The organism is Streptomyces sp. NPDC004126 (assembly GCF_050275515.1).
In the GTDB taxonomy this organism is placed as follows: Bacteria; Actinomycetota; Actinomycetes; order Streptomycetales; family Streptomycetaceae; genus Streptomyces.
Map to the genome: position 1 here is coordinate 1 of NZ_JBNNPF010000001.1, position 111,639 is coordinate 111,639.

Below are 111,639 nucleotides of genomic sequence, written 5' to 3' on the forward strand. Positions count from 1 at the left end.
TCCGTGCGGTGAGTTCCTAGACAGCTCCCACCACACCGGAGGTCTTCGCCATGTTCAAGACCCGCCGACTGTCAACAACGCTCGTGATCAATACACCTAGGCCAGGAACGCGGCGACCGCGGCGGCGAAGGCCTCCGGGTCGTCGAGCCACGGGAAGTGGCCGGCGCCCGGCTGGACGGTGAGGGCCGCGTCCGGGAACAGGGCGGCGTACGCCGCCGTCGCGCGCGGCGGGGCCGCCACGTCGGCCTCCCCGGCCAGCACCAGCACGGGCGCGGCGAGCCCGGCGAGGGCCCCGCGGGTGGCGTCCGGGGCGAAGGCGCCCCCGGCCCCGTACGCGGCGGCGGCCTCCTGGTTCTTCTGCCCCGCCTCGGCGGCCCGGTGGGCGCGGGCGGCGTCGTCCCAGCGGCCGTACCAGAAGGGGGCGATGGCCTCGAAGGTGCCGGCCGCGGCCCGGCCCGCGACGAGTTCCTCCAGGGCCGCGTACGCCGGGGCGAACCAGGGCTCGGCGGCGCGCAGCCGGGCGGCCGCCAGCCGGTCCTCCCCGGAGACGGTGATCCCGACGGCGAAGACGCTGGGCGTGACGAGCAGCAGCCGGCCGACGCGTCCGGGGTGGCGGGCGGCGTACAGGGCGGCCAGGTTCGCCCCGGCGGAGTGCGCGAGCAGGTCGACGGTCTCCAGGCCGAGGTGCTCGCGCAGGGCCTCGACGTCGTCGACGAGCCGGTCGCAGCGGTAGGCGGCGGGGTCCTCGCAGGACGCCGAGCCGCCGGTGCCGCGCAGGTCGAGCCGGACCGTGCGGCGGCGCGGGAAGAGGCCATCGAGGCCGGCGAGGTAGGCGGAGTCCTGCATGGGGCCGCCGGGGAGGCAGATCAGCGGGGGCCCCTCGCCCCGGGCGTGGCAAGCGAGGCGGGTTCCGTCGTGGGCGGAGAAGGTGATCACCGTCGGGACCCTGTCAGCCGCGTCCCGGCAGGTCAAGCGGTATTCCCCGGTCGTCCGAGCGGGCCGGCCGGCGCCGGCGGACCGCCGGCAGGACGGTCCCGGCCGCCACGGCCGCCACGACGCCGCCCACCGTCAGCAGCCAGACCGGGACCCCGCCCGCCGTGAGGAGCTCGTCGTGGTAGACGGCCCGCCGGAAGGGGGTGTCCCGGGCAGTGGCGCGCAGTTCGAGGTCCCCGTCGATGCGGGACGGGTCCGGGAACCCCTGGTCGATGGCGGTCAGGAAGACCGGCTTGCCCCCCGTGAGCTCGCCGAGGGCGCCGTCCGGGGTGATCTTCCCGGCGAAGGTCACCTCGGGCGCCGCACCGCCGATCGCGGACGCGGGCTCCGTCCGGTGGTCGCCGAGGACGTACAGGCCGAGGGACTGCGGGGTCCGGGCCAGCCGGGACAGCCGCATCGGGTAGACGAAGCGGGCGCTGTCGAAGCGGATGCGCAGCGGGTCGAGTTCACCGCGCAGGCTCCGGTCCTGCTCCCGGGGGGCCAGGCGGACGGCGACGTACTCCCACTTCTGCTCCACGTACGGCTTCAGCTCGGGGGCGAGCCGGTCGGGCATCTTGAAGCCGTTGGCCTCCAGCCAGGTGCGCAGCGCCTCGGGGTCGGTGGCCGTCAGCCGGGCCACGTCGAAGTCGCCGAGCCGCTCGCGGCCGACCACGCCGACCGGTGCGCCCGCGCCGGGGGCGGCGCCGACCTCGCGGTCCCCCGACCCGGAGGAGAAGGGCCAGTCCCGGTCCCGCGGCCAGAAGTACGTACGGGTCTTGCGTTCGGGCCGGGTGAGTTCGGTCAGCTGGGGGAAGAGGGCGGGGTTGCCGAGTTCCACGGTGGCCCGGCCGGGGACCGGCATGATCCACGCGGCGCGGCGGGCGTCGCCGCCGACGGTGAAGCGCATGACGATCTCTTCGGACCGGCCGTCCCAGCGCACGACGGAGCTCTCCCGGTCGACCCCGATCCGGTAGGCCTCCTCGGGGATCATCGCCCCGCAGCCGCACGCGTACGCGGGGCTGATCAAGGACCCCAACTGGGTCGCGAGCAGGGCGAACAGCAAGGACAGGACTCTTCTCTTCATCCGCACGGGGTCTCAGACGTGGCCGGATCTCGACCGGTTCCCCCCGCGCTCCCATACTTGGGCCCCATGAGAGGGAAGGAACAGCCGCGCACCAGCCCGCTGGTGCCCGGGGCCGTGCTGGAGACCATCGCGCGGTACGACTGGGAGTCCGTCGTCTGCGGCTGCGGCCGCTCGGCCGGGCACCTGGAGGGCACCCTGTGGGACGCGGCCGAGGGGCACCCGGCGGCGTACCACGCGCTGGAGGGGCACGTCTTCGCCCGGTCGCGGCTGTGGCCCCCGGCCCCGGCGGCCTGCGCGGTGCTGATGGCGGTCTGGTCGGCCGGCCCGCCCCGGCTGGCGACCCGCGAGGCCCTGCTGTGGACGCTGCTGGCGCTGCTGAACTCGGAGGACGACGGGACCCCGTACGAGGCGGGGCTCTACGGCCAGTGCGCCGCCCACGTCCGGGCCGGCCTGCCGCTGCTGCGCGGCGGCCTCGCGGGCCGGCCCGGTTCGGTGTCGGCGGCCTACGCCGAGGGCATCGTGGACCTCATCGCGCTGTGCGCGTGAGGCCGCCCAGCAGGGCCGGGGTGACCTCCTCCAGGGAGGCGGCGAAGGTCCGGGCCGGCGAGGACGGCACGCCGAGCAGCGAGGGCACCACCAGGACCGGGCAGCCGGCGGCCTCGGCCGAGGCGGCGCCGTCCGGGGAGTCCTCCACCGCCACGCACTCCCCCGGCGCGAGTCCCAGGCGCTCCGCGGCCGCCCGGTAGGGGTCGGGGTGCGGCTTGGTCCGGTCGGTGTCGTCGGCGGACAGGGTGAAGGCGAAGGGGACCCCGGCCAGCGCGCCCGTCACGACCTGGTCGACGACCAGCCTGGGTGAGGCGCTGACCAGGGCGAAGGGCACGCCTTCGGCTTGCAGGGCGGCCAGCAGCCGGCGGGCGCCGGGGCGGACGGGGGCTCCGGCGGCGACCCGGCGGAAGAACCCCTCGGTGAGTTCGGCGGCCACGGCCCCGGCCGCCTCGGCGTCGGCTCCTGCGGCTCGTACGAGGTGCGCGGCGGTGTCCGCGACGGCGCGGCCGACGACCTCGGGGGCGTCCGCCGGTCCGAGCGCGTGGCCGAGCCGGGCGGCGGTCTCCTCGGTGGTCCGCCACCACAGCACCTCGGTGTCGACGAGGGTGCCGTCCATGTCGAAGAGGACGGCGGCCGGTGCCGCCCTCACGCGGTGCCCGCCTCGACGAGCACGGGCCGCTCGACCGGGCGTACGCGGGCCCGTGCGCCGGGCGCCAGCTCGGCGGCCTCCCGGGACGGCAGGTCGGCCTTGACCCGGGTGCCGTCGGCGAGGTCGAGGTGGAGGCGGGTGACGGCGCCGAAGAAGGAGGCGGACACCACGGTGGCACCGCCCTCGGGGTCGGCGGCCACGGTGAGGTTCTCGGGGCGGACCAGCACCCGCACCCCGGAGGTCCCCGCGGCGGGGGCGGGGCCGTCGACGGGCAGCCGGACGCCGGCGACCTCGACGTCACCGGAGCCGGTGAGCCGGCCGGGGATCCGGTTCATGGTGCCGACGAACTCGGCGACGAAGGGGGTCGCGGGCCGCTCGTACAGCTCGGCGGGGGCGGCGCACTGTTCCAGCTTCCCGGCGTTGAGCACGGCGACCCGGTCGGCCATGGACAGGGCCTCCTCCTGGTCGTGGGTGACGAACACGGTGGTGATGCCGAGGGACAGCTGGAGCCTGCGGATCTCCTCGCGCAGGCCGGCCCGTACCTTGGCGTCCAGCGCGGAGAGCGGTTCGTCGAGCAGCAGCACGCGGGGGCGCAGTGCCAGGGCGCGGGCGAGCGCGACGCGCTGCTGCTGGCCGCCGGACATCTGGTGCGGGTAGCGGTCGCCGTGCTCGGGGAGGCCGACGAGGTCGAGGAGTTCGGCGGCGCGTTCGCGGCGGCGGGCCGCGGGGACCTTCCGTACCCGCAGGCCGAAGGCGACGTTCTCGCGGGCGTTGAGGTTGGGGAAGAGGCTGTACGACTGGAAGACCATCCCGGCGTCGCGGCGGTTGGCCGGGACCCGGGTGATGTCCGCTCCGTCGACGAGGACTTCGCCGGAGTCGGGCTGTTCGAAGCCGGCGAGCACGCGCAGGGCGGTGGTCTTGCCGCAGCCCGAGGGGCCGAGCAGGGCGAGGAGTTCGCCGGGTTCGACGGTGAGGTCGAGGCCGTCGAGGGCGACGGTGGTGCCGAAGGCCCGGCGCAGTCCGCGGAATTCGACGCGGGCGCCCCCGCCGGCGGCGGTGTCGGCCGTCTTCCTGGGCGCGGGAAGGGTGGTGGACATGTGGGTCAGGGCTCCTTGCGGGAGGTGGCGGGGGCGGAGGCCGTCGTGGACGGGGTGGTACCGGCCCGCGAGAGGGCGAGCAGCAGCAGCCAGGTGATGAGGAGGCTGAGGATGGAGACGGCCACCGACATCCGGGCCTGGGCCCCGGAGATGGAGACGATCCACACCGCGAAGGGCCTGAAGCCGAGCAGCGAGGCGATGGTGAACTCGCCGAGGACCAGCGCCAGGGTGAGGAAGGCCGCGCCGGCGAGCGAGGCCCGCAGGTTGGGCAGCAGCACCCGCCAGACGACGTAGGGCCAGCTCGCGCCGCAGCTGCGGGCGGCCTCGACCAGGGTGGGGACGTCCACGGCGCGCAGGCCCGCGTCGAGGGAGCGGTGGACGAAGGGCAGGGCCAGCACGGTGTAGGCGAGGACCAGGACGACGGGGAACTTCTCGTTCTGGACGGCCAGGAAGGTCTGGTAGAGCGGGGTCCGCGACAGGTGTTCGGGGCCCCAGCGCAGCACGGTGGTGATGCCGGTGACCAGGGCGATGGGCGGCACCACCAGGGGCAGGGTGCACATCACCTCCACGACGGGCCGCAGCCTCGGCGAGCCGATGCGTACGGCGATCAGCGCGGGCACGGCGAGCAGCAGGCACAGGGCGATGGTCGCGGCGGCGAGGCCGAGGGAGAGCAGCAGGCTCTCGGTGAAGCCCTCGGCGCCGAGCAGCTCGGTGTACGCCTCGAAGGTGACGCCCTGGCCGGGGACGTGGACGGTGAAGACGAAGGAGGCGATGAGCGGGAGCAGGAAGTACGCGCCGGCGAGGGCGAGTACGGCTCCGCGCCAGACGCGCGGCCGGGGCCGCCGGCGGGCGTCCGCCCCCGGGGCCGCGTAGGTCTGCGGGGCGGTCTCGGTCATCGCAGCCATCGGGCGCTCCGTCGCTGGAGGGGCAGGTAGACCGCCATGACCAGGCCGGCGATCAGGATCATGTCGAGGCCGAGGGCGAGCGCCACGTTCTCCTGGCCGGTGAGCACGTTGCCGGAGAGGGCGTCGGCGATCTTCAGCGTCACCAGGGGCACGGAGCCGCCGACGAGGGCGGCCGCGGTGGCGTGGGCGGCGAAGGCGGTGCCGAAGAGCAGGACGAACCCGCCGAGCAGGGAGGGCGCGAGGACGGGCAGGCCGACGTGGCGCCAGAACTGCCAGGTGCTCGCCCCGTTGTTCCGGGCGGCCTCGCGCCACTGGGGGCGCAGTCCGTCCAGTGCGGGGACGGTCACGATCACCATCAGGGGGATGAGGAAGTACAGGTAGACCACGGTGAGGCCGGTGAAGGAGTACAGGTTCCAGCCGAGGCCGGTGAGGTCGGCGAGCTGGGTGACGACCCCGGAGATCCCGGCGGTGGCGATGAAGGCGAAGGCGAGCGGCACTCCGCCGAAGTTGGCGAGGACGCCGGAGGCGGTCAGTGCCGCGGAGCGCAGGGCGGTGGAGCGGGAGGTGGCCACCGCGTGCGCGACCAGGACGCCGAGGACCGCGCCGAGGAGGGCGGTGAGGGCGGAGAGCTGGACGCTGCCGGTGAGGGACCCGAGGTAGGGGCCCTGGAGGGAGCGTGCGAGGTGCTCGCCGGTGACCTGGGTGGCGCCGGTGGCCGGGTCGGTGCGGGTGACCGCGCCGAAGGCGATGGCGCCGAGGGGGATGCCGAAGCAGAGGCCGGTGAAGGCGAGGAGGGGGAGGGCGGCGAGCCAGGTGCGCGGGCCGCGCCGCCGGCGGCGGGGGGTGGTGCCGCCGGCGGTCCCCGTCGTGAGGGGGGTGGTGGGGGCGGACATCAGCTGAGGGCCTTGTCCCACTTCTCGGCGAGGGTGGCCTTGGCCTTGTCGAGCTCGGCGGAGGCCGGGAAGGAGGGGGTGCCCTGGACCTGCGGGAGCTTGGTCACGGCGTCCTTGTCGGCGGTGCCGTCCTGGGTCATGCCGGGGAGCAGGACCGGGCGGGCGTGGCCCTTCAGCCAGATGTTCTGGCCCTCGGCGCTGTACAGGAACTCCATCCACAGGCGGGCGGCCGCCGGGTGGGGGGCGTCCTTGTTGATCGCCTGCGAGTAGTACTGGGCGTAGACGCCGTCGGTGGGGACGACGGTCTTCCAGTCGACGCCCTTGCCCTTGAACTGCTCGGCGTAGCCGGCGTTGAGGTAGTCCCAGTCGATGGAGATGGGCGTCTCGCCCTTCTCGACGGTGGCGGGGGTGGACTCGACGGGGATGAAGTTCCCGCTCTTGCGGAGCTGTCCGAAGAAGTCGATGCCGGGCTGGATGTCGGCGAAGGAGCCCTTGTTGGCGAGGGCGGCCGCGTAGACGCCGCCGAAGGCGGAGCCGGACTTGGTGGGGTTGCCGTTGAGGGCGACCTTGCCCTTGTACTCGGGCTTGAGGAGGTCGGCGAAGGTCTGCGGGCAGTTGGTGATCTTCGCGGCGTCGCAGCCGATGGAGACGTAGCCGCCGTAGTCGTTGTACCAGCGGCCGTCGGCGTCCTTCTGGGAGGCGGGGATCTTGTCCCAGGCGGTGACCTTGTAGGGGGCGAAGAGGTTCTCGGCGGCTCCGCTGCGGGCGAAGGCGATGCCGAGGTCGAGGACGTCGGGGGCGCGGTCCTGGCCCTTGCGGGTCTTGACGGCGGCGATCTCGTCGGAGCTGGAGGCGTCCGGGTTCTCGCTGGAGATCTTGACCTTCGGGTACTTGGCCTGGAAGGCCTTGACCATCTCGCCGTAGTTGGCCCAGTCCGGGGGCAGGGCGATGACGTTGAGCTTGCCCTCCTTCTCGGCGGCGGCGACGAGGGCCTCCATGCCGCCGAGGTCGGCGACCGAGGCGGCGGTGGCCGGCTGGGCCTTGGCCTTGCCGTCGGCCGCGGTGCCCGCGGCGGGCTGGTCAGGAGCGGCGCCGCACGCGCTGAGCGTGGTGAGGATCGCGGCGCCGAGCAGAACGGCCGCACCGCGACGGGCGGAGGAACTGAACACGGTCTCTCCCGGAGACGAAGGGGGTTTCACTTGCCAGGCATCACTTGTCTGAACAAGTTGGCTCCAGTTCGCCCGGGCCGCCTGTACGGCCGGTGAACGGGGGCTGGACCGCGGAGCACGGCTCGACGAAGACCCGAGAATGGCCGGAAGAAGTCGTGACAGAACCTGTTGGGATGATCATGAGTCGATCAGGAGCACACGGCGATCAGGGGGCGAACGGCATGGGGACGGTCCGGTATCTGGAGATCGCGGAGGCCCTGCGGGCGGCGATCCTGTCCGGCGAGTACCCGGTGGGCGCCCGGCTGCCCTCGGAGAGCGACCTCGCGGCCCGCTGGTCGGCCTCGCGCGGCACGGTCCGCCAGGCCGTCGCGACCCTCGCCGCCGAGGGGCTGATCGGCTCCAGCCAGGGCGCCCGCAGGATCGTCCTGCGCCACGAGCGCCGGCACAGCTTCGGGGAGCTGAACAGCTTCGCGCAGTGGGCCGAGGGGGTCGGGCACGAGGCCCGCAGCCGGTTCCTGTCCCGGACCCGGCGGCCGGCGACGGCGGAGGAGGCGGAGCGGCTCGCCCTGGCACCGGGCACGGAGGTGCTGGCCGTACTGCGGCTGCGGCTGCTCGACGGGGAGCCCACGATGGTGGAGCGGACGGCGTACGCCGACTGGGTCGCGGCGGCCGTCGAGGCCCTTCCGGAGGACTGCCGCTCGGTGATGGACAGCCTGGCGGCGGACGCCGGGATCACCGCCCACTACGGCGAGCACCTCATCGACGCCCTCCCGGCCGGCAGCGAGGACGCCCGCCTGCTGGAGATCCGGCGCGGCAGCCCGCTGCTGCGCCAACGCCACGTCTCGGCCACCCGATCGGGGCGCCCGATCGAGTGGTCCGACGACCGCTACCGAGCGGGCAGCGTCACCTTCAGTGTGAGCAACTCGGCGGTAGCAACCCCCTTGGAGCGGCACCCGGGCACCGACCGCTGATCCGAACCTCTGACAGGACCCCGCCGCGCGTAGCAGGATGGCCCCGGGCCGGTGGCCACCGGGCAACGGCCCGGCGGCGGAGGGGAGTCGGCATGGCGGAGTACCTCGTCCGGGAGGGGCGCTGGGCGCTGTGGCTGGTCTGCGGCTGCTATCTGGTGGTGGTGTACATCACCAGCCGGGGTCTGATCGCCGCTCCCCGCTACCGCATGCTCCAGGCCCGCATCCACGACTGCCGCGCCCGGATCGCGGTGTGCGCGGCCGGGCCGGCGGGTGAGTCCGCCGCGCTCGGGGCGGTCGCCGAACGGCTGGACCGGCTCGAACGGAACGGGCAGGTCGCCTGGCGGCTGCTCCCCCGGCGCTGGGTGGTCGCCATCCCGCTCTCCAAACTCGCCTCCGCCTGGCGGGTGCTGCACGAGGCCGAGAGCCAGCTGCTGCGGCTGGAGGCGCCCGAGGAGATCGCCCTGCGCGTGCACGCCCTGCGGCTGCGGCTCGCCTCGGACCACGACCCGGCGCTCGGCCGGCTCGCGGCGGAGCTGACTCCGCGCCCCGGCGACCCCGCCGCCGAGCGGGCCCTGCTGATCGCCGTCACCGAGCAGCTGTCCCGGCAGGAGGACGAGGCCTTCGAGCGGGAGTACGAGCTCCAGCGGATCGCCCTGTGGCTGGCGCTCATCGGCCTCGGCGCGGTCCTGCTGATCGGCCTGGTGCTCGACCACCGCCTGTCGCTGCTCCTCGGCGGGCTGGGCGGGTTCCTGTCACCGCTGGTCGGCGTGATGCGGGCGCAGCGGCCCGCGTCCTGGGGCGTGCTCGTACTGGCGCCGGTCGGCGGTGCGCTGGCCGCGCCGGGCGGGCTGCTGCTGGTGCGGATGCTCGCCGACCCCGAGCTGAACCTGCTGGGCCAGGTGTTCCTGGACAACTCCTGGGGGGCGCCCGCCCGGCCGATCGCCCTGGCCATCGCCCTCCTCTTCGGCTTCTCGGGCACCCTGTTCTCCCGCCTCGCCCTCGCGGCGACCGGCCAGCTGATGCCGGTGGCCGGCCGCGCGGCCCCCCGCGCCGGCATCCCGGCCCAGCCACCGGCCCCGCCGGCGGGTCAGCGGATGCGGTAGCGCCGCCCGCCGGGAACCGCCCGCTCAGGGTCTTGGCATGATCGGCACATGATCAGTGAACCCCGCCCGTCCGGTGCGGCGAAGTACGTCCTGTTCGATGTCGACGGCACCTTGATCGACGCCCTGGACAACCAGCGCCTGGTCTGGCGGACGTGGGCGCGGCGCCACGGCCTGGACCCCGACGAGGTCCACCGGGTGGCGCTGCGCACCCGGCCGGTGGAGACCTTCGCGCAGGTGGCTCCGGACCGGGACCCTCAGGAGTGCCTCGCCGCACTGCACGCGCTGGAGGACGAGGACGTCCGCAGCGGCGTCTACGGGGCCTTCGACGGCGGCTCGGAACTGCTCGCGGCCCTGCGGCCCGGGAGCTGGGCGCTGGTGACGTCGAACTACGAGCACCGGGTGCGCGGCCGCTTCGCGCGGACGGGCCTGCCGGTACCGGAGGTCGTGGTGGACGCGGCCGCCGTCGAGGAGGGCAAGCCGTCGCCGGTGCCGTACCTGCTGGCGGCCGCGCGGCTCGGGGCCCGGCCCGAGGACTGCCTGGTCATCGAGGACGCCCCGTCCGGCGTGCAGGCCGGACTGCGGGCCGGGATGACGGTGTGGGGCGTCAACACGGCCGCGGCGGTGGACGGAGTGCACCGCCACTTCGCCACCTTGCGCGAAGCGGTCGGCGACATCCTCGCCTTCGCTTCGGACCCCCTCACCGACCGCCCGGCGTGACCTGACCCGTCCCGTGGGCGCCGTGCGGGACTTTCGCAACACCCCCTAGAGCCGGCGCAGGCGGCGCTGGGCGGCGGCCGCCGCGAGGCGGGCCGCGCGGGCCGCCCGGTCGGCCTCGCGGTGGCGGGCCTCCGCCTCGGAGACCGCCGCGTACGCCGTGTCCCGCGCGGCCCGTGCCCGTTCGGCCTCCCCCAGCAGGCGCTCCACGGCGGCGTCGGCGTCCGCCGCGCGGGCCACGGCGTGCTGCCGGGCCTCCTCCGCCAGGCGCAGCTCCTCCTCGCGGGCGGAGACGGCCCACGCCGCGTCCTCGGCGGCGGCCCGGGCAGTGGCGAGCCGGGCCGCGCGGGCGGGGTCGTCGGCGGGCCCGGGCGGGGCGGCGGGCTCCGGCGCGACGGGTTCCGGTTCCGATTCCGGTTCCGGGCCGGGGGGCGCGGGCGGCAGGGCCGCGTCCGGGTCGACCGCCGGGAACTCCGACACCGGCGCGGGGGCCCGTACCAGTCGGCCCGAGGCCCACTCCCCGGCCGCGTCCGGGTCGGCGAGGACCGCGTGCAGGATCTGCTCCAGCTCCCTCACCACCGGCTCGGAGACCGGGTTTCCCGCCTCCTCGGCCAGCCGCGCGGCCTCCCGCGCGAGGGCCCCGATCACCACGTGCTGCTGGTGCGAGAGGTCCCGCAGCCGTTCCCCGTCCAGGGAGCGGTGCGCCGCCCGCAGGGTCTGCCCGAGCTGGAGGAACTGCTCGGTCTCGTCGGGTTTGGCCCGCACCAGCGTGTTGGACGCCCAGGCCGCGAGCGTCGGCCGCCGCAGGGCTGCGATCCGCTTGGCCGCCGCCGGGTCCCCGGCCTCCTTCACCCGGGCCGCGGCCTCGTCCCGCGCCGCCGTGAACCCGGCCGGGTGGGGCAGGTACAGCGCGTCCACGATCTCGTCCAGATCCAGTTCCGCATCGGCATCCACGCGCCCCACTGTCCGCCATGGCCGGCCGCCCGGGGCACCCGCGCCCCGCGGCCACGCGGGTGAATGGCGCCGGGCCGCCGGTTCCCGTCCCGGGCGCGGCCCGTTGGAGGGGCGTGAACGGCCCGCCGCTCCCCCGCATCCGCTCCACGGTCCGCGACGGGGTCCTCTCCGTCAGCCTGGCCGGGGAGTTCGACCACTACAGCTGCGCCCCGCTGCACGTCCTCCTCGACGGGGCCGCCGCCCTCGGCGCCCGGCTCCTCGTCCTCGACGCGGCGGAGGTCGAGTTCTGCGACTCGGCCCTGCTGGACGTCCTGGAGCGGTGGTCCCGCGGCGGCCGCCGCTGGGAGCTGGCCGCCGCCTCGCGGTCGGTGCGCCTGCTGCTGGAGATCTGGGACCGGGTGCGGGCCCCGCTGCCGCCGGTCAGCGGTCCGCCCCGGCCGGCTCGACGATCCGGCCGTCGCGCAACTCGACCACCCGGTCGGCGAGTTCCATCAGCTGCGGATCGTGGGTGGCGACCAGGGCCGTGACGCCCTCGCTGCGGACGACCGCCCGCAGCAGCCGCATGACGGAGCGGCCCGTCTCCGAGTCCAGCTGGCCGGTGGGCTCGTCGGCGATGATCAGGGCGGGTTCGTTGGCGAGCGCCCGGGCCAGGGCGACGCGCTGCTGCTGACCGCCGGAGAGCTCCCCGGGGCGCTGTTCGGCGTGTTCGGCGAGGCCGACCAGGGCCAGCAGGGTGCGGACGCGTTCCTCGCGCTGCTGTGCCGGGACCTTGCGCATGCGCAGGGGGACGCCGACGTTCTCGGCGGCGGTGAGGACCGGGATCAGTCCGAACGACTGGAACACGAAGCCGATCCGGTCGCGGCGCAGTGCGAGCAGGCCGTTCTCGTCGAGGGTGGAGAGGTCGGTGCCGTCGAGTTCGACGGTGCCGCCGCTGGGGGTGTCGAGGCCGCCGACCAGGTTGAGCAGGGTGGTCTTGCCGGAGCCCGACCGGCCCTTGAGCGCGGTGAGTTCGCCGCGCCGCGCCTCGAACGAGACCCCGCGCAGGGCGTGTACGGCGTTCGCGCCGCTGCCGAAGCTCCGGCGCAGGTCGCGCACGGCCATCATGGGCGGTGCGGCGTCCCCGGGGCCGGCCCCCTCGGCCGCGGGCTGTCGGTCCGGTTGCTGCGTCATGGTGGGATCCCCCTCGGCCGGCGCGCTGTTCGCTACCTTCGCGACCGAATTTGCTCATCTGTCACATCAATCACGCAAGTACCTTCCTCTCTCGGACCGAATCTGACAGCATCGTCCGCTATCCGGTGCCTTGGGTCCGGTTCGGGGGAAGGAACAGGCACATGATCGGCTTCGTCGTGCGCCGGCTGCGCGGGCGACTGCCGCTCGCCGCCGCCGTGTTGCTCACCGCGCTCATCACCACGACCACGCTGACCGCGCTGCTGGCGTTCACCCGGGGCGTCGGGGACGCCGGCCTGCGACAGGCGCTGACCGGACCCGCCGGACGGTCCAGCACCGCCGTGGTCCTCACCGGCGAGCACGCGCTGACCGCCCGGGCCGGCGACGACGCGGCCGTACGGGGCTTCGCCGAGGGCCTGTTCGGGACCGTGCCCGTCGGCGTCGAGAACGTGGCCCGCAGCCGCTCGTACGGGCTGCCGGGCCCCCGCACCCCCGGCCGGGAGCCGGACCTCACCCTGCTCGCCGCCCTCGACCCCGGCCGCGCACGGCTCCTCGCGGGCCGCTGGCCCGAGGCCGTCGGGGACCGCCCCGGGCGCATACCGGTGGCCGCGCCCGAGGCCGCGCTGAACCGGCTCGGCCTGAACCCGCAGGCCCTGCCCGCCGAGGTACGGCTGGAGGACCGCTACGGCGGGGCGCCGCTGGACGTGCTCGTCACCGGCGTCTACCGGGCGGCCGAACCGGACTCGCCGTACTGGCGGCTCGATCCGCTCGGCGGCCGCGAGGTACAGGTCGGCTCCTTCACCAGCTACGGGCCGCTGCTCGTGCACGACGCCGCCTTCACCGGCGGCGCCCTGGTCCAGAACAGCCGCGCCACGCTGCTGAGCCCCGACTTCCGCGCCGCCCGCGCCGCCGACCTCCGCCGGCTGCGCCCCCTGGCACCGGAGACCGACACCAAGGGCCCCGCCGGCCTCACGGTCACCACCGGACTCAGGGACTACACCGCCGCGCTGGAGACGGGACAGCGGGTGGCCCGCTCCACCCTGCTGGTCGGCGCGCTCCAGCTGGCCGTCCTCGCCGGGGCCGCCCTGCTGCTGGTCGCCCACCTGCTGACGGAACTCCAGGAGCCCGAGCGGGTCCTGCTCACCTCGCGCGGCGCCTCCCGCCGCCGGCTCGGGATGCTGTCGGCGGCCGAGGCGCTGCTGCTCGCCCTGCCCTCGGCGGTCCTGGCCCCGCTGCTCACCCCGCCGCTGCTGCGCCTCGCCGGCCACTACGGGCCGCTGTCCAAAGCCCCCGTCGAGACCGGCGGGGCGTGGCTGCTGTGGCCGGCCGCGGCGGCCTGCGCGCTCGCGTGCGTCCTGCTGACCTCCCTGCCCGCCGTGCTCCGCGGGGCCGCGGCGTCCGTGCTGCGGCGGGCCGGGCGCCGCGCGGCCGTGGTCTCGGGGGCGGCCCGCTCCGGACTGGACCTCGCGGTGGTGGCGCTGGCGGTCCTGGCCTACCGCCAGCTCGACCGCTACAGCGGCGCCCCGGCCGGCCCGGGCGACGGACTCGGCGTGGACCCGGTGCTGGTGGCCGCCCCCACCCTGGCGCTGTGCGCGGGCACCCTCCTCGTGCTGCGGCTGCTGCCGTTCGCGGCGCGGCTCGGCGGCCGGATCGCCGCCCGGGGCCGCGGGCTCGGCCCGGCGCTCGTGGGCTGGCAGCTCGCCCGGCGCCCGGGGCGGGCCACCGGGCCGGTCCTGCTGCTGGTGCTGTCGGTGGCCAGCGGAGTCCTCGCCCTCGGCCACCACACCGCCTGGTCCGCCTCGCAGCGCGACCAGGCGGAGTTCGCCACCGCCGGGGGCCTGCGGGTCACCGGCAGCGAGGTCGCCGCCGCCGGCCGGGCCGGACGGTACGCGTCCCTGCCGGGCGGCGACCGGGTGATCCCGGTGGTGCGCTCGGCCCACGGGCTGCCGGGCGGGGCGGACGGGGAACTGCTCGCGCTGGACGCCGCCGCCGTCGCCCGGCGGGTGCCGCTCCGTTCCGACCTGCGGGACGGGCGGCCCATGGACGGGCTGTTCGCCCCGCTCGCCGTCGACGCCCCCGGCAGCGCCGGCATCGTCCTGCCGGGCCGGCCCCAGCGGATCGACGTCGACGTGTCGGTACGGGCCGTCGGCGCGAGCGGCTCCCCCCGGCTGGGCCTCCTGCTGCGCGACAGGTTCGGGCTGACCTACCGGGCGCCGGGCGAGGCGCTGCCGGAGAACGGCGAGCACACCTTCTCCGTGGACGTGGCCAAGCTCGCCGGGGCACCGCTCGGAACCGCCGCCGAACCCCTGTCCGTCGCGGGGCTCGCCCTGTCGTACGGGTCCGACAGGGCCTGGTACCAGCCCGACGCGCAGGCCCCGGTCGAGGCGGAGGTGGCACTGCGCCGGGTCTCGGTCGCGCAGACCCCGGACGGGCCGGCCGTCCCCGTCCAGACTCCCGCGCCCGCCTGGAACCTGGTGTCCCCGGTGCCGAACGGGAACGCCCCCGCCGCCCGGCTGCTGCCGGCCGACGGGGCGCTGCTGCGGCTGCGGTACGCGGGCGCCCCCGTGGGGAGCTACGACCTCAGCCTCACCACCGGCCCGGCCCCCGCCGAGCTGCCGGGCGTCGCCACCCGCGCCTACCTGGCCGCCGTCGGCGCCCGGGTCGGCGACCGGATCCCGGTGCAGCTCGGCTCGGCCACCGTCCCGGTGCGGGTCACCGCCGCCGTCGCGGCGCTGCCCGCCGCCGGCGAACGCGCGGTGGCCGTCGACCTCGCCACCGCCGGACGGCTCCTCGCGGCCACGGACGGGCGGGCCCTGCCGGCCGCCGACGAGTGGTGGCTGCCCGCATCCTCCGCCGCCGACCCCGTGCCCGCGCGGGCCGCCGCCGAACTGCGCGCCGGCGCCGGCTCCCACCGGCTGCTGCTGCGCGAGGAGGTGGCCGCCGGGCTGCTGGACGACCCGCTGAGCGCCGGCCCCCGCATCGCGCTGGCCGCCCTCGCCCTGTCCTGCGCCGTGCTGGCCGCCATCGGCTTCGCCGCCTCCTCGGCGGCGGCCGCGCGCGGGCGGGCCCGGGAGTCCGCGATCCTGCTGGCCCTCGGAGCGCCCCGGCGGGGCCTGGCCCGGGCCGCCGCCGCCGAGGGCCTGGTCCTCGTCCTGCTCGGGACCGCGGTCGGCCTGGCGGTGGGCGCGGCCATCGTGCACCTGACGGTGCCTCTGACGGTGCTCACCCCGGCCGCGCGGCGCCCGGTCCCGGAGGTCCTCGTGGACCTGCCGGGCCTGCGGACCCTGCTCCTGGCCGCCGCCATCGCCGCCGTCCCGCTGCTGTCCGCGGTGGTGGGCGGGCGCGGCGACCGCACGTCCCGGGGCGCCGCCGCCCGCCTGCGCCACGTGGAGGAGATATGACCGGCCCGACCACCGACCCCCGTACCACCGCGCCCAGGGGCCGCGGCGGGGCCGGCTGGGTGCGGACGCGGCTGCGCGCCGCTCCCCTGGCCACGCTCCTGTCGGCCGTACTGGTCTTCGTCTCCGTCCTGCTGGCCACCGCGCTGCCGCGCGCCCTCGACCGGGGCGCCGACCGGGCCCTGCGCGCCTACCTGGTCGAGCAGGGCCCGGCCGCGACCAGCCTCGTCGCCACCGCCCAGACCTCGCGGCGCGAGGACCCCGCGGGTGACCTGGAACACACGCTGGACGCCCTGCGCGCCGCCATCGGGCCGGGATACGGGCTGGCCGACTCCGGCCCCGTGTACGGGGTGCGCGCGAAGGACTCGCGCTCCCTGACGGGCCCCGGGCTCGTCCGCCCTTCGGACATCGCGCCCAACCTGGACCTGCTGCACCTGCCCCAGCTCGCCGCCCACAGCCGGCTGGTCGAGGGGCGCTGGCCGTCCGGCGGCGGCGAGGGGACCGTCCCGGTCGTCCTGTCCAAGCGCGCCGCCGACACGATCGGTGCCAAGGTCGGCTCGGTCCTGGAGGGCTCCTCGGGCATCGCCCTGCCGATGGGCATCGAGGTCGTCGGCCTGTTCACCCCGGCCGACCCCGCCGACGTCTACTGGACCGACACCGGCGACACCTGCCTCCTGCAAGCCTGTCTCAGGTGGGACGAGATGGAGGAGAAGTCCTGGTGGGACACGTCCGCCCTGGTCGGCCCCGAGGGGATCGGCCGGCTGGCGGGCTGGGGCACCCGCTCCACGGACTTCTGGCGGCTGCCGGTGGACACCGGCGCCCTGCGCACCGACCGGCTGTCCGAGGTCGCCGAGCAGATCGCCTCGTACGTGTCCGGCCCCACCGCCAACCGGCTGCTCACCGACACCGGCCGCGGCGACATCCGGATCACCTCCGAGCTGCCGAAGCTGTTCGCGGCCGCCGAGGCCCGTCGGCAGGCCGCCGCGCCACTGGCCGCGATCGGACCGGCCGGTGTGGCGGGTGTCGCCCTGGTGGTGTTCTGCCTGGCCGCCGGGCTGACCGGGGACCGGCGGGCGACCGAACTGGCCCTGCTGCTCGCCCGGGGCGGCTCCCGCGCGGGCGTCCTGCGCCGGCTGCTGGGCGAGAGTGCCGTCACCGTGCTGCCCGCCGCCGCGCTCGCCGCGGCGCTCGGGGTACTGCTGCTGCCGGCCCCCCGGTCGGCGCCCTCCCTGATCGCGGCCGGGGCCGTCACGCTCGCGGCCCTGCTGGCCTTCCCGGTACGGGCCTTCGTGCTGCTGTCGGCCCGGCGCGCGGCCGCGCCCCGGCGCAGGCTGGTGGCGGAGCTGCTGGTCCTCGCCGCCACCGCGGCCGCCGTCGCCGAGGTCCGCCGGCGCGGGGTCGCCCCGGCGGGGGCCGGGCTGGACCCGCTGCTCGTCGCCGCCCCGCTGCTGATCGCACTGTCCGGGGGGCTGCTGCTGGCCCGGCTGCTGCCCCCGCTGGCGCGGCTGGCGGCCCGGGCCGCGGGGCGCGGGCGCGGGCTGACCGGCTTCCTCGGGCTCGCGCGCGCCGCGCGGGGCAGCGCGGGGGGCGCGCGGCCGTCCGTACTGCCGCTGGTCGCGCTGCTGCTGGCGGTGACCACGGGCGGGTTCGGGTCGGCCGTACTGGCCGCGGTGGACGGGTCCCGCCTGCAGGCGGCGCGCGGCGACGTGGGGGGCGACGCCCACGTGTCGGCCCCGCCCAGGGAGGTCCTGACGCCGGAGTTCCTGCGGGCGGCGGGCGCACTGCCCGGGGTGCGGAGCTCCCTGGGGGTGTGGACCGACCGGGACGCCTTCCTGATGTCGGACGACCTGGTCGGCACCCGGGTCAGGGCCGTGGTCGCCGATCCGGCGGCCTACGCGGCGCTGTCCGACGCCGCCGGCCGGGGCCGGTTCGACCCCTCCCGGCTGGCCGCGGGCGGCGGTGCGGACGCTCCCGTCCCGGTCCTGATCAGCAAGAACCTCGTCGGGAAGGGCTCCGGGGGCGAGCTCCGGATCCGTGTCGCGGGCGGTGTGGAGCTGCGGACCCGGCCCGTCGGCCTGGTCGAGGGGACCCCGGCGGAGCCGTCCGCGGAGGCGGCGGTCGTCGTGATCCCGGCCCAGCCGGTCACCGCGCGGGTGCCCGAGGCCACGCGGCCGAACCACTGGTTCGCCCTGGGCCCGGTCGACGAGGAGCGGCTGCGCACACTCGTCCGCGCCCACGCACCGGCCCCCGTCGCCGAGCGGACCTTCGTGCACACCAGCGCCGCGGTCGCCGCGAAGCTGGCCGGCGACCCCCTCCAGCACGCGGCCGCGCAGCTGTTCTGGGGCTCCCTGGCCGCAGCGGCCGGCTTCGCGCTGCTGGCCGTTCTGCTGACCCTAGTACGGGCCGCCCCGGAGCGGGGCGCGCTGCTGGCCAGGCTGCGGACCATGGGCCTGCGGCCCCGGCAGGGGGTGGTGCTCGTACTGACTGAGTCGCTGCCGCAGGTGCTGGCGGCTCCGCTGGGCGGCGCCCTGACGGCGGTCGCCGCGATCGCCCTGCTGGGCCCGTCGGTCGACCTGTCGACGCTGGTCGGCGCCACGGTGCCGGCCGGGCTGGGGCCGGGTCTGCGGCCGGTGCTCGTACAGGCGCTGGGCCTGGCGGGGCTGGTGGCCGCGGCCGTGCTCGCGGAGGCGGCGGTGAACGGCCGGCGTCAGATCACCACCGAGTTGAGAGCGGGAGACCGACGTTGAACACCGAAGCGCCCACGTACGAGGAACTCCGGCGCCAGGCCCTGGCGGCCGCCGCACCGCGCCGGCACGCCGCCGGCACGGCCATCGCCTGCGACCGCCTGGTACGCATCTTCACCAGCGACGGCGTCGAGGTGCAGGCGCTGCAGGGGCTGGAGCTGACGGTGGCCCAGGGGGACCTGGTGGCGCTGGTCGGGGCCTCCGGCAGCGGCAAGTCCACCCTGCTGAACATCCTCGCGGGGCTGGACGTGCCCACGGCCGGCACCGCGACCGTCGGCGGCTACGACCTGCTGGAGATGTCCGCGCGGGACCGGCTGCGCTACCGGCGCGAGACGGTGGGGTTCGTCTGGCAGCAGACCGCGCGCAACCTGCTGCCGTTCCTGACGGCAGCTCAGAACATCGCCCTGCCCATGCAGTTGAAGGGCGGCGGGCGCGGCGCCCGGGCCCGGCAGTCGGCGCGGGCCGCGGAACTGCTGGAGGCACTGGAGATCGGCGACCTCGGCGGCCGCCGCCCCGCCGAGCTGTCCGGCGGGCAGCAGCAGCGGGTGGCCATCGCCGTGGCCATGGCCAACGACCCGGCGGTGCTGCTGGCCGACGAGCCGACCGGCGAGCTGGACTCCGAGACCGGTGCGGCCGTCTTCGAGGCCTTCCGCACCGTGAACCGGGAGCTGGGCGCCACCGTCGTCATCGTGACCCACGACCCGATGGTGGCGGGCGAGGTGCGCCGTACGGTGGCCATCCGCGACGGCCGCACCAGCAGCGAGGTGCTGCGCCGCACGGTGACCGACGAGCACGGCACGGAGTCGGTCAGCGAGCGGGAGTACGTGATGCTGGACCGCACCGGCCGGGTGCAGCTGCCGCACAAGTTCCTGGAGGCGCTGGGCATGGAGCACCGCGTCGCCGTCGACCTGGCCGCCGACCGCATCGAGGTCCGGCGCGACGACGCCGACGGGCCGGCCGGCGAGGGGCCGGACGACGCCTCCTAGGAGCCGCCGCGTTCACCGTGGCGACCGGCGCCGGGGGTTCGGGCGTCACTTCCGCGGCCCGGGTGTCGTTAGGGGCTCGGGGCTGAACCGGGGGGCGAAGGGATGACGTAATGCGGCAGTTTCCTCTGCAGATGCACCACATGGAGCCGGGGCGCCTGGTCGAGTGGCGGTTGCGGGCCGCCACCGGAGGGCAGGGACCGGACCGGGGTGACGAGGAGGGCAAGAAGGCGTCCTTCAACCAGGACAAGCACTTCACCGTCGCCGAGGAGAGCCGCGCGGACGACGACCCCATGGCGTCCTACGTGGCCGTCACCTTCGAGATCGACGGAGCCCTGGACGAGCCGGCCCTGGCCGGAGCCCTGCTGCGCTTCGTCCGCCGGCACGAGGTGCTGCGCTGCGAGTTCCGGCGGCTGGCCGGGGAGCTGTCCTGCGAGCCCCTCGCGCCCGAGGCCCTCTCCCTGGAGGCCCGCCACGTCGCCGAGTTCGACGACGTGGAGCGCCAGCGCGAGTTCCTCGCCGAGCGGTTCACCCGCAGCATCGACACCCTGGCGTGGCCGCTGTTCACGATGGGCGCGGTGCTGCGCCCGGACTCCGCGACGGTGTACCTCGCCTTCGACCACATCGTCTGCGACGGCATGTCGATGCCGGTCGTCGTCCACGACGTGCTGACCTGCTACGAGGCGCTGCGGCGCGGGGAGGAGCCGGTGCTGCCGCCCGCGCCCAGCTACCTGGACTTCGCCGACGCGCAGCGCCGCCGCTACCTGTCGATCGGGGCGGAGGACGAGCGCCTCGGCTACTGGAAGTCGTTCGCGGAGCGCGGCGGGGAGTTCTTCCCCCGCTTCCCGCTGGAGCTGGGCGTGGAGCCGGACCGGATGTACCCGATCGTGAACGAGGCGTCCACGCTGCTGGACGCGGCGGAGACCGAGGTCTTCGAGAAGGTGTGCGGGCAGGCGGGCGGCAAGCCGTTCATGGGGGTGCTCGGCTCGGTGGGCGTGTGTCTGCGCGAGGCGGGCGGGCCCGGGGTGTACCGGGGGTTCATGCCGGTCAGCGAGCGCGGTCGGGAGGACTGGAACAACTCGGTGGGCTGGTTCGTCAACACGCTGCCGATCGAGTTCGACGCCTCGCCGGGCAAGGACTTCGCCCAGGTCATGGGCGAAGTCCGGGCGGGGTTCAGCGAGATGATGCGCCACCTGGACGTGCCGTTCGTACGGGCCTGGCAGCTGCTGGCGCCCGAGGAGTTCGCCGGCCGTTCCTGGCCGTACCCGGTGAACTTCTTCTCGTACATCGACATGCGCCGCTGCCGGGGCGCCGACCGGCACGACGAGTGGCGGCCCGCGACGCACGTGTGGTCGGCGCGGGCGAACGGGACCTGCTCGTGGTTCCAGCGGGACTCGGACGGGCTGCACATGAACTCGCTGTACGTGGACACCCCGGCCGCGCGGCGCACGATGGGCGACTTCCAGGAGGCGCTGCGGCTCACCGTGCAGAGCGTCACGCGCACCGGCGGCTTCCGCAGGCCCGTGGCGCTGACGGCTCCCCGGCGGCCCGAGCGGCAGCCGTCACCGGTCAGGGGAGCCCGGTGACGGCCGGTCCCGTCATCCGATCTTCCAGAGGGTCAGTGTGGTGACGTAGTCGGGCATGTCCCGGGAGAGGCCGGTTCCCGAGTGGGGCTGGACGTCGGTGATCCGCAGCATGGCCAGGTTGCGTTCGCTGGTGACGGTGCACAGGACCGTGCCCTTGGTGAGCATCCCGTCCTGCTTCAGCTCCTTCTCGGGGAGCCGGGTCGGCAGGGTGTCGGTGTCGGCCCCGGCCCTGCACGCCTCGGGGGTGGTGCCGCTGCTCCTGCCCATGGGGGTGAGGAAGCGCAGGTCCGAGTCTCCCCAGTCCTGGTAGGTGAGTTCCATGCCGGCGGTCTGGCCGATCTTCCCGCCGGGGATCAGCTTCGGTGCGTCCAGGTCGACGTGCGTGCCCGTGTTGGCGGCGGGCGCGCGCAGGGTGAAGGGCTTGTCCTCGAAGAGGAGCGTGTACGCGGGCGGCTTGGGCGCGGTGGTGCCGGTGGCCTTGGCGGTGGACTGCGGGGAGGCCGGGGCGGCGCCGCCGGTCCGGGCACCGCCCGCCGGGGGGCCGTCGGCGGTGGGCGTACCGCCGTCGGGGCTGACGAGGGCCCAGGTCACGAGTGCGGTGAGGGCGACGGCGAGGACTCCCCCGCCGGCCAGGACCGCGGGACGCGCGGACCGTGCGGGCGGCGCCAGGGGCGGTGCGGCGGGCCGCGGCGGGTGGCCGGGGCCGGGGGGCGTGGAGGGCCTCGGCGGGGCCGTCACCGTGGGCTGCCCGGACCGGTACGCGCCGGCGTCGGGTTCCGTGGGGGTGGCGCCCTGGGCCCGAGCGGGCTGCGGGGGGTGTGCGGCGGCCGCTTCCCGGCGGGCGATCCGGTCCATGAGCGGTGCCGGCAGCCAGCCGTCGAACGCGCGCAGCGGCCGGCCCGCCGCCCGTTCGCACAGCTCCGCCACTTCCTCGGTGGTGATGCGCTGGGCCGGATCGGCGGTCAGGGTGTGTTCCAGCAGGCTCCGCAGCGGCTCCGGGTAGCCGCTCAGATCGGGCGCCGACCGCTCGGTGTTGGCGATCCGTACGGCGAGGGTGGTGGCGCCGCCCTCGCCGTAGGGGTGCCGTCCGGTCGCCGCGACGGCCGCGATCAGGCCGAGGGAGAACACGTCGGCGGCTGCGGTGACGGGCTCGCCCAGGGCCTGTTCGGGCGACATGTACTGCGGGGTGCCGACCACTCCGCCGCTGCGCGTCAGCTGGGTGGTGTCGGCAGCCCGCGCGATGCCGAAGTCGATGACGTACGGGCCGGTCGAGCCGAGGAGGATGTTGGCGGGCTTGAGGTCGCGGTGGACGACGTCCGCCGCGTGGATGGCGCCCAGGGCCCGGGCGGTGCAGCCGACCAGCTGGAAGACCGCGGGCAGGGGCAGCGGCCCGTGCCCGGTGAGCGCGTCGGCGAGCGAGAGCCCGGGCACGAACTCCGAGGCGATCCAGGGGAGCGGCCCGGTCGTGTCGTGGTCGACGACGGGCACCAGGTGGTAGCCCTGCACCCGGCGGGCCGCGCGGACCTCCTGTTCGAAGCGGCGCCGGAAGTCCGGGTCCTCGCCGTACTCGCGGCGGATCACCTTGAACGCCACGGGCTGCCCGCCGCGCGTGCGGGAGAGGTACACGGTGCCCATACCGCCCTCGCCGATCCGGGCCAGCAGCCGGTAGCCGGCCGTCTGGTGCGGGTCGAGGGGGCCGAGCGGGGTGAGTATGTCGTCGTCGCCGTTGATCACCGGGTCAGCCTAAGCGGCATGACGGGCCGTCAATCACCCTGGGCTGGGCTTTTCTTGCCGAGGGCGGCGGCGCGGGCCAGCAGCAGGTCCCGTTCGCGGGCGTTGCGGGTGAGGGCGGCCGCCCTCTCGAACTCGGCGCGGGCCTCGGGGCCGCGCCCGAGCCGCTCCAGCAGGTCCCCGCGTACGCTCGGCAGCAGGTGGTAGGAGCGCAGGGCGTCCTCGCGGGCGAGGGCGTCGACGAGCGGCAGGGCCGCGGCGGGGCCTTCGGCCATGGAGACGGCGACCGCCCGGTTCAGCTCGACCACCGGGGAGGGCAGCTGCCGGGCGAGCCCGTCGTAGAGGGCGGCGATGGTCCGCCAGTCGGTGTCCTCGTAGCGCACGGCGGCCGCGTGGCAGCCGGCGATGGCGGCCTGGAGGGCGTAGGGGCCGCTGCCGGCCCGGTGCAGGGCGGCCACCCCGCGCCGGATGAGCAGCCGGTTCCACCGGGCCCGGTTCTGGTCGGCGAGCAGGACGGGCTCGCCGTCGGGGCCGGTACGGGTGGCGGTGCGGGAGGCCTGGAACTCCAGCAGCGCGGCGAGTCCGTGGACCTCGGGCTCATCGGGCATCAGGGCGGCCAGTACGCGGGCCAGGCGCAGGCCGTCCTCGCAGAGGGCGGGGCGCAGCAGGTCGTCGCCGGCGGTGGCCGAGTAGCCCTCGTTGAAGACGAGGTAGATGACTTCCAGCACGGAGGCGAGGCGCTGTTCGCGGTCGGCTCCGCGGGGGACCTCGAAGGGCACCCCGGCCTTGGCGAGGGTCCGCTTGGCCCGGACGACGCGCTGGGCGACGGTGGGCTCGGAGGTGAGGAAGGCGCGGGCGATCTCCTGGGTGGTGAGTCCGGCCACCAGGCGCAGGGTGAGGGCGATGCGCGCGTCGGTGCCGAGCACCGGGTGGCAGGCGGTGAAGACCAGGCGCAGCAGGTCGTCGTCGATGTCGTCGGGTTCGGCGGGTTCGGGCGGGGGCGGTACGTCCTCCAGGGTGCGGCCGACCTCGGCGAGCTTGCGGGCGTAGGTCTCCTTGCGGCGGACGAGGTCGACGGCCCGGTGCCTGGCGGTGGCCATGAGCCAGGCACCGGGCCGGTCGGGGACCCCGTCCCGCGGCCACTGTTCGAGGGCGGCGACCAGGGCGTCCTGTGCGATCTCCTCGGCGATCCCGACGTCCCGCACGATGCGGGTGACGCCGGCGATGATCCGCGCGGACTCGATCCTGAACACCGTTTCGACCGCCCGGGCCGCGTTCACCGCCGTCACGGCCACCCATCAGAGCAGCCGTGGCGGGGCGTGGCAAACGCGGCGCCCGGTGCGGGCCGCGGCCGGGTCACATCTCCTGGACCTCGCGGACCTCGGCGCCGACCGTCCATTCCGCCGGGTGGGTCTCCAGGAACCGCTTGGTCCACTCCAGCGCCTCGGCCTTGTCCTTGCACTGGAGGAAGGCGTATCCGCCGACGACTTCCTTGGTCTCGGTGAAGGGGCCGTCGGTGAAGGTGGTCCTCCCGCCCGACCAGGTGACGCGGGTGCCCTCGGAGGTGGGGAGAAGCCCGGCGGTGTCGAGCATCACGCCGGCCTTGGTGATCTCCTCCATCAGGGCGCCCATGCGCTCCTCGAAGTCGGCCGGGAAGGGGGTCTCGGGGGTCAGGTTCTGCTCGTCGATGCGGATCAGCGTCAGGAAGCGCGGCATGGTGACTCCTCGGTCGTGAGGGCGGGGGCCTTTCCCCCGCCTCTCACCTGTGCGTCGAACGGGAGGCGCCCGGATCGACAGCTCTCCGGAAAATTCTTCGGAGATCGCGCGGAACCGGCCACCGGGCGCCCCGCCGCCGCATCCGGTCGGACCCCGGCGGCCGAAGGGAGGGGCAGAGCCCCCGGTCACACGTCGGCGGTCCGGGGGCTCGCCGTCCGCCGTCTCCGCGCGGAACCTCGCCGTCCGCCGTCTCCGAGCGGAACACGGAGGGCTCCCCGGCGCTAGCGGCTGTCGCCGGCCCAGTCCCAGCGGCCCGGGTCCGAGTCCCGCCGGCGGTAGTGGGCGCGGCCGCCCGTCCCGTAGCGGCCTATCTCGGTCGGCAGGCGTGCCTCTTCGGCCAGCCGGTCGGCGCCCCAGCCGGTGACGTCGAGGAGGAGCCCGTCGAGGGGGCCGCCCACGAGCTCGCCGTACGCGTGGCCGGGGCGCGGGCCCGGGTCGGGGTCTTCGTGGTCGGCGCCGTAGACGCGGCGGCGCGGCATCCTGTGGTCCATGGGCCCAGCTTCACAGCCGCCACTGACAACGGGGCACCGTGATCCGCGGGAGGGGGCCCGCGCGGCACCCCATAGGCTGGCGGGCCACGCCGTACGCGAACCGAGGAGCACCACCCATGGCCAGTCGGGTACACCGGCCCCTGGAGGACCAGGAATTCGACTTCATCACCGGGATGGCGCCGGGGCCGGTCCTGGCGTACTTCACGGGCACCTGGCCCAAGGCCGTCGAGGCCTGCCGCGAGCTGGACTCCCTCGTCGCGGAGCTGGCCCAGGGCACGGAGTACGGCGCGCGGTTCACCGCCGTGCGCGCCGACATCACCCGCTGTCCCGCGACGGTGCGGCGCCACGGGGTGACGGGCGCCCCGACGGTGGTGCTGCTGCGGTCCGGCGAGGCGGTGGCGGCGCACGCGGGACCGATGGGTCGGGCGGAGCTGCGGGCCTTCCTGGACGCGCACCTGTAGGGGTCCCAGTAGTACCCGCCGAAAGAACAACGCCAAGCCCGTGAAGATCCCCTGATCTGGGGTGATCGCAGGAGGGGCGGGGCGGTGACCCGCTGCTGGGCGCAGGGTGGCTCGTTGGGCTGAACGAGTGGCCTGACGGGAGGGCGGGCTGATGGCGACGAGGGTTTTCAGTGATGAGGAGCCGGATTCCCTGCGGTCGTTCCCGGCGATCGGCAAGGACGAGTCGGTCCGGTACTTCACGCTCACCCTGGCCGACGAGGCGTTCCCGCGGAAGTTGCGCCGGGTCCAGAACGTGCTCAGCGCCGCCGTTCAGTTGTCGACTCTGCCCTGGCTGGGCTTCGTCCCCGAGGATGTGCCCGCCGCTCCGTCCGCGGCGGTCGGGCGCCTGGCTCGCCGGCTCGGGCTCGCCGTCGCCCATATGGCGGGCGACGGGGAACGCGGGCAGACCCGCACGGATCACCTGCGGGAGATTGCCGAGCATGCGACCGACACCCACGGCGTCAGCCTGGTCGACTTCGGGCTCTTCGGCCTCGTGGGCAAGCAGCTCTCGCCCCGGATCCGCGACCTGGGCAAGATCACCCTGCACCGGATGGGCGCGAAAGCCGACTACGAGGAGCGGTTCCCGACGGCAGGACCGCTGCTGACGAAGAAGGCCAGCCTGGATCTGGTCGCCGACCGCTGGGACGACCTGCTGCGTTACCGGCGGTAGCTCGCACGCCGGCTGCACAAGGGCGAGTCCCTCCACTCGCTGTGCCGCCAGCTCCGCTACGCCCCGTGGCCGATCCGGCGGCGGGTCTGTGACAGTGATCGGCCAACCGGCGGCGGTGATGTGGACGCGAGCGAAGCGGGTTGCCGAGGTGGGCCTCATGAAGGTGTCCAGCGAGCATCCCGCTGCCTCCGACGCCTGACGCTGCCCCAACTGGGCAGCGTCCAGAAAAAGTTGATCATGACCTGCGGTAACGCCATACGTTGGGTCGCGACCACACGCTACGCGCGAGTAACAAAGGGCGGCCGGGCCGCCCGGGGGAGCACAGGCCCCTGCGGGGCCGTGCCGCAAAGGAACGCATGTACCAGCATCTAAAACAGAAGATCGTCACACTTGCCACCGTCCTGTGCCTGACCGTGGGCGCGGGCGCGGGTACGGCCGCGGCCGAGGAGCCGGCGTGGCGTGAGCCCTCTTCCCTCCTGGAGATCGCAGCCAAGGTCGAGCAGTACTCGAAGTGCAGGCAACTGCCGCTGCTTCAGAGGCCCCAGTGCCGCAAGAACTTCGCCATCAAGTCCGCCAAGCTCGGGCTGGCCGTAGGCGCCTACCTCTACATCTCGCTGCCGACGATGAAGGACGGTGGTGCGTCCTTCGCCGAGATGAACAAGGAACTCGGCACGCTCGGCGGCCAGCTGAAGCCGCTGCTGACTCAGGCGAACCAGGAAGCGGACCCTGTCAGGCGGCGGGAGATCTTCAAGCAGCTCGTCAAGACCTACAGGGCCGCTAGGCCGCACCTGGACAAGCTCCGGACCAACATGGCCAAGGCTTCGGAGCTCGCCGATGCGATGAGCATGGCCTCCCCCGAGCTCCTCGCCTACCTCACCGTGGTCACCGGGGACTACTTCCCTGAGAGGAAGCCCGTCGAGCCGGCGCCCGACGGCCCGAGCATTTTCGACGCGCTTGACGAGCTCAAGGGCATCGGCAAAGCCCTCGACCAGATCAACGCCGGCTTCGACCAGATGAACGAAGCCCTCGATGAGATGAACGCCACGATGGTCGAGGTCAACGAAAGCATCGACGGGATCAACGCGGGCCTGGACCAGGCCAACCGGGGCATGGACCAGCTCAACCAGGGCGTCAGCCAGATGAACGAGGGCCTGGGGCAGGTAACCACCGCTGTGGCCGGCTTCAACAAGGCTGCGGACAACATCCTCATACCCGACCTCAGGTTCGACTTCGACTTCTCCCACGTCGGCGAGAGCATCGGCGCGAACGCCACTCCCCGCGAGGTACTGGCCGAGCAGGAGCGGAAGATGGGCATGCTCCTGGATCTGCTGCCCGGCATCAGCAACGGCAAGGGCATCCTCGACGCCCTCACCGGCAAGGACCTGGCCACCGGCGAACACCTGAGCCCCGTCGACCGCGCCCTGAGCGCAACCGTCGTGCTGAAGTGGCTCAAGTACGGCGGCAAACTCCTCCCCGAGGACATCATCAAAGCCCGCAAGGGCAAAAAGTTCCCGCCCTGTAACAGCTTCCCGGCCGACACCCGGGTCCTCATGGGCGACGGAACCACCACCATCCCCATCCAGCAGATCAAGACCGGCGACACCATCCTGGCCACCGACCCCGGAACAGGAACCACCGGCCCCCGCCGGGTCGATGCCACCATCCACACCCCCGACGATGTCGACTTCACCAGCATCACCCTCCGCCAGAACAACGGCCAGAGCACTCTCACCGCCACCGACCACCACCCCTTCTGGGCCGAAAACCGCAAGCGGTGGACCGACGCCGCCGACCTCAACACCGGCGACGCCCTTCGTACCCCAGACGGCACCACAGTCGAGGTCGACAAGGTCGCCCACTGGAAGCAGCTCCAGGCCGCTTACAACCTGACTGTCAACGACGTGCACACCTACTATGTGCTGGCGGGCAGTACGCCGGTGCTGGTCCATAACGCGTCGTGCGACTTCATTCCCGGGGAAATACCGGACGCTTCCGCCATCGATCGCGGATCGTTGGTCAAGCTCAGGGAAAAGCAGCTCGAGAAGGCCCTTGAGGGGCTGGGCGAGGACCCGCACGGCTTCAAGGCCGACTGGGTCGGGAAGAACAACGTGTCGCGATTCGATGCCGTGCGCGATGGTGATGGCAGGATCGTACTCATGAGCAAGGACGGAAAAATCCTCATTCCGACGAATTACAGGTTCCGGCCGTGAGTGGGTTCCGGATGCATCTCAGAGTGGTCAGCGAGTCCCTGCAGCCGGCGGAGATCTCGAAGAGGCTGGGTGCGGAGCCCGACGAAGCGACCTTGATCGGAAGCCGTCGGCATCCCCAATCGCCTCCGCGGTCCCATTCGACCTGGATCCGGCACGCCGCGACGGGCCCCGGGGCCAGACCGGAGGATCTGGAGCCGGTGGTGCTCGGATGGGGGCCGGACCTTGCCGCCGCCCTCCGTCAACTGGTCGGCTCCGGGAAGGCGACCGTTTCTCTGGAAATCGTCCAGGAGATCAGAGACCTCGACGACCCCCAGCAGAAGGGCATCTTCCTCGGGCCTAACCTGCTGGCATGGGCCGGCGCAGCCCGCGCCTCGCTCGACATCGACCAGTACATTTATCACGAATGCGGTGATCTACCGGGCGATGGCACCTCGTGAGGTCCGCAAACGCGTCGACCGTGCGGTGCGCCGTTTCTTGAAGTGGTGAAGCGAGCAGGACAGACGGAGGCGAACCCGCTTGCGACCGCCATGTACGTGAAGTAGTCGAAGTGGAGCCCCACCGGAAGTTCTGCGGTGGGGCTCTCGGCGCGCTTGACAATTCAGAGCTGTTGTCGACGACCCGGATCGGGGTGCGCCTCGGCCCGCGGGAGACGTCTACCGGCTCATCCAGACACGATCACGTCGAATGGGCCACTGTTGCCTACCCCGCGACCGTGATGCGCATGCTGCGCGAGCACGACGAACGGGCCACCGCCCCAGCGGCCCGCTGACCTGCGTCTCAGCCCTTGGTGTTGTTTTTTCGGCGGGAACTACGGGGCCCGGCGGGTGAACCCGGGCAGGCTGGCCGAAAGTGGCATAGGTGGGATAGGTGCCTCAGGCATGTAATGGAGTCCGGCGAGACGGAACCATCGCTTGCGAGGTGTTGCTTTCCATGTCCGAAGCCGTTGCCTTCCCCCAGGACCGAACCTGCCCCTACCACCCGCCGGCCGCCTACCGGCCGCTCCGGGAGGGCCGGCCGCTCTCCCGGGTCACCCTCTTCGACGGCCGCTCCGTATGGGTGGTCACCGGCCACGCCGAGGCGCGGGCCCTGCTCTCCGACGGCCGGCTGTCGACCGACCGCACCAACGAGGCCTTCCCCGCCCCCACCGCCCGGTTCAAGGGGCTGCAGAACCGGCGGACGGCCCTGCTCGGGGTGGACGACCCGGAGCACAACGCGCAGCGGCGGATGCTGATCCCGAGCTTCTCGGTCAAGCGGACGGCCGCCCTGCGCCCCCGGATCCAGGAGACCGTGGACCGGCTGATCGACGCGATGGAGGCCCGGGGGCCGGGGGCCGAGCTGGTGGGCGACTTCGCGCTGCCGGTGCCGTCGATGGTGATCTGCGCCCTGCTCGGGGTCCCGTACGAGGACCACGACTTCTTCGAGGAGCAGTCGCGGCGGCTGCTGCGCGGCCCCTCGACCGCCGATGTGGAGGAGGCCCGGGAGCGGCTGGAGGGCTATCTGGAGGCCCTGATCCTGCGCAAGCGCACGGACCCGGGCGACGGGCTGCTGGACGAGCTGGTCTCGACCCGGCTGGCGGCGGGCGAGACCGATGTCGAGGAGCTCGTGTCGCTGGCCGCGATCCTGCTGATCGCGGGGCACGAGACCACGGCGAACATGATCTCGCTGGGCACCTTCACCCTGCTGCGGCACCCGGAGCAGCTGGCGGAGCTGCGGTCGGACCCGTCGCTGATGCCGGAGGCGGTGGAGGAGCTGATGCGCTACCTGTCCATCGCGGACGGGATGCTGCGGGTGGCCACGCGGGAGATCGAGGTCGGCGGGGTGACCATCCGGCCCGACGACGGGGTGGTGTTCTCCACGTCGGTCATCAACCGCGACGAGGCGGTGTTCGCCGACCCCGACGCGCTCGACTGGCACCGGCCGGCCCGCCACCACCTGGCGTTCGGCTTCGGCATCCACCAGTGCCTGGGCCAGAACCTGGCGCGCGCCGAGATGGAGATCGCCCTCGGGACCCTGTTCGAGCGGCTGCCGGGCCTGCGCCTGGCGGCCGACCCGGACCGGATCCCGTTCAAGCCCGGCGACACCATCCAGGGCATGCTCGAACTGCCCGTGACGTGGTGAGCGGCGTGCGGATCTCCGTGGACCGGGACGTGTGCATCGGCGCGGGCCAGTGCGTGCTGACCGCGCCGCGGGTGTTCACCCAGGACGACGACGGTCTCAGCGAGGTGCTCGCGGGCCGCGAGGACGGCCACGGCAGCCCGCTGGTCCGGGAGGCGGCGCGCGCCTGCCCGGTGTCGGCGATCACCGTGCGGGAGGCCGGGGAGGCAGCGGAGGCCGGGGAGGCCGCGGAGGGCCCGGCGGACTGAGCGGTTCCGCGCGGCATGCGGGAGCCCCCGCCGGACGACCGGCGGGGGCTCCCGGCGACGGGCACCGCGGGGCGGCCGGCGCTACTGACGGACCACGTTCTCCGCCTGCGGGCCCTTGGGCCCCTGGGTGACGTCGTACGAGACCTGGTCGTTCTCCTCCAGGGACTTGAAGCCCGTCCCCTGGATGGCGGAGAAGTGCACGAACACGTCGGGGCCGCCGTCGTCCTGCGAGATGAAGCCGAACCCCTTCTCAGAGTTGAACCACTTCACGGTGCCAGTTGCCATCGGTACTGATCCTTCTCAACGTTCCGCTGGGGCCGCACGCGCGCGGCCGTCTCGATACTGCCCACCCGCCCCGCGCGCCACACGCCGAACGCGGCCAACCGGGGCGACGGGATCAGGCGCCGCCGTCTCCGGCGGGCAGCGGGGCGGCGGACGGACCGCCGACGGCGGGACGGTCCCCGGCCGCGGCGGCCGCGCGGCGCGGGCCGCTCGCCCGGCAGCCGAGGCAGTCGGCGTGCCCCGCCCGGGCCTCGGTGTCCCGGACGCGCCAGTCCCACTGTTCGCGCGGGCGGGGTCCGCTGGGCTTGCCCCAGCCGGCGAGGTGCAGCAGCCAGGTGACCAGTCCCGCGGCCACGACCAGGCCGAGGCCCAGCCAGATGCCCGGGGTCCAGGCCGCGCACAGGGCGGCCCCCGCTCCCGTGCAGCCCAGCAGGGCCAGGGTGGTTCCGGTCCAGCCGGCCACGGTGTGGCCGAGGTCGACGTCGCCGTGGGCGCTCATGATTCCCCCTCTTCGGGCAGGCGGCAGTACGCTCGGAGCAGGATCATTTATCTCACGAGCTAAGTAACTTAGATACTAAGGAGAATGTCGGTGCACGGCAAGCCCCGCCCCCCGGCCACGGCCGGGGAGGCGATCGCGCGCATGGACCAGTACGTGGCCCTCGGCCTCGTCGGCCAGCAGGAGGTGGCCCAGCTCCTCGGGATCAACGTCACCGACCTGACCTGCCTCGCCCACATCCTCGCCGCCTGCGACAAACCCCTCTCGGCCGGCGACCTCGCCGGGCTGGTGAACCTCACCACCGGCGCCGTCACCGGCGTGCTCAACCGGCTGGAGAAGGCCGGGTACGCCCGCCGGCAGCCCGATCCCGCCGACCGCCGGCGGGTGCGGGTGGTGGCCGACCCCGAGGCCGCCGCCCGGGTCATCGCCACCTACCAGCCCTTCTACGACCGGCTCGGCAGCGTGTTCGCCGAGTACACCCCCGACGAGGTCGCCGTGATCGCCGACTGGTTCGGCCGGGCGACGGTCGAGATGCGGGCCCACCTCGCCCGGGTGCGCTCCGGGGAACTCGACCCCAGGCCCGGCCGGTGACCGGCTGGTAAAATGGCCGGGAAACTTGAGGCGCGGGCGCTGTCGCCCGGTGCGGACGCGTACGACGAGCCGGGGACCGTACCGAGGGGTACGGACCCCGGCTCGTCGCCGTTCCCCGCGGCCGCCGCCCGCCTCACTCTCCTCACGGAAGGTTCTGCATGAAGAACCCGTCAGCTCACGGGCGTTTCGGCATCAAGGCCGGAGCGAAGGCGGGCTCCAAGCCGGGAGCCAAGGGCGCCAAGGGAGCCGGGGCCGGAAAGGCCCCCCGGACCCTCGGTCCGCAGGGCGAGTTCGCCATGCCCCGGACCACCACCCCGGCGCTGCCCCCGGTGGCCTCGTTCGACGAACTCGGCCTGCCCGCTGAGCTGGTGAGGACCATGGCCGAGCAGGAGGTGCGGGAGCCCTTCCCGATCCAGGCGGCCACCCTGCCCAACTCCCTCGCGGGACGCGACATCCTCGGCCGCGGCCGCACCGGCTCCGGCAAGACCCTCGCCTTCGGCCTGGCCCTGCTGGCCCGCACGGCCGGGCAGAAGGCCGACCCCAAGCGGCCGCTCGCCCTGGTCCTCGTACCGACGCGCGAGCTGGCGCAGCAGGTGACCGAGGCGCTGACCCCGTACGCGCAGGCGCTGAAGCTGCGCATGGCCACCGTCGTCGGCGGGCTCTCCATCGGCCGCCAGACCAGCGCCCTGCGCACCGGCGCCGAGGTCGTGGTCGCCACCCCCGGCCGTCTCAGCGACCTGGTCGGACGGCGTGACGTGCACCTGGAGCGGGTGCGGATCACGGTCCTGGACGAGGCCGACCAGATGTGCGACATGGGCTTCATGCCGCAGGTGACGGAGATCCTGGACCAGGTCCACCACGCCGGGCAGCGGATGCTGTTCTCGGCCACCCTGGACCGCAACGTCGACCAGCTGGTGCGCCAGTACCTGAAGGACCCGGTCTCGCACTCCGTGGACCCGCAGTCGGCGTCGGTCGGCACGATGGACCACCACGTGCTGCACATCCACGCGGCGGACAAGGTGTCGGCGGCGACGGAGATCGCGGCCCGCGAGGGCCGGGTGATCATGTTCCTGGACACCAAGCACGGCGTGGACCAGTTCGTGAAGCACCTGCGGGCCATGGGCGTACGGGCGGAGGGGCTGCACAGCGGCAAGTCCCAGCCGCAGCGCACCAAGACCCTCGGCCAGTTCAAGGACGGCCAGCTCACGGTCCTGGTCGCGACCAACGTCGCCGCCCGCGGCATCCACATCGACGACCTCGACCTGGTGGTCAACGTGGACCCGCCGGCCGACAGCAAGGACTACCTGCACCGCGGCGGCCGCACCGCCCGGGCCGGCGAGTCCGGCAAGGTGGTCACCCTGGTCACCCCCAACCAGCGGCGCGACATGGTGCGCCTGATGGCCGACGCCAGGATCCGGCCCACCATCACCCAGGTGCGCTCCGGCGAGGCGGCGCTGAGCCGGATCACCGGAGCGAGGAAGCCCTCCGGGGTCCCGCTGTCCGGGGCCCTGCCGACCGACGCGAAGGGCCGCCCGAGCGGCACGGAGCTCGGTTTCCGGGGCCTCGGCACCCGCCCGGGCCGCACGGGCCGGGGCAAGGAGTCCCGCAAGACCATCGAGGCGCGCCAGGCCGCCGAGGCCCGCCGGGCGGCCCGGGTCCGCAAGGGCCTCTGAGACCCCGGGCCGGGGTGTCCGGCGGGCTTCCCCGCCGGACACCGGGTCACGGCCCGGTCAGGCCCGGGCGCGCCGCCGCCCGGCCACTATGGCGCGGGTGACCACCGGCGGGAGCAGGTCCTTGGCCAGCCTGCGCCAGCGCAGGCCCGGCCGGGGCGCGGGCTTCGGGGCGGGACGGGCCGGGGCGGGCTCGGGGGCCGGCGGGTGCAGCAGCTTCGGGGCGGGCGGAGCCGAGACGCCCTCGTCGCCGATGCGCACCAGCGGCTTGCCGTGTATGACGTCCACGCCGTGCCACAGGTCGGTGCGGCCCTCCAGCCAGCTGCGCAGCGCCTCCTGCCAGGGCTCCGGGTCGCCCCAGGTCGCGTACAGCTTCGAGGCGGACACGGCGATCGGGTGGAGGTCGCCGGTGGCCACCGCGGCCCAGACGGCGGCTGCGACCCCCGGGCAGTGGGCGGAGCGGTAGTCGTCGAAGACCACCACGGCGTCGGGGGTGGCGACGATCCGCGAGGAGGCTATGTCCTGGACGACGTGCTCGTGGAGGTGCGAGGCGTCGACGTGGACGAAGCGGCAGCTCGCGGCGCGCACCTTGTCGGCCACGACGGAGGTCGGGGCCTGGATGACCGTCGGCAGCGCCTCGTGGAAGGCGAGGTAGTTGGTCTCGAACCCGCGCCGGGTGAGGGTGGGGTACGAGCTGTGCACCTCCCCGGCGTTGGAGTCGTCGGGAGCAGGCGAGTCGAAGAGGTCACAGACGGTGAACTCCTCCCCCTCGCGGAGGTATCCGGCGAGGAAGATCGCACTCTTGCCCATGAAGGCGCCCAGTTCCAGGATGTCGCCGGCCTCCGGCGCGGCCTCGTTCTGGCGGGTCAGGAACCAGTCGAAGAGGACCTGGTCATACGCCGAGAACCAGCCCTTGACCTCGCCGAACCCCTTGGGTGCGGGCGGCGCGGGCGGTTCGGGCGACCCGGCGTCGGGGGTGCTGACGGGGGCCTGCGAAACGTGCGACACAGAGAGTCATCCTCCAGCGGAACGGCATCGGTCCAACTCTGAATACCCGGCAGGGTACGCAGACCCTAAACCCCCGAACAGGGTTATGGCGAGAACTCGTTGCCGTGATCATTCCGGTTAGGAGGTGGCGCGCCGGTCCAGCCTCCGGGCCGCGGTGTTGCGCACGCGCCGGGTGCGCCCGGAGGCGGCCAGCAGGGCCAGTGCCTCGTCCGGGGCCGGGGACTGCGCCGCGGTGCGCTGGCACCAGTCGGAGGCGGCGGCCAGCTCGGCCCGCGACCACCCGGCGCCCGCCTCGACGGCCTTGAGCAGGGTCCACTCGCGCAGCCGCCGGTCCGGGAAGGCGTGCCCGTCGAGTACGCGGTGCAGGGCGCGGGCCCAGTCCTGGAAGGCGGCGCCGGGACGCAGCCGTACCGCGCGGCGGTCCAGGTGGGTGACCACCGCGCTCTGCGCCATCACCGGGTCGCGGTCGCGCAGCACCTCGGCCACCACGGCGGCCTCGCCCGCCGCGCCGGCCACCACGGCGGCGGCGAGCCGGTCGAGGTGGCGGGCGTACCGCCACCGGTCGGCGGCGACGGCCTCCTCCGAAGGCCCGACGGCCGCGGCCGCGGCCGCGGCCGTCGGGCCGGCCGTCCGGCCGGCCGACGGCGCGCAGCGTATCTGGTGTCCTGGGCTACCCATGCGCCTATTCCACACGACCGCCCCGCGCGGGCCCGGGGCGGGGGTGGGGTGGGGCCGGCCGGGTCAGTGGGTCAGCTCGGTGCCGGTCTGCTCGAAGTAGAAGGACTTGATGAAGCAGTCGCGGGGCTGTCCTATGGCGAAGAAGACGCAGTCCACCAGGGACTGGGCGGTGAGCGGGTCCTGCGCGGTGCGCGGGGCGTTCTCCCAGGCGGGCGACAGCGGATCGTGGTTGGCGAAGTCCGGGGGGTAGAGGGAGATCACGCGGACGCCCTGGCCGCGCAGTCGGCGGGAGAGGGTCTCGGTGAAGCCGGCCTGGGCGCTCTTGGCCGCGTAGAAGGCGTCGTGCGCGTCGGAGCGGTGGTTCCCGGCCTCGCCGCAGCTGGAGACCATGGTCACGATGTCCGGCTTCGCGGACTTCAGCAGCAGCGGGAGGAAGGCCTTGGTCACCAGGACGGTGCCGGTGGCGCCTGAGGCGAGGGTGTCGACGACGTCCTCGTCGGAGGCGGAGAGCAGGTCCGTGCCGTGCTGGTAGCGGGAGCCGTTGTTGACCAGGACGTCGACGTGGTCCGCGTGCGCGGCGACCGCCCCGGCGAAGGCGCGTACGGAGGCCGGGTCCGTGAGGTCGCAGGCGTGGGCGTGGATCCGGGCCGGGTCGTGGCCCTGCGCGATGACCTCCTCGCGGACCCGCCGGGCGGCCTCCTCGGTGCGGGCGGAGAGGTGGACCTCGGCGCCCCGTGCGGCGAAGGTGAGGGCGAGGGTCCGCCCGAAGTCGCGCCCGGCCGCGGTGATGACGACGCGGTGGTGTTCAAGTGTCATGCCTGTCAGGCCTCCTGGTTGTGTGGTCGATACACACGAACCCCGTCGTCGATCAAGAAATTCCGGCCGGCGGACCGGGTCGGAGGACCGGGCGGCGGACCGGGCCGGGGCCGGCCGGCGGGGCCCCCGGCCAGGCATGGCGGGGCCGTCCCCGCCGCCCTATCCTGAAAAAGGATCTCCGCGCCCGCGGGCCGCCGCTCCCTTCCCGGGGCCTCCGGCCACGGCGTACGGACGCCGGTGCCGCGGGTGACCGTCCGCGATCTCCGCCGTGAGGGGAACCGGTCCCCATGGATCTCCACACCATCACCGAAGTCGTCCGCCGCCCTTCCGGCGTGCCGGGCCGGGAGTGGCGCGAAGGTGACGCCTGGCTCGCCGGAGGCACCTGGCTGTACTCGGCGGGGCAACCGCACCTGCGGCGCCTGATCGACCTGACGGCGCTGCCCTGGGAGCCCCTCGTCCCCGGTGACGCGGGCCTGGAGATCGGCGCGACCTGCACCGTCCGCGACCTGTACGCGTTCCGGCCGCCGCCCGGGTGGACCGCGGGGGGACTGGTCCGGACGGCCTGCGAGGCCTTCCTGTCCTCCTTCAAGGTCTGGAACGCCGCCACCGTCGGCGGCAACATCTGCATGTCCCTCCCGGCCGGCCCGATGATCACGCTCACGGTCGCCCTGGAGGCGCGGTACGAGCTGTGGGCCGCCGACGGGTCGGTGCGCACCGTCGACGCCCTCGACTTCGTGACCGGGAACAACCGCAACGTCCTCGCCCCCGGGGAGCTGCTGCGCCGGGTCGACGTCCCGGCGCACGCCCTCGGCAAACGCGCCGCGCACCGGCGCTTCAGTCTGACCCGCCTCGGCCGCTCGACGGTGTTCCTGATCGGTACGCACGCCCCCGGGACGGACAACCTGCTGCTCACCGTGACCGCCGGGACCACCCGGCCGGTACGGTTCGCCTTCGACCACATGCCCGACGCCGCGACCCTGCGCCAGAGCATCGACGCCGTCCCCGCCGACGTCTGGTTCGCCGACCCCAACGGGACCCCCGACCACCGCAGGCACCTGACACGGCACTTCGCCGAAGAGATCCGACGCGAGCTCAGCACCGGGGGTCCGGCATGACCTACCTCGTCAACGGCAGGGAATTCGAGCGGGAGCCCGCTCCCGGCCAGTGCCTGCGCACCTTCCTCCGCTCCCTCGGCCACTTCGGCGTGAAGAAGGGCTGCGACGCCGGTGACTGCGGCGCCTGCACGGTGTGGCTGGACGGCGTCCCCGTGCACAGCTGCATCACCCCCGCGTTCCGCGCGGAAGGCCGTGCGGTGACCACGATCGAGGGGCTCGGGTCACCGGGCGACCTGCACCCGGTCCAGCGGCGGTTCCGCGACGCCCCGGGCTTCCAGTGCGGTTTCTGCACCGCCGGGATGATCATGACCGCGGCCGCCCTCACCGAGACCCAGAAGGCCGACCTGCCCAGGGCCCTGAAGGGCAACCTGTGCCGCTGCACCGGCTACCGGGCCATCGAGGACGCGGTGATGGGCGTCGCACACGTGGAGGCGGCCGCGCCGGGCAGGGCGGTGGGCGCGAGCGTCGGCGCCCCGGCGGCGGAGGACGTGGTGACCGGGCGCGCCGAGTTCACGATGGACACCCGGATGGAGGGCATGCTGCACCTCAAGGTGCTGCACTCGCCGCACGCCCACGCCCGGATCGTCTCGGTCGACAGGAGTGCCGCGCTCGCCGTGCCCGGGGTGCTGCGGGTCTACACGTGGGAGGACGTCCCCCGCAGGCGGTTCACCACGGCGATCCACACCGACCACCTCGTCGATCCGGACGACACGTACATCCTCGACGACACCGTCCGCTTCGTCGGCCAGCGCGTCGTCGCCGTCCTGGCCGAGACCCCCGGCGCGGCGGAGGCGGGCTGCCGCGAGGTGGCCGTGGAGTACGAGGTGCTGCCGGCCGTCTTCGAACCCGAGGAGGCCATGGCCGACGGGGCTCCCCAACTGCACGGCTCGGAGGACCCCTTCGTCCGCGACAGCGTCCACAACCTGCTGCTGGAGATCCATTCGCACATCGGCGACGTCGACGCCGGGTTCGCGGCGGCCGACGTCGTCCACGAGGGCACGTACTCCTCCCCGCGCGTGCAGCACGCCCACCTGGAGACCCACGGTTCCATCGCGTGGATGGAGGACGGCCGGCTGGTCGTCCGCACCAGCTCCCAGTCCCCCTCCATCGCGAAGGTCAAGCTGGCCTACCTGTTCGCGCTCCGCCCCGACCAGCTGAGGGTGTTCTGCAAGCGCGTGGGCGGCGGGTTCGGCGGCAAGCAGGAGGTCGTCTCGGAGGACCTGGCGGCGCTGGCCGCGATCGACACCGGACGTCCCGTCTGCTACGAGTTCACGCGCGAGGAGGAGTTCACCACCGCCTCGCCGCGCCACCCGATGAAGCTGACGGTCCGGCTCGGCGCGAAGGCCGACGGCACGCTGACCGCCCTCCAGGTGCGCAACGTGTCCAACACCGGTGCGTACGGCAACCACGGCGGCGAGACCCTGTACGCGGGCGGCGCCGCCGTCATGATGTACCGCTGCCCCAACAAGAAGTACGACGCCTACTCCGTCTACACCAACACCGTTCCCAGCGGGGCGCTGCGCGGCTACGGCATGACCCAGCCGGCCTTCGCCGTGGAGTCGGCGATGGACGAGCTGGCGCTGGCCCTGCACATGGATCCGCTGGAGCTGCGGCGGCGCAACATCGTGCGGCCCGGCGACCCGCTCGTCGCGATGCACGACGGCCCCGACGACGTGATGTTCAACGAGGACGGTCTGGGCAAGTGCATCGACCTGGTGGCCGGCGCCCTGGCCCGGACGGCCGGCCGGCCCGCTCCGGGACCCGGGTGGCTCGTCGGGACCGGCGTGGCGAGCTCGCTGCACGAGACGGCGCCCCCGACCGAGCACATCTCCGAGGCCTGGATCACCCTCGGCGACGACCTCGTGTACGAACTGGCCGTCGGGACGGTGGAGTTCGGGGAGGGGACCTCCACCGCGCACGTCCAGATCGCGGCCAACCAGCTGGGCACGACGCCGTCGCGGATCCGCCTGGTGCAGTCCGACACCGACCGCACCGGTTTCGACACCGGCGCGTTCGCCAGTGCCGGGCTGTTCGTCGCGGGGAACGCGGTCCTGCGGGCGGCCAACGCGGTGCGCGACCGGATCGTGGAGTTCGCCGCCGCGCACACCGGCGTCCACGTGGTGATGTGCACGATGGAGGACGACCACGTCGTCTGCGGCGACGACCGCGTCCCGCTGGCCGAACTCGTCGCCCTGGCCCGGGCCCGCGGCATCCGGTTCACGGAGGCCCGCAAGGCGTACGGCTCGCCGCGCAGCGTCACCTCCAACGCGCAGGGGTTCCGCGTCGCCGTGCACCCGGTGACCGGTGAGATCCGGATCCTGTACAGCGTGCAGGCGGCCGACGCCGGGGTGCTGATCAACCCCGAGCAGGTCCGGGGCCAGGTCGACGGCGGCGTCACGCAGGGGATCGGGTTCGCGCTGACGGAGAACTACATGGTCGACGCGGACGGCGCCATGGCCAACCCGAACCTGCGCAACTACCGCATCCCCACGTACGCCGACGCCCCGCGCACCGAGGTGCTCTTCGTGGGCTCGGCGGACTCGGTCGGGCCCATGCACTCGAAGGGCATGGCGGAGTGCTGCATCAATCCGGTGGCCCCGGCCCTGGCGAACGCGCTGCGCGACGCCACCGGGGTCAGGTTCCGCGAACTGCCCCTGTCCCCGGAGCGGATCTACAGCCTGCTGGGTGAGAGCAGTCCGGCGTCGACGGGTCCGAGACGATGAGCACCGGCGCGCGGGCGGACGCCTCGGCCACGGTGATCATCTCCCGGAAGGTGCTGCCCGGCAGGGAGCGGGAGTACGAGAAGTGGCAGCACAGGGTGAACACCGCCGCCGCGGACTACCCCGGACACCTCGGTGCGGAGGTGTCCCCGCCGACGGCGCTCCAGCCCGACTGGGTGGTCGTCTACCGGTTCGACTCCATCGCCCACCTCCAGGCGTGGATGAACGGGGCGACCCGTCAGCGGCTCCTGGACGTCGGCGCGAAGTACTTCGACGGACCCGCGACCCAGCAGGTCATCAGCGGCGGCTCGCAGCCGACCGACCCGCTGGTGACCGTCGTGGTCACCCACCGCGTCCACCCGGACCAGGTCGGCGACTTCCTGGCCTGGCAGCGCCGCATGAGCCACGAGGAGAGCAGGTTCGAGGGCTACCGGGGCAGCGAGGTGTTCCGTCCGGTGGAGGGCCTCCAGGAGGAATGGACCACCCTCTACCGCTACGACAACGCCGAGCACCTCGACGCCTGGCTGACCTCGGCGAAGCGGCAGGAGGTGCTCGCCGAGGGCAGGAAGTTCAACGAGTTCAAGCTGCGCACCATCGACAACTCCTTCGGGAGCTGGTTCGCGTTCGCGGAGAACGGCCGGGAGGCGCCGCCGCCGTCGGAGACCAAGACCGCCGTCGCCGTCTGGGTCGGCCTGTACCCGACCGTGGTGCTGCTGACGCTCGCCCTGCACCCGCTGGGGATGCCGCTGTGGCTCGGACTGCTGGTGGGCAACCTGCTGTCGAGCTTCATCATGAGCTTCCTCACGATGCCGCACTACGTGAACCCGCTGCTCGGACGGTGGCTGCGGCCCGCCGCGAACGAGCCCCCGGCCCGGACCAACCTCCGGGGCGTCGGGACCGTCGTGGCGGTGATGGTGTTCTGGGTGATCGTGTTCTACCTGGTGACCACCCGGTTCTGGTCACTGCCCTGAAGCGGGGCCCGGCCCCGGCTCGGGCAGCGGCGCGCCGGTCTCCAGCAGGGTCTTGATGCTGGAGACGAGCATCGGCCAGGCTCCGGAGCACATCCTGATGAGGGTGCCGCCCGGGGTGAACCCCTCGTGGCGGACGGTGAGCCGGGCGAGGGTGTCCCCGACCGGCTCGATCTCGTACGTCACCCGCGTGCGCGGCTCCCCCGCCAGTTCGGCCCGCAGCTCCTCGGTGATCCCGGCCGAGGCCGCCCACTGGGGGCTGAAGGTGTGCCAGGTGTAGGAGAGCCGGCGGTCCGGGACGCAGTCGAGCACCACCTGCTCGGGATCGCGGGTGCGGGCGCCGCGCTCGACCCAGTCCATCGTGGAGCCCACCGCCCAGTCCGTCTCGAAGGTCAGGCCCCAGTAGCGGCGGGTGTACGCCGGCTCGGTGAGGGCCTGCCAGACCCGGGCCGGGTCGGCCTGGATGTACACGGTGTAGTCGATCACGCTGTCGGTCATGGCCCCATGCTGCGGGACCGGCCGCCGCGCGTCCGGCATTGGCGGGCCGGGCGGCCGGCCCGTGCCCTCACCAGCGCAGCCCCTCCTCGGGGAGCTCCCCCGGCGGGGTGCGCAGCGGGGCGGGCAGGCCGAGCTGGGCGCGGGCCGCGTGCACGGCGGCGACCTCGTCCCGCCCGGCCGGGCCCCAGTCGCTGAGCTCCCGCACCTGCTCGGGGGTGGCCAGCAGCCGGGCGTACGCGGGGTCCGCGGCCGGGGACACCGAGGTGAGCCGGGCCGCCGTACGGGCAAGCGCGCCCCGGTCGGCGTACCGGTAGCCGAGCGGCAGCGCCGGGGCGGCGGGCTCGGCCCGGGGGCCGGGCAGGTGCGCGGCGCCGGTGGCCCGGGCCACGAGCAGCAGCACCCGCCCGTCGGGGGCGAAGAGCCAGCCGTGGTGGTCCCGTACGGGCAGGCGGGCGGGGACGGGGCCGGGGTGCCAGGTGCCGTGCTCGGGGGTGCGCCGGCTGCGCAGGACCCCGAGGCGGTCCAGGGCGGTGGGGGTGGTGGGACGGCCGTCCTCCAGCAGGGCCGGGCCGGAGCCGTTGATCCGTGCGCGGAGGGCGGACAGGGCGCGGCGGGCGTCGCCCGGCTCCATCAGGGCGGGCAGGTCGGCGGGCTCGGCGAAGTCGATCCCGGTGATCTCCTGGGCGGGCAGGCGGACGGACTGGATGCGCTCGGGCGTCCAGGTGCCGCCGTCGTAGACGTGCAGGATCTCGCCCGGGAAGCGCATCTCGGGCGGGATCCCGGGCACGTCGGCGGGGATCCAGTCGACGGCCAGCCCGCGCGGGTAGTGGCCGTCGACGCCGAGCTCCTCGCGCATCTCGCGGGCCGCGGCCGCCGCGGGCGCCTCGCCCGCGTCCACGGCGCCGCCGGGGAGCAGCCGGTCGGGGCGGTAGTCGACGGTCTGGACGAGGACCCGCCCGTCGGGATCGGTGACGAGGACGGTCGCTCCGGTCCAGAGGGCGGCGCGCGAGGCCCCGTACTCCGCCGGGGTCATCCAGGTGCCCGCCCGTCCGGGGTCGTCGGTCAGCTGCGGCATCGGTACTCCGTTCACCGTGGGTGGACCAGCCGCCTGTGCAACAGCGGGCCGGGGCGCCGGGTTACGGCGGTTCCCCCGGCGCGGGCCGATCTTCTTTACCAGCTCTATACCTCCTTATGGCCGGATTATGTCGATCTTGCTAGCGTCCGTGCTGCGGACCTGCGGTGTGAAAGCGGCCGGTCCGACCACGTACGCTCACCCGTCCGTGTGAGCGGGCGCGACCGGCGGCGCCCGCTTGCGGCAGGGTGGGCGGATGCCGTCGCGCCGGATGCTGCCGCCGTCCCTGTCCCTGCTGCTCGCCGTGCTGCTGGCGGCCACCGGATGCGTCACCGTCCGGGCGCCGGACCGGGCGCCCGCGCCGCCGCCGGAACGGACCGCGTGGGCGCCCCGGCAGCCGGCGGTGGAGGGCCTGCCGCTGGGGCCCGCCCCGGATCCGGTGGAGGTGCCCCCGCCGCCCGTCGAGGCGGCCGCTCCCGCGCCGCCGGCCGAGGCACCGCCGGCCGGTGCCCCGCACCGCCCCGCACCGCGCTCCGACGACCGCCCGCCCCGCCGCGCCTCCTCCGGCCGGCCCGCCCGGCCGGCGCACCGCACCCCCGCCCCCAAGCCCCGCAAGCGGCAGCCCGCGCGCCCCGCGCCCCGGCCCGCGCCGCAGCCGTACGACATGAGCCGGCTGTGCGAGGCCGCCCACGGGGTGGTGGACCCGGCGATCGTGGCCATGTGCCGGTAGGACGGCCCGCCGCCGGGGGCTAATTGGGTGGATGCGCCGACTCCGGATACCTAGAGTGACCTGGCCCCCCGCCACCCGATCCGGAGCCCGCCATGCGTACGCACTACCCCCGCACGGCACACCTGCCGTGGTCCCCCGGCGCCACGGCGGACGACGTGCGCGCCGGGGGCACGTCGGCGCTGGCCGGGCGCGAGGTGGTCGTCACCGAGAAGCTCGACGGGGAGAACACCACCCTGTACGCGGACGGGCTGCACGCCCGGTCCCTCGACTCGGGCCACCACCCCTCGCGCGCCTGGGTCAAGGGCCTCCAGGGCCGGATCGGCCCGCGGATACCGGTGGGATGGCGGGTGTGCGGGGAGAACCTGTACGCCCGCCACTCCCTCGCCTACGAGGAACTCGACAGCTGGTTCTACGGGTTCTCGGTGTGGGACGGCGACCACTGCCTCGACTGGGACCGCACGCTCCGCTTCCTCGGCAGGCTCGGCGTCCCCGCCCCGCGCGTCCTGTGGCGCGGGGTCTACGACGAGCGGGCGCTGCGCAGGCTGCGCGTCGACACCACCCGCCAGGAGGGCTACGTCGTACGGACCACGGCCGGCTTCGGCCGCCCGGACTTCGGCCGGTACGTGGCCAAGTGGGTGCGGGGCGGGCACGTGCAGACCGACACGCACTGGATGTACGCGGCCGTCGTGCCCAACGGGCTCGGCCCGGCCGCTCCGCTGTGGGCGGTCCGCTCCGGCGCCGAGCCGGACCCGGCCGGAGTGCTCGCCGCCCTCGGGATGCCGCAGCCGGCCGGAGCGGTCGCGGAGCCCCCCGGCACGGTGGCGGAGCCTGCCGACGCGGTCACGCAGCGGGCCGTCGCCGAGGTCACCGCCCGGCTCGACGGCGCCGGCCGCACCGGGGAGGCCCGGCTCGCCGGCGTACTGGCCGCCGCGCTGCACCGGGAGCCCCGGGCCGCCCTCGGGGCGCGGCTCGCGGCGGGACCGCTCGGGATGCGGACGGCGCGCCGCGTGGCCGACCTGGTCGGGCTGTACCCGGCCGTGCGGCGGCCGTTCCCCGAGGAGGAGCGGCGGGCCGGGCTGGTGCGGATGGCGGCGGCCGCCGACCTCGGGGTGCTGCACGCGCTGGCCGCGGGGCTCCCGGCGACGGCCGGGGAACTGGAGTGCGCCGAGTGGTCCGCGCTGTGCGCCGAGGAGGCCGGCCTGCTCGGCCCCGACCCGCTCGGCGGGCTGCGGACAGGCCTGCGCGAGGCCCTCGGCGGGCTGGACGCGGACGCCGCCGACCGCTGCTGGGCCGAGGCCCGCGAGGCGTTCGGGCGGGGCTCGCTCACCACGGCCGAGGAGGCGGTGGCCGCCACCTGGCGCTGGCGGGACGGGGCCGCGTACCCGCGCCTGGTGCAGCTGTGCGGGCCCTCGGGCAGCGGGAAGAGCACCTACGCGCGCGGCCTGCCCGGCGTGGACGCGTACATCGCCCTGGACGACCTGCGCGAGGCCCGCGGGTCGCGCGCCGACCAGCGGGCCAATCCCGAGGTGCTGCGCGAGGGCCTGGCGCGGCTGGACCGGGCCCTGGCCGCCGGGGGCACGGTGGTGTGGGACGCCACCTCCCTCACCGAGCAGCAGCGCGGCCTGGCCGGTGCGGTCGCGCGGCGCCGCGACGCGCTGGTCACCCGGGTGGTGGCGCTGGTCGGGGAGGCGGAACTGGTCCGGCGCAACGCCGTACGCCCGCACCCCGTGCCGGAGGCCGTACTCACGGCGCAGCTGCGGCGGTTCAGCCCGCCGTACCCCGGCCGGGCGCACCGCACCCGGTACGTCGGGGCGGCCGGCACGATCGAGGACACGACGGGCTCCCTCCGGGACGCCGACGAGGGGGACGACGTCTGATGCGCACCAGTGAGCAGCTCTACCACCAGGTCCGCTGGGACCCCCGGTTCGACCCGGCGCGGTTCACCCTCGGCCTGCTGCAGCGCGGGGCCGCGCCCAAGCGGATACCGCTGCCCTCCTTCGTGCCCGGCGGCGACATCCCCTGGCACCGGGTGCTGTTCGTGGAGGCGGACGGGGAGCTGGTGTGGGACCGGGCCACCGGCGTCGACCGGATCGACGCGACCCCCGCCGGGCGGGTGCGGGAGCAACGGCTCCTGGGCGCCCCGTTCTTCACCGCCCGCACCCCGCACGCCTGGGACCCGGCGGCGGGCGGCTGGCGGCCCGTGCAGGCCGGGCCGGCCGCGCACCCCCCGGCGAGCGTGCGGCTGCTGACCTGGAACACCCTGTGGGACCGGTACGACGCCCCGCGCATCGCCACCGCCCGGCGCAGGCCGATGCTGCTGGCGGACCTGGCGGTCGCCGACGCCGACGTGATCGCCCTCCAGGAGGTCGAACCGGCGCTGCTGGCCCTGCTGCTGGCCGAGCCGTGGGTGCGGGACGGGTACACCCTGGGCACCGACCCGCGGGGTACGGACGTGGCGGACAACGGGCTGCTGCTGCTGAGCCGGCTGCCGGTACGGGAGGCGGGGCTGCACGAGCTGCGCCCGCACAAGGCCGTCACCGCCGTCACCGTGGACACCGCGGGCGGCCCGCTGGTCGTCGCCGCGACGCACCTGACCAGCGATCACACCGAGGACGGGGCCGCCCGGCGGGAGGGGGAACTCGCGCGGCTCGCCGAGGGGCTGGGCGGGATCGGCGCCGGGGTCGCGCTGCTCGGCGACTTCAACGACGGCCGCTCCGGCGCCGAGGGCCCGGCCGCCGCGCTGGGGCTGCGGGACGCGTGGACCGAGGTGCACGGGCCGGGGGACGACACCCCGACCTTCGACCCGGTGGCCAACCCGCTGGCGGCGGTCGGCTCGCTGACGGGACGCGCCGCCCGGCTGGACCGGATCCTGCTGGGCGCCCCGGACGGCGTCCGGGTGCGGTCGGCGGGGCTGCGGGGTGACGCGCCGGGGCCGGACGGGCTGTTCGTCTCCGACCACTTCGGGGTGGAGGCCGCCCTCGCGTACGCGGCGCCCGGCGCGGCGGCGGAGGCGGGGGCCGCACGGTGCGGCGTACCGGCGACGGCCCGGACGGCCGTGGCGTGGCTGGCCCCGGACGACCCGGCCGTCGGGGAGCTGCGCCGGGCGCACGACCCGCAGGCGGACCGCTGGCCGGCGCACGTGAACCTGCTCTTCGGCTTCGTGCCGGAGTCCTCCTTCGGGGAGGCGCTGCCCCTGCTGGCGGAGGCCGCGGCGGGCACCGGGCCGTTCACCGCCCGGCTGGAGGGGGTGCACTCCTTCGGGCACCGGGACGACGCCACGCTCTGGCTGGACCCGGCGGCGGGCCCGGACGGCGACGCGCCGTGGCAGGAGCTGCGCCGCGCCCTGGCCGACCGGTTCCCGGGCTGCCGGGGCCGCGCGGAGGGCTGGACCCCGCACCTGACGCTGGGCCGCAGCGCGGATCCGCGGCGGGCGGAGCGGGAGTTCGCCGAGCGCCTCGGGCGGGGCGGGCGCACGGCCCGGGTCGGGGAGCTGGCGGTGCTGTCGCGGCGCGGGGACGGGCCGATGCGGGTGCGGGCGGTGGTGGAGCTGGGCACCGGTGCGGTGCGGCTGCCCCGGCCCGGGGCCCCGGCGGCGCCCGTCGAAGCGCCGGGTGCCGCCGAGGAGGTGGCCGCGCGGATCGCGGCGGCGCTGCCCGCGGCGCTGGTGCGGACCGCGGGCTCGCGCCGCATGGGCTGCGCGCTGCCGGGCGCGGACCTGGACCTGGTGGCCGTGCTGCCCGGGCCGGCGGACGCCGCCGGGGTGCGGGCGCGGGTGGCGGCCGCGCTGCCGGGGGCGCGGCGGCTGCGGGAGGTGACGGGGGCCCGGGTGCCGGGGCTGCGGCTGCACGCGTCCGGGCTGGACGTGGACCTGGTGCTGGTCGGCGCCGGGGCGCTGGATCCGGAGCTCGCGGTGGCCCGGCGGGCGGAGCTGGGCGAGGCGGCCGCGGTGGCGCTGAGCGCGCTCGACGACACCGACGCGGTACGGGAGTCGGTGGGCGCGGAGCACGCCGCCTTCGCCGCCCTGGCGCGGGACGTGAAGGCCTGGGCGCGGGCGCGCGGGCTGGACTCGGCGCCGTTCGGGGGGCTGCCGGGGCTGGCCTGGGCGGTGCTCGCGGCACGGACCGTCGGGGATGCGGTCCGGGCTGCCGGGGACCTCTCCCCCGCCGCGCTGCGGCGGGAGTTCTTCGGGACCTGGGCCGCCTGGGACTGGAGCGATCCGGTGTCCCTGCTCCCGGCGGACGGGGCGGGCCGCTCCCCGTCGGCGGATCCGGTGACGGTGCTGACGCCGCGGGCGCCGGTGCGCAGCTGCACCGCGCAGGTGGGGCCGGGGATGCGGGACCTGCTGGTCCGGGAGCTGTACCGGGCGTGGGAGGTGCTGGAGGCGGATCCGGACGGCCCCGGCCGGCTGACGGCGCCGCCGCCGCTGCACCGGCGGCACGCGGCGTGGGCGGTGGTGACCGTACGGGCCGGTGCGGCCGGGGAGTTCGAGGAGCGGCTGGGCCGGGCGCGGGGCCGGATGCGGGCCCTGCTGGCCGGGCTCCCGGACGCCCATGCCTGGCCCCGCCCGTTCGAGCGGACCGCGACCCTGGCCCGCTACGCGGTGGGGCTGGGCCCGACCCCGCCGGACGCGGCCGCCCTGTCGGCCCTGGCCGCGCCGTGGGCGGCGGGCCTGCCGGGGGTGGAGGTCGGGTGGGCGGCGTCGGGCGAGGTGCCGGACCTGCTCTGAGGGCCGGCCGCTCAGACCTCGATGACGATCTTTCCGGCGGTGTGGCCCTCCTGGCTGAGGACGAAGGCGGCCGGGAGTTCGGCGAGCGGGAAGGTCTCGGCGACGGTGACCTCCAGGCGGCCCTCGTCGGCGAGGCGGCCCAGGGCGGCGAGGTCCGCGGAGTCGGGGCGCACCCAGATCCACTGGCCGCCCGCCCCCAGGACCGTGTGGTCGGCGATGGAGGCGTGGCGTCCGCCGTCGGCGAGGACGGCGCGGGTGACGTCGAGGACGCCCCCGACGAAGTCGGCGACGACGGTGACGCCCTCGGGTGCGAGGGCGCGGACCCGTTCGGTCAGGCCGTCCCCGTAGGCGACGGGTTCGCAGCCGAGGCCGCGCAGCCGGTCGTGGTTGCGCGGGGAGGCGGTGCCGATGACCCGGGCGCCGAGGGCGGCGGCGATCTGCACGCCGAGGGTGCCGACGCCGCCCGCCGCCCCGTGGACGAGGACCGTGTCGGCCGCGCCGGTGCCGAGGCGGGTCAGCAGCTGGTAGGCGGTGAGGCCGGCCAGCGGCAGGCCCGCCGCCTGCCGCCAGTCGAGGGAGACGGGCTTGGCGGCGAGGCAGCGTACGGGCACGCTGACGAACTCGGCGAAGGTGCCACCGTGCACCCAGTCCTTGCGGGCGTACCCCATGACCGCGTCGCCCGCCGCGAACTCGGGGGCGTCGATGCCGACGCGCTCGACGGTGCCGGAGACGTCCCAGCCCGGGACGACGGGGAACACGGTGTCCATGAGGCCGTCGAGCCCGCCCGACATGATCTTCCAGTCGACCGGGTTGACCGACGCGCAGCGGACCCGGACGAGGACCTCGCCAGGTGCCACCTTGGGCACGGGCAGCCGGGTCTCGGCGAGCACCTCCGTCCCGCCGTACGCCCCGTACGCCATGGCCCGCATGGTGCCTTCCGTCTCCTGCGACATGGATACGGCCTCTCCGTCTGCCTGCCCGAACCGGTGGAAATCGCCCCTTCTCCATCCCACCACGGAACGCCGCCCGCACCGCCGAGCGCAACGCCGCCCGGTCACTCGTACTCGGTGCCGCCCTTGCGCGTCAGATAGGCCGGGCTGACCGCCTTGGCGATGGCCCGCCCGCCGGTCACGGGGCTGTACCGCTCGGTGGCCGGCCGGATGACGACCCCCTCGCGCAGGTGCAGGCCGCGCCCGGAGACCGTCTCCCGGCCGCTCGCCAGCTCCAGTACCGCGTCCAGGGCGTACGGGCCCTCGAAGAGCCGGGGCACCAGCGGGAGTTCGCCCTCCCCGAGCACCTGCGCGGGGTCCAGCCAGCACACCCGGCCGTCGATCTCCGCGGACACGTCGAAGACGGCGTATCCGGACGGGGCGTCGGCCGTCGCGGCCGGGACCCCGTACGCCAGGTCCTGCACCCCCGTCCCGTACACCTCGCCGAAGACCCCGATCCGGCTCGCGCCCAGCCGTTCGGCCAGCCGGGCCGCCACCTCCGCCACGCCGTGGCCGCGTACCGCGCGCCAGTAGACGTTGCGCTCGTCCTCCTTGAGGGCCAGCCCCTTGGCGCCGACCCCCTTGGAGGAGACCAGGACCGTCCCGTCGGCGGCCAGGTAGGTCAGCAGGCAGGCCGTGCCGTGGAGTTTCTCCGTCAGGACGACGGGCTCCCCCTCCTCGAAGATCCCCGGGTAGCGCTGGAGGTTCTCGATGTCCACCCAGGGCAGCAGGTCGGGCGCGGCCTCGACTTCTCCGGCCATCGTCGTGGGGACGGGTGGCGACCACTTCACGATGCCCAGCGCCTCCGCGAAGTCGGTGCCCTCCTTCGCGGCGAGGGCCAGGTCCACGCCGGCCAGGGCGCGGGGCCGGCAGACCAGGCCCTGCGAGAGCTCCCCGCGCAGCCGGACCGCCCTGACCCGGTCCTTGGAGCTGCCGGCCAGCCGGCCCGTCAGCCCCAGCTCCTCGATCAACGCGGCGGGGAGCACGGCCTGTTCGGGTATGTAGAGCGCCAGGTCGCCGGTGCGGTAGGCCCCCTTCGCGACGACGGCGCGGTAGAGGCCCACCTGGGCCAGCTCCAGCGCGTCGGCATCGGGGTGGTCGTGGACGGTCAGCTCTTCGACGGTGACACGCAGGGTGGACATCGGCGCCTCCTGGGACGCGGGACGGACTCGGGCTTGCCGGCCCACTCTCGGCGGCGGCATTTCCGCTGGTCCAGCGGATTTCGGGGTGTTAGCCTGCGCCGCGCGAACGGCATCCGCCGTTCCCCGTATGGAGGTTCACATGTCCCGTCGCCCCGTCACCGTCGTCACCGGAGGCAGCCGCGGCATCGGCGCCGCGGTCTGCGTGCGCCTCGCCGCCGAGGGGCACGACCTGGTGCTCGGCTACGCCCGCGACGCGGCGGCCGCCGACGCCACCGCGGAGCGGGTGCGGGCGGCGGGAGCGCGGTGCGTGACCGTGCGCGGCGACACCTCGCGGGAGGACGCGGTGGAGCGGCTCTTCGACACCGCCCGGGCGGAACTCGGCCCCGTCACCGGGCTGGTGAACAACGCCGGGGTGACCGGCCCGCTGGGCCGGCTCGCCGACGCCCGGACCGAGGACCTGCGGCGGGTGGTGGAGGTGAACCTGCTCGGGTACCTGCTCTGCTGCCGGCGGGCGGCCCGGGACATGGCGGCGGCCGGCGGCGGGGCCATCGTGAACGTCTCCTCGGCGGCCGCGACGCTGGGCAGCCCCGGGGACTACGTCCACTACGCCGCCACGAAGGCGGCCGTCGACGCGCTCACCCTGGGCCTGTCCAAGGAGCTGGGCCCGGACCGCATCCGCGTCAACGGGGTCGCGCCGGGCATCATCGAGACCGGGATGCACGCGGCGATGGGCGACCCGGACCGCCCGGCCAAGGCGGCCGCGGGGATCCCGCTGGGGCGCCCCGGGCAGCCGGAGGAGGTCGCCGGGGCCATCGCCTGGCTGCTGTCCGAGGACGCCTCGTACACGACGGGAGCGGTGCTGCGGGTCTCCGGCGGCCGGTGACCCGGGCCGGCCCCGTACCGCCTCCGTACCGCCTCCGTACCGCCTCCGTACCGCCCCGGGCGCCGGCCCGGGGGCGGTCTCAGCCGAAGGCGGCCTGGGTCGCGGGGCCGTAGACGCCGCTCGGGTCGCCCTTGACGTCCCGGTCCCGCTGGAGCTGCGCGACGCCGCGCTTGGTCTGCCCGTCGTAGACCCCGGTCACCTTGACGTACGTGAACCCCTGCCCGTACAGCCGCTCCTGGAGGACCCGGACCTCGGGCCCCTTGTCCCCCGGGCGCAGCGTCCCGGAGGAGCCCGGCTGCTTCCCGGGCTTGCCCGGGGGCGTCGGGGAGCCGGTCGCCGGCTTCGCCGAGGACGGCGGCGCGGAGGGGGACCGGGTGGCGGTGGCCGAGGGCTTCGCCGTGGCCGCCTGGTTGCGGATCTCGGTCTCCCCGGCACCCGGGCTGCGGGCGGGCAGCGCGGGCAGGTTCAGGTCGGGACGGGCCGATGCGGGCGGGGAGTCCGGTTCGGGCCCGCTCAGCAGGAACACCAGCGCGCCCGCCCCGGCCAGCGCCACCAGTGCGAGGGCGGCCGGCGCGCGGCGGCTCCCGCGCCGCGCGGGCGCGTGCCCGTGTCCGGGATCCGCGTGCACGGGCCCGGCCGAGGGGGCGGGCGGGACGCGCGGCAGGGGCTGCGTCGTCTCCTCCAGGGACTCCGGCAGCGAAGGCCAGTCGGGGTACGCCGGGCCGTGGGGGCCCTCGGTCACGGCGACGTAGGGGCGCACGAGGTGGCGGTCGTCGGGCTCGGGCCCGTTCTCATGGGGGTGTGGGGACACGGTTGTCTCCGGGCGCGGACAGGGGGCCGGTGCGGCGGTGCGGAACCGGCCCCCGTCCAGCCGGTCAGGCCCTGCGCCGCCGGGCGGCGAGGGCCGTGCCCGCCCCCGGGGCCGGCACGGTCAGCGGAGCGCGGGCGGATATCGGCATGTGGGACTTCTCCGAAGTGCGGCTCATTCGGTGGCTCTTGAGCGGACTCTTTCCGTCCGCGACCGCTTCGTCAAGCCGGGTGTCCGTTCCGCCCCATCCATCCGTTCTGCTCCGGCGGCGGACCGGGAAGTGACCGCCACCGTCAGCGCGGCCGCCAGCATCAGCGCCGCGCCGGCGAGCGGGGCCGCCGGGACGGAGACGCCGTCCACCGCGAGCCCGCCGGCGAGGGCGCCCGCCGCGATGGCGAAGTTGAACATGGCCACCATCAGGGAGGAGGCGGCCTCGGCGGCCCGGGGCGCGGCCTGCAGCATCCAGCGCTGCAGGCTGACGGAGACCCCGCCGTAGACCAGGCCCCACACCAGCAGCAGCGCGGTCCCGGCGGCGGCTCCCGGTACGACGGCGATCAGCGCCAGTACGGCGGTGAGGGTGGCGCTGACGGTGAGCAGCGTACGGCGGGCGTCGCGCGGCCCGGCCAGGAAGTTGCCCGCGACGCCGGCGAGGCCGTAGCCCAGGAGCAGGGTGCTGACCAGGCCGGAGTCGACGCCCGAGACGTCCCGCAGGATGGGCCGTACGAAGGTGTAGGCGGCGAACTGGCCGGTCACCACCAGGAAGGTGACGGCGACTCCGGCCCGGACCGCGCGGTTGCGGCGCAGCAGGGCGGGCAGTTCGCGGAAGGTGACGGGCCCGGACGGGGGCAGTGCGGGCAGCAGCAGGAGCAGGGCGGCGGTGGTGAGCGCGCCGAGGACGCCGACGGCGCCGAAGGCGGTGCGCCAGCCGCCCAGTTCGCCGAGGAGGGTCCCGGCCGGGACACCGAGCACGGAGGCGGTCGGGACCCCGCCGAAGATCAGGGCCGTGGCCCGGCCGGCGTGGTGCCCGGCGACCAGCCGGACGGCGAGCCCGCCCGCGACGGCCCAGAACCCGCCGACGCTGACGCCGACGAGCAGCCGGGCGGCCAGCAGCACCGTGAAGCCGGGTGCGAACGCGGCGGCGAGGTTGGCGGCGGCCATCAGGGCGATCAGCGCGCAGAGCACGTGCCGCCGGTCCAGCCGGGCGGCGCCGACGGTGACGAGGGGCGCGCAGAAGCCCGCGACGAGGCCGGGGACGGTGACCATCAGTCCGGCGGTGCCGTCGGAGACCCCGAGGTCGGCGCCGACGGGGGTGAGCAGGCCGACGGGCAGCAGCTCGGAGGTGATCAGGCAGAAGATCCCCAGGGAGACGGCCGTGACGGCCGCCCATGCCCTGGGGGTGGTCCGGTCGGCGGTCGGTACGGCGGGGGTGGGATCGGGAACGCTGGACGCGGCTGGTTCGGTCATGCTCGGCACTCCGTACGGCAGGCGGGCGATTGGTGCACGAGGGCGCGGCGGCACCAGACCCCGGGGGTCGCGCCTCCCCCGTCGCCCGCACTGCCGTGCCGTGCCGATCGCGTTCCGCCCATTCTGCGACCGCCCTGGCCGTTTCCGGCCGCCTCCTGAAGGATCGATTCGGCAACGTCCTGGCCGGTTCCCGGCGTCACCCGGACGCGTGAGGATCCGGATCCGCGCGGCCCCGGACTACGGCATGGTGGTCGGATGCAGTTACGCCGGGCCGCCCTGCCCCTCTCCCTCCTCGCGCTCCTCGCGAGCGCCGGCTGCGTGTCCGTCGGCGCGGAGTCCGGCGGTCCGGGCCCGGCGCGGGGCTCCGTACCGCCCGCGGACGCCCCGGACGCCACCGACGCGACCGGCGCCACCGGCGCGCGGCACGCCCACGATCCGCCGCAGGAGCCGCCCCTGCCGCTGGGCGAGCTCCCGGAGCCCGAGGCGGCCCCGGAGGCGGGCCCGGAGCCGGCCCCGCGGGTGCCGCCGCCCGCCCGCCGGATCCGGCCGCCCGCGCAGCGGCCGGCGAAGCCCGTCGCGCCCCGCCGCGCCCGGCCCGCGGAGCAGCCTCCGCTGCGCGTGCCGCCCCCGCCGCGCGGCGAGGAGCTGTGCGAGGCGGCGGAGGGCACGGTCCCGCCGTCGATCGTGGACCTGTGCGTACGCCAGTACGGCCGCTGAGCGGACCGGATCTCCCCACCGGGCAGACTTGACCCTCACACCGTGTCAGGCCGTGCACTGGAGGGCGTCATGTTCACCATCGGAGACTTCGCCAAGCACGGCCGGGTATCGGTCCGCATGCTGCGCCACTACGACGCGCTCGGACTGCTGCGCCCGGCACGTGTCGACCCCGTGACCGGCTACCGCTCGTACGAGGCGGCCCAGCTGGCCCGCCTCAACCGCGTCATCGCGCTCAAGGAGCTCGGCTTCACCCTGGAACAGGTGGGGGCGGTGCTCGACGAGAAGGTCGGCGCGGAGGAGCTGCGCGGGATGCTGCGGCTGCGCCGGGCGGAACTGGAGACCGCCGCGGCCGAGGCCGCGGCCCGGCTGCTCCAGGTCGAGGCGAGGCTCCGGACCATCGAGAGCGAGGGAACCATGTCCGCCGACGAGATCGTCGTGAAGAGCCTGCCGCCGGTACGGCTGGCCGAACTGACCGGGGTGGCCGCGAGCTTCGCCCCGCAGGACATCGGGCCGGTCATCGGCCCGCTGTACGAGGACCTGTGCCGCCGCGTCGAGACCGCCGGGGTGGTTCCGACCGGTCCGGGTCTGGCCTACTACGAGGAGGCGCCGGGCGGCGAGCCCGGAGCGGTCCTGGTGCACGCCGGCCTCCCGGTGGCGCCGGCGGTCCGCGCCGGGCACCTCGGGGCCGGGGTGCGGATCGTCGAGCTGCCCGGGGTCGAGCGGGCGGCGACCGTGGTGCACCGGGGCCCGATGGACGGGGTGCTGCCGACGGCGCAGGCCCTGGCCCGGTGGATCGACGCGAGCGGCCACCGCTCGGCCGGCTACGCCCGTGAGCTGACCCTGGCCGGCCCGGAGGACCCGCAGGGGTGGGTCACCGAGCTCCAGGAGCCGCTGGCCCCCTGAGGGCACGGCCCCGGTCGCGGACGGCCGCGCAGCACCGGGCGGCGCCCCGGCGGGCCGTCCGCAGCCGGCGCACCGCGCCGTGGCCGCGCCGGCTCCACTCGGCGCGGGGCAGCCCGGCGCGCCGGCCGCCGCCGGCGATCAGGGCGTTGACGGGGGCGTGCGGGTCGGCGGCGACGCCCTTGGCGATCAGCACGCCGACGACGAGCGGGACCAGGGCGACCGCGAGCGCGGAGCCGGCGGCGGTCACGTGGCCGAGGCGCGGGCGGGGGGTTCCGGGTGCCGTGGTGTCCATGGCGTCATTCCAGCAGCGGCGCCGCCGCGGGGGATCGGGGCGGATACTCAGTCCGCCCGGCACGGGTACTCAGACGGTGGAGGCGGCGGTGGAGACGGAACCCCGGGGCTTCGAGCCCGCGACCGGCGACGGTCCCGAGGTGTCCGGCGAGGGCCGGGCGGCCGAGGTGCGCACGGCGTACGAGGGGCTGCTGCAGATCCGCCGGCTGCTGGCCGGCGGGGCGGGGGTGCCCGCCCCCTGGGAGCTGCGGCTGATGCCGCGCGCGGTGGCCCTCGTCCTGGAGGCGGCCGGCTTCCCGCCGTCGGCGGTGGACCCGGCCGGCCGGCGCACCCGCACCGGCTACCGGGTCGCGCCCGGCGCGGACGGGGTGCGGGTCACCTGGACCGGCCCGCCGTCCGGCGGCGCCGCCGGGGAGGAGCGGGACCGCCTGAAGGCCTGCGCGGCGGAACTGGAACGCCACGGCTGGGAGTGCCTGCTGTACCGCGGCCCGCGGGGGCGCCGCTTCCTGGAGGTGGAGCGCCGCGGCTGAGCCGGGCGCCCCACCGCTGCGGGTGGGGCGCCCGGCCCGGCCGTTCAGCCGTCGTCCCGGTGGCGCAGGAGGCGCAGGGCGTTGGCGACGACGACCAGGGTGGAGCCCTCGTGGACCAGGACGGCCGGGCCGATGCCCAGGCCGAGGGCGGTGGCCGGGACGAGGACGGCGACGATGCCCAGGCTCAGCCAGAGGTTCTGCCGGATGATCCGGCTCGCCCGGCGGCTGAGGCCGGTGATGAAGGGGAGCCGGCGCAGGTCGTCGGACATGAGGGCGATGTCGGCCGTTTCCAGGGCGACGGCCGAGCCGGCCGCGCCCATGGCCACTCCCACGGTGGCCCCGGCCATCGCGGGGGCGTCGTTGACCCCGTCGCCGATCATGGCCGTCCGGCCGGTGCGGCGCAGCCGGGCCACCTCGGTGACCTTGTCCTGCGGCATCAGGCCGCCGAGCGCCTCGTCCATGCCGACCTCGCGCGCCACCGCGTCGGCCACGCGCTGGTCGTCGCCGGAGAGCATCACGGTCCGGGTGACCCCGAGGGCGCGCAGGGCGGCGACCGTCCCGGCGGCCTCCGGACGGGGGGCGTCCATCAGGCCGAGGGTGCCGAGCCAGCGGTCGCCCCGGCGGACCAGCATCGTGGTGCGGCCGGTCCGTGCGAGCTCCTCGGTGCGCTCGCGCAGGGCGGGCGGTACCGGAGGGCCGGCGAGGGTGTCGGCGTAGGAGAGGCTGCCGATGTGGACGGCCTCGCCGTCGAGTTCGGCGCTGACCCCGCGGCCGATGACGGCGCGGAGGTTGACGGCCTCGGGGGCCCCGGCCGGCGCCGGGGCGTCCGCCAGCAGGGCCGGGGCGTCCCGTACGACGGCCTGGGCGAGAGGGTGGTCGCTGAGCCGCTGCGTGGCGAGGGCCGTGCGCAGCAGTTCCTCGCGGCCGGCTCCGTCGGCGGCCAGGGCCTCGGTGAGGCGGGGGCGGCCCTCGGTGAGGGTGCCGGTCTTGTCGAAGGCGAGGGTGCTCAGGCGGCCGAACTCCTCCAGCGGCGCCCCGCCCTTGACCAGTACTCCCCCGCGGGCGGCGCGGCCGACGGCGCTGAGGACGGCGGCCGGGGTGGCGATGGCGAGGGCGCACGGGCTGGCGGCGACGAGAACGGCCATGGCGCGGTAGAAGGTGTCGGTGAAGGGCTCGCCGGAGAGGGCGCCGAATCCCAGCAGGGCGGCGACGAGGACGAGGACGCCGGGGACGAAGACCTTCTGGAAGCGGTCGGTGAACCGCTGGGTGGGCGAGGTGCGCTCCTCGGCGTCCTGGACCATGCGGACGACGCGGGCGAGGGTGTTGTCGGCGGCGATGCGGGTGACGACGACGTCGAGGGAGCCGGAGCCGTTGACGGTGCCGGCGTAGACGCGGCTGCCGGCGTCGGCGGCGGCGGGGTCGGCGAGGGCGGCGGCGCGGTCGGCCACCGGGGTCTTGTCGGCGGGGACGCTCTCACCGGTGATCGGCGACTGGTCGACGCTGCTGCTGCCCGCGGCGACGAACCCGTCGGCCGGGACCCGGGCGTGCGGGCGGACCAGGACGGTGTCCCCGACGGCCAGCTCCTCGACGGGCACCTCGACGGGCTCCGCCGCGCCGCCGCGCCGGACGAGCGCGGTGCGGGGGGCGAGGGCGCCCAGGGCCTCGATGGAGCGCCGGGCGCGGCCCATGGCGTACTCCTCCAGGGCGTGGCCGAGGCTGAAGAGGACGAGGAGGACGGCACCCTCCTCCCAGCGGCCGATCGCGGCGGCTCCGGCCGCGGCGACGAGCATCAGGAAGTCGACCTGGAAGCGTCCCCCGCGGAGGGTGGCGACCGCCTCGCGGAGGGTGAAGAACCCGCCGAAGACGTAGGCGGCCACGAAGAGCGCCTGGGCGGCGGGGCCGCCGTTCCCGGTCAGCTGGAGGGTCAGCCCGGTGAGGTAGACGGTGAGGGCGAGCAGGGCGCTGACCAGCTCCGCGCGCTCTCCGGCCTTCTTCGCCACGTCACGCATGGCGTCACGCATCACGACGTTCATGACATCAATATATCAGCACATTGAAATATGTAGACGTGTGTACGTCCTGATCTCCGATCTAGGGTGGCCCCATGGAACCAGCCCCGGAACCGCAACCCGCGCTCACCGAGCCCGACGCGGCCGCGGTCGCCGAGGTCATGCAGGGCCTCGCCTCACCCGCCCGGATCCGCATCCTGGCCCGGCTGCTGCACGCGCCCTGCTCGGTCGGCGAACTGGCCGAGGCCCTCGGCCTCGGCCAGCCCACCGTCTCCAACCACCTGCGCCTGCTGCGCCACCTCGACCTGGTGGCCGGGCGGCGCGACGGGCGCAGCGTGGTCTACGAGCTGCACGACGAGCACGTCACCGCCCTGCTCCGGCAGGTACTGGAGCACGTGCACCACGGACGCCGGGGCCAGGACCAGGTCAGCGGTAGCCGTCCGTCAACAGCGTGATCACGTCCCCGGCGAGCAGCACGTCGGACTGCGTCTCCGGCAGGCGCGTGCCGTTGATGTCCGCCGCGGGCAGCACGGGCGCCCCGGCGGCCTCGTACGCCTTCTGGGACCTCTCCGCGAAGTCCGCGTACGTCATCTCCTTGACAGCGGAGTCGAACGCCGGACCGCGCAGGCCCTCCACTTGTGACGCCGCCTCCAGCAGGAGCGTGTCGGTGTAGCCGTCGCCGTTCTCCGCCGGCTGGTTCCGCAGGAGAACGGCCCGGTACTCGGCGAACTTGCCCTGCGCCAGCGCGGCACGCAGGGCGTTGACGGCCTTCTTCGACCCGGTGCCGCCCAGTCGGCCGTCCAGGGCCGAGGACAGGGTGTACTCGGTCCGCACTTCCTTGCCCAGCGTCATCTTCAGGAGTGCGGGTCCCGCGCCCGTCACCTCGACCTCCCTGCACACCGGGCACCGCATGTCCTCGTACAGGTGGACCGGCATCCGCCGCGGGTCCCCCACGACGATCGTGGTTCCGTCCGGCGCCAGGGCCTCCGGCAGGTCCTCGACGGCAGCGTACGGGTGGCGGCGGGCCCGCTGCGCGGCCTCCGTCTGATCTCCGCAGGCCGTCAGGGTCAGCCCCAGCAGGGCGACCGCCACCAGTACGGGACGAATGCGTTCGGCTCTCATGCGGTTGCGCTTTCCTGGGTGCTCGGGAGGGCCCGGCCGACTCCTGCGGCACCGCCGCTCCCGCGCCGACGCCGGCCGGCACGGAATCGGGTCCCACTACAGCACGGCCGGCGCCGCCTGAGGCGACCGGGGGGCGCTACGCCCTCGGAGGCCTACGGCGCCCCGAAGGTCAGCCGCAGCTGCGGTGTCCCCTCGTTCGCCGCGGCCTCCGAGGACCACAGCCACAGGGCGTCCGTCCCGGTCGCGGTCAGCGCCAGGCCGTACGGGCCGCCCAGCGCGCCCGCGAGGGCGGCCGTGTCCAGGCCTGCCGTGTGGACCGCCGGGCCGTCCGGGATCCCGGGGAGGCTCCCGAGCGCCGGTGCGCCCGTGGCCGGGCGGTTGCCGTAGGTGGTCCCGCCCTCCGACCAGGCGCCGGCGACCGGGACCACCGAGACAGTGTCGGTGGTCCCCGCCCCGGCCATGGTGCTGGTCTTCACGCTCAGCGCGGCCGACTTCAGGACCTTCCCGGCGGGTGCGGCGGGCAGGTCGAAGCGCAGGTAGCTCGCGTACAGCGGGGTGCCGCGCACCGCGAGGGAGCCGGAGGTCCCGTAGTTGGCGGCGGGGGCGCCCGCGTTGGCGTACGTGTCCTCGGCCGCGGTGAGCGTGACGACCGTGTCGGCCGGGGCGGAGGCCAGGGTGAAGTGGTCCGTCACCTGCGCCGCGCTCAGGACTCCGGGGTAGATCGCGGTCTCGTCCAGCCGGCCCGCCCAGTGCTCGCTGTCCGGGCGGTCCGGCCAGCCGCCGAGGCCGTCGAAGCCGGTGCGCCAGTAGCCCGCGAAGTCCTCGTGGGTGGTGACGTCCAGGGTGCCCTTCAGGGCGCCGTCCACGTACAGGGCCATCCCGCCGGGGCCCTGGGTGGCGACGACGTGGTGCCACCTGTCGTCGTTGTACGCGGCGGCGGTGGTGACGGTGCGGGTGGCTCCCGTGAAGACGCCGAAGACCAGCCGGCCGCCGTCGGTCATGTAGACGTGCTTGTCGTAGTGGCTGCTGCCGCCCGCCTGCTGACTCCCGAACCCGACGAGCTTGCCGCCCCGTGTCGTGTTCGTCCTGAACCAGGTCTCGATGCTGTAGGTGGCGCCCACGGTCTGCCGGCGGTCGCCGTACACGTGCGCGTCCGTGCCGTCGAAGCCGATCGCCGTGCTCGCGCCGCCCACCGCGCCCGGCGACTGGCGCAGGGCCGGGACGCCCTGGTGGACGCCCGCCTGGTTCCCGGCGGCCGAGGAGTCGGCCGCGTACGGCAGGACCACGTCGTCGTAGCGCCAGTACAGCTGGGCGCCGTCCGCTCGGACCCGGTTCGGGTAGGCCTCGGCCGTGGCCGGTACCGTCACCGTCGCCGGGGCGGACTGGGCGCTGGTGTTGCCCGCCGCGTCGGCGACCGTAACCCGGTAGGTGTACGTCTGGCCGGCCTGGGCGGTGGTGTCCGTCCAGGAGGCCTGCGGCCGCTTGAAGAACAGCGAGTCGGCGGTCACCGTCCCGATCGGGGTCGCCGAGCCGTTGCGGTACACCCGGTAGGTGAGCGCGCTGTCGTCGAGGTCGAGGCTGGTGCGCCAGCGCACCTGGACCTCGCCCGGCTTGAAGCTCGCCGCGCTCGCGAGGGGAACCGTGGGCGCGCCCGTGTCGTCGGTGGAGGAGAAGCGCGTCAGGCTCTGCTGCGCCGCCCCGTTGACGGTGGTGAACTCGCCGCCGACCCACAGGTAGGGCACGCCCGCCTTGGCGCCGACGGCCATCACGCGCGGGCCGATGCCCTCGCCGATGCCGTCGTCGGTGTCGGGTGACCAGCCCAGCTTGCCGGTGCCGGTGGTCGGCTGGGCCAGCATGTGGTGGCGCCTGCCGTCGGGGAACTCGCCGACGCCGGAGCAGTCGTGCGCGTGCGAGGCGCTGTAGAGCACTTCCCGGTACGGCAGGACGGCCTGGGTGGCGCCGAGGCAGGTGTCGCGCCAGCGCTGCCCGAAGCCGGCCAGGTCGAGGGCGATACGGCCGTCGAAGACCCCGCCGCCGGTGCCCTCGTTGGCGGTGTAGAAGCCGGTGGCGTCGGTCGCGATGTCCTTGACGACGGAGTTCGTCTCGATGAAGCCGGGATAGGCCTTGGTGAGGGCTCCGCTGCCGGCGTCGACGACGGCGAGCGCGTGCGTGTCTGTTCCGTTCAGGGTGAAGAAGTCGCCGCCGAGCAGGACGTTCCTGCCGTCCGGGGTGACCTCGACGGCGCGTCCCGGCTCGTCCGCGTCGGCCCGGAAGGGGCGCAGCGCGCCGTCGGCGGTGGCGACGGCGGCGAAGCGCCCGCGCGGCTGTCCCCCGACGGTGAGGAAGTCGCCGCCCGCGTAGACCGTGTCCGCGGTGACGGCGATGGCCCGGACGGTGGCCGCGAACGCGGGCCGGAAGGAGGGCTTCACGGTGCAGGTGGCGACGTCGATGGCGGCGATGCCGGAGAGCGGGGTGCCGTTGACCGCGCCGAAGTAGCCGCCCGCGTAGAGGGTCTTCTTGTCGGGCGAGACCGTGAGCGCCCGGACGGTGGCGGTGCCGCTCGCCACGGTGAAGGACAGCTCGCACGAGGTCGGGGCGCCGGTCGCGGCGTCGAGCGCGGCGAAGTTGACGGCCTGGCGCTCGGTGCCGCCCGCTCCGGCGGGCGGGCGGACCGCTGAGAAGGTGCCGCCGGCGAAGACGGTGCCGCCGGCCTCGGCGAGGGCCCAGACGACCCCGTTGGGCTGCCAGGTGGGCAGCGGGTCGGCGGTGAAGGCCACGGGCGGAGTGACCGCCGCCGCCTCCGGGACGAGCCCGAGGCCGGCGACCGCGCCGGTGCCGGCCAGTGCCAGGGCGAGAGCGGCCGCCAGGCCTCTGGATCTGCGCATGAACCCCCCAGTTCGTCGTGCATCGTTCTGCTGCACGGCCACCGCACAGATGTTCTCCGGTACGGCCGCACCATAGGCCGGATCCCCCCACCGGTCACCCCACTTGACCCACCGGTTGCGTAGCCCACACGGCGTAGCGCCCGGCATGAGGGAGACGTGCGCTGTGACCTGGACGTCTCAGCACCGCATCGCCGTGCCTCCGGGGTCGGCCGGCATGCAGTCCCGCTCCACCCGGGCCAGGCTGACGCCATGAACCCCGAACCCCTGATCGTGGTGGAGCCTCCGGACAGTCGTGGGTTGAGGGACGTCCGCGTGCGGGGTGAGGTCGTGGGACGGGCCTGGTCCTTGGGAGACCTGCGCGGCCTGCTGCGCCGTGCCGAGGTCCCTGAGGACTTGGACCTGGAGGCCGGTGAGCTCGTGCACTGGCGGGGTGGCGGATCCGAGGTCTGGCCGGACCGGCCCTGGAGACGGCGAGGGACTTCGGTCCTGATAGCCGCGGGCCTTCTCATCACTGCCGGCGTGCTCGGCAAGATAGGCAAGACGGACGTCTCGGACGCCCTGACGTTCGGGGGGCGCGTGGCGGGCGCCACGTTCCTCTTCGCCAGCATTGTGGAGATGATTGCGGCCATCTGCGCCTTCGACTACTTGGGGAAACGCCGCTGGGTCTACTCCGGAGCGGCGGTTCTCGTAGGTGTCGCGATCGCGCTGGCCGTGAACGCCCTCCTGCTCGCGATGCAGATAGACGCCCGAGAATACAGTCCTTACGCATGGATTTGGCCCACTATCCTGGTCTGGTCCCTCTGGGCGCTGCGAAAGATCAACCCCCAGCAGATATGGAGGCAGTCCCCCCACCCCAAGAAAGTCGCGACCGGAGCGGCGGTGGCCGGACTCATATCCATCGGAAACCTGCTCTACTCCCGGGTTTACGTACCGTACTCGAGCCCTCTCACGATGGACATCGCTGTCAAGTTCGGAGAACCGCAACTGAACGCCAAACGCACCGTCCTGTACGTTCCGATGACGGTGACCGTCAAGAACAACGGAAAGGTGCCGCTCTACATCCTGGGCACCCTGTACAGGGTGTACGGACGTTCGGCGAATTTCGCCGAAAAGGCCAGGGGCGTGGCGGAGTGGAAGGGCGACATCCAGGCCGGCGAAAGTGTGGAGCGGAACGTCAGCGTGATGGGGCGTGATCTGATCAGCTCCGGCGAGGTCATCGTGAACGGCGGTGGTTCTTTCATGGAGTCAGGCGACGTCATGAGCGAGGAAAGGGTCCTCAGCATCCCCGCGAACTCGGAATTCGATTCGATCGAAGGCGTCGCCGAAGCCGTGGTCATGAGGACGGATCGAGCCACGCTGAGCACCGACTTCCTGTCTTCGGTGACCACCTCATGGGACGACTCCCTGTCCCACGTGAAGGACGCGCCCAAATGGGTGGCCGAACCGGGAGACGAGTACCTCAAATATCAGGCTCGACTTTATTACAGCAATGAGATCCTCAACGCGACTCGCCGCCCCCGATATGCCACCATCTGGTGGGTTGTCAACAAGACCGCGGACGGCTGGCAGTCCAGCTACCTGCAGGCCACGATCTCGCTGAAGAATGAAGAATCACGGAAGCCCACCGCTCTTGATTCGCAGGAAACCTCCACGAGTTACGGCCTGTACTTCTTTACCAGCGCCACGGTGCGGGAACCGTTCGCGGCGCTCGTGAAGCCCCCCGCCCCCTAGGGCAGCGGGCGGCACAGGAGGGCGGCCGGGGAGGGGCGGGAGGCGGCGCGGGTGGTGAAGGCGATGCCCGCCGCGTACTCGGTGGGTGCGCACTGGCCCTTGTAGTGGCCCCGGGCGTAGTCGCCGCCGCCGGCTCCCGGCGGGCGGTTGTCGCCCCGGTCGAACCAGAGGGTGCGGCCGGCGGCGGCCGGGAGGGCCGTGCGGGCCGGGGCGCACAGGGCGGCGGAGACGCGCTCGCCGCGCAGGCTGTACCCGATGAGGAACTGCCCGGCCGGGCACTGGAGTTTGGTGTAGCCGGTGGCCCAGTCGCCGCCCGGCGGGACGTGCGCCTCGTCGCGGACCACCGTGTGGCCGCCGGCCGGGGCCCGCAGGTCCGAGGTGGTGCACAGGCCGCGGCCGCCGGTGTGGCTGAGGCCGGTCAGCCGGGCGCCGTCCGGGCAGACGGCCTTGCGGGCGCCGCTGTCCCAGTCGCCGAGGGCGCGGGTGCGCAGGGAGGCGTTGTGGTCACGGTGGTCGGTGCTGAGCTGGTACCAGGCCGGGGTGGCGGGGACGGGCCCGGTGCGGCCGGGGGCGGTGGTCAGGGCGGTCAGGGAGGCGGTGCGCCAGTCGGCGGGGTCGAGGACCCCGGTGCGGCGGCCGGTGGAGTCGTAGCGGAGCAGGGCCCAGCTGTCGCCGCCCGGGGCGCCCTGCGCGGTGGTGCTCCAGCCGACGAGCGGCCAGTACGCGAAGTCGGCGTCGGAGCCGGCCAGGTAGGAGGTGAGGTTCTGGAACCAGGCGCGCGGGGCGGCGCCCGTCTCATCGGCGCCGATGCCGAACTCGCTGATCCAGACGGGGGCGGTGAAGTGGGTGCCGGTCTCGGCGGAGACGAAGAAGGCCTGGTCGTAGAGGGTCTGTTCGAGCTGGGCCCGGGTCATGTCCTGGTAGCGGGGGTCGTGGGTCTCGCCGAGGCCGGTCGCACCGCTGTGCCGGGTGCCGGTGTACCCGTAGAAGTGGGCGGAGTACACGAGCTTGCCGGAGACGACCAGGGTGTGCGAGAGGCCGCGCACGGGGGTGAGGGTGGGGCGCTCGTGGGGGAACCCGTCGAGGGGGATGCCGGTCCAGTTGATGCCTTCGACGACGATCAGCAGGTCCGGGTTGGCCTCGGTGAGGATCCGGTCGGCGGCCTCCTGGGAGGCGGCCTGCCAGTCGTGGCCGTCGCCCAGGCCCCAGTTGGGGTCGTCCCAGGTGTCGCGGCGGACCTCGTTGTAGAGGTCGGCTCCGACCACGCGCGGGTTGTCGCGGTAGCGGCGGGCGATCGACACCCAGTCGTCGGCCCACTGGGCGGTGGAACGGCCGCTGTTCCAGCGTTCGTTGCCGTCGAGGCCGCAGCACCAGCGGGTGGTTCCGGTGTGGTTGTTGAGGATGACGGCGAAGCCGGCGTCGGTCAGGGCGGCGACGACGGCGTCGAAGACCTGGAGCGGGGTCCGCCCGCGCAGGGCCGGGTTGGCGGCCACGGCCGCGTCCGGGACGGGGGTGGTGGTGTGGAGCATCTCGTTGGAGAAGGGCAGGCGGATGCTGTTGAGGCCGAGGGCGCGGAAGTCCGCGAGCAGCGCGGGCATCGGGACGCGGTCGAGGCCGAGCGGGATGCCGTGGGAGTCCTGGCCGCTGTGGTGGGCGGCGGGGTCGGTCCGGTCGCCGGAGCCGGTCCAGGAGCCCTGGGCGCCGTCCCAGTTGCCCGAGCGCAGCCGGAACCGCTCGCCCCGGGCGTCGACGACGTAGCGGCCCCGGGTGGAGAGCGGGGGCGTCCAGGCGGTGTCCGCCGCCGGGGCGGCCGTGGGGGCGGCCGCCGGGACCGGGGCCGGGGGCGGGGCAGCGGCGGCCGGCGGCGCTCCGGCCGCCAGGAACAGCACGCTCAGCAGCACCCGTACGAGGCTCTTCATCTCGCTCCCGCCCGCTCCGGCCGCCCGCTCCGGACGGCTGCGGCCGACAAGTTACCGGCCGGTCCTACCGGGCGGAAGGCACAGGAGCGCCCCGGCGCACCCGCCCGTCCGCGGAGGCGTCAATTCCGGCAAACGGCGGCCATCCCTTCACACCCGGCCACCTGGCCAAAACCGCCCCGCGCACGCCCCGGCGCCTCTACCGTGCCCTGAGGGGCAGCCGGCAACGGGAGGGTGGGGCTGATGGACGACGACGAGGACATGCGGCTGGCGAGGATCACGCCGGAGATCTCCCGCCGCACGCTGGCGATGCTGCGCGGTCTGGCCGGACTGGAGCCCGCGGAGCAGGTGCCGGAGGACGCCATGACGGTCGCCGACGCGATCCTCGACGACCACGGTACGGACGGGCTGCGGGTGCTGGTGATGACCCTGGCCGCCTGGGCGACGGCGCAGATCGAGAACGTGGCGGAGCTGAGCGGGCGCAGCCACGAGGCGGTGCTCGACGCGATGGAGCTGGCCTGTCTGGAGGCCAATGCCGAGGAGTAGCACCCGGCAGCCACCGGAAGGGTTTCTTCCGCCGGGGTACGGGCGACGCTCCGGGGCGACCCGGCCCGTCGTCCGCCACCCTCGGTGGACGGGGCACGACCGACGGTTCCCGTGCCGCGGCATGCCCTGATCCGGGCCCGGGTCGGCGACACTGGGGGGACCAGAGGCTCGTGGGGGGTCGTGATCGGAGGCCGTCGTGAGCACACCTTCCGCCATCCGGATCGCCGCCGTCCTGTCGGCCGAGCACCGCGGCCGGCTGATGGCGCACGCCCGTGAGGTCAACTTCCCCGAGGGCGCGCGGCTCTTCGACGAGGGCGGGCCGGCCCAGACGTTCTGGATCGTGCGTTCCGGCACGGTGACCCTGGAGATCCCGCTGCCCGGCCGCCGCACCCCCGCCCCCGTGGAGAGCCTCGGCCCCGGGGAGCTCGTGGGCTGGTCGTGGCTGTTCCCGCCGTACGTGTGGCAGCTGAGCGCCGAGGCCATGACCCCGGTGCGCGCCTACGAGTTCGACGGGGCGACCGTCCGGATGCTGATGGACGCCGACCCCGCCTTCGGCTCCGCGATCGGGCACTGGGTCGGCAGGGTCCTCGCCGTCCGGCTCCACCAGACCCGCACCCGGCTGCTCGACCTCTACTCCCCGCGTTCGGGGGCGGGCCGCTGAGGGGCGCTCCAAACCTTCCGGGGAGGGGTGTTCGGCCGTTTCCCGGAATCCCTCCCCCACAGGTCACGGCGGCGCCGGGTGGACGGGGGTCGCTGCGGACTGCGGTCATGCGCTCACGAACGGTGACGAGAAACGGCCGTACGAACGGGCGTTCACGCTCCGGATCGGCAAGACTCCCGTCCGTTATCCGAAACGCCGACCCGAGGAGTGTTCGAAATGCGGTCCATCACCAGGAGTCTGGGACTGGCTTCCGGAGCAATGGCCCTCACCGCCGTCACCGCGCTGGCCGGGACCGGAGCCGCCGACGCGGCGCCGACCGGAACGCAGAGCCTCTACTCGCCGTCCGCACTCGTGGTCAGCGTGACGGCCGGGGATGACACCGTCAACGGGACGGTGCTGCGCGCGGCGACGCTGGTGTGCGCGCCGCGGCCGGGCGGCACCCACCCGGCCCCGGCGGCGGCCTGCGCCGAGCTGCGGGCCGCCGGGGCCTCGCTGGACGCCCTCGCCGCTCCCCGGCCCGACACCGCCTGTACCAGGGAGTGGAACCCGGTGACCGTCACCGCCGAGGGCGTGTGGCAGGGCCGCCGGCTGAGCTACACGTACACCTTCGGCAACCCCTGCGGGCTGCGCAGCACCACCGGGGTGCTCTTCGGCATCTGAGGAACGGGGCCCTGGGCCCCGGCCGGGCGGCGCCGTGCGACCGCCGTCCGGCCCCGGCCGCGGCCCCGGCCGCTCAGCCCAGTTCGAGGCTGGTGACCCCGTACAGCCCGGCCAGCTCGACGTCCGGCGCCGGGCCGGTGTACATGCGGGCCGTCTCGAAGGACGGGGTCAGCCCCAGGCCGGTGGCCACCGCTGCCGCCGCCGGGTTCGCGTCGGGCACGTCCACGGCAACCTCCCCGCCGCGGGCGTGCCCGGCGAGCCGCCGGACGAGGGCGGCGGCCACCTCCGGGGCTGCCGCGTAGAGCGGGCCGATCCGGGAGGCCCCGCTGCAGGGGCGGACCACTCCGAGCCCCTCGATCCGGCCGTCCCGGACGGCCGCGAGCGCGGTCCTGCCGGGCAGCGAGGTCCAGGCGGCGAGGAAGGCGTCCCGCGACTCCGGGAAGAAGCGGCGGTCGTAGGCGGCGAGCCGCGCGAAGGGCAGCGAGGCCGCGTCCACGATCTCCACCCCGCCGTCCGGGCCGCCGTCCGGGCCGCCCGCGCCGCCTTCCGCGCCCGTCCCGGCGGGCCGGGGCACGCCTTCGTAGCGCATGTTGGTCCAGGCGGAACGGAAGCCGGACTTGCGGTAGTTGTCCTGCTGTTCGACCACCCCGTCGAGTCCGACGAGGCGCCCCTTGAGCCGGTCCATCCCGGCCTGCCACAGCCGGATGCCGTAGCCCTGACCGCGTACGTCGGGCCGGGCGATGTAGAAGCCGATGAAGCCGAACCCGGTGCCGTAGCGCACGGCGGAGATGCAGGCCACCGGCTCCCCGTCGCGCCGCCCGACGAGGAAGCCGTCCGGGTCGGCGACCGCGAAGGCGAAGCGGTCTCCGTCCCCCGGGTTCCAGCCCTCCGCGTCGGCCCAGGTGCGCAGCAGTTCCATGTCGGCGGCGCTCGCGCCGGTGATCTCGAATCCCGTCATGGGCGGTGTTGTACCAGAACGCCGGGGGCGTGCGCAGGAGCGCTAACCGGCCGTCAGCAGCTCGGCGAGGGCGGCCGGGTCGACCGCCGGGTGCAGGTCGCTGACCTGGCCGTCGCCCACCTCCACGACCCGCCAGACCCCGTCCTCGCGCAGCGCCAGGTCGGTGGTGACGAAGCGGCAGCCGAGCGCCCCGACGGCGGACCGGACGGGTTCCAGTGCGGCGGCGGGGAGCGCGGCGGCGGGCTCGGGGTGGTCCGGGTGGGGGGTCACCAGGCGGGGTTCCCCCTCGCGCCACCAGACGCGGACCTCGGGACCGGTGAAGCGCTCGAAGGCCCGCAGGACGATCCCACCCGCGAGGAACTCGTCCTGGAGTTCGACGAACCGGCTCACCACGCGGTGCACGGCGGGGCGGTCGGCGAGGTCGGGGAGGTGGCAGGCCTCGCGCCACTCGTGCTTGCGGGACTTCACGTAGTCCTTGACGATGCCCGCCCCGGCCGGGAGGGCGGCGGCGAGGGCCGCGAGCCGCTCCCCGTCCGGGGTCTCGCCCGGCGCGGCGGGCAGCCAGCGGCTGGCGGGGGTCAGCGCGCCGAACGTCTCGTACCAGCCGGGGAGTTCGTGGGCCCGCCGGTAGGCCTCGGGGGTGACGGCCAGCCGGGCGCCGCGCCCGCGCAGGGCCGCGTCGAGGTCGGCGTACCGCTCGGCGGGGACCATCCAGCCCCGGTACCAGAGGGCTCCGGCCCCGGCGGGGACCCGGGCCACCGCCCGCTCGGCGTCCCCGGCGAGCAGCGCGTCGTGGTCGACGAGGGCGACGGCCCCGCCGGCGGCGCGCACCTGCCGGGCCTCGGCCGCGAAGTGGGCGTCGGCCCGGCGTTCGTGCAGCGGGTCGTGGCAGTAGAGGACGGTGGTGGTCGTGTTCACTCCCCCACGATAGTGATCAGCCCGCGCAGATCACGTCGTCGAGCGCGATCGGCCGGGAGTCGAGGCGGACGTAGGCGGTGAACGTGTCGGTGGCGCCGGAGTCCCAGGTGGTGGTCACCGTGGCCCAGCCGACGCCGGCCGCCTGGGCCACCGTGGCCGGGCCGACGGAGATGTCCCGCGGGACGCCCTGGGCGCAGAGCACGACGTCCGCGTCCGGGCTGTGTGCCTGTTTCTCCTTCAGCTGTTGCGAGATCCGCTGGCCGCGGTCGCGCGCGGAGGGGCCGTGGTCGCCGTAGAAGGCGGTGAGGAAGGTGGTGATCTCCTCGGCGGTGTGGTGGTGGTGGTGGCCGTGGTGGTGGTGCAGGGACCAGCGCGGCACCGGGTCGGCGAGGGCGGCTGCCGGGACCGACGACGCGACCAGGGGGAACAGCGCGGCGGACAGTGCGAGCAGCAGGGTGCCGGGGCGGTAGGGGATGAGCGTCATGTCGGGTTTGTAGCCGCCCGCTACCACCGGCAGTCCGGGGCGCGGCTCCGGCTCACTCCGGTGGGCCTGGAGATTCACCGCAGAAACGACCCTCCCCCTGCCGACCGGCCCCGCGCAACCCGGGGACCGGCCGGGACGGTAATCCGTTCGCCGTGCCCGGGCGGTCCTGCGTAGGGTCGGGCGCATGGGGAAGCCGCTCGTCGCAGTGTTCAGTGGGGCCGGGATGTCGACCGATTCCGGGATTCCGGACTACCGGGGCCCGCAGGGGTTGTGGCGCGCCGATCCGGACGCCGAGAAGCTCGTGACGTACGAGTACTACATGGCCGACCCGGAGATCCGCCGCCGGTCCTGGCTGATGCGCTCCGAGCTGTGGTCCCTCGCTCCCCGGCCGAACGCGGCGCACCTGGCGGTGGCCGGGCTGGAGCGCTCCGGCACCCCGGTACGGGTGATCACGCAGAACGTGGACGGCCTGCACCAGCTGGCCGGGACGCCCGCGCGGAAGGTGTTCGAGCTGCACGGGACGGCCCGGGAGGTGGTCTGCACGGCCTGCGGCGCCCGGTCGGGGACGGCGCAGGCGCTGGCCCGGGTGGCCGCCGGGGAACCGGATCCCGCCTGCCTGGCCTGCGGCGGGATCCTGAAGACGGCGACGGTGATGTTCGGCGAGCACCTGGACACCGAGGTGCTGGCGCGGGCGGTCGCCGTGGCCAAGGGGTGCGAGGTCTTCATCGCCGTCGGGTCGACCCTCCAGGTCCAGCCGGCCGCCTCGCTCGCCGGGATGGCGGCCGAGGCGGGGGCGCGGCTGATCATCGTCAACGCGGAGGAGACCCCGTACGACCCGCTGGCGGACGAGCTGGTCCGCGAGCCGATCGGCACCGCCCTCCCGGCCCTGCTGGCCCGGTTCGCTTAGCGGCTCGGCCCAGCTCGGCCCGGCCCGGCCCGGCCCGGCTCAGAAAGAGTCCAGCTGGGCGGCGAGGCCGTCCAGGAGCAGGCCGAGGCCGAGCTCGAAGCCGCGGTCGTCGAGCTCGGCCAGTCCGGAGCCCGTGGCGGCGGCGCCGGTGAGCGCGTCGGCCAGGGCCGGGTAGTCGGGGCGGTAGTCGGCGGGAGCCCGGCCGAATCCCGCCGTGAAGGTCTCCAGCGCCGAGCCGAGCACGAGGTAGTCGACCGCGGCGGCGGCCTCGGCGGCCCGGGCCGGGGTGCAGCCGGCCCGCACCAGGGCGGCGAGCAGCGCGTCGTAGCCGCGCAGCGCCTTGTCGGCCGCGACCTGGCGGCGGGCCGCCGGGGCGATCGCGTTTGGGTGGCGGAGGTAGACCTGCCGGTAGCCGCGGGCGTACGCGGCGACGCCCTCGCGCCAGCGCGGATCGTCGAGCGGGCTCAGGTCGATCTCTTCGTTGATGAGCTCCGAGACCGCGTCGAGCACGTCGTCCTTGGAGGCGACGTGGTGGTAGAGCGAGGCGCCGCGCACGCCGAGGCGGTCGGCCAGGGTGCGCATCTTGAGGGCCTGGGGGCCTTCCTCGTCGAGGAGGTCCAGGGCCGCGCGCGCGATGTTCCCGCGGTTGAGCAGCGGCTGGTTGGGTCGGCCCACGGTGATCCCCCTCGTTCTCCGGCGCCAGGTTACCGGGAGGGAGGGGTTCCCAAGAGGTCCGGGGCGGGTTAGGGTCCCCGCATTCCCGATACCTAACAACGTTAGATTTACGTTCCGGAGCACTCCGGGCCCGCCCGGGTGCGGGCACCGGCGCTCCCCCTCCCCCAGAGGTGCGCATGCCAGACCTTTCCCCCCTCGCCCCCGGCCCGGACGCCCCGGTGGACACCGACGCCGCCCGCCTGAGCGCCCTGGGCTACGAGCAGGAGCTGAACCGCAGCCTCGGCGTCCTCGGGAACATCGCCATGGGCTTCGCCGTGGTCTCGCCCGTGGTAGCCCTGTACGCCGTCTCGATGGTCGGCACGATGATCGCCGGGCCCGCCTGGGTCTGGGCGCTGCCGATCGTGCTGCTCGGGCAGTGCCTGGTGGTCAACGTCTACTCCGAGCTGGCCTCGCAGTGGCCGCTGGCCGGCGGCCCCTACCAGTGGGGAAGACGGCTGCTGGGCCCGTCGTTCGGCTGGATGAGCGGCTGGGTCTGGCAGTTCGCGGTGATGTTCGGCAACACCACCGTGGCGTACCTGGCGTCCCCCTGGGTCTTCGCCCTCATCGGGGTGGTCCCCTCGCCGGGCGCCCTGGTCGCGGTCGCCGCCGGGATCCTGGTCGCCTGCATGCTGGTCAACGCGTACGGCATCCGGATCCTGAGCTGGTTCGTCTCGCTGGGCATCGCCGCCGAGGCCGTCGCCTCCGTGCTGGTCGGCTTCACCCTGCTGCTGTTCTTCCGCGAGCACGGCTTCTCGATGTTCACGCAGACCCTCGGCGCCGAGGAACTGTCCGGCGGGTCGGCCGCGACGGCCTTCCTGGCCGTCCTCGCCGTCGCCGGCTGGGGCTTCATCGGGTTCGACGCCTGCGTCTCGACCGCCGAGGAGACCAGGGACGCCGGGCGCCAGGTGCCGCGCGCCATGTGGTGGGCCCTGCTCAGCGTCGGACTGGTCGTCATCCTCAACGCGATGGCGGTGGCCCTGGCCCACCCGGACCCGCGGGCCGTGGTCGCCGGCGAGGACCTCGACCCGGTGACCACCGCCGTGGTCACGGCCTTCGGCTCCTGGTCCGACAAGCCCTTCGTCGCGGTGGTCCTGATCGGCTTCCTCGCCTGCGCCATGGCCTCCCAGGGCGGCGCCGCCCGCGGGGTGTACTCGCTGGCCCGGGACGGGGTGTTCCCCTTCTCCCGCCAGGTCCGCCGGGTCAACCGGCGCCAGGCCCCCATCGGCGGCCTGGTCGCCTCCACCCTCGTCAGCTGTACCGGCCTGCTGCTCGGGCTGAACGCCACCGCGATCGGCAGCCTGATCGCCTTCGGCACCGCGGCCACCTTCCTCCCGTTCTTCCTGGTGACCCTGGCCGCCCTGATCGCCCGGCTGCGCGGGACCTGGGTCCCCTCCGGGCACATCCGGCTCGGCCGCAAGGGCACCTTCCTCAACGTGCTGGCCGTGCTCTGGACCGCCTTCGAGGTGGCCAACGTCTGCTGGCCGCGCGCCGTCCTGGCCCCGGCGGGAGCCCCCTGGTACCAGATCTGGGCCGGCCTGCTGGGCACCGGTGCGGTGATCACCGCCGGCCTGCTCTACCTCGCCGCCAAGAAGCCGCAGGACACGCTGCGCGCGGCGGCGGCCCGCGAGGAGCGGGTCGTGGCGGCTCCCGCCGGCGCCCCCGTCACCGAAGCCCCCTGATCCCGCCGGGTGTCCGGCGGGCAGCCGCCGGACACCCGCCGTTCCCGCCCCTCCCCACCACAGAAGGAGAAATGTCATGCACCTGCCACGCATGAGCCGGCGCGGTTTCGGCGCCGCCGCCCTCGCGGCCGCCGCGTACCCCGTCCTCGGCGGCCCGGCCCCCGCGTTCGCCGAGGACGCGCAGGCGGGCGGCGGCGAGCACTACCACGCACCCGCCGAGTGGGAGCCGCACTCCGCCTGCGTCATGGCCTGGCCGTGGGACAGGAACGCCGGCTGGGGCGCACTGCTCGACGACGTCCAGGGCGAGGTGGCCGGCATCGCCCGGGCCGTCGCCCGCTTCGAAACGGTCGTGATGTTCGCCGAACCGGGCCGGGCGGCCCAGGCCCGGGCCCGCTGCGGCAGCACGGTCAGCGTCACCGAGTACCCCGTCAACGACTGCTGGGCCCGCGACACCGGCCCCGTCCTCACCGTGAACGACAGGCGCAGCCGCTCGGCCGGCCTGGACTTCGGATTCAACGGCTGGGGCGGGAAGTACCCGTACGACAAGGACGACTTCCTGCCCGTCGGCGTCTGTACGTACCTGGGCGTCCCCCGGCAGCCCGTGGACATGGTCCTGGAAGGCGGATCCGTCATCACCGACGGGCAGGGCACCCTCATCACCACCGAGGAGTGCCTCCTCAACCCCAACCGCAACCCGGGCATGACCCGCGCGCAGATCGAGGCCGCGCTGCTGGCCTCGTACGGCGCGAGGAAGGTGGTCTGGCTGCCGTACGGCCTGGCCGGCGACGACATCACCAACGGGCACGTCGACCTCGTCGCCGCCTACCTGGGCCCGGCCAGGCTGCTCCTGCACACCCAGCCCGACCCCGCGAACCCCAACCACGACCGGATGGCCGCCAACAAGGCGGTGCTGGACGCCGCCACCGACGCCTGCGGGCGGCCCTTCCAGATCGTGGAGATGCACCACCAGCCGCAGTTCCGGCACAACGGGCTGATGGTACGGACGTTCAGCTACACCAACTACTACGAGACCAGCGGCAACGTCGTCGTGCCGACGGCGGGCGAACCGGCCGACGCCCAGGCCCTCGCCCAGTTCGCCGCGCTCTTCCCGGGCCGCCAGGTGGTCGGCGCGCCGGCCCGCAACCTGGCCTGGGGCGGCGGGGGCGTCCACTGCGTGACCCAGCACGTCCCGCGCGTGCGCTGACCCGCCTGATCCGAAGGACACGGCCTAAGCCGCGTCCGCCGCCCGGCGCATCTCGGCCACGTCCAGCTTCTTCATGCGGAGCATGGCGGCCGTGGCGCGGGCGGCGCGGCCCGGGTCCTCGTCGCTGATCAGGTCGATGGCGCCGGGCGGGATGACCTGCCAGGAGAGCCCGAACCTGTCCTTGACCCAGCCGCAGGCGGACTCCTGGCCGCCGTCGCCGGTCAGCGTGTCGTAGTAGTAGTCCGCCTCCTGCTCGTCGGAGCAGTGGATCTGGAAGGAGACGGCCTCGGTGAAGTGGAACTCGGGGCCGCCGTTCAGCGCCACGAACTTCTGGCCGTTGATCTCGAACTCCACGACCAGCACCGACCCGGCCGGTCCCGGGCCCGCCTCGGTGTACCGGCCGGTCCGCAGGATCCGGCCGTCCTTGAAGACGGACAGGTAGTAGTCGGCGGCGGCTTCCGCTTCGCCGTCGAACCACAGGCACGTGGTGAAACCCTGGGTGGTCATGACTGCCTCCGGGCGGTTGGCTGGGGCGGCAGGAGCGCCGTCCCCCACATACAGACCGGTCCCGCGCCCGAAACTCATCGGGGGGCGCGGGACCGGTCCGTACGTTCACCCGTGCGGGCTACATCCCGAGCATCCGGTCGACGACCTGCTCGGCGGCCCGGCCGTTGTCGAGGTCGCAGAACTCCGCGCGGAACGCGGCCCGCGCCTGCGCGTACTCGGAGCCCAGGGCGTCCGCGTCGCGCACGGCCGCGATCAGGCTCGCCGAGTCCGCCAGCAGCGGGCCGGGGGCCTTCTCCTCCAGGTCGAAGGTGAAGCCGCGCAGGGTGTCGCGGTAGTGCTCCAGGTCGTACGCGAACAGCAGGATCGGCCGGTCGGTCAGCGCGAAGTCGAAGAGCGCGGAGGAGTAGTCCGAGACCAGGACGTCGGCGACGAGCAGCAGATCGGTGGTGTCGGGCCAGCGCGAGACGTCGACGACGAAGCCGTCGCGCACGCCGTCGCGGAGCTGCTCGTTGACCCGGTAGTGGCCGCGGACCAGCAGGACGTGGTCCTCGCCCAGCTCGCGGCGGGCCGCGTCCAGGTCGATGCGCAGGTCGAGCTTGTAGCCGCCGGAGAACCCTTCGCGGTTCTCGCGCCAGGTGGGCAGGTAGAGGACGACCTTCTTGCCCTCCGGCAGGCCGAGCCTCCGCCGGACCTCCGCGACCCGCTCGGCGTCCGGGCGCACGAGGGCGTCGGTGCGCGGGCTGCCGACCTCGATGACCTCGCCCTGGTAGCCGAGGGCGCGCTTGAGGACCGGCGTGGCGTACGAGCTCGGCGAGGCGAGCAGCGTCCACTGGGCGCTGTCGTGCTCCAGGCCCTCCAGCACCTCGGGGCTGGTGTAGTAGTCGTGCGTGTAGTCGTAGCCGATCTGCTTGATCGGCGTCCCGTGCCAGGTCTGTACGACGGTCTGGCCCGGGCGGCGCAGGAAGTGCGACGGCACGCTGTCGTTGACGACGTAGTAGCGGGCGCGGGCCAGGACCTCCCAGGCCTCCAGGCTGTCGTACTGGACGGCGCGCGCGGTCGCCGGGACCTCGGCGCGGCCGTCGCGGACCAGCCACACGTGGTCCAGCTTCTCGCCCCGGCGCACGAGCTCCTCGTGGATGGCGCGCGGGGAGTCGCCGGCGCCGTGGCCCTGGAAGGTGTCGTAGACGACCATGTCCTTGACCGGCAGCCGGCGCTGGGCCGGGTAGGTCTCGTCGCGGGCGATGCGCTGCGCGTGGCGGGAGCGGTCGTGCGGGCTGATCAGCGGGTCGCTGACCAGGACCATGCGGTCGCGCAGGCGCGCCTCGACGCGCATCCGGCGGCCCAGGACCGTGACGGCGTACGGGCCGGAGTTCACGGCGGGCGCGATCAGCTGGACGGGGGCGCCCCGGTCGACGCCGAGGAGGCCCGCGGTGGTGCCGCCCTGGGAGACGGGGCGCAGGGTGGGCCACCAGCGGCCGGCCGGGATGGTGGTGCGGCCGGCGTACGGCTCGGGCAGCGCGGGCTCGAAGGAGGTTTCGAAGCGCTCGCCGTCGCGGGTGACGGGGTAGCTGTACTCCGTGCCGTGGTGGTCGTGGAAGACCAGTTCGTACGCCTCGTCGGCGTGGGCGTCCGGGGCGTGGAAGACGCCGGCCAGGGTCAGGGTGCCGTCGTGCGCGGTGACGGTGTCGACCAGCGGCGGGGTGGGCTGGACGGAGAGGACGAGGTGTCCGGTGGCGCCGCGCTTGGCGAAGACGGCGCGCTCGCCCGCGGTGCCGGGCAGCGGTGCGACGAGGGCGGCGAAGCCGCCGCGCTCGTCGTGGGCCAGGGGGTGGCGGGTGCCGTCGGCGCGGACCACCGAGAGCTCCCACGGCTCGGGCGTCCAGACGCCGGGCTTCGTCTCGGCGGCCGGGACGGCGGCCAGCTCGGCGAGCGGGACGACCGCGGTGAAGGCGGTCCGGCCGGCGGCCGCGGCGCCGCCGGTGGCCAGCGGGACGCTGACGGCGGTGCCGGTACGGGTGTGGTGGGCGTGCAGGGTGGCGCCGGCGCCGACCTCGGCGGCCAGCTCGCCGACGAGTTCCAGGGTGCCGTCACCGCGGCGGACGTCCAGGACCCGGGCCCGGACGACCTCGACGTGGACGGTGAGGGAGCCCGCGACGGTCGGCAGGATGCGGACGTCGGGGGTGGCCCAGTAGGCCGGCGGGGCCATGCCGCTGTCGTGCTCGCCGCCCTTGAGGCGGGCGCGGTGCAGTCCGCCGGCACCGGTGACGGCGATGGAGGTGGTCCAGGTGCCGTCGTGCCACTTGCCGCCCGACTGGAAGACGGTGGGGTCGACGATGGCGGTGAAGCCGGCCCAGTCGGCGTGCCGCAGGGCGAGGTGCGGGGTGTTCACCGTGGCCATCGGGGAGGCGACGGTGCGGGTGCTGACGACGGTGCGGCGGCGCTTGCCCTGCTCGCGGAAGACCAGCATCTTGCGCGAGCCGAGGCGGCTCTCCGCGCCCATGTGCCCGGGCAGGGCGTAGCCGCGCAGGTAGAGCTTGCCGTCGTTCCAGACCGCCTGCTCCAGGCGGCTGACGACGCGGCGCTCGCGCGTGCCGAGGGTCAGCAGCTTGGGCGGCACCGGCGCCTTGAGGAAGGGGTAGTCGGCCTGCGGGCGGGCCAGTCCCTTGACCGGGACGCTGTAGCTGAAGTCGCGCTGGTGGCGCGTGAGGGCGATGAACTCCTCGACGCGGCCCTCGCGGGCCAGGTAGGCCTTGAGCCGGTCGGCGACCGTCAGCTCGGACCACGGCTCGGTGCCGATCTCCCGGACGAGGCCGCCGACCTCCTTGACGAAGGCGGCGCGGAAGTCGGGGCCGCCCTCGCCGACGTACTTGTAGATGAGGGGCAGTTCCTCGCTGAGCACGTTGTGGTCGTAGTCGCGCAGGTAGCGGGCGTACTTCTCGCCGGACTTGGCGAGCAGGGCCTCGCGGACCAGGCGGACCGAGGTCACGCGGTCGATGACGGAGACCGGGTCGGTGGAGCGCTGGGTGATGGAGCGCTCGCCGGTCTCGCGGACCCGCCAGTGGTAGACGACGTCGCTGATGACGTCGACGCTCTCGGCGAAGTAGTGCGCGGGGATGCTGACGGGGGCGTCCTCGTAGAGGATGCCCTCCGGGTACTGGAAGCCGTGCTCCTCCCAGAAGCCGCGGCGGTAGACCTTGTTCCACGCGGTGCGGTCGGTGACCAGCGCCGGGAACTTCGAGATGTGGGTCTTGGGCCGGTCGTTCGCGAACGCGACCCGGTGGCCCCACGACTGCTGCATGCCGACGGACCGGAAACGGGTGACGTTGCCCGCGGCGAAGTCGGAGCCGGTCTCGTCGAGGGAGTCGATCATCCGCTGGTAGGCGTACGTCGGCATGGTGTCGTCGCTGTCGACGAAGGCGATGTACTCGCTGCCCGCCGTCGCGTGGCGGAAGCCGACGTTGCGCGCGGCACCGAGGCCGGCGTTCTCCTGGAGGACCACGCGGAACCGCTTGTCACGCTCAGCGAAGGCCTTGGCGATCACCGCACTGCTGTCGGTGGACCCGTCGTCGACGATCACGACCTCGAAGTCGGCGAACGTCTGGGCTGCTATGGATTCCAGGCACTCGTCGAGGTAGAGCTCAACGTTGTAGACCGGTACGACGATGCTCAGGCGCGGGGGCATGGGTGACGGGTTCTCCAGCGTTTTTGGCTTTATCGACGGGTTTGAAGATCAGCTGATTACAGCATCTTACTCTGTAACAGGATGATAAAGTCCGCCCATCCCGGACATATGCCTAGGTCCGCCGGGGCGGACGGCAAAGAATTCCGCCGCCCGCCACCGCACCGTCACGACCTCGGGGCCGCGGTCAGATGTCCAGATCGGCTTCGATCTTCTTCAGCTGGAGCCGGGCCATCGCGAGGTTCGCCCGGCCGCGGTCGAGCGCGAGGTAGAGGAAGAACCCCTCCCCGCTGCGCCCCTTCAGCAGCCTGATCAGGTGGTACTGGTTGCCGAGCGTGATCAGGATGTCCTCGATCTCGTCCTTCAGGCCGAGCATCTCCATCGTACGGACCTTGGCCCGGACCACGTCCGTGTTCCCGGCGGCGGCCACCGAGAGGTCCAGGTCCTTGTTCCCCCCGACGGTGCCGAGGGGCATGCCGCTGCCGTAGTCGACCAGGGCCGCGCCGAGGGTGCCCTCGATGCCGGCGGCTTCCTTGAGAGCGGTCTCCACGTTGATCATGAAATTCTTCCTCTTTCCGCAGTGGCCCGTACCGACACGGGCCGGATGATTTGCTTTCGCGTAATACCTGTGTGCTGTTGGGGAACGTCAGGGGCGGTCCGGCTCGCGGCCCGGGGGCGCGGCGCCCGGGGGCGGGACAGCGGGGCCGCGGCGGCCGAGGCTGTGGTCTATGAGCTCGGTGATGCGCAGGGTGGAGCGCCGGGCCTCCAGGTGGAGGCGGCCGACGTTGACGCGCGGTTCGGCGATCAGGGTGAGGACGGCCGCGTCCCCCGCGGCGTAGGTGGCGACGTATCCGTGCTCGCCGCGTACGAGCAGCTCGCGGAAGCCGCCCTGCCCGGTGCAGTCGCTGAGCCGCTGGGCCACGCCGAGGGCGGCCGCGGTCAGGGCCGCGAGGGACTCGGCCTCGCCGGCGGCGCTCTCCTGGGCGAGCACCAGACCGTCGGCGCTCGCGGCGAGGACCCCGGTGAGCTGGGGGACGCGGGCCCGCAGCCGCCGGAGTTCGGCGAGTATCTCGGCTTCTGCCTCGGCGGGCACCATCGGCGGGCTCATGTCGGCCTTCCTCTCTTCGGGCCGCATATCCTCGGGCCGCCTCTCCTCGGGCCGCCTCTCCTCGGGCTGCCTCCGCTCGGAGCGGTCGGCTCGCAGGACCGGTCGGAGCGGGAGCCTCACAGGCTTGCCTCCAGTGCGTCGCGTAACCGGCGGAGCAGTGCCACGTCCGGGGGTTGGGACTGGGTCATCCAGTCGGGGAGGGGTTCGGGGGGCGGCGCGGGGACGGGCGCGGCCGGCTGCGGGGTCTCGACGAGGCCTGCCGCGGCGAGTCTTCGCACTTCGAGCAGGGTGTGGAAGGCGGGCCGGCCCAGCACCCAGGCGAGGTCGGCCGGTGTCCGCACTCCGTCCGCCTGTTCGAGCAGGATCCGCTGGCGGGCGGTGACGGTCTGGCCGGGCGCGGGCGGGCGCGGCACCACCGGGCAGATGTCGAGCAGCGGGTAGGGCCACACCGAGTCCAGCAGTTCGCGGCGGCGGCAGGTCTCCCGCTCCACCGCGGCCGCCGGAACGGAGCGGAGGGACCCGATCCAGTGGGTGGCGCCGCGGCGGAACCGTGAGGGGCCGCTGCCCGGCGAGAGCGCGAAGAAGGCCGCGTCGAAGATCGCCGCGAGGTGGCAGATCTCCAGTTCGCCGCCGGCCAGCCGGCCGTTGTCCACGAGGAAGCGGCCGACCTGGCGGCGGGCGCCGGCCTCGTTCACGGCCTCGGTCCAGCGTTCGGGGGCGAGGCCCCCGCCGGTGGTGAGCAGGACGTCGAGGCCCGGGGTGGAGGGGCTCTCGGCGTGCACGACGCGGCCGTCCTCCAGGAAGAGGGTGCCCCGGTCGCGCAGCAGGGCGCCGGTGGCGCGTTCGGCGGCGAGCCGGGTGAGCAGCGGGGAGACCGCGGTGGCGGCGGTGGCGGCGGTCATCTCAGGACCAGTCCTTCGGCGAGGGCGCGGAGTCGGTGCCGGGCGAGGGCGAGGTTGCCGTCCGTGCGGTCGAGCCACAGGTGCAGGAAGACGCTGCTGTCGAAGCTGGTCTCGACGAAGCGGAGCACGTGGTAGCCGGTGCGCGTGGTGACGATCAGGTCCTCCACGGGCGGGCCGGGGGCGCCCAGGTCGTCCGGGCCGGGAGCGAAGGACTCGTACTCGGCTGCCGCCCGGGCCAGTTCCGCGGTCTCGGCGGCCGTGGTCTCATGGTCTCCGACGGGCGAGTCCCCGGCGGTGCCCAGGGCGAGTCCACTGCTCCAGTCGACCAGCGCGGCGCCCCGCGCACCGGGCAGGGCCATCGCTTCGAGCAGGCATTCGTCGATCCCAGGCACGCGGGCTCCCCTCCCGGCCGGACGTGCTGGTCGCACGGTCGTACGGCGTGACAGGAGGGAACTTACTCAAGTTCCACACTGTGGACGGGGGTTCTGGCATTTTCCGCTGGAACATGCGCGGTACCGCGCGACACCTTGGCCGGAACCCGTTCGCTTTTGATCAAGCATGTAAATCCGGCACCCGCCCGACCCCCGCCGAACACCCGTCCCACCGGATCCGGCCCGGGCGGTCAGCCGGCCGGCCGCTCCGGGAGCAGACGGTCCACCATCACCCCGAGGAGGTCGTCCACGGGTTGAATGGGTTGGGTTTCGAGCAGGGCGGGGATGGTGAGGTCGTCCACGATCAGCCCCTGCATCGCGAAGTAGACCAGCGCCACGCCCATCCGGTCCCCGGGCAGGCCCGCGTCCAGGTGCCAGGCGATGTTCTCCTCCAGCTCCTTGGCGAGGAACGCGGACAGCTCCGCCTGGAGCTCGGGCCTGCGGGTGGCCTCCAGGCGCAGCTCCAGCACGGCGGTGTGGACGCTGCGCTCGCGGCGGATCCGCCCGAGGAGGCGGCCGAGCAGCACCTTGGTGTCGAGGGGGCCGGCCAGTTCCCCGGGTTCGGGGGTGAGGCGTTCGCGGGTGCGGTGCAGTATCTGCACCAGCAGCTGCCCCCGGTTGGCGAAGTAGTTGGAGGCGGTGCCCGTCGGCACCCCGGCCTCCGCGTCCACGGCGCGCAGGGTCAGGCCGCGGGAGCCCTCGCGGGCCAGTACCTCGATGGCGGCGTCGAGGAGCGCGGCTCGGCGCTGCGGATTCTGGCGCATGTGCGCTCCCGGGGGGATTGCGGCGGCGGGGGGCGTGCCCGTAAGCACTGCACCCACAGTACTCTGCGTCCGCGGGCGGACCGGACCACAGGGCTCCGAAGCCTCCCCACGGCGCCGTCTCCCGTGTCACCCTGCCGGTCATGGACCGGATCATCGAGGAGATACGCGAGGACCTGAGCCGCCGGCTCGCCGTCGCGGCGGACCGGCTCACCGACCGGACACTGACCGAGGATCCCGCCTACGCCGCCCTGACCGGGCGGGCCGAGCTGCGCGAGCGGATCCACCACACCCTCCACCAGGCCGTCGAGGGTCTGGTCCGCAGCTCCCGGGGGCTGCCCGTGGAGCTGGCTGGCGCCCGGGCCACCGGCGCCCTGCGCGCCGGACAGGGGCTGCCGCTCGACTCGCTGCGGCGGACCTACCGGTACGGGGGGCGGCTGCTGTGGCAGAGCCTGACCGAGGCGGTGGCCGCGCACGACCGGGCCGCGCTGCCGCGGCTGCTGCCGGGGGCGGGGGCGCTGTGGGACGTGCTGGACCAGATGACGGAGGCCGCCTCGGAGGCGTACCGGGCGGCCGAGGCCGAGCGGGGCGGGCGCGAACGCGAGCGCCGGGCCGCCCTGCTGGACGCGCTGTTCGACGGCTCGGGCCCGGTGGCGGAGGCGGCGGCGCAGCTGGGGCTGCCGGAGCGGGGGCGCTTCGCGGTGGTCGCGCTCGGGCCGGGCGGGCCGAACCGGCCGAACGGTCCGGGCCTGCCGGACGGCGGGGCGGGGGCCGGGGCGGGTCCCGGTGCGGGAGGCTCCCCGCGGCTGCTCTGGCGGGTGCGCGCCGACGGGGAGACGGGCCTCGCCGACCTGGGCCACCAGCCGCTGGAGTCCCTGCGGGCGCTGCTGGCCCCGCTCGCCGTGCGCGCCGGGATCAGCCCGGTGGTCGGGGCCCCGGCGGAGCTGGCCGGGGCCCGCCGGCTGGCGGTCCTGGCCCTGCGCACCGCCCCGCCGTCCGCCGCGCCCGGCGCCGCCCTGCTGGACGAGCGGCTCCCGGCCGCGCTGGTGGCGGCCGATCCCGAACTCGCCGCCCGGCTGCGGCGGGTGGTGCTGGGGCCGGTGCTGGAGCTGCCCGCGGAGGACGCCCGGCTGCTGCTGACCACGCTGGGCACCTGGCTGGACTGCCAGGGCTCGACCACGCACGCCGCCCAGCGGCTGTACTGCCACCGCAACACCGTCTCGAACCGGCTGCGCCGCCTGGAGCGGCTCACCGGCCGGGCCCTCTCGGACCCGGCCCACGTCGTCGAACTGGCCCTGGCGCACGCGGCGGCGGCCCAGACCCCCTCCCCCGCCGGGGCTACGGCGCCTGCGGCTCCCCGTGGCGGGCCGACTCCAGGAGGTACGGCACGTCGATCACCGCGACCCCCGGGGTGAACAGCAGCCGCGCCTTGAGCCGCAGCGCGTTCTGGTTGTGCAGGGGCTGCTCCCACCAGTGCCCGACCACGTACTCCGGAATGACCACCGAGAGCGCGTCCGTCCCCTCGGCGGCCGCGGCCTCCTCGACGTACTCCAGGACCGGCCCGACGACCTCCCGGTAGGGGGAGTGCAGCACCTTGAGCGGGATGCCCGGGTCGTGTTCGGCCCAGGCGTCGCGCAGCTCCCGGGCGTCCTCCTCGTCGGCGGCGACGGACAGCGCGGTGAGGGTGTCGGGCCGCAGCCCCCGGGCGTAGCCGAGGGCCTTGAGGGTCGGGGCGTGCACGTTGGAGACGAGGACGACGACGTGGTGGCGGGAGGGCATGCGGGGTCTGACCCCGGGGGCCACGGCCACCTGGCGGCCGACCCGGTCGTAGTGGCGGCGCACCCCCTTCATGCCGAGGAAGAGGGCCGGCATCGCGATGACGACCAGCCAGGCCCCGTGCGTGAACTTGGTGATCAGGACGATGACGAGGACCAGGGCGGTCATGACGGCGCCGACGGCGTTGATGGCGAGGCGGCGGTGGATGTGGACGCGTTCGGACCGGGGCGTGGCGGGTGAGGCGAGTTCGCGCCGCCAGTGCCGGACCATCCCGGACTGGGAGAGGGTGAAGGAGACGAAGACGCCGATGATGTAGAGCTGGATGAGCCGGGTGAGCTGGGCGTCGAAGGCGACGATCAGGGCGATGGCGGTGAGCGCGAGCAGGACGACGCCGTTGGAGTAGACGAGCCGGTCGCCGCGGTTGAAGAGCTGGCGGGGCGCGTACCGGTCCTTGGCGAGGATCGAGGCCAGCATCGGGAAGCCGTTGAAGGCGGTGTTCGCGGCGAGGATCAGGACGCCGGCGGTGACGGCCTGGAGCAGGTAGAAGAGGAAGTGCCAGCTCCCGAAGGTGGCGCGGCCGATCTGGGCGAGCGCGGTGGACATCGGGGTGCCCGGGGGCAGGCCCAGTTCGGTGGGGTCGGCGGCCGCGTGCACCTGGTAGGCCATGGCCAGGACGGTGATGCCGGAGAACATGGTCACGGAGAGCGCGCCCATGGCGGCCAGGGTGGTGGCGGCGTTCTTCGCCTTGGGCTTCTGGAAGGCGGGTACGCCGTTGCTGATGGCCTCGACGCCGGTGAGGGCCGTGCAGCCGGAGGCGAAGGCGCGCATGGCGAGGAGCACCACGGCGAAGCCGGTGTAGGTGCCGGCGGCGGTGATCGGGAGGTGGGCGGACTCGGCCCTGATGGTGTCTCCGGTGGCGAGCCGGACGGCGGCGACGGCGAACATCAGGTAGATGACGAGGACGAACCCGTAGGTGGGGATGGCGAAGACGCGGCCCGACTCCCGCACGCCGCGCAGGTTCATCAGGGTGAGGAGCACCACGAAGCCCACGGACAGGGCGACTTCGTGGTCGCTGAGGGCGGGGACGGCCGAGGTGATGGCGTCGACCCCGGAGACGACGGAGACGGCGACGGTCATCACGTAGTCGACGAGCAGGGCGCTGGCGGCGGTGAGGGCGGCGGTCTGTCCCAGGTTCTCGGAGCTGACGACGTAGGCGCCCCCGCCGCCGGGGTAGGCGTGGCAGGTCTGCCGGTAGGAGGCGATGACGACGACCAGCAGGAAGACGATGGCGGCGGCCGCGTACCAGGTGAGGTGGAGCAGGGCGACTCCGCCGAGGGCGAGGATCAGCAGGATCTCCTCGGTGGCGTAGGCCACGGAGGAGAGCGGGTCGCTGCAGAAGATCGGCAGCGCGAGCCGTTTGGGCAGCAGGGTCTCGCCCAGGCGCGCGGTGTCGAGGGGTTCACCGACCAGCACGCGTTTCGCATTGATTCGCCTCATTCCGGCATAATCATCCATTTCAACCGGATACCGGGTGCTTCCGGGCTGTGTCCCGGGGCGGCGCGTTACGCCGTACGGCCCAGTGGCGATCTTGCGGGTGCACTGCGATGGTGATCAGGTCGGCCGCCGTACGGTCCTCTCCGGACCCCGTGGCCGCCCCTACGGAAGGAGACGGCCGTGTACGCAGCTGTCGACCTGGCCTACGACTACCCGGTACTGGGCGCGTTCTGGACCGTGATGTGGATCTTCCTGTGGGTCATGTGGCTGATCCTGCTCTTCCGGGTCGTGGTGGACGTCTTCCGCGACCACGAGATGAGCGGCTGGGCCAAGGCCGCCTGGCTGCTCTTCATGTTCCTGATCCCGTTCCTGGGCGTGCTCGTGTACGTCATCGCCCGCGGCAAGGACATGGGCAGGCGGGAGATCAAACACGCGCAGGAGCAGCAGGAGGCCTTCAACACCTACATCAGGGAGACCGCCGGCTCGGCCACTCCCGCCAAGGCGACGGCCGACGACCTGGTCCGGCTCTCCGAGCTCAAGGCCAAGGGAGAGCTGAGCGAGGAGGAGTTCCAGAAGGCGAAGCAGAAGCTCCTGACCTGACCACGCATCCGCGAAGCCATCCGCGCCGCGGCCGTCACATCCTGGCGGCCGCGGCGCGGATGGCTTCGCGGATGCGGAAGTAGGTGCCGCAGCGGCAGATGTTGGCGATGGCGTCGATGTCCTCGTCGGTCGGCTCGGCGGTCCGCTTCAGCAGCGCCACCGCGGCCATGATCTGGCCGGGCTGGCAGAAGCCGCACTGGGCGACGTCCTGGTCGAGCCAGGCCTCCTGGACCGGGTGCAGGCGGTCCCCGTCGGCCAGCCCTTCGATGGTGGTGACCCGCTTGCCCGCACAGGCGGACACGGGCACCACGCACGGGCGGACGTCGACCCCGTCGAGGTGGCTGGTGCAGGCCTTGCAGACGTCCACCCCGCAGCCGTACTTGGGGCCGGTGACGCCCAGCATGTCGCGGAGCACCCACAGCAGGGGCAGGTCGTCGGGGGCGTCCACGGTGACGCTCCGGCCGTTGACGATGAAGGTGTGCAGAGGCACGGCGGCGTACTCCAGCGGTCAGCGCGGGTAGGGGGTGAAGTCGACGTCGAAGTCGAGGGGGAAGCTGCGGGGCTTGGAACCGGTGGCCCGGGCCCAGGCGTTGGCGATGGCGCCCACGGCGGCGGGCACTCCGAGCTCGCCCGCGCCGCCCGGCTCCGTGCCGGTGGCCGGGAGCACGAAGACCCGTACGTCACGCGGGGTGTCGCGCTGCTGCGCCCAGTGGAACTGGCTGTAACTGCCCTCCAGGGGAAGCCCCTTGTCCAGGTGCAGCCCGGCCCGCAGGGTGGTGGAGATCGCGTCGGTGAGACCGCCGATCATCTGGGCCTCCAGCCCGCGCGGGTTGACGGGCAGGCCCACGTCGACGGCGATGACGGCCTTGGTGACGCGGACGCGCTCCGGGTCGCGGGCGTCGATCTCCACCAGGCAGGCCGTACGGGACTTGTACTCCTCGTGGAAGGCGATGCCCTGGGCGCAGCCGGCCGGCATGGCGCGCCCCCACTCCCCCTCGGCGGCCGCCTTGTCGAGCACGGCGCGCTGGGCGTCGGTCTTGAGGAAGGTGCGGCGGAAGCGGTAGGGGTCCTTGCCGGTGGCCGCGGCGAGTTCGTCGACGACGATCTCCTCGGCGCCCCGGGTGTTGGCCGAGTACACCGAGCGCCAGGACCCGGTGGGGATGCCCGTCGGCACCTCGGTCAGGGCCTGGGTGGTGAGCCCGAAGTGGTACGGGGACTTGATCGTGGTGAGGAACAGGGTCTGGGCGAGGGTGGCGTTGCCGATGCCGGAGGGCAGGCTCGCGGCGGTGGCGGTGATGATCTCCCCGAGTCCGTGCCGGAAGTCCGTCTCGGCGGCGGCCACCCGGTGCTCGAAGCTGAGGACCTCGCCGAGCAGGTGGGTGGCCCGGATCCGGTGGTGGGTGGCGGGGCGCATCCGGCCGTGCCGGGTGTCGTCCACCCGGGTCCACATGAGCTTCACCGGCCGGCGGCAGGCCTTGGAGATCCGGGCCGCCTCCAGGGCGGCGTCGAAGAACAGCCGCCGGCCGAAGGAGCCGCCGGCCTGGACCACGTGCACCTTCACCTTGTCCAGCGGCAGTCCGAGTTCGGCGGCGATGGTCTCCCGCGCGACGATGGGGGACTTGAGCCCGGACCAGATCTCGGCACGGTCGTCGCGGACGTCGGCGACGGCGGAGTTGGTCTCCATCGGGGCGTGGCTGACGAAGGCGAAGTCGAACTCGGCGTCCACGTACGGGGTGAGCAGCGGCGGCACCAGCAGCGGCGGGGTGGCGGCGCGCAGCTTCGTACGGATCTGCGCGTCCGAGAGCTGGTCGGCCGGGCCCGGGCCCCAGTCGACGGTGAGGGCGGCCTTGGCGGTGAGGGCCTGCCCGAACGTTTCCGCGACGACGGCGACACCGGTCTTGACGGTGACCACGTCCAGGACGCCCGGCATGGCCTTGACCGCCGCGAGGTTGGTGACGGCGCGGACGGTGCCGCCGACGGAGGGCGGGCGGCGCACCACGCAGGGCTTCGCGCCCGGTACGTCGAGGTCGAGGGTGTACTTCTGGGCGCCGGTGACCATGGCGCGGGCGTCGATCCGCCGGGTCGGGGTGCCGACGAGGGTGTGCTCGGCCGCCGGCTTCGGGGAGGCGCCGAGGACGAGCAGGCCGGGCGAGGCCGCGGCCGCCGAGAGGCTCCCGTAGCTCGCGGTGCGGCCGTCGGGGGCCCGTACGGAGCCGTTCGCGGTGGTCAGCCGGGCGGCGGAGAGGCCCCACCGGGCGGCGGCCGCGGCGACCAGGCGGGCCCGCGCGGTGGCGGCGCACTGGCGGACCGGCCCGTACAGCGAGCGGATCGAGTTGGAGGAGCCGGTGAGCTGGTTGAACAGCAGCTCGGGGCGGGCGTCGTCCAGCTCCACCCGGACCGTGTCCAGCGGCGCGTCCAGCTCCTCCGCGACCAGCATGGCCACGGCGGTGGTGAGGCCCTGGCCGACCTCCTCGCGCGGCAGCCGGAAGCGGACGGTGCCGTCCGCCTCCACGGCCAGCGCCAGCAGGGCGGAGGTGGGGGCGCCGGCCAGGATGAACAGGTCGCCCAGGTCCACGATGTCGGCGATGGCGGGCAGGGTCGGTATGACGGCGTGCGCGGCCTGGGGGGCGAGCAGGTCGGCCCCGGCCCGGGTGACCAGGGCCAGCGTGGGCGCCGCGACCAGGTAGGTCAGGAAGGAGCGGCGGCTGCGCCCCGCCGGCGCGCTGCTCTGTTCGGTCATCTGGTCGTGTCCCCACCGCTCCCCAGGGTCCGCGGAAGCGGACCTCCCCCGGCTCATTACCGACACGTAGGGTAGCGATCACCCGGAGAGGTGGGAAGCGCGGTGCGGAACGGGGTCCTTCGTTCGAGTGGTGCCCCGGACGGGCGGGGGACCCCGGCGACGGAGGGGATCCGGGGTGCGCGCGGCTCGTACACGTCGACCGTACGAGCGACCGCCGGCCGCCGGAGGGCCCTTTTCCGGCCGCGGGCGCACGATGGAAGCAGACCCGTACACGTCGCGACACGTGAGGAGGTGTTCGCGGTGGCCAAGTACATGGATGTCCACCACGGGATGAAGGGCATCACGGCGGAGGACCTGATGGCCGCCCACCGGGCGGACCTGGCGATCCAGGCGGACGAGAAGGTGCAGTTCGAGCGCGCCTGGGCGGACCCCGCCTCCGGCGAGGTCTACTGCCTGTCCGAGGCCCCCTCGGCGGACGCCGTCCGCCGGATCCACGAGCGCGCGGGACACCCCGCCGACGAGATCCACCCGGTGCCGCTGATGGTGTGACGCAGCGGCGGCTCCGGCCGGGCGCGGCGTGAACAGGGCCCGGAGCGGGCAGGAACGGCACGCAAACGAAGACCACGGCTGACCGGAAATGTTCGTACGGACGGGGGCCAACCGGGAGGCCTTCGGCATATGCCCCGAGCAAGACCGTTACGGATGTTGCCAAACGCCTTACAGGCACTCTGCGGCTGTGCCACAGTCGTAGTCGGTCCACAGCCGTCACCGGTCGTCCTCGGGACCTGGCCGAGCCGTCTGTATCGCCGCGCCTGCATCGGAGTCATCATGCCGTCCCACCTGTACGCGGACCGTCCCGCGCAGCCGCCCGAGCCGGGATCGGTGGACGCACTGATCTCGCAGACCCGCCGGCTGCGCGGCGAGGTGGACGCGGTGCGCCGCGACACCGTCGTGGACGACGACGACGCCCAGGGCCGCTGGCAGCGCGCGCTGTGCGACCTCGCCGTGCACCACCTCGACGACCTCGGCCAGCACCTCGGCCAGCTCAAGGAGGGGCTGCCGCCCGCTCCCGAGCCCGCCGAACTCCCCGCGGCGGCCCCGGAGGCCGCACCGGAGGACCGGCAGACCCGCGTCGGCAGCGCCGAGTGGAACCTGCTGACGGACGAGGTCACCTGGTCCGAGGAGCTCTTCCAGATCTTCGGCCGGCCGCCCGAGGCGGGCCCGCTGCCGCTCGACGAGCTGGGTTCCACCCTGTTCTCCGAGGACCAGCCCCTGATGACCGCGATGGTCACGGACTGCCTGGTCGACGGCAAGCCGATAGACGGCGAGTTCCGCATCGTCCGCGCCGACGGCCGGGTCCGGACGCTGCACATGAGGGGCGAGCCGGTGCTCGACTCCGACGGCTGCACGGCCTCCATGTGGGCCGTGCTCCGGGACGTGAGTGAACTGCGCCGGAGCCAGCGGGCGGTGCGCGAGTCACGGGACTCGCTGCAGCGCCAGCGGGAGATCGCGCAGACCGAACACCGGCTGGCGGTCGAGCTGCAGGAAGCCGTGCTCCCCCCGTGGCGCGGCTCCCTGCGGTTCCCGCACGAGAACGCGGGCACGATGGACGTGGCCGCGCACTACCTGCCCTCCGCGACCAGCGCGCTGATCGGCGGCGACTGGTACGACGCCCTCGAACTGCCCGACGGGCGCTCCCTGCTGACGGTCGGCGACCTGACCGGGCACGGGGTGAGCGCCACCTCCGGGATGGCGATGATGCTCGGCGCCCTGCGCGGGATGGCCATGGCCGGGATCGAGCCCGGCCCGCTGATGGGCTGGCTCAACCAGCTGCTGGAGACCTCCGTGCAGCCGGCCCTCGGTTCGGCCGTCTGCTGCCGCTACGACCCCGCCCGCCGGGTGCTGTCCTGGGCCCAGGCCGGGCACCCCGCGCCCCTGCTCTTCCGGCGCGGCCAGGGCCGGGCCCTGCAGCCCCCGGCGGGGGTGCTGCTCGGGGCCACCTCCGGGGCCGTGTACGGGCAGGCCGAGGAACGGCTCGAACTGGGCGACGTCCTCGTGCTGCACACCGACGGACTGACCCCGCGGAGCATCGAGTTCAGCCGGGCGGACGGGACCGAGCGGCTGCTGGCGCTCGCGCCGAGGTTCTCCGAGGCCAGGTCGGCGCGGGACTGCGTACGGATGGTCACGGAGGAGTTCGGCGAGAGCGAGCGCGAGGACGACGCCTGCGTCCTGGTCGCCCGCATCGGCGGCTGACTGCGGCAGGGGCCGCCACCCGTGAAACCCAGGAACCCGTGAAACCCAGGAACCCGTGGAACCCAGGGGGCCGCGCCGGTGAGGCGCGGCCCCTCCTTTCGCACTCCGTCGTTTCCGGCCCTGCCCGCCCCTCCGGCCCTCTGCGACACCTGGCACCCGGCACCTGGTCCCTAGACCTCCGCTCCGCGGGCGACGGGGGCGGGGCTGTTGGGGAGGGCCAGCTTGATCTCCTCGCGCAGGTCCTCGATGCCCGCGTACCCGGCGTACTGCCCGGTCAGCCGGTACATCTCGCGGAGCCGGTCCCAAGTCCGGTGCGAGGAGGTCTCGTTCATCGAGACGAGGGCGAGCCGGGCGTAGCGGTCCGCCTGCTCCGGGTCGTCCGCGATGAAGCAGGCCGAGGCCATGGAGATGTAGTCGAAGATCTGCGAGCGCTGGTGGCCGTCGCCGCGCAGCCGCAGCGCCTCCCGGGCGTGCCGGGCCGCGATGGGCGCGGCCGAGGCGTCGTGGTCGGCGAGGGTGCGGTACGCGAGGGCCTGCATGCCGTGCAGGTCGGCCTCGTCGAAGTGCTGCATCCAGGAGGGCGGGGGAACGTCGCCCTTGTCGGAGACGAAGAGGTCCTCGGCCTCGCCCAGGGTGCGGCGCATGGCCTGGCCCTTGCCCATGGCGGCCTGGGCCCAGGCCTCGATGGTGTGCAGCATGGCGCGGGTGCGCGGCAGGGTCTGCTCGCCGGAGCCGGACTGCGCCAGCTTCATCAGGTCCAGGGCCTCGTTCGGCTTGCCGAGGTGGACCATCTGGCGGGCGGCGCGGGAGAGGGCCTCGCCGGCCCGGGGCCGGTCGCCGCCCTCGCGGGCCGCGTGCGCGGCGATGACGAAGTACTTCTGCGCGGTCGGTTCGAGACCCACGTCGTGCGACATCCAGCCCGCCAGGACCGCCAGGTTGGCCGCCACCCCCCACAGCCTGCGCTGGAGGTGGTCCGGGTGGTGGTAGGCCAGCATGCCGCCGACCTCGTTCAACTGGCCCACGACGGCCTTGCGCTGGAGTCCGCCGCCTCTGGAGGCGTCCCAGGCCCGGAAGACCTCGACGGAGCGTTCCAGGGCCTCGATCTCCTGGGAGCCGATGGGCGCGGCCTCGTATCGGTCGTAGCCCGCCGGATCGGCCTGGTAGGGGTCACCGAAGGTCTTCGCGTTCTTCGCGCCGGCGGGCTCGGTGTGCAGCCAGTCGTACATGGCGTTGCTGAGGGCTGAGCCGGCGGTGAGCGCGGCTCCCGCGCCCATCAGGCCGCGACGGTTGAGCATGAGGTCCATTCCCGTGAATTCGGTGAGGACCGCGGCTGTGCGTTCGGGCGCCCAGGGCACTCCGTCGGGGTTCTCCTGAACCCCGTCCGGCTGCCGTTTGGTGGTGCGCCGCTGCCGTACGAACCCGAGGTCCTCGATGGTCACGACACGACCGAGCCGCTCGGTGAACAGTGCTGCCAGTACCGTGGGCACCGGTTCGCGCGGGGTCTCCCCCATGTCGATCCAGCGCCGCACCCGCGAGGTGTCGGTGGCCAGCTGGTGGTGGCCCATCGCGGCCGCCTGCCGGTTCACCATCCTCGCGAGTTCGCCCTTCGACCAGCCGGCCAGGCCGAACAGGTCGTTCAGACGGGTGTTTGGACCTTTGCTCACGTCAAGCCCCCAGGTTCTCGGCTGAGTTGACAGTAACCCCCTGTCAGATCCCGGTGGACTATTCGCCAGGGTTCGCCACCCGCCGCCCCGTGGTTCGCCACCTGCGGGCGGGTGTCAGGTAGGAATGCGCCTCCCCGACCCGGTTCACCGGCGGAACTCCCCAGGGTGAAGTACGGGATCCGGCGGGGCGGCGTACGCACTCGTCGGCGCACGAAGGGAACCGTAAACGCCATGTACGCAGCAACGTCCTCCGTGTCCGCCCCGGTCCGCCCGCACCGCACCCTCCAGGCGGGGGGCGGCTCCTACCTCGAACCCGGCCGCCAGCCGGTACCGGCGCAGGGCGCCGTACGGGCACGGCGGATGCCGGGCGTCGGATCGCAGCCGCTCAGCGGAAGGATCGACCTCTCCGGGCCGCAGGGGGCGCAGCTGCGCACCGCTCTCGCGTCGGTGCAGCGCATCTGTCCGGAGTTCGCGCCGGTCCAGGTCCTGCGGCGCAGCGGCCGGTCGGTCCTCCTGGTGGGGACGACCGGGCGGATGACCGCGGTCGCGAAGGTTTTACTGGACCACTCGCCCGAGTGGCGCGAGCGGTACCGGCACGAAATAGGGGCGTACCGGACCTTCGTCCGGCACCGCCCGCCGGTCCGCGTGCCCCGGCTGATCGCCGCGGACCCGGAGAACTGCGTACTGGTGGTGGAGCGGATGGCGGGCCGGGTCGCCGCGCTCCAGCGGCACCCGGTGGAGGCGCCGCCGCGGACCGACGTACGGGCGGCGCTGGGGGCGGTGTGCCGGGTCAACCAGTGGCGGCCGCCGGCCGACCTGTTCGGGCACCCGGTGGACTACGTGCGGCGCATCGCGCGTGACCACGAGCTGGGCCTGCTGACCGACCGGGACTTCGGCGACCTGCAGAAGCTGCTGCACGGGCTGCGGCCGGCGGGCGTGCAGTGGCAGTTCAACCACGGCGACGCGCTGCTGTCGAACCTGCTGCTGTCCCCGGCGGGTCCGGTGCTCCTCGACTGGGAGCACGCCGGCTGGTACCTGCCCGGCTACGACCTGGCCACGCTGTGGACGGTGCTGGGCGACGCCCCGGCGGCGCGCGGCCAGATCAGCAGGCTGGCGCAGTCGGCCGGCCCGGCGGCGCGGGACGCGTTCCTGGTCAACCTGATGCTGGTGCTGACGCGGGAGATCCGGATGTGCGAGACGGCGGTGCAGCGCTCCATGCTGGCGTCGGCCCCGGACCGGCCGCTGCCCGCGGGCGCGCTTTCCTCCGGGGAGGAGCAGCGCCTTCTGCTGCGCCGGCTGCACGACGACGCCGGGATGGCCCGTAGAGCGGTCCGGGCGGCGGTCGGCACCCGCTGACCGCCCGTCCGTCCGGCCCGTACGGATCCCGTGTGCCGCACACCCAGTGTGCGGGGCACGGGATTCGGCCTGTCCGGGGTGGGAGCGGTTGTGGGCGCGCGGGACTTGACTTCACATGATCCCGCGAACAGTTTCTCTGACTCGGCATCAGGAAAGCCGGAGCCGAGCCGCCGTCCCGTCCTCCCACCCCGCTGGAGCCCGTCCATGACCGAGGCCATGCCCGTGACCGCGCCCCTGACCGCGACCGAGCCCCCGACCGACCCCGTGACCGGGAGCCCCGGCCGGCCGCGTCCCGCCGGCGCCCCTTCCCGCCGGGCGGTCCTCGCCGGTACGGGGGCCGGGGTGCTCGCCGCCGCCGTGCTGCCGGGTGCGGCCGCCCGGGCCGCCGAGAGCCCGCTCGGCGAGTACGACGTCGTCGTGGTCGGCTCGGGGGCGGCGGGGATGACGGCCGCCCTCACCGCCGCAGGGCGGGGGCTGAGCGTGCTGGTGGTGGAGAAGGCCCCGACGTTCGGCGGGTCGGCGGCGCGCTCCGGGGCCGGTATCTGGCTGCCGAACAACTCGGTGATCCTGGCCGCCGGGGTACCGGACACCCCGGAGAAGGCGGCGGTGTACCTGTCGGCGGTGGTGGGGCCGGAGGTGCCGGCCGACCGGCAGCGGGCGTTCCTGGACAACGGGCCCCGGATGCTGGACTTCGTGATGGCGCACAGCCCGCTGCGGTTCCGCTTCATGGACGGCTACAGCGACTACTACCCGAACCTGCCGGGCGGGCTGCCGAACGGCCGCTCCATCGAGCCCGACCAGTTCGACGGCAACCTCCTGGGCACCGAACTGGCGCACCTGAACCCGGCGTACATGCCGGTGCCCGCCGGGATGGTGGTGTTCAGCCAGGACTACAGGTGGCTGAACCTCGCGGCGGTCAGCGCGAAGGGGCTGGCGGTCTCCACGGAGTGCCTGGCGCGCGGCGCCAAGGCCGCGCTGTGCGGGGAGAAGCCGCTGACGATGGGCCAGTCGCTGGCCGCGGGGCTGCGGGCCGGGCTGCTGCGGGCGGGGGTGCCGGTGTGGCTGAACAGCCCGCTGGTCGACCTGGTCCAGGAGGGCGGGGCGGTCACCGGGGTCGTGGTGGAGAAGGAGGGCGTACGGGGTGTCGTACGGGCCCGCCGGGGGGTGGTGATCGGCTCGGGCGGCTTCGAGCACAACGCCCAGATGCGGGCCCAGTACCAGCAGCAGCCGATCGGCACGCAGTGGTCGGTGGGCGCGAAGGAGAACACCGGGGACGGCATCAGGGCCGGGCAACGGGCGGGCGCCGCGCTGGCGTTGATGGAGGACGCCTGGTGGGGGCCGTCGATCCCGCTGCCCGGGGAGCCGTACTTCTGCCTGGCGGAGCGGACCCTGCCGGGCGGTCTGATCGTGAACCGGGCGGGGACCCGGTTCGTGAACGAGGCCGCCCCGTACAGCGACGTGGTGCACGTGATGTACGAGAAGGACCGGGGCGCGACGGGCTCGCACATCCCGGCGTGGCTGATCGTGGACCAGAACTACCGCAACAAGTACCTGTTCAAGGACATCCTGCCGACGCTGCCCTTCCCGGACGCGTGGTTCGAGTCGGGGGCGGCGAGGAAGGCGTGGACCTGGGACGCCCTCGCCGGGCAGATCGGGGTGCCGGCGGCCGCGCTGCGGGCGACGCTGAACCGCTTCAACGCACAGGCGTGGAGCGGGAACGACGCGGACTTCCACCGGGGGGACACCGCGTACGACCACTACTACACGGACCCGAACGTGGTGCCGAACTCGTGCCTGGCGCCGGTCTGGGCACCGCCGTTCTACGCCTTCCGGATCGTCCCGGGCGACCTGGGCACCAAGGGCGGCATCGTCACGGACGCCCGGGCCCGGGCGCTGCGGGCGGACGGATCGGTGATCCGGGGCCTGTGGGCGGCGGGCAACGCGAGCGCGGCGGTGATGGGCCACAGCTACGCGGGGGCCGGATCGACGATCGGGCCCGCGATGACGTTCGGCTACGTCGCGGCGAACGACATCGCGGACAGCACCCCGTAGACGGGGACGGGGGCTAGCCCTGCTGGAAGAGCTCTGCGGGGAGCGGCTTCAGCAGCGCGTAGAGGTCGTCGGTGATCGGGCGGTCCCAGCTGGCGATCGTCACGAGGACGTTGTCGCTGCGGTCGAACTGCACGCAGGAGATCCGGCCCTCGGAGAGCTTGATCTTGCGGACGATGAGGAGGTTGTCGCCCTGCATGACGGGGCAGTCCTCGGTCCCGGTGACCTCGACGTCCTCGTCGTTCTCCAGGGCGTCGAGGAGCTGCGCCACCTCGAAGGGGACCTGGCCGTCGGCGAGCTCGCGCGCCGGGGACCCCTCGGGAAGGTTGCCGATGATCATCGCGGGGCCGCGGCCGCCGAACAGGTCGTAGCGGAGGAAGACGCCCTGGCAGCTGCCGTCGGGCGCGGGCAGCAGCCCGGCCCCGAGGTTGCCCGGCCAGTCCCCCGGGTCCATGGCCAGGACGTCGAAGTCCGGGCCCGCGGGTGTGGCGGCGCGGTGGCGGCGGAGGAAGGACATGCCGCCATGGTACGTGGCCGCGCGGGTTTTCCGGCGCCGGGGGCTCCGCCGACGGCTCCCGCCCGGCGCAGCGGGGCGCGGGGGCGGCGGGCGGGGGCGCCGGAGGGCTGCCGGGAGGGGCGGGCGCCGGGGTGCGGGGGGGTGCCGGGAGGCCGGTGCGGGGGCCGGGCCGGGCCGTCGGACCTGCGGGTATGGGGCGGGTGCGCCGCGTACTCCTTACCTGTGGCGCGGGCAGGTGCGGTGAGCTGCGGGCATGCGTCCTTTCCCGCCACGGGCCGCCGCACTGGCTGTATCTTGCTGTGCGTCCCCGTGTACGTTCATCGATCGTTTTCGATTCGACAACGATCGTCCCGGTGCCGGGGATCTTGTGGCCCGGGGGGGCCTACCGTCGTCCCCGGTGCGCAGACGGATCTGCCCTTCGGACGTATGGGAGCACAGACAGATGACTGTCCCCGTTGGCGGTCCGCCGCTTGCCCTCACCACGACGCTCGCCCGGCTGCGGGCGCTCGCCGCGGAGAGACGACTGGACGTGGACGAGATCCTCGACGCGGTGTCCCTCTCCGAGCGGACCGGCGTCCCCGTGGAGGTGACGGCGGCACTGCTGCGCGGCGAGGAGTTCGCCGACCCCACGCCCGAGGAGACCGAGGAGACGGTCCGCCGTCGCGCGGCCTTCCTGTACGCCGTCTCGCGCGACCCCCAGGGGCAGCCGTACGCGGTCGCGGAGATCGCGGCGGCGATCGGCGGCGACCCCCGGTGGGTCGGTGAGCTGGTGTCGGGCGGGAAGCCCGCGCACCTGCGGCACTGCGCGGAGTTCGCGGCCTTCTTCGGCCGTGACCTCACCTTCCTGACGGACACGCCGGCCCAGGCCGTGAACAGGGCCCTGTGGCCCGCGGTCGAATCCCTCAACTACCGATCGGGCGACTTGATGGCCGACCTCACGAACCAGTACGGGCTGGTCTCCATCTCCACCCGGGGAAGAGCCCTCACCCGCACGCAGGAGACCCTGCTGCTGGGCATGATCACCGGGATCCTCTCCTCCGAGGTGGCGCGGTGAACCTGTCCCGTTCGATGCGCAAGCTGTGCACTGTCCTGACCTCCTCGCTCGACCTGGAGGCGCCGGTCGAGCCGCAGACCCTCTTCCGCGCCCTGTGCGACGCGATGAGCCGCACCCGCGGCGGCCGCCCGATCGTGCTGCGCTTCGAGCGCTTCCCGTCCGGGCTGACCACCTCGGGCCTGTGGTTGAACATGGACGACTACGACATCGTCGTGGTGGAGAGGTACACGACGCCCGACCACCAACTGGTCATCCTGGGGCACGAGCTGTGGCACATGAAGGCGGGCCACTGCACCGGCCACGGCGGCGGGGCGGCGGACGACGCCGCTCGCTCCCTGCCCGACGCCTCGGACCTCACGTACGCGAGCGTCGCCGCGCGGTCCCACTACGAGGACGCGCAGGAGATCGAGGCCGAGACCTTCGGGCTGATGCTCGGTGACCGGTGCCGGCCGTGGCTCACCGGCGGCGACGCGGCCGGTGCCGCCCGCCGCAGCGACGTGGCCGGGCGGATAGGCAACGCCCTGGGCTACCGCGGACCGATCGGTTGACGGTGACCTCGGACAAGTACTACATCCCGTACCTCATACCGGCGGTGATCCTCACCCTGGCCTTCGCGATCCGCCTCCCGGTCATGATGAGGTTCTGGCGGATCGACCCCAACGTGCGGTCCGTCGGCGGCCTGCTCCTGCTGGCCTCGGCCGTCTTCTACCTCGGGCGGCCCAAGACCCTCGTACTGCTGAACAGCGCGACGGGCGTCAGCAACTTCGCGGCGCCGCTCGTCTACACGCTGCTCATGATGTTCTGCGCCTCCTGCCTGGTCATGATCATCCACTGGCGGGGCGGCGATCCCCGTCGGGTGCGCCGGGCCACCTGGACCATCGGCGTCTTCTACGCGGCCGTGGTCGCCGGCCTGTGGACCACCTTCGCCTTCGCCGAAGTACCGGTCGAACGGCTGCGGGACCTCGACACGTACTACGCCAACACCCCCTGGATGCGCGAGCACATCATGCTCTACCTGGGGGCCCACACCACCGCCTGCGCCATCACCGCCGTCGTCACCTGGTCCTGGCTGCGGGAGGTGACGGGCTGGCTGCGCGCGGGCCTGGTGCTGCTGGTCATCGGGTTCATCCTGAACCTCTGCTACGACACCGTGAAGCTCACGGCGGTGTTCGCCCGCTGGAACGGCCGCGACCTGGACTGGCTCAGCACGTACGTGGCCCCGCCCATCGCCTCCGTGTGCGCGCTGTTCATCGCCGTGGGGTTCATCCTGCCGCACCTGGGCCAGGCGCTCCAGGGGCTCTTCACCGACTACTACCACTACCGCTGCCTGGCCCCGTTCACGCGGGAGCTGGCGGGCGTGGACACCGCGTCGATGCGGCTGCCCCGGCGCTCGCCCGTCAGCCGCCGGCTGGTCCACCGCAGGACCCAGATCAGCGACGGCCTGCTGAGGCTCCAGCCGTACATGGATCCCGGGGTCCGCGAACGGGCGCTCGCCGAGGCCCGGGCGCGCGGCGAGACGCCGAAGCGGGCGGCGGCGACCGCCGAGGCGGTGGCCGTGGTCGCGGCGGTCGCGGCCCTGCGCGGCGGCGCCGAGGCCGGGGCGGCGGACGTCCCGGTACCGGCGGCGGGCCCCGCGGCGGGGCCGGCGGCGGGTCCGGCGGCGGGTCCGGACCTGGTGGCGGTGGCCAAGGCCCTGCGCCGGTCCCCCGCAGTCTCCACCTTCCGCGCCCGGTCCGGGCCGGCTGACCACCCAGAGAGCGTGAGGCCATGAGCAGTTCCCCGCGGTCGCCCGGCCGGCACACCTCCGTCGTCATCGGGGGCGGCCTGGCCGGCATGCTCACGGCCGCCGCGCTCGCCGGGGCGGGGTCCGGGTCCGGCTCCGGCTCCGGCTCCGGCTCCGGGGAGGTCGTCGTCGTCGAGCGGGACGCGCTGCCCGGCGGGCCGTTCCCCCGCAAGGGGCTCCCGCAGGCCCATCACGCGCACCTGCTGTGGTCCGGCGGGGCGACGGCCGTGGACGCCCTGCTGCCCGGCACCATCGGGGCGCTGCTGCAGGACGGGGCCCACCGGATCTCGCTGCCCACGAACATGGTCGGCCTCTCCCCCGAGGGCTGGTTCCGCCGCTGGGCACGGGAGTCCCACTACGTGCTCGTCGCCAGCCGCGACCTGCTCGACTGGCACGTCCGCCGGGCCGTGGCGGCGCTCCCGAACGTCACCGTCGCCGACCGCACCGAGGTGCTGGGCCTGACGGGCGGCGCCCGGCGCGCCACCGGGGTCCGGGTGCGCGGGGCGGACGGCGTGGCACGGGTCCTGGACGCGGACCTGGTGGTGGACGCCTCCGGGCGGGCCTCGCGCACGCCGCTGTGGCTGGAGGAGTTCGGCGTGCCGCGGGCCGCCGTGCGGACCGTCGACCCCGGACTCGTCTACGCCAGCCGGATCTTCCGGGCCCCGAAGGACCTCGGGAACACCTTCCCGGTCGTCGTGAACGTCCAGGCGGCCGATCCCCGCCTGAACGGTCCCGGCCGGTCCGCGACGCTCGTCCCGATCGAGGGCGACCGCTGGCTCGTCACCCTGTCGGGGACCCGCGGCGGCGAACCCGGCAGGGACCCGGAGTCCTTCGGGGAGTTCGCCCGGGGGCTGCGGCACCCGATCGTGAGCGAGCTGATCGCCGGGGCGGAGCCGCTGACGGACGTGGTGCTCACCCGTACGACCGTCAACCGCAGGCACCACTACGAGAAGTCCGCGCTCCCCGCGGGGCTCCTGGTGCTCGGGGACGCCGTCGCCGCCTACAACCCGGTGTACGGGCACGGGATGTCGGTGGCCGCGCAGAGCGCCCTCGCCCTGCGGGACGCCGTCGCCCGGTACGGGCTGTCCGACCCGCGGCTCGCCGCCCGGGCGCAGAAGGCCCTCGCCGGGCCGGTGGCCGCCGCCTGGGCGCTGTCCACGGGGAACGACGTCTTCTACCCCGGTGCGACGGAGAGCGGCCCGACGGCCGCCGAGCGGGCCGCGGCGGCCTACGTACGGCGGCTGATGCGCACCAGCACCGGCAACGGGCGGGTGGCCCGGGCGGTGACCGACGTGATGACCCTGGAGCGGCCCGCGTCCCGGCTGTTCACCCCGCCGGTGCTGCTGGCGGCCCTGCTGGGACCGCGCCGGGCGCAGCTGGCCGGGCCGCCGCTGGGGCCGGCGGAGCTGGCGGCGGTCGCGGCGCTGCGGGGGTAGCCGGGGCCGGTGTTCAGGCGGGCGGTACGAGGGTGAACCAGTGCTCCATGAGTGCGCCGTCGCCGGTGACGTGCAGCTGCTCGGCGGGGAGCCGCCCCCACAGGAACAGCATCAGGTCGGAGGCGGTGCCCGCCGCCTCGACGTGGACGGGAGCGGTGTCGCGGCGGTCGAACCGGACCTCGTCGCCGTCGAACTCCACCGTCCAGGTTCCGGGGGCGTCGGTGCGGCGGAAGCGGTAGCGCTCGCCCGTGCCGGGCGGGGCCTGCTTCCAGCCGCGCCGGGCGGGGGCCATCACCTCGACGGTCTGGGTGACGGCGTCCACCGCGAGGGCGGGCGCGAAGGCGTCCGGGTGCCCGGTGACGGCCTGGGCGTCCCAGCGGTGGACGGCCTGTTCGATGGTCTGCACGCGGATCCAGAAGCCGCTGGTGCGGTCCCCGTCGGGCGACCAGGTCCACACCGGTACGTCCGGGCCGAGTTCGCGCAGGACCGCCACCAGGTCCCGGGCGGCCGCCGCCGACCAGTCGAACAGCTCCTCGGGCACGGGCCCGCGGTGCGGGGTCCGGTCCGGCACCGGCCAGGCCGCCCGTACGGCCGGGTCGGCGGGGAGCGCGTAGAGCTCCGGGGCGGTGGGGTCGCAGGGCTCGGTGAGCCGCTCCCGGAGGATGTGGGTGAGGTAGCGCTGGACGCTGCCGAGGTGTCCGGCGAGGTCCGCGACCGACCAGCCGGGGCAGGAGGGCACGAGGGGGGCCTCCCGCCCGCTTCCGGCCGCCCGGCGGACGGCCTTGTCGAAGGCCGCCGCCTCGCTGCTGAAGATGTCGAGCCTGGCGAGGTGGTCCGTGGGTTCCATGGGGTCCATGGGGTCGACCCTGCCCCCTGGTGTCCCCGGGGACTCAGCTTGCGCGCTGGGCGAACGACGCCAGGGCCTGGGCCGTGCTCGCCTCCAGGGCGCCGGCGCCGCATTCGCGGCTGGTGAGGTGGGCGCGGGCGAGCAGCCCGGGGTCCTGGAGCTCGGTGCCCAGCGCTGCCAGCGTCCGGGCCAGCTCGTAGGCGGCCGGGGAGTCCTCCAGCAGGGCGACGGCCTCGCGGAGCAGGTCGGCGCGGTCCTGCGGGGCGGCGACCTCGGCCGCGACGCGCAGGGCCTGGCCGATGGCGGAGGGTGCGCCGAAGGCACGGGCGCGGCGGACTGCCTCGGCCGTCAGGGCGCGGGCCCTGGCGGGGTCCTCGGGGGCTATGGCGCGGGCCAGGAGCAGCCGCCACGGGCACCAGGCCGGGTTCTGGATGCCGCGCGGGGTCAGGCGCCGCCCGACGGCCTCCAGTTCGGCGGCGGCGGCCTTGCGGTCGCCGCCGGCCAGCAGGAGTTCGGCGTACACGGTCTGCGAGTCGGGGAAGACCACGGCGGCGGGGAAGGGCTCCCCGTACTCGTGCTCCCGGGCCAGGCCCCAGGCCTCGTCGACCCGGCCCCGGGCGACGAGGGTGGTGAGGAGGATGGCGATGGCGTACCAGTGCACGGGCGTACGGCGGCCCACGCGCTCGGCGAGGCGCAGTCCGGCGCGGGCCAGTTCCTCGGCCTCGACGAGCCGGCCGCGGCGGTAGCGGATGTAGGCGCGGAGGCTGTACGCGAAGGACAGGTGGGCGCCGTGCCAGCCCTGGCGTTCGAACTCGGCGGTGCCCTCCTCGAAGAGCTCCTCGGCGCGACCGGGCCGGTCGGCGTACATGTGGACCATGGCGGCGAGCACGGGGACCTCGAAGCCGCGGTCCTCGTGGGCCCAGCTGAAGGGCTCGGCGAGGACCCGGTCGGCGTGGTGGAGGACCACGTCGAGGGGTTCGCCGCGCAGGCAGGCGTCCCAGGCGCGCAGTCCGATGACGTACCGCTCGGTGAGGTCGCGGCCGGGGAGGCGGTCGGCGAGCCGGGCCAGGCGGCGGGAGCGGGCCGGGGAGTCGGGTTCGGCGGCGTTGAAGGCGTCCCACATGAACTGCTCGGACTGCAGGCGCAGCCGGGCGCGGGCGTCGTGGGTGCGCGGGATCTCGCGGCCGAGGAGCTCGGAGGCGGCGGCGAGGTGGTCGCTGTGGGCGAGGACCTGGGCGAGCCGGATGACGATGCCCTGGCGCAGCGCGGGGTCGTCGAAGGGTTCGGCGAGGGCGGCCCGCAGGTGGTTGACGGTGTTGGCGGGTTCGGTGAGGAGGGAGGCGCAGCCCAGTTCGTAGAGGACGGCGGCGCGTTCGTCGAAGTCCGGGGGTTCCTCCAGGGCGCGGGCGAGCTGGCGGCGGGCGGCTTCGGGGGCGCCGGCGCGGAGGTTCTCGGCGGCGGCCTCGCGCAGGGTGCGCACCACCCAGGGGTCGTTCTCGGGCTGGGTCTCCAGCAGGTGGCGGGCGGCCGCGGAGGAGCCGAGCCCGGCGTCGACGACGGCCGCGGCGGCCTTGCCGTGCAGGGCGACGCGCAGGGCGTCGGGGATGGCGCGGTATATGGCGGTGGCGATGAGCGGGTGGACGAACTCCAGCCCGGCGCCGTCCTCTTCGCCGGGTGCGGCCTCGGCCGGCGGGGCGGACAGGATGCGGGCGACGCGGAGCCGCACGGTGGCGTCGGCGGCCTCCTCCGCGCCGAGTACGGCGACGCGGGCGGCGATGCGCCGCGGGATGGCGGTGCCGAGGACGGCGCAGGCCCAGGCGAAGCGGACGGTGGAGGGGCCGAGGCTGTGCAGGCGGGCGACGAGCCCGCTGCCGCGCTGGGCGGCGGCGAGGTCGGCCAGCAGCGGGGCGCTGGCCTCGACGGGGTCGAGTCCCTTGGCGCGGACCCTGGCGGTGAGTTCGACGGCCTCGAAGGGGTTCCCGGTGGTCACGGCCCAGGCCTCGCGGCAGAAGGCGTCCTCGGCGTGCGCGCCGACGGTCTCGCGGACCAGCGTGGAGACGGCGTCGGCGCTGAGCGGGTTGAGGACGAGGGGGCGTCGTCCGGCGCGGCCGGGCAGTGTGCGGAAGGCCTCGGCGTGGGCGGGGAGTTCGTCGGGGCGGTAGGCGGTGACGAGGAGCAGCGGGAGGTGTTCGGCGCGCGGGGCGAAGCCGGCGAGCCAGCCGAGGGACTCGGGGTCGGCCCAGTGGGCGTCGTCCAGGACGAGGACGACGGGGGGCCGCCGGACGGTGAGGTGGGTCAGGACCCAGTCGAGTCCGTCGCGCAGGCCCTGCGGGTCGGGCGGGGCGCCCTGGGCGGGGGCGCACAGGCCGAGGGCGGGGCCGACGATGGCGTACCAGCTGCCGAGCGCGGCGCGGAGTTCGGCCTCGGGCCGGCCGGCCAGCTGGGGCTGGATGAGCTGGCGGGCGACGTGGAAGGGCTGGGTCTGCTCCTGTTCGCCGCCGCGTGCGGCGAGGAGGGTGCAGGAGCGGGAGAGGGCGCGGCGGCGCACTTCGGCGAGCAGGGTGGTCTTGCCGAGCCCGGCCGGGCCCGACAGGGCGAGCAGGCCGCCGCCGGTGTCGGGGCCGGATCCGGTGAGCCGGTCCAGCGCCTCGTCCACGGCGAGGAGTTCGGCTTCGCGTTCGAAGAGCGTGCGCCGTGTGCGGGTCCGGCGTTCCGTCATGGCTCGTACCCCCCAGGCCGGCTCGGGGGATCAGCGTACGCCCGCGCACGAGCCGATGGATCCCACTATCGGGAAAGAATCCGATCTTCTGTTCCGGGTGCCGCTCCGGGTGCTGCTCCGGAGCGCCGCCGCCGGGTCCCGGCCCGGTGGGCTGTCTCGATCGCCGGCGCACGAATGACTCGAAGGTGACCTTGTCATATCTCATCCGCCCATGGCTTTCTGGAGTCGCACGGATACCGTTCGTAATGGGCGGTCGGTGAATGGCGAAGGGACGGCAATGAGCACTGCCCCCGCGGCAACCTCAGGTGACGAGCGCTCCACCCCTCCGATCAGCACGGTCGCGGGGACCGGGGCGGCGGGATTCAAAGGGGACGACGAGCCCGCCGTCGCGGCCCAGCTGAACTGTCCGTACGGGATGGCGGTGGACGGCACGACCGGCACCCTCTACTTCGCCGACCACAACAACCACCGGATCCGCAGGATCGCCACCGACGGGACGATCAGCACCGTCGCCGGCACCGGGGCCGCGGGGTTCGGCGGGGACGGCGGCCCGGCCGCCTCGGCCCAGCTGAACTACCCGCGCGAGGTGGCGGTGGACGGCGCGGGCGCCGTCTACTTCTCCGACTCCAACAACCACCGGGTCCGCAGGATCGCCACCGACGGGACGATCAGCACCGTCGCCGGCACCGGCACCGCGGGATTCGCCGGGGACAACGGCCCCGCCACCGCCGCCCGGCTCAACTTCCCCCTGGGGGTGGCGGTGGACGGAGCCGGCACCCTCCACGTCTCCGACTACAACAACCACCGGATCCGCAGGATCGCCACCGACGGGACGATCAGCACCGTCGCCGGCACCGGGGCCGCGGGATTCGCCGGGGACAACGGCCCCGCCACCGCCGCCCAGCTGAACTACCCGCGCGAGATGACCGTGGACGGCGCGGGCGCCGTCTACTTCTCCGACTCCAACAACCACCGGGTCCGCAGGATCGCCACCGACGGGAAGATCAGCACCGTCGCCGGCACCGGCACCGCGGGATTCGCCGGGGACAACGGCCCCGCCACCGCCGCCCGGCTCAACCTCGCGCTGGGGATGGTGGTGGACAGCACCGGCACCCTCTACGTCTCCGACCACAACAACCACCGGATCCGGAAGATCACCGCCGACGGGCAGATCAGCACGGTGGCCGGCACCGGCACCGCGGGGTTCGGCGGGGACGGCGGCCCGGCCGCCTCGGCCCAGCTGAAGAACCCGTTGGGGCTCGCCGTGGACTGCGCCGACACCCTCTACATCGCCGACTACGCCAACAACCGGGTCCGGAAGATCACTTCGGCGAGGTTGGCGGGGATGCCCGATTCGGGCGCGGTGGTCTCCTGGGCCAACGTCCGGAGCAGGTTGCGGATGGCGGTGGCGAGCGAGTCCACCAGGGACGGGGCCGAGGTACACCAGCTGCTCGCCGCCCCCAGGGACCACCAGCGGTGGCGGCTGGTCCCTGCGGGCCAGGACAACGGCGAGGTCCTGTACCGGATCGAGAACGTGCGCAGCGGCAAGGTCCTGGAGGTCCTCGGAGCGCAGGAGAGGGCCGGGGCGGTGGTCGCGCAGCGCGCCTACGAGGGCGGTGACGCCCACCACCAGCAGTGGAGGCTGATCCCGGTGGGCCCGGCGGGCAGCACCCCGCGGGTGTACGAGATCGCGAACCGGAACAGCGGTCTGCTCCTGCGGGTCGATTCCAACGCCCGCACGGTCATCAAGCAGCACGGCGCGGAGGGCGACCACCGGGACCGGCAGTGGCAGCTGCTCCCCGTGTGACGCACGAGGGGCCGCTGGGACGTCTGCCCGGGCCATGGAGCCCGTGACAACTTCGATCGTCGGAACGCGCGCGGATGCCTGTTGTCATCTCGCCGGGCGCGGTCCGACCGGATCAGTCGAGGACGAATGCCTTCCAACGCGTACAACCTGGAGCGGGCCAAGCGCCGGCCGCTGACGAAGAAGAACCTGCGGGAACTCGACATCGAGCAGACCTGGCAGTCCATCCTGGACCACCCCAACCTGGTCTACGTCGACGACTACGGTGTGCGGCACAAGCCCGTCGGGTTCTCCGTGAACAAGTCCAGCTTCGGCGCCTTCCCCGGAACCGCGTCCCAACTGGGCTGGCTCGCCTACATGAACCTCGGGGAGCCGCTGATCGAGGAGCGGCGCAGCATCGGCCGGCCCCCGCCCGACACGTTCTCCTCACGCAGCTACGTCAACCGCAGCCAGACGTCCACGATGACCTTCACCGACTCGGTCGACTTCACCGTGTCGAACGGGGTCACGTGGCAGCTCCAGGGCTCGGCCCAGCTCACCTTCGGCGGCAGCGTCAGCGCGGCGCTCCAGTTGCAGCTGCAGAACCAGCTGCGTCTGGACCTCCAGACGCAGCTCCAGACACAGTTGCAGACGCAGCTCCAGAACGAGATGTCGAACAGGAACGCGAACGCGGTCACCAACAAGAACAGCAAGGACAACATCGGGGTGGACAACGCCAACACCACCGAGGCGGCCGCGAGGAACGCGGCGACGAACTCGGCGACGGGCTCCGCGTCGAACTCGGTGCTGAACTCGGTGGCGTTCACGACCCAGGGCAGCGCCACCGGCACCGCACAGCTCAACGCCCAGCTGATGCTGGGCATCACGGCCTCCGTCGGCGGCTCCCTGACCACCAGCTGGGCCTCGAGGTCGCAGATCTCCGGCAGCGTCCCGCCGAGCTCGCGCGTGGAGACCATCGCCACGCAGCGGCGTACCCGCAAGCAGTACTCCTACGAGATACCGGTGAGCTTCTCCGGGCTGATCGCGGTGAAGTACGACGTCCCCGTGGCCGTCCTGTCTCCCCCGCAGCGCGGGGACTACCCCGGCCTCGACCGGTTGGTCGCCCGTGACATCGGCGACATCGACCTGGCGGGCGGCGGCTTCCGCATGAAGGGACTGGCCGAGGTCGTCTCCGCCCTGGAGGTCCACCACACGATGTTCGACGGCGAGAGCCTGACCGACAGCCAGCGGGCGCTGCACAAGCAGCCCTGACCGGGGCGGGCGGCGCCGCCACGACGACGACCAGGGGTGACGACCATGGTGTTCGACAACATCTTCGACTTCGCGGGCCAGGGCGCGGGGCTGTTCTCCGTGACCACCGGCAGCGCCAAACCGCAGCCGGGCGCGGGAGTCGACTTCGAGGACTCCGACGACGACACGTACGACGACACGAGCACGAGCCTGTTCGACAGCGCGATCCACGGAGCCTCCTCCCGTGCAAAGGTCGTGCAGGAGACGTCGCCCGAAGCACGGGCGATCCTCGGCTTCCTCGGATCCTTCATCCAGACCACGCAGGCCTCGGCCGGCGCGCAGGCCCGGTACGCGAACGACCCCGGCTCGGTGTCCGGGGCGGCGGCCGCCGGCATGAAGGAGTCGAGCACGACGGTGAAGGGCCACGACGGCCTCCAGAAGGACGCGGACCTGGCCGACAGGCCGAGGAAGAGCGACTACACCACGGCCCCCAAGGCCCCGGAGACCCCCAAGGCGGAGGCTCCCAAGGCGGAAGCCCCCAAGGCGGAAGCCCCCAAGGCCTCCAAGCCGGCCGCCGACAACCCGTCCGGTTCCAAGTAACGCAGCATCCCGTTCTTCGTTCTCCACTTCCAGAACAGGTGAGGATTCCGCGATGTACACGCAAGAGCGCACGGCGATGGCGAATCTGGTGGTCGGCGGCCCGGTGGCGGTGAACAGCTACGACAACGCGATCGTGGCCGCACTGGTCGAGAACCGGCCGGTCATGCTCGTCCACGCCTTCAACGGCGGCTACCTGCGGCCGGCCGAGCTGAAGGAGGACGTCCACGACAAGGGGGTCAAGCTGGCCACCGCGCTCGACCCGGCCACCAAGGAGGCACAGGGCCACCTCTGGTACATCACCCCCGCCGGCTTCTTCGGGCAGCGGCCGCTGTACTTCATCGAGAGCGCCGCCGGCCAGGTGACGCCCAAGCCCGCCGCTGCGGGCCAGGCCGACGCCGGCCGCGGCGACGACGGCTCGCCGAAGCCGCAGCGCAGGCGCATCAGCGTCCACCAGGACGCTCCCAAGGCCACGGCCGACACCGTCCAGGTCGGCCTCCCCGACAAGGTCGGCGAGAAGTGGCGCGGGAAGAACGGCGCACCCGAGGACACCCAGCTCTGGGTCGTCACGGTGACGCCGTGGGGCGGGATCACGTTCGTGCCGATCACCCACCCCGACGCCATCCTCGGGTTCAAGGACCACACGGTGGCGGCCGACAGCGAGGTCCGCCTCACCTACAACTGGGGCGGGGACTTCACCGGGACGGTCATCAACACCTTCTATCCGCGGCTGCCCAACGAGTGGGACGTCCCGTACCACCACGTCTTCACGTGATCCGCGGCCACCGCCGCGCCGCACCTGTCCCGAGCCGACGCCCGCACCTCCTGGAAGAGGCACCACGATGGCCGTGCCCATGGAAGAACTGAAGCTGGAGATAGTCAACGCCGCAACGGGGAAGACCCTCGGAGTCAAGGCCGTGCCGGGGGCGGACGGGGCACTCGTCGTCCGCGAGTTCCCCGACGGCGGCCCGAGCCCGCAGCAGTGGCAGCTCGCGCCCGTGCCGGCCGCACAGGGCGAACGGGCTTATGTGATCCGAGACTCGGCCGGCGGCAAGGTGCTCGACGACCCCGCCGCCGCGGACGGCGGCGTCCGCCAGTGGGGTGCCGCCGCCGGCAAGAAGGGCCAGCAGTGGCACGTCGTCCCCGTCGAGGGCGAAGCGGGCCTCTACTTCATCGAGGGCGCGACCGGCAGCACCGTTCTCGACCTCGCCGACCCCGGTCCGGACGGCACCCGGGTCGTCCTGCGCGCGTACGACGAGAACGCGCGGAGCCAGCGGTGGCGGTTCGTCCCGGCCGGGCCCGAACGCATCAGCGACCCGGTGCTGCGCTGGGCACCGCTGAGCCACTGGAACGGCCGCCGGTCCTGGCGGCTCGCCCGCTCGGCCGCGCTGCGGCCGGCTCCCGACGCGACGCCCTCCTTCAGCGACCTGCTGCTGGTCCTCAGGTCGTTCGGGAGCGACCAGGACGCGGGCGGGTGGAAGAGCGACGTGGCCGACCCCTCTCCCAACGGGCTACCGGGGGGATGGGCCGGGGCCGGTGCGCGGTTCCCCGCCGACCTCACGGGAACGGGACGGGCGGACATCGTGGCGATCAAGCCCGCGAAGGGGGCTGTGGCGGCGTCCGGCCGGGGCGACGGTACGTTCGGCGACGTGGAGCGCGTCCTGCACCAGGGCCCGCCCTCCCCGAGTCCCGCGGACCTGTGGACCGTCGTGGACGTGAAGGGCGACGGCCGGCCCGGCCTCGTCGTGCTCGCCGCCGACGGTGTCCGGGTGTCCACGCAGGACGCGGGCGGGACGTTCGCGCCCGCGGGGGGCGAGCTGGTCCTCAAGGCGTTCGGGCACGGCAGGCAGGCCGGAGGGTGGCTCGCCGACCGGCATCCGCGCTTCCTCGTCGACACCACCGGTGACGGACGTGCCGACATCGTCGGCTGCCACGACGACGGCGTCCGGGTCTCGGTCCAGGACGAGAAGGGAGCGTTCGCGCCGATCACCGACGAACCGGTCCTCCGGGCGTTCGGCCACGGCGAGAAGGCGGGCGGCTGGCTCGCCGACCGGCATCCGCGCTTCCTCGTCGACACCACCGGTGACGGACGCGCCGACATCGTCGGCTGCCACGACGACGGCGTCTGGGTCTCGGTCCAGGGCGAGGACGGGAAGTTCGCCGAACCCCTCTACCTCCTGGACGACTTCGGGGTCGACCAGGGCTGGACCTCGGTCGAGGAGCACCCCCGGTTCCTGGTCAGCACCACCGGTGACAAGGCACTGGACGTCGTCGGGTTCGGCCCGCAGGGCGTCGTCGTCTCGCGCGGGCGGGGCGACGGCACGTTCGAGCCCTCGGAGCTCGTCCTGAACGACTTCGGGCTCGCCCAGGGGTGGACGGGCAAGAGGCACCTCCGGTTCCTCGCGGACGTCACCGGCGACGGCAACCCGGACATCGTCGGCTTCGGCGACGAGGGGGTCTGGGTGTCGCACAGCCGCGGCGACGGCCGGTTCGAGCAGGCCCGGCTGGTGTGCGGCGGGTTCGGCTACGGCGATGACGCCGGCGCCTGGCGGGTCGGCCGTCACCCCCGCTTCCTCGCCGACATCACGGGTGAAGGGCGCCTCGACATCGTCGGCTTCGGCGGCCCGGGGGTGTACGTGGCCAGGGACCTCTTCCGCCGCTTCAGGACCCGGTAGGTCCGGGGTCCGTTGTGACGCGGCCGTGCGGGTCGCAGCCGTCGGCGAACGGCTGCGACCCGCACGGTCGGGACGGCCTCAGGCCGGGCCGAAGCGTCCGCCCCGCGTGCCCAGGACGAACCTGCGCCACTCGCGCGGCGCGAAGACCAGCGAGGGGCCGTCGGGGCGCTCTCCGTTGCGCATCGCGATGAACCCCTCCACGAAGGCGATCTGGACGCCGCCCACCCCCCGGCTGCCGGACTGCCAGTCGGCCCCGCTGAGATCGAGTTCGGGCCTGCCCCAGCCGGCGACGGGCTGGGAAACCGTGCTCTCCGCCACGTGCGTGCTCCTCCCGGTACGGTACGTCGTCGTCCGGGGGCCCAGGGTAGCGACCGGGGCGGGCGCCGCACAGGCCGCGGGCGTCACCCGCGGCCGGTCCGGCGCACCTGCCCCGGTCAGGAGCTCGGCGGCTCGGCGCCCACCAGCCACATGGCGAAGAACTGCGCGCCGCCGCCGTACGCGTGTCCCAGCGCGCGGCGGGCCCCCGGGACCTGGTGCTCCCCGGCCTGGCCGCGGACCTGGAGGGCCGCCTCCGCGAACCGGATCATGCCGGAGGCGCCGATCGGGTTGGTGGACAGCACCCCGCCGGAGGGGTTCACCGGGAGGTCTCCGTCCAGTTCGGTCACCCCCGCCTCGGTGAGCTTCCAGCCCTCGCCCTCCTGCGCGAAGCCCAGGTTCTCCAGCCACATCGGCTCGTACCAGGAGAACGGCACGTACATCTCCACCGCGTCGATCTCCCGGCGCGGGTCGGTGATCCCGGCCTGCTGGTAGACGTCGGCCGCGCAGTCCTTGCCGGCCTGCGGGGAGACGAAGTCCTTGCCCGCGAAGAGCGTCGGTTCGCTGCGCATCGCCCCTCCGTGCACCCAGGCGGGCGGCTTCGGCGAACGGGCCGCGCCCGCACGGTCGGTGAGGACCATCGCGCAGGCGCCGTCCGAGGACGGGCAGGTCTCGGAGTAGCGGATCGGGTCCCAGAGCATGGGCGAGGCCTGGACCTTCTCCAGGGTGATGTCGTGCTCGTGCAGGTGCGCGTACGGGTTCTTCAGGGCGTTGCGCCGGTCCTTGTACGCGACGAGCGAGCCCACCGTGTCGGGGGCTCCGGTGCGCCGCATGTACGCGCGCACGTGCGGGGCGAAGAAGCCGCCCGCGCCCGCGAGCAGCGGCTGCTGGAAGGGGACGGGCAGCGACAGGCCCCACATGGCGTTGGACTCGGACTGCTTCTCGAAGGCCAGGGTCAGGACGGTGCGGTGGACCCGGGCCGCGACCAGGTTGGCGGCGACCAGGGCGGTGGACCCGCCGACGGACCCGGCCGTGTGGACGCGGAGCATCGGTTTGCCGACCGCGCCGAGGGCGTCGGCCAGGTAGAGCTCCGGCATCATCACGCCCTCGAAGAAGTCGGGGGCCTTGCCGATGACGACCGCGTCGATGTCGGCCCAGGTCAGCTCCGCGTCGGC

The 111,639-nt window shown here is 74.2% G+C and carries 99 protein-coding genes (1 of these 99 only partly in view); 50 read left to right on the forward strand and 49 right to left on the reverse strand.

What is annotated here, in order from left to right; all coding sequences use genetic code 11:
- Positions 1–96: 96 nt before the first annotated feature.
- A complete protein-coding gene (locus tag ACQKM2_RS00005; RefSeq protein ID WP_427704542.1) occupies positions 97–936 on the reverse strand; it encodes an alpha/beta fold hydrolase in 840 nt (279 codons plus the stop codon).
- Between the two features lie 13 nt (positions 937–949).
- Positions 950–2,056, reverse strand: a complete 1,107-nt coding sequence (locus ACQKM2_RS00010; protein ID WP_427704544.1) for a DUF2330 domain-containing protein — start codon at positions 2,054–2,056, stop codon at positions 950–952.
- 66 nt (positions 2,057–2,122) lie between these two features.
- Here ACQKM2_RS00010 and ACQKM2_RS00015 point away from each other — a divergent pair, with 66 nt between their 5' ends.
- Entirely contained in the window at positions 2,123–2,602 is a 480-nt protein-coding gene (locus tag ACQKM2_RS00015) for a hypothetical protein (protein WP_427704547.1), read from the forward strand.
- Here the strand turns inward: ACQKM2_RS00015 and ACQKM2_RS00020 are convergent.
- The 5 genes from ACQKM2_RS00020 to ACQKM2_RS00040 are packed head-to-tail and all read right to left on the reverse strand — an operon-like array spanning position 2,583 to position 7,315.
- A complete protein-coding gene (locus ACQKM2_RS00020) occupies positions 2,583–3,251 on the reverse strand; it encodes an HAD family hydrolase (protein WP_427704550.1) in 669 nt (222 codons plus the stop codon). The genes ACQKM2_RS00015 and ACQKM2_RS00020 overlap by 20 nt on opposite strands.
- Positions 3,248–4,348, reverse strand: coding sequence for an ABC transporter ATP-binding protein (locus ACQKM2_RS00025; protein ID WP_427704553.1), 1,101 nt, complete (start codon positions 4,346–4,348; stop codon positions 3,248–3,250). The genes ACQKM2_RS00020 and ACQKM2_RS00025 overlap by 4 nt, the downstream gene beginning before the upstream one ends.
- 5 nt (positions 4,349–4,353) lie before the next feature.
- The gene (locus ACQKM2_RS00030; protein WP_427704556.1) at positions 4,354–5,253 is read right to left on the reverse strand and encodes an ABC transporter permease; all 900 of its coding nucleotides are present in this window, start codon (positions 5,251–5,253) and stop codon (positions 4,354–4,356) included.
- The gene (locus ACQKM2_RS00035) at positions 5,241–6,146 is read right to left on the reverse strand and encodes an ABC transporter permease (RefSeq protein ID WP_427704559.1); all 906 of its coding nucleotides are present in this window, start codon (positions 6,144–6,146) and stop codon (positions 5,241–5,243) included. Before ACQKM2_RS00035 ends, ACQKM2_RS00030 begins: the two co-directional genes overlap by 13 nt.
- Positions 6,146–7,315, reverse strand: coding sequence for an ABC transporter substrate-binding protein (locus ACQKM2_RS00040; RefSeq protein WP_427704562.1), 1,170 nt, complete (start codon positions 7,313–7,315; stop codon positions 6,146–6,148). The genes ACQKM2_RS00035 and ACQKM2_RS00040 overlap by 1 nt, the downstream gene beginning before the upstream one ends.
- 221 nt (positions 7,316–7,536) lie before the next feature.
- Here ACQKM2_RS00040 and ACQKM2_RS00045 point away from each other — a divergent pair, with 221 nt between their 5' ends.
- The 3 genes from ACQKM2_RS00045 (at position 7,537) to ACQKM2_RS00055 (ending at position 10,106) form a co-directional block, all read left to right on the forward strand.
- A complete protein-coding gene (locus tag ACQKM2_RS00045) occupies positions 7,537–8,286 on the forward strand; it encodes a GntR family transcriptional regulator (RefSeq protein ID WP_427704564.1) in 750 nt (249 codons plus the stop codon).
- 92 nt (positions 8,287–8,378) lie between these two features.
- A complete protein-coding gene (locus ACQKM2_RS00050; protein ID WP_427704566.1) occupies positions 8,379–9,389 on the forward strand; it encodes a hypothetical protein in 1,011 nt (336 codons plus the stop codon).
- A 48-nt stretch (positions 9,390–9,437) separates the two neighbouring features.
- A complete protein-coding gene (locus tag ACQKM2_RS00055) occupies positions 9,438–10,106 on the forward strand; it encodes an HAD-IA family hydrolase (protein ID WP_427704568.1) in 669 nt (222 codons plus the stop codon).
- A 45-nt stretch (positions 10,107–10,151) separates the two neighbouring features.
- On the opposite strand, the gene ACQKM2_RS00060 is transcribed toward ACQKM2_RS00055, so the two are convergent.
- Positions 10,152–11,057 carry a hypothetical protein gene (locus ACQKM2_RS00060; RefSeq protein ID WP_427704571.1) on the reverse strand — a complete coding sequence of 302 codons (906 nt, stop codon included), beginning with the start codon at positions 11,055–11,057 and terminating at the stop codon, positions 10,152–10,154.
- A gap of 113 nt (positions 11,058–11,170) precedes the next feature.
- Between ACQKM2_RS00060 and ACQKM2_RS00065 the strand changes: the two genes are divergently transcribed.
- A complete protein-coding gene (locus ACQKM2_RS00065) occupies positions 11,171–11,584 on the forward strand; it encodes an STAS domain-containing protein (RefSeq protein WP_427704573.1) in 414 nt (137 codons plus the stop codon).
- On the opposite strand, the gene ACQKM2_RS00070 is transcribed toward ACQKM2_RS00065, so the two are convergent.
- Positions 11,478–12,161: an ABC transporter ATP-binding protein gene (locus tag ACQKM2_RS00070; protein WP_427705684.1), complete on the reverse strand. Its 684-nt coding sequence runs from the start codon at positions 12,159–12,161 to the stop codon at positions 11,478–11,480. The genes ACQKM2_RS00065 and ACQKM2_RS00070 overlap by 107 nt on opposite strands.
- 227 nt (positions 12,162–12,388) lie before the next feature.
- On the opposite strand from ACQKM2_RS00070, the gene ACQKM2_RS00075 reads away from it, so the two are divergent.
- The 4 genes from ACQKM2_RS00075 (at position 12,389) to ACQKM2_RS00090 (ending at position 20,935) form a co-directional block, all read left to right on the forward strand.
- Positions 12,389–15,625 carry an FtsX-like permease family protein gene (locus ACQKM2_RS00075; RefSeq protein WP_427704575.1) on the forward strand — a complete coding sequence of 1,079 codons (3,237 nt, stop codon included), beginning with the start codon at positions 12,389–12,391 and terminating at the stop codon, positions 15,623–15,625.
- Entirely contained in the window at positions 15,622–18,369 is a 2,748-nt protein-coding gene (locus ACQKM2_RS00080; RefSeq protein WP_427704577.1) for a hypothetical protein, read from the forward strand. The genes ACQKM2_RS00075 and ACQKM2_RS00080 overlap by 4 nt, the downstream gene beginning before the upstream one ends.
- Positions 18,366–19,352, forward strand: coding sequence for an ABC transporter ATP-binding protein (locus tag ACQKM2_RS00085; protein ID WP_427704579.1), 987 nt, complete (start codon positions 18,366–18,368; stop codon positions 19,350–19,352). Before ACQKM2_RS00080 ends, ACQKM2_RS00085 begins: the two co-directional genes overlap by 4 nt.
- Positions 19,353–19,462: 110 nt before the next feature.
- Positions 19,463–20,935 (forward strand): condensation domain-containing protein, encoded by a 1,473-nt coding sequence (locus ACQKM2_RS00090; RefSeq protein ID WP_427704581.1) that lies wholly within the window; start codon positions 19,463–19,465, stop codon positions 20,933–20,935.
- Between the two features lie 12 nt (positions 20,936–20,947).
- Here ACQKM2_RS00090 and ACQKM2_RS00095 read toward each other — a convergent pair whose 3' ends face one another.
- From ACQKM2_RS00095 to ACQKM2_RS00110, 4 genes are all read right to left on the reverse strand, one after another.
- On the reverse strand, positions 20,948–22,669 hold the full coding sequence (locus ACQKM2_RS00095) for a serine/threonine-protein kinase (RefSeq protein WP_427704583.1): 1,722 nt from the start codon (positions 22,667–22,669) through the stop codon (positions 20,948–20,950).
- Positions 22,670–22,698: 29 nt separating this feature from the next.
- Positions 22,699–23,946, reverse strand: coding sequence for an RNA polymerase sigma factor (locus tag ACQKM2_RS00100; RefSeq protein ID WP_427705686.1), 1,248 nt, complete (start codon positions 23,944–23,946; stop codon positions 22,699–22,701).
- 76 nt (positions 23,947–24,022) lie between these two features.
- On the reverse strand, positions 24,023–24,382 hold the full coding sequence (locus ACQKM2_RS00105) for a YciI family protein (RefSeq protein ID WP_427704586.1): 360 nt from the start codon (positions 24,380–24,382) through the stop codon (positions 24,023–24,025).
- Positions 24,383–24,663: 281 nt separating this feature from the next.
- Positions 24,664–24,933, reverse strand: coding sequence for a hypothetical protein (locus ACQKM2_RS00110; RefSeq protein ID WP_427704589.1), 270 nt, complete (start codon positions 24,931–24,933; stop codon positions 24,664–24,666).
- A gap of 116 nt (positions 24,934–25,049) precedes the next feature.
- Between ACQKM2_RS00110 and ACQKM2_RS00115 the strand changes: the two genes are divergently transcribed.
- From ACQKM2_RS00115 to ACQKM2_RS00140, 6 genes are all read left to right on the forward strand, one after another.
- Positions 25,050–25,394 (forward strand): thioredoxin family protein, encoded by a 345-nt coding sequence (locus tag ACQKM2_RS00115; RefSeq protein WP_427704591.1) that lies wholly within the window; start codon positions 25,050–25,052, stop codon positions 25,392–25,394.
- A gap of 151 nt (positions 25,395–25,545) precedes the next feature.
- Positions 25,546–26,103 carry a DUF4158 domain-containing protein gene (locus tag ACQKM2_RS00120; protein WP_427704594.1) on the forward strand — a complete coding sequence of 186 codons (558 nt, stop codon included), beginning with the start codon at positions 25,546–25,548 and terminating at the stop codon, positions 26,101–26,103.
- 356 nt (positions 26,104–26,459) lie between these two features.
- Positions 26,460–28,313: a polymorphic toxin-type HINT domain-containing protein gene (locus ACQKM2_RS00125; RefSeq protein ID WP_427704597.1), complete on the forward strand. Its 1,854-nt coding sequence runs from the start codon at positions 26,460–26,462 to the stop codon at positions 28,311–28,313.
- An 11-nt stretch (positions 28,314–28,324) separates the two neighbouring features.
- Complete coding sequence (locus ACQKM2_RS00130) at positions 28,325–28,750, forward strand: DUF4279 domain-containing protein (protein ID WP_427704599.1); 426 nt, start codon at positions 28,325–28,327, stop codon at positions 28,748–28,750.
- 493 nt (positions 28,751–29,243) lie between these two features.
- Positions 29,244–30,431, forward strand: a complete 1,188-nt coding sequence (locus tag ACQKM2_RS00135; RefSeq protein WP_427704601.1) for a cytochrome P450 — start codon at positions 29,244–29,246, stop codon at positions 30,429–30,431.
- A 5-nt stretch (positions 30,432–30,436) separates the two neighbouring features.
- Complete coding sequence (locus ACQKM2_RS00140; RefSeq protein WP_427704604.1) at positions 30,437–30,676, forward strand: ferredoxin; 240 nt, start codon at positions 30,437–30,439, stop codon at positions 30,674–30,676.
- Positions 30,677–30,757: 81 nt separating this feature from the next.
- Here ACQKM2_RS00140 and ACQKM2_RS00145 read toward each other — a convergent pair whose 3' ends face one another.
- Together ACQKM2_RS00145 and ACQKM2_RS00150 are read right to left on the reverse strand one after the other, a co-directional pair.
- Positions 30,758–30,961 (reverse strand): cold-shock protein, encoded by a 204-nt coding sequence (locus tag ACQKM2_RS00145; protein ID WP_125598495.1) that lies wholly within the window; start codon positions 30,959–30,961, stop codon positions 30,758–30,760.
- 112 nt (positions 30,962–31,073) lie between these two features.
- Complete coding sequence (locus ACQKM2_RS00150; protein WP_427704606.1) at positions 31,074–31,457, reverse strand: HGxxPAAW family protein; 384 nt, start codon at positions 31,455–31,457, stop codon at positions 31,074–31,076.
- A 90-nt stretch (positions 31,458–31,547) separates the two neighbouring features.
- On the opposite strand from ACQKM2_RS00150, the gene ACQKM2_RS00155 reads away from it, so the two are divergent.
- Positions 31,548–32,045, forward strand: coding sequence for a MarR family winged helix-turn-helix transcriptional regulator (locus ACQKM2_RS00155; protein WP_427704609.1), 498 nt, complete (start codon positions 31,548–31,550; stop codon positions 32,043–32,045).
- A 158-nt stretch (positions 32,046–32,203) separates the two neighbouring features.
- Complete coding sequence (locus tag ACQKM2_RS00160; protein ID WP_427704612.1) at positions 32,204–33,718, forward strand: DEAD/DEAH box helicase; 1,515 nt, start codon at positions 32,204–32,206, stop codon at positions 33,716–33,718.
- A 57-nt stretch (positions 33,719–33,775) separates the two neighbouring features.
- On the opposite strand, the gene ACQKM2_RS00165 is transcribed toward ACQKM2_RS00160, so the two are convergent.
- The 3 genes from ACQKM2_RS00165 to ACQKM2_RS00175 all read right to left on the reverse strand — a co-directional run bounded on the left by ACQKM2_RS00165 (position 33,776) and on the right by ACQKM2_RS00175 (position 36,217).
- Positions 33,776–34,723: a class I SAM-dependent methyltransferase gene (locus ACQKM2_RS00165; protein ID WP_427704614.1), complete on the reverse strand. Its 948-nt coding sequence runs from the start codon at positions 34,721–34,723 to the stop codon at positions 33,776–33,778.
- Between the two features lie 117 nt (positions 34,724–34,840).
- Positions 34,841–35,401 carry a hypothetical protein gene (locus tag ACQKM2_RS00170; protein WP_427704616.1) on the reverse strand — a complete coding sequence of 187 codons (561 nt, stop codon included), beginning with the start codon at positions 35,399–35,401 and terminating at the stop codon, positions 34,841–34,843.
- A gap of 63 nt (positions 35,402–35,464) precedes the next feature.
- On the reverse strand, positions 35,465–36,217 hold the full coding sequence (locus ACQKM2_RS00175) for an SDR family oxidoreductase (RefSeq protein ID WP_427704619.1): 753 nt from the start codon (positions 36,215–36,217) through the stop codon (positions 35,465–35,467).
- Between the two features lie 287 nt (positions 36,218–36,504).
- On the opposite strand from ACQKM2_RS00175, the gene ACQKM2_RS00180 reads away from it, so the two are divergent.
- From ACQKM2_RS00180 to ACQKM2_RS00190, 3 genes are read left to right on the forward strand one after another with little or no spacing between them, the layout of a single operon-like run.
- A complete protein-coding gene (locus tag ACQKM2_RS00180; protein WP_427704622.1) occupies positions 36,505–37,332 on the forward strand; it encodes an FAD binding domain-containing protein in 828 nt (275 codons plus the stop codon).
- Positions 37,329–40,055: a molybdopterin-dependent oxidoreductase gene (locus tag ACQKM2_RS00185; RefSeq protein WP_427704624.1), complete on the forward strand. Its 2,727-nt coding sequence runs from the start codon at positions 37,329–37,331 to the stop codon at positions 40,053–40,055. The genes ACQKM2_RS00180 and ACQKM2_RS00185 overlap by 4 nt, the downstream gene beginning before the upstream one ends.
- Positions 40,052–41,023, forward strand: coding sequence for an antibiotic biosynthesis monooxygenase (locus tag ACQKM2_RS00190; RefSeq protein ID WP_427704627.1), 972 nt, complete (start codon positions 40,052–40,054; stop codon positions 41,021–41,023). Before ACQKM2_RS00185 ends, ACQKM2_RS00190 begins: the two co-directional genes overlap by 4 nt.
- Here ACQKM2_RS00190 and ACQKM2_RS00195 read toward each other — a convergent pair.
- Positions 41,012–41,518, reverse strand: coding sequence for an SRPBCC family protein (locus ACQKM2_RS00195; protein ID WP_427704629.1), 507 nt, complete (start codon positions 41,516–41,518; stop codon positions 41,012–41,014). The genes ACQKM2_RS00190 and ACQKM2_RS00195 overlap by 12 nt on opposite strands.
- A 67-nt stretch (positions 41,519–41,585) precedes the next feature.
- A complete protein-coding gene (locus tag ACQKM2_RS00200) occupies positions 41,586–42,593 on the reverse strand; it encodes an NUDIX domain-containing protein (RefSeq protein WP_427704631.1) in 1,008 nt (335 codons plus the stop codon).
- A gap of 253 nt (positions 42,594–42,846) precedes the next feature.
- Here ACQKM2_RS00200 and ACQKM2_RS00205 point away from each other — a divergent pair, with 253 nt between their 5' ends.
- The 3 genes from ACQKM2_RS00205 (at position 42,847) to ACQKM2_RS00215 (ending at position 48,046) form a co-directional block, all read left to right on the forward strand.
- The gene (locus tag ACQKM2_RS00205) at positions 42,847–43,320 is read left to right on the forward strand and encodes a hypothetical protein (protein WP_427704633.1); all 474 of its coding nucleotides are present in this window, start codon (positions 42,847–42,849) and stop codon (positions 43,318–43,320) included.
- A 92-nt stretch (positions 43,321–43,412) separates the two neighbouring features.
- Positions 43,413–45,197, forward strand: coding sequence for an RNA ligase family protein (locus ACQKM2_RS00210; RefSeq protein ID WP_427704636.1), 1,785 nt, complete (start codon positions 43,413–43,415; stop codon positions 45,195–45,197).
- Entirely contained in the window at positions 45,197–48,046 is a 2,850-nt protein-coding gene (locus tag ACQKM2_RS00215) for a poly(A) polymerase (protein WP_427704638.1), read from the forward strand. Before ACQKM2_RS00210 ends, ACQKM2_RS00215 begins: the two co-directional genes overlap by 1 nt.
- Positions 48,047–48,057: 11 nt before the next feature.
- Here ACQKM2_RS00215 and ACQKM2_RS00220 read toward each other — a convergent pair whose 3' ends face one another.
- Positions 48,058–48,975, reverse strand: a complete 918-nt coding sequence (locus ACQKM2_RS00220) for an NADP-dependent oxidoreductase (RefSeq protein ID WP_427705688.1) — start codon at positions 48,973–48,975, stop codon at positions 48,058–48,060.
- A gap of 125 nt (positions 48,976–49,100) precedes the next feature.
- On the reverse strand, positions 49,101–50,177 hold the full coding sequence (locus ACQKM2_RS00225; protein WP_427704641.1) for an RNA ligase (ATP): 1,077 nt from the start codon (positions 50,175–50,177) through the stop codon (positions 49,101–49,103).
- A 139-nt stretch (positions 50,178–50,316) separates the two neighbouring features.
- Between ACQKM2_RS00225 and ACQKM2_RS00230 the strand changes: the two genes are divergently transcribed.
- Positions 50,317–51,060, forward strand: a complete 744-nt coding sequence (locus tag ACQKM2_RS00230; protein ID WP_427704643.1) for an SDR family NAD(P)-dependent oxidoreductase — start codon at positions 50,317–50,319, stop codon at positions 51,058–51,060.
- Between the two features lie 79 nt (positions 51,061–51,139).
- Here the strand turns inward: ACQKM2_RS00230 and ACQKM2_RS00235 are convergent, their stop codons facing one another.
- Entirely contained in the window at positions 51,140–51,871 is a 732-nt protein-coding gene (locus ACQKM2_RS00235) for a peptidoglycan-binding protein (RefSeq protein WP_427704645.1), read from the reverse strand.
- A 171-nt stretch (positions 51,872–52,042) separates the two neighbouring features.
- A complete protein-coding gene (locus ACQKM2_RS00240; protein WP_427704648.1) occupies positions 52,043–53,332 on the reverse strand; it encodes an MFS transporter in 1,290 nt (429 codons plus the stop codon).
- A 255-nt stretch (positions 53,333–53,587) separates the two neighbouring features.
- Between ACQKM2_RS00240 and ACQKM2_RS00245 the strand changes: the two genes are divergently transcribed.
- Together ACQKM2_RS00245 and ACQKM2_RS00250 are read left to right on the forward strand one after the other, a co-directional pair.
- Positions 53,588–54,049, forward strand: a complete 462-nt coding sequence (locus tag ACQKM2_RS00245; protein ID WP_427704651.1) for a hypothetical protein — start codon at positions 53,588–53,590, stop codon at positions 54,047–54,049.
- A 69-nt stretch (positions 54,050–54,118) separates the two neighbouring features.
- The gene (locus tag ACQKM2_RS00250; protein WP_427705690.1) at positions 54,119–54,952 is read left to right on the forward strand and encodes a MerR family transcriptional regulator; all 834 of its coding nucleotides are present in this window, start codon (positions 54,119–54,121) and stop codon (positions 54,950–54,952) included.
- Here the strand turns inward: ACQKM2_RS00250 and ACQKM2_RS00255 are convergent.
- Positions 54,921–55,244 carry a hypothetical protein gene (locus ACQKM2_RS00255; RefSeq protein ID WP_427704653.1) on the reverse strand — a complete coding sequence of 108 codons (324 nt, stop codon included), beginning with the start codon at positions 55,242–55,244 and terminating at the stop codon, positions 54,921–54,923. The two genes, ACQKM2_RS00250 and ACQKM2_RS00255, sit on opposite strands and share 32 nt — an antisense overlap.
- Before the next feature lie 88 nt (positions 55,245–55,332).
- Here ACQKM2_RS00255 and ACQKM2_RS00260 point away from each other — a divergent pair, with 88 nt between their 5' ends.
- Positions 55,333–55,773 carry a hypothetical protein gene (locus tag ACQKM2_RS00260; protein ID WP_427704655.1) on the forward strand — a complete coding sequence of 147 codons (441 nt, stop codon included), beginning with the start codon at positions 55,333–55,335 and terminating at the stop codon, positions 55,771–55,773.
- Positions 55,774–55,817: 44 nt separating this feature from the next.
- Here ACQKM2_RS00260 and ACQKM2_RS00265 read toward each other — a convergent pair whose 3' ends face one another.
- Positions 55,818–57,806, reverse strand: coding sequence for a heavy metal translocating P-type ATPase (locus ACQKM2_RS00265; protein ID WP_427704658.1), 1,989 nt, complete (start codon positions 57,804–57,806; stop codon positions 55,818–55,820).
- Positions 57,807–57,877: 71 nt separating this feature from the next.
- On the opposite strand from ACQKM2_RS00265, the gene ACQKM2_RS00270 reads away from it, so the two are divergent.
- Entirely contained in the window at positions 57,878–58,237 is a 360-nt protein-coding gene (locus ACQKM2_RS00270) for an ArsR/SmtB family transcription factor (RefSeq protein WP_427704660.1), read from the forward strand.
- Here ACQKM2_RS00270 and ACQKM2_RS00275 read toward each other — a convergent pair.
- Both ACQKM2_RS00275 and ACQKM2_RS00280 read right to left on the reverse strand, forming a co-directional pair.
- A complete protein-coding gene (locus tag ACQKM2_RS00275) occupies positions 58,209–58,904 on the reverse strand; it encodes a DsbA family protein (protein ID WP_427704663.1) in 696 nt (231 codons plus the stop codon). The genes ACQKM2_RS00270 and ACQKM2_RS00275 overlap by 29 nt on opposite strands.
- Before the next feature lie 152 nt (positions 58,905–59,056).
- Positions 59,057–61,789 carry a DNRLRE domain-containing protein gene (locus ACQKM2_RS00280; RefSeq protein WP_427704666.1) on the reverse strand — a complete coding sequence of 911 codons (2,733 nt, stop codon included), beginning with the start codon at positions 61,787–61,789 and terminating at the stop codon, positions 59,057–59,059.
- Between the two features lie 249 nt (positions 61,790–62,038).
- On the opposite strand from ACQKM2_RS00280, the gene ACQKM2_RS00285 reads away from it, so the two are divergent.
- Positions 62,039–63,520 (forward strand): hypothetical protein, encoded by a 1,482-nt coding sequence (locus ACQKM2_RS00285; protein ID WP_427704669.1) that lies wholly within the window; start codon positions 62,039–62,041, stop codon positions 63,518–63,520.
- Here the strand turns inward: ACQKM2_RS00285 and ACQKM2_RS00290 are convergent.
- On the reverse strand, positions 63,517–65,439 hold the full coding sequence (locus ACQKM2_RS00290) for a glycoside hydrolase family 5 protein (protein WP_427704671.1): 1,923 nt from the start codon (positions 65,437–65,439) through the stop codon (positions 63,517–63,519). The two genes, ACQKM2_RS00285 and ACQKM2_RS00290, sit on opposite strands and share 4 nt — an antisense overlap.
- 240 nt (positions 65,440–65,679) lie before the next feature.
- On the opposite strand from ACQKM2_RS00290, the gene ACQKM2_RS00295 reads away from it, so the two are divergent.
- The 3 genes from ACQKM2_RS00295 (at position 65,680) to ACQKM2_RS00305 (ending at position 67,303) form a co-directional block, all read left to right on the forward strand.
- Positions 65,680–65,982 carry a hypothetical protein gene (locus tag ACQKM2_RS00295; RefSeq protein WP_427704674.1) on the forward strand — a complete coding sequence of 101 codons (303 nt, stop codon included), beginning with the start codon at positions 65,680–65,682 and terminating at the stop codon, positions 65,980–65,982.
- A 196-nt stretch (positions 65,983–66,178) separates the two neighbouring features.
- Positions 66,179–66,643: a Crp/Fnr family transcriptional regulator gene (locus ACQKM2_RS00300; protein ID WP_427704676.1), complete on the forward strand. Its 465-nt coding sequence runs from the start codon at positions 66,179–66,181 to the stop codon at positions 66,641–66,643.
- 216 nt (positions 66,644–66,859) lie between these two features.
- The gene (locus ACQKM2_RS00305; protein WP_427704678.1) at positions 66,860–67,303 is read left to right on the forward strand and encodes an SSI family serine proteinase inhibitor; all 444 of its coding nucleotides are present in this window, start codon (positions 66,860–66,862) and stop codon (positions 67,301–67,303) included.
- Between the two features lie 73 nt (positions 67,304–67,376).
- Here ACQKM2_RS00305 and ACQKM2_RS00310 read toward each other — a convergent pair whose 3' ends face one another.
- Genes ACQKM2_RS00310 through ACQKM2_RS00320 form a run of 3 tightly spaced genes read right to left on the reverse strand, consistent with a single transcriptional unit; the run spans position 67,377 to position 69,663 of the window.
- Positions 67,377–68,261, reverse strand: a complete 885-nt coding sequence (locus ACQKM2_RS00310) for a GNAT family N-acetyltransferase (RefSeq protein WP_427704680.1) — start codon at positions 68,259–68,261, stop codon at positions 67,377–67,379.
- A 42-nt stretch (positions 68,262–68,303) separates the two neighbouring features.
- Entirely contained in the window at positions 68,304–69,179 is an 876-nt protein-coding gene (locus ACQKM2_RS00315) for an ATP-grasp domain-containing protein (RefSeq protein WP_427704682.1), read from the reverse strand.
- A 16-nt stretch (positions 69,180–69,195) separates the two neighbouring features.
- Positions 69,196–69,663 (reverse strand): hypothetical protein, encoded by a 468-nt coding sequence (locus tag ACQKM2_RS00320; RefSeq protein WP_427704685.1) that lies wholly within the window; start codon positions 69,661–69,663, stop codon positions 69,196–69,198.
- Positions 69,664–69,847: 184 nt separating this feature from the next.
- On the opposite strand from ACQKM2_RS00320, the gene ACQKM2_RS00325 reads away from it, so the two are divergent.
- Positions 69,848–70,570 carry an SIR2 family NAD-dependent protein deacylase gene (locus ACQKM2_RS00325; protein ID WP_427704688.1) on the forward strand — a complete coding sequence of 241 codons (723 nt, stop codon included), beginning with the start codon at positions 69,848–69,850 and terminating at the stop codon, positions 70,568–70,570.
- 39 nt (positions 70,571–70,609) lie between these two features.
- On the opposite strand, the gene ACQKM2_RS00330 is transcribed toward ACQKM2_RS00325, so the two are convergent.
- The gene (locus tag ACQKM2_RS00330) at positions 70,610–71,245 is read right to left on the reverse strand and encodes a TetR/AcrR family transcriptional regulator (RefSeq protein WP_427704690.1); all 636 of its coding nucleotides are present in this window, start codon (positions 71,243–71,245) and stop codon (positions 70,610–70,612) included.
- Positions 71,246–71,421: 176 nt separating this feature from the next.
- On the opposite strand from ACQKM2_RS00330, the gene ACQKM2_RS00335 reads away from it, so the two are divergent.
- Positions 71,422–72,963, forward strand: coding sequence for an APC family permease (locus ACQKM2_RS00335; protein WP_427704693.1), 1,542 nt, complete (start codon positions 71,422–71,424; stop codon positions 72,961–72,963).
- A gap of 76 nt (positions 72,964–73,039) precedes the next feature.
- Positions 73,040–74,167 carry an agmatine deiminase family protein gene (locus ACQKM2_RS00340; protein WP_427704696.1) on the forward strand — a complete coding sequence of 376 codons (1,128 nt, stop codon included), beginning with the start codon at positions 73,040–73,042 and terminating at the stop codon, positions 74,165–74,167.
- A gap of 24 nt (positions 74,168–74,191) precedes the next feature.
- Here the strand turns inward: ACQKM2_RS00340 and ACQKM2_RS00345 are convergent, their stop codons facing one another.
- From ACQKM2_RS00345 to ACQKM2_RS00375, 7 genes are all read right to left on the reverse strand, one after another.
- Complete coding sequence (locus tag ACQKM2_RS00345) at positions 74,192–74,674, reverse strand: VOC family protein (RefSeq protein ID WP_427704699.1); 483 nt, start codon at positions 74,672–74,674, stop codon at positions 74,192–74,194.
- A gap of 118 nt (positions 74,675–74,792) precedes the next feature.
- On the reverse strand, positions 74,793–78,356 hold the full coding sequence (locus ACQKM2_RS00350; RefSeq protein ID WP_427704701.1) for a bifunctional glycosyltransferase/CDP-glycerol:glycerophosphate glycerophosphotransferase: 3,564 nt from the start codon (positions 78,354–78,356) through the stop codon (positions 74,793–74,795).
- Positions 78,357–78,540: 184 nt separating this feature from the next.
- Complete coding sequence (locus ACQKM2_RS00355) at positions 78,541–78,912, reverse strand: hypothetical protein (RefSeq protein ID WP_007262453.1); 372 nt, start codon at positions 78,910–78,912, stop codon at positions 78,541–78,543.
- A gap of 87 nt (positions 78,913–78,999) precedes the next feature.
- On the reverse strand, positions 79,000–79,461 hold the full coding sequence (locus ACQKM2_RS00360) for a roadblock/LC7 domain-containing protein (RefSeq protein ID WP_427704703.1): 462 nt from the start codon (positions 79,459–79,461) through the stop codon (positions 79,000–79,002).
- A 116-nt stretch (positions 79,462–79,577) separates the two neighbouring features.
- Positions 79,578–80,363: a transcriptional regulator gene (locus ACQKM2_RS00365; protein ID WP_427704706.1), complete on the reverse strand. Its 786-nt coding sequence runs from the start codon at positions 80,361–80,363 to the stop codon at positions 79,578–79,580.
- Positions 80,360–80,755, reverse strand: coding sequence for a hypothetical protein (locus ACQKM2_RS00370; protein ID WP_427704708.1), 396 nt, complete (start codon positions 80,753–80,755; stop codon positions 80,360–80,362). The genes ACQKM2_RS00365 and ACQKM2_RS00370 overlap by 4 nt, the downstream gene beginning before the upstream one ends.
- Positions 80,756–80,985: 230 nt before the next feature.
- The gene (locus ACQKM2_RS00375) at positions 80,986–81,558 is read right to left on the reverse strand and encodes a TetR/AcrR family transcriptional regulator (RefSeq protein ID WP_427704711.1); all 573 of its coding nucleotides are present in this window, start codon (positions 81,556–81,558) and stop codon (positions 80,986–80,988) included.
- A gap of 140 nt (positions 81,559–81,698) precedes the next feature.
- On the opposite strand from ACQKM2_RS00375, the gene ACQKM2_RS00380 reads away from it, so the two are divergent.
- Entirely contained in the window at positions 81,699–82,970 is a 1,272-nt protein-coding gene (locus ACQKM2_RS00380) for a helix-turn-helix domain-containing protein (RefSeq protein WP_427704714.1), read from the forward strand.
- Here the strand turns inward: ACQKM2_RS00380 and ACQKM2_RS00385 are convergent.
- Entirely contained in the window at positions 82,894–84,828 is a 1,935-nt protein-coding gene (locus ACQKM2_RS00385; protein ID WP_427704717.1) for an APC family permease, read from the reverse strand. The two genes, ACQKM2_RS00380 and ACQKM2_RS00385, sit on opposite strands and share 77 nt — an antisense overlap.
- Before the next feature lie 237 nt (positions 84,829–85,065).
- Between ACQKM2_RS00385 and ACQKM2_RS00390 the strand changes: the two genes are divergently transcribed.
- Positions 85,066–85,425 carry an SHOCT domain-containing protein gene (locus tag ACQKM2_RS00390; RefSeq protein WP_427705692.1) on the forward strand — a complete coding sequence of 120 codons (360 nt, stop codon included), beginning with the start codon at positions 85,066–85,068 and terminating at the stop codon, positions 85,423–85,425.
- A 34-nt stretch (positions 85,426–85,459) separates the two neighbouring features.
- On the opposite strand, the gene ACQKM2_RS00395 is transcribed toward ACQKM2_RS00390, so the two are convergent.
- Together ACQKM2_RS00395 and ACQKM2_RS00400 are read right to left on the reverse strand one after the other, a co-directional pair.
- A complete protein-coding gene (locus ACQKM2_RS00395; protein ID WP_427704719.1) occupies positions 85,460–85,915 on the reverse strand; it encodes a (2Fe-2S)-binding protein in 456 nt (151 codons plus the stop codon).
- A gap of 18 nt (positions 85,916–85,933) precedes the next feature.
- Positions 85,934–88,165 (reverse strand): molybdopterin cofactor-binding domain-containing protein, encoded by a 2,232-nt coding sequence (locus ACQKM2_RS00400; RefSeq protein WP_427704722.1) that lies wholly within the window; start codon positions 88,163–88,165, stop codon positions 85,934–85,936.
- 300 nt (positions 88,166–88,465) lie between these two features.
- Between ACQKM2_RS00400 and ACQKM2_RS00405 the strand changes: the two genes are divergently transcribed.
- Positions 88,466–88,714, forward strand: coding sequence for an SCO4226 family nickel-binding protein (locus ACQKM2_RS00405; RefSeq protein ID WP_427704724.1), 249 nt, complete (start codon positions 88,466–88,468; stop codon positions 88,712–88,714).
- Positions 88,715–88,993: 279 nt separating this feature from the next.
- Entirely contained in the window at positions 88,994–90,418 is a 1,425-nt protein-coding gene (locus ACQKM2_RS00410) for a PP2C family protein-serine/threonine phosphatase (RefSeq protein WP_427704727.1), read from the forward strand.
- 170 nt (positions 90,419–90,588) lie between these two features.
- Here the strand turns inward: ACQKM2_RS00410 and ACQKM2_RS00415 are convergent, their stop codons facing one another.
- The gene (locus ACQKM2_RS00415) at positions 90,589–92,082 is read right to left on the reverse strand and encodes a hypothetical protein (protein ID WP_427704729.1); all 1,494 of its coding nucleotides are present in this window, start codon (positions 92,080–92,082) and stop codon (positions 90,589–90,591) included.
- 231 nt (positions 92,083–92,313) lie between these two features.
- On the opposite strand from ACQKM2_RS00415, the gene ACQKM2_RS00420 reads away from it, so the two are divergent.
- Both ACQKM2_RS00420 and kstD read left to right on the forward strand, forming a co-directional pair.
- Entirely contained in the window at positions 92,314–93,438 is a 1,125-nt protein-coding gene (locus ACQKM2_RS00420; protein ID WP_427704732.1) for an aminoglycoside phosphotransferase family protein, read from the forward strand.
- Between the two features lie 204 nt (positions 93,439–93,642).
- The gene (kstD, locus tag ACQKM2_RS00425; RefSeq protein ID WP_427704734.1) at positions 93,643–95,490 is read left to right on the forward strand and encodes a 3-oxosteroid 1-dehydrogenase; all 1,848 of its coding nucleotides are present in this window, start codon (positions 93,643–93,645) and stop codon (positions 95,488–95,490) included.
- Between the two features lie 13 nt (positions 95,491–95,503).
- On the opposite strand, the gene ACQKM2_RS00430 is transcribed toward kstD, so the two are convergent.
- The gene (locus tag ACQKM2_RS00430) at positions 95,504–96,004 is read right to left on the reverse strand and encodes a hypothetical protein (protein WP_214942325.1); all 501 of its coding nucleotides are present in this window, start codon (positions 96,002–96,004) and stop codon (positions 95,504–95,506) included.
- Positions 96,005–96,446: 442 nt separating this feature from the next.
- Here ACQKM2_RS00430 and ACQKM2_RS00435 point away from each other — a divergent pair, with 442 nt between their 5' ends.
- The 4 genes from ACQKM2_RS00435 to ACQKM2_RS00450 are packed head-to-tail and all read left to right on the forward strand — an operon-like array spanning position 96,447 to position 100,277.
- A complete protein-coding gene (locus tag ACQKM2_RS00435; RefSeq protein ID WP_427704736.1) occupies positions 96,447–97,058 on the forward strand; it encodes a hypothetical protein in 612 nt (203 codons plus the stop codon).
- A 14-nt stretch (positions 97,059–97,072) separates the two neighbouring features.
- Positions 97,073–97,606 carry a toxin-antitoxin system, toxin component gene (locus ACQKM2_RS00440; RefSeq protein WP_427705694.1) on the forward strand — a complete coding sequence of 178 codons (534 nt, stop codon included), beginning with the start codon at positions 97,073–97,075 and terminating at the stop codon, positions 97,604–97,606.
- Between the two features lie 2 nt (positions 97,607–97,608).
- Positions 97,609–98,829 carry an MAB_1171c family putative transporter gene (locus ACQKM2_RS00445; RefSeq protein ID WP_427704739.1) on the forward strand — a complete coding sequence of 407 codons (1,221 nt, stop codon included), beginning with the start codon at positions 97,609–97,611 and terminating at the stop codon, positions 98,827–98,829.
- The gene (locus ACQKM2_RS00450; protein WP_427704742.1) at positions 98,826–100,277 is read left to right on the forward strand and encodes a pyridine nucleotide-disulfide oxidoreductase; all 1,452 of its coding nucleotides are present in this window, start codon (positions 98,826–98,828) and stop codon (positions 100,275–100,277) included. Before ACQKM2_RS00445 ends, ACQKM2_RS00450 begins: the two co-directional genes overlap by 4 nt.
- A gap of 13 nt (positions 100,278–100,290) precedes the next feature.
- Here the strand turns inward: ACQKM2_RS00450 and ACQKM2_RS00455 are convergent, their stop codons facing one another.
- A complete protein-coding gene (locus tag ACQKM2_RS00455; protein ID WP_427704744.1) occupies positions 100,291–101,133 on the reverse strand; it encodes a maleylpyruvate isomerase family mycothiol-dependent enzyme in 843 nt (280 codons plus the stop codon).
- A gap of 34 nt (positions 101,134–101,167) precedes the next feature.
- On the reverse strand, positions 101,168–103,843 hold the full coding sequence (locus tag ACQKM2_RS00460) for an ATP-binding protein (protein WP_427704747.1): 2,676 nt from the start codon (positions 103,841–103,843) through the stop codon (positions 101,168–101,170).
- A gap of 277 nt (positions 103,844–104,120) precedes the next feature.
- Between ACQKM2_RS00460 and ACQKM2_RS00465 the strand changes: the two genes are divergently transcribed.
- The 5 genes from ACQKM2_RS00465 (at position 104,121) to ACQKM2_RS00485 (ending at position 110,149) form a co-directional block, all read left to right on the forward strand.
- Entirely contained in the window at positions 104,121–105,650 is a 1,530-nt protein-coding gene (locus ACQKM2_RS00465) for an RICIN domain-containing protein (RefSeq protein ID WP_427704750.1), read from the forward strand.
- Positions 105,651–105,776: 126 nt separating this feature from the next.
- Complete coding sequence (locus ACQKM2_RS00470) at positions 105,777–106,898, forward strand: hypothetical protein (RefSeq protein WP_427704752.1); 1,122 nt, start codon at positions 105,777–105,779, stop codon at positions 106,896–106,898.
- Positions 106,899–106,943: 45 nt separating this feature from the next.
- Positions 106,944–107,477, forward strand: a complete 534-nt coding sequence (locus ACQKM2_RS00475) for a hypothetical protein (RefSeq protein WP_427704755.1) — start codon at positions 106,944–106,946, stop codon at positions 107,475–107,477.
- A gap of 52 nt (positions 107,478–107,529) precedes the next feature.
- Positions 107,530–108,249: a hypothetical protein gene (locus ACQKM2_RS00480; RefSeq protein ID WP_427704758.1), complete on the forward strand. Its 720-nt coding sequence runs from the start codon at positions 107,530–107,532 to the stop codon at positions 108,247–108,249.
- A 67-nt stretch (positions 108,250–108,316) separates the two neighbouring features.
- Entirely contained in the window at positions 108,317–110,149 is a 1,833-nt protein-coding gene (locus tag ACQKM2_RS00485; RefSeq protein ID WP_427704761.1) for an FG-GAP-like repeat-containing protein, read from the forward strand.
- 78 nt (positions 110,150–110,227) lie between these two features.
- On the opposite strand, the gene ACQKM2_RS00490 is transcribed toward ACQKM2_RS00485, so the two are convergent.
- Both ACQKM2_RS00490 and ACQKM2_RS00495 read right to left on the reverse strand, forming a co-directional pair.
- Positions 110,228–110,467 (reverse strand): DUF397 domain-containing protein, encoded by a 240-nt coding sequence (locus tag ACQKM2_RS00490; protein ID WP_427704763.1) that lies wholly within the window; start codon positions 110,465–110,467, stop codon positions 110,228–110,230.
- A gap of 116 nt (positions 110,468–110,583) precedes the next feature.
- On the reverse strand, positions 110,584–111,639 hold the 3' portion of the coding sequence (locus tag ACQKM2_RS00495; protein ID WP_427704765.1) for a thiolase domain-containing protein. 138 nt of this gene lie beyond the right edge of the window; the window shows 1,056 of its 1,194 coding nt (coding positions 139–1,194); its start codon lies off the right edge, out of view; the stop codon is at positions 110,584–110,586.

Coding starts and splice junctions, on each gene's coding strand:
- ACQKM2_RS00010 (WP_427704544.1), bottom strand. CDS start 2,056: ATGAAGAGAAGAGTCCTGTCCTTGCTGTTCGCCCTGCTCGCGACCCAG.
- ACQKM2_RS00015 (WP_427704547.1), top strand. CDS start 2,123: ATGAGAGGGAAGGAACAGCCGCGCACCAGCCCGCTGGTGCCCGGGGCC.
- ACQKM2_RS00025 (WP_427704553.1), bottom strand. CDS start 4,348: ATGTCCACCACCCTTCCCGCGCCCAGGAAGACGGCCGACACCGCCGCC.
- ACQKM2_RS00030 (WP_427704556.1), bottom strand. CDS start 5,253: ATGGCTGCGATGACCGAGACCGCCCCGCAGACCTACGCGGCCCCGGGG.
- ACQKM2_RS00035 (WP_427704559.1), bottom strand. CDS start 6,146: ATGTCCGCCCCCACCACCCCCCTCACGACGGGGACCGCCGGCGGCACC.
- ACQKM2_RS00045 (WP_427704564.1), top strand. CDS start 7,537: ATGGGGACGGTCCGGTATCTGGAGATCGCGGAGGCCCTGCGGGCGGCG.
- ACQKM2_RS00050 (WP_427704566.1), top strand. CDS start 8,379: ATGGCGGAGTACCTCGTCCGGGAGGGGCGCTGGGCGCTGTGGCTGGTC.
- ACQKM2_RS00055 (WP_427704568.1), top strand. CDS start 9,438: ATGATCAGTGAACCCCGCCCGTCCGGTGCGGCGAAGTACGTCCTGTTC.
- ACQKM2_RS00070 (WP_427705684.1), bottom strand. CDS start 12,161: ATGATGGCCGTGCGCGACCTGCGCCGGAGCTTCGGCAGCGGCGCGAAC.
- ACQKM2_RS00075 (WP_427704575.1), top strand. CDS start 12,389: ATGATCGGCTTCGTCGTGCGCCGGCTGCGCGGGCGACTGCCGCTCGCC.
- ACQKM2_RS00080 (WP_427704577.1), top strand. CDS start 15,622: ATGACCGGCCCGACCACCGACCCCCGTACCACCGCGCCCAGGGGCCGC.
- ACQKM2_RS00090 (WP_427704581.1), top strand. CDS start 19,463: ATGCGGCAGTTTCCTCTGCAGATGCACCACATGGAGCCGGGGCGCCTG.
- ACQKM2_RS00105 (WP_427704586.1), bottom strand. CDS start 24,382: ATGCCGCGCTTCCTGACGCTGATCCGCATCGACGAGCAGAACCTGACC.
- ACQKM2_RS00110 (WP_427704589.1), bottom strand. CDS start 24,933: ATGGACCACAGGATGCCGCGCCGCCGCGTCTACGGCGCCGACCACGAA.
- ACQKM2_RS00115 (WP_427704591.1), top strand. CDS start 25,050: ATGGCCAGTCGGGTACACCGGCCCCTGGAGGACCAGGAATTCGACTTC.
- ACQKM2_RS00120 (WP_427704594.1), top strand. CDS start 25,546: ATGGCGACGAGGGTTTTCAGTGATGAGGAGCCGGATTCCCTGCGGTCG.
- ACQKM2_RS00125 (WP_427704597.1), top strand. CDS start 26,460: ATGTACCAGCATCTAAAACAGAAGATCGTCACACTTGCCACCGTCCTG.
- ACQKM2_RS00130 (WP_427704599.1), top strand. CDS start 28,325: ATGCATCTCAGAGTGGTCAGCGAGTCCCTGCAGCCGGCGGAGATCTCG.
- ACQKM2_RS00135 (WP_427704601.1), top strand. CDS start 29,244: ATGTCCGAAGCCGTTGCCTTCCCCCAGGACCGAACCTGCCCCTACCAC.
- ACQKM2_RS00145 (WP_125598495.1), bottom strand. CDS start 30,961: ATGGCAACTGGCACCGTGAAGTGGTTCAACTCTGAGAAGGGGTTCGGC.
- ACQKM2_RS00150 (WP_427704606.1), bottom strand. CDS start 31,457: ATGAGCGCCCACGGCGACGTCGACCTCGGCCACACCGTGGCCGGCTGG.
- ACQKM2_RS00160 (WP_427704612.1), top strand. CDS start 32,204: ATGAAGAACCCGTCAGCTCACGGGCGTTTCGGCATCAAGGCCGGAGCG.
- ACQKM2_RS00170 (WP_427704616.1), bottom strand. CDS start 35,401: ATGGGTAGCCCAGGACACCAGATACGCTGCGCGCCGTCGGCCGGCCGG.
- ACQKM2_RS00175 (WP_427704619.1), bottom strand. CDS start 36,217: ATGACACTTGAACACCACCGCGTCGTCATCACCGCGGCCGGGCGCGAC.
- ACQKM2_RS00180 (WP_427704622.1), top strand. CDS start 36,505: ATGGATCTCCACACCATCACCGAAGTCGTCCGCCGCCCTTCCGGCGTG.
- ACQKM2_RS00185 (WP_427704624.1), top strand. CDS start 37,329: ATGACCTACCTCGTCAACGGCAGGGAATTCGAGCGGGAGCCCGCTCCC.
- ACQKM2_RS00190 (WP_427704627.1), top strand. CDS start 40,052: ATGAGCACCGGCGCGCGGGCGGACGCCTCGGCCACGGTGATCATCTCC.
- ACQKM2_RS00195 (WP_427704629.1), bottom strand. CDS start 41,518: ATGACCGACAGCGTGATCGACTACACCGTGTACATCCAGGCCGACCCG.
- ACQKM2_RS00200 (WP_427704631.1), bottom strand. CDS start 42,593: ATGCCGCAGCTGACCGACGACCCCGGACGGGCGGGCACCTGGATGACC.
- ACQKM2_RS00205 (WP_427704633.1), top strand. CDS start 42,847: ATGCCGTCGCGCCGGATGCTGCCGCCGTCCCTGTCCCTGCTGCTCGCC.
- ACQKM2_RS00210 (WP_427704636.1), top strand. CDS start 43,413: ATGCGTACGCACTACCCCCGCACGGCACACCTGCCGTGGTCCCCCGGC.
- ACQKM2_RS00215 (WP_427704638.1), top strand. CDS start 45,197: ATGCGCACCAGTGAGCAGCTCTACCACCAGGTCCGCTGGGACCCCCGG.
- ACQKM2_RS00220 (WP_427705688.1), bottom strand. CDS start 48,975: ATGCGGGCCATGGCGTACGGGGCGTACGGCGGGACGGAGGTGCTCGCC.
- ACQKM2_RS00225 (WP_427704641.1), bottom strand. CDS start 50,177: ATGTCCACCCTGCGTGTCACCGTCGAAGAGCTGACCGTCCACGACCAC.
- ACQKM2_RS00230 (WP_427704643.1), top strand. CDS start 50,317: ATGTCCCGTCGCCCCGTCACCGTCGTCACCGGAGGCAGCCGCGGCATC.
- ACQKM2_RS00240 (WP_427704648.1), bottom strand. CDS start 53,332: ATGACCGAACCAGCCGCGTCCAGCGTTCCCGATCCCACCCCCGCCGTA.
- ACQKM2_RS00245 (WP_427704651.1), top strand. CDS start 53,588: ATGCAGTTACGCCGGGCCGCCCTGCCCCTCTCCCTCCTCGCGCTCCTC.
- ACQKM2_RS00250 (WP_427705690.1), top strand. CDS start 54,119: ATGTTCACCATCGGAGACTTCGCCAAGCACGGCCGGGTATCGGTCCGC.
- ACQKM2_RS00255 (WP_427704653.1), bottom strand. CDS start 55,244: ATGGACACCACGGCACCCGGAACCCCCCGCCCGCGCCTCGGCCACGTG.
- ACQKM2_RS00265 (WP_427704658.1), bottom strand. CDS start 57,806: ATGAACGTCGTGATGCGTGACGCCATGCGTGACGTGGCGAAGAAGGCC.
- ACQKM2_RS00270 (WP_427704660.1), top strand. CDS start 57,878: ATGGAACCAGCCCCGGAACCGCAACCCGCGCTCACCGAGCCCGACGCG.
- ACQKM2_RS00275 (WP_427704663.1), bottom strand. CDS start 58,904: ATGAGAGCCGAACGCATTCGTCCCGTACTGGTGGCGGTCGCCCTGCTG.
- ACQKM2_RS00280 (WP_427704666.1), bottom strand. CDS start 61,789: ATGCGCAGATCCAGAGGCCTGGCGGCCGCTCTCGCCCTGGCACTGGCC.
- ACQKM2_RS00285 (WP_427704669.1), top strand. CDS start 62,039: ATGAACCCCGAACCCCTGATCGTGGTGGAGCCTCCGGACAGTCGTGGG.
- ACQKM2_RS00290 (WP_427704671.1), bottom strand. CDS start 65,439: ATGAAGAGCCTCGTACGGGTGCTGCTGAGCGTGCTGTTCCTGGCGGCC.
- ACQKM2_RS00295 (WP_427704674.1), top strand. CDS start 65,680: ATGGACGACGACGAGGACATGCGGCTGGCGAGGATCACGCCGGAGATC.
- ACQKM2_RS00305 (WP_427704678.1), top strand. CDS start 66,860: ATGCGGTCCATCACCAGGAGTCTGGGACTGGCTTCCGGAGCAATGGCC.
- ACQKM2_RS00310 (WP_427704680.1), bottom strand. CDS start 68,261: ATGACGGGATTCGAGATCACCGGCGCGAGCGCCGCCGACATGGAACTG.
- ACQKM2_RS00320 (WP_427704685.1), bottom strand. CDS start 69,663: ATGACGCTCATCCCCTACCGCCCCGGCACCCTGCTGCTCGCACTGTCC.
- ACQKM2_RS00325 (WP_427704688.1), top strand. CDS start 69,848: ATGGGGAAGCCGCTCGTCGCAGTGTTCAGTGGGGCCGGGATGTCGACC.
- ACQKM2_RS00335 (WP_427704693.1), top strand. CDS start 71,422: ATGCCAGACCTTTCCCCCCTCGCCCCCGGCCCGGACGCCCCGGTGGAC.
- ACQKM2_RS00340 (WP_427704696.1), top strand. CDS start 73,040: ATGCACCTGCCACGCATGAGCCGGCGCGGTTTCGGCGCCGCCGCCCTC.
- ACQKM2_RS00345 (WP_427704699.1), bottom strand. CDS start 74,674: ATGACCACCCAGGGTTTCACCACGTGCCTGTGGTTCGACGGCGAAGCG.
- ACQKM2_RS00350 (WP_427704701.1), bottom strand. CDS start 78,356: ATGCCCCCGCGCCTGAGCATCGTCGTACCGGTCTACAACGTTGAGCTC.
- ACQKM2_RS00355 (WP_007262453.1), bottom strand. CDS start 78,912: ATGATCAACGTGGAGACCGCTCTCAAGGAAGCCGCCGGCATCGAGGGC.
- ACQKM2_RS00360 (WP_427704703.1), bottom strand. CDS start 79,461: ATGAGCCCGCCGATGGTGCCCGCCGAGGCAGAAGCCGAGATACTCGCC.
- ACQKM2_RS00365 (WP_427704706.1), bottom strand. CDS start 80,363: ATGACCGCCGCCACCGCCGCCACCGCGGTCTCCCCGCTGCTCACCCGG.
- ACQKM2_RS00375 (WP_427704711.1), bottom strand. CDS start 81,558: ATGCGCCAGAATCCGCAGCGCCGAGCCGCGCTCCTCGACGCCGCCATC.
- ACQKM2_RS00380 (WP_427704714.1), top strand. CDS start 81,699: ATGGACCGGATCATCGAGGAGATACGCGAGGACCTGAGCCGCCGGCTC.
- ACQKM2_RS00385 (WP_427704717.1), bottom strand. CDS start 84,828: ATGAGGCGAATCAATGCGAAACGCGTGCTGGTCGGTGAACCCCTCGAC.
- ACQKM2_RS00390 (WP_427705692.1), top strand. CDS start 85,066: ATGTGGATCTTCCTGTGGGTCATGTGGCTGATCCTGCTCTTCCGGGTC.
- ACQKM2_RS00400 (WP_427704722.1), bottom strand. CDS start 88,165: ATGACCGAACAGAGCAGCGCGCCGGCGGGGCGCAGCCGCCGCTCCTTC.
- ACQKM2_RS00410 (WP_427704727.1), top strand. CDS start 88,994: ATGCCGTCCCACCTGTACGCGGACCGTCCCGCGCAGCCGCCCGAGCCG.
- ACQKM2_RS00420 (WP_427704732.1), top strand. CDS start 92,314: ATGTACGCAGCAACGTCCTCCGTGTCCGCCCCGGTCCGCCCGCACCGC.
- kstD (WP_427704734.1), top strand. CDS start 93,643: ATGACCGAGGCCATGCCCGTGACCGCGCCCCTGACCGCGACCGAGCCC.
- ACQKM2_RS00430 (WP_214942325.1), bottom strand. CDS start 96,004: ATGTCCTTCCTCCGCCGCCACCGCGCCGCCACACCCGCGGGCCCGGAC.
- ACQKM2_RS00435 (WP_427704736.1), top strand. CDS start 96,447: ATGACTGTCCCCGTTGGCGGTCCGCCGCTTGCCCTCACCACGACGCTC.
- ACQKM2_RS00440 (WP_427705694.1), top strand. CDS start 97,073: ATGCGCAAGCTGTGCACTGTCCTGACCTCCTCGCTCGACCTGGAGGCG.
- ACQKM2_RS00450 (WP_427704742.1), top strand. CDS start 98,826: ATGAGCAGTTCCCCGCGGTCGCCCGGCCGGCACACCTCCGTCGTCATC.
- ACQKM2_RS00455 (WP_427704744.1), bottom strand. CDS start 101,133: ATGGACCCCATGGAACCCACGGACCACCTCGCCAGGCTCGACATCTTC.
- ACQKM2_RS00460 (WP_427704747.1), bottom strand. CDS start 103,843: ATGACGGAACGCCGGACCCGCACACGGCGCACGCTCTTCGAACGCGAA.
- ACQKM2_RS00465 (WP_427704750.1), top strand. CDS start 104,121: ATGAGCACTGCCCCCGCGGCAACCTCAGGTGACGAGCGCTCCACCCCT.
- ACQKM2_RS00470 (WP_427704752.1), top strand. CDS start 105,777: ATGCCTTCCAACGCGTACAACCTGGAGCGGGCCAAGCGCCGGCCGCTG.
- ACQKM2_RS00475 (WP_427704755.1), top strand. CDS start 106,944: ATGGTGTTCGACAACATCTTCGACTTCGCGGGCCAGGGCGCGGGGCTG.
- ACQKM2_RS00480 (WP_427704758.1), top strand. CDS start 107,530: ATGTACACGCAAGAGCGCACGGCGATGGCGAATCTGGTGGTCGGCGGC.
- ACQKM2_RS00485 (WP_427704761.1), top strand. CDS start 108,317: ATGGCCGTGCCCATGGAAGAACTGAAGCTGGAGATAGTCAACGCCGCA.